Raw genomic sequence first — 93,761 nt, 5'->3', positions numbered from 1 at the left:
GCACGTGCCGGGTAGCCACGCCACACGGGGTAAGAGCTGAACGCATCTAAGCTCGAAACCCACTTGGAAAAGAGACACCGCCGAGGTCCCGCGTACAAGACGCGGTCGATAGACTTGGGGTGTGCGCGTCGAGGTAACGAGACGTTAAGCCCACGAGCACTAACAGACCAAAGCCATCATTCATACGCACTGTGACTCATTCACCGACGATTTACTCGTCGCTGAACGAGTCCAGGCGCAAACTGGATCGCACGTAATCACACGGTGGAAAAGTTGATCGAGACTGGTACTATCGCGGTTCGATTCCGTGACTCGACGTTAGGCGGCCACAGCGGTGGGGGTGCCTCCCGTACCCATCCCGAACACGGAAGATAAGCCCACCAGCGTTCCGGGGAGTACTGGAGTGCGCGAGCCTCTGGGAAACGCGGTTCGCCGCCACCATTCATACCTTTCATAGCCCACTCAGGAGAGATATCTCTCCCGAGTGGGCTTTCCGTATTTAAACAGAGCCGAACCACTCAGTAAATGACCGGTTCTCGCACTCTGTGGAATACGGCTTCAATCGGTGAGATCAGACGTGCGACTAGCGATCGTGATCGAGTCGTTGAGTCACAGCCTAGGCGTTTGCAGGCAACGGTCCGGATCTTGTTGCATGACTCGTCGAATCTCGGATCAACGAACAGGATGGCTCCCGTGTTGTCAAAATATCGAATGATAGCATCCAGAACAGTCTATCTAGTTCGATTACTGTCAGCAGCAGTTATACTAGTGGATGAGAATGTGCGAGATACACCCTGTTTCGAGTGTAAGCCAGCCGTCTGTTACGATTAATCGAGTTCTCCGTATCCGTCTCCTCTCATGAGCTCTGCAACGGCCTCTACGTTGTCGAACGCTGCAAGAAGCGCATACTCACGGGCGTCCGTCTTCGCAATGTCGTCCGTTCCGAGTTCCGAAGCAAGCTGGCTCCGAAACTCCGCTTCTCGCGAAACGACTTTATCGCGAGCGAAGAGTTCGAGACGGTTGTCTCGTTCGTCCCCGACGTTACTCCGACGGACGAAGTACGGATACTGGTGAGCACTCGTTTGGTGTGGTTCGGCATCGTTGGCCGTGGGAGTGCTCGTCGTACTCTCTTCGTTGTGACTATTGGCCCCTTTCGTTTCAGAGAAGTCCCGGCTGTCATCTACCTCCTCAGGGGTGGCTTCCTTGGGTTCCCGATCGTCCGCCTCCTCGTCTGCGATGTCATCGATTTCCTCACCGGCTTCCGCTGGCTCGTCGTCTGCTTCTTCCTGATCATCTCCGAAGCTGAGGTTACCTGATCCTGATTTGAATGAATCGCCCCCCATTAGTCAGCCACCTCCGGCTTAGCGGTGAGGTCAAACTGCATCGTCTCGGTTCCATAGTCGTCGATATCTAAGACCAGTTTGTCATCAACGTCGACATCGAACGTCTCAGTCGCAATGAACCCCGCCAGTTGCCAAAGTTTATCGAGAGTCTCGAGTTCACGGTCGGGCACTCGCCGCTCTCCCTTTTTTGAGACCATCTCCTCGTCCTCTTCGTAGGTCTTCCACCGCTCCTCTACTACTTTGAACGCGGAGCCACGGGCTTCCCACATGGCGTCCATCAAACTCTCGCGTGACCCGATCGACACTGGCGTTGCGAAGGCGTCCGTATTTTCGAACTGATCGCGATACTGCCTGTGGGCGTTTGTCTGGCCGACTCCGGATGGAACCACGCACGAAAGCCCGATTTCGATGTCCAACGCAGTCCCCATGTTCCCGACCATCTCTTCGAGACCATCAAGACTGAGACTTCCCTTTCCAGCTGGCTTGACAGGTGCCACCAATGTCCGAAGCGCGTAGATGGCATTGTAGAGCAGGTCTTCAGCGCGTGCGTTAGGGTCGATGAGGACCGCGTCGTATTCTTCGTTCAACTGCTCTTGCTCCCAGAGAAGATTGTAGAGAAGTTCAAAGCGGGGATACTCGTCTCGAGAAATTCCCTTCATGCCCGTTTCGTAGGAAATCTTCTGCTCAAGATTGGAAGTGAAATCGCCCAGCATATCGTGACTTGGAATAATATCAACACCCTCTTCAGAGGTCTCGATGAGGTTGTCGAAGTCCCCGTCTGGCATTTCAAGAATGTGCTTTACGAGATTGTCAGCTTCCGAGTCTCCACGGTTCTTACCGACGTCGAAGAGTGAGGTGAGGTTGCCCGTTTGTGGGTCCAAATCGATCACGAGGACATCAAGTCCCATCCGTTTGAACCCAACCGCGAGATTTGCTGTCATGGTCGTTTTGTATGTCCCCCCAGACTCAGCGTAGACGACGGTCGTTATCATACGCTTCCTCATTTGAACTTCTGTTAGATATATCTGTGTCAGACATTCGTGACTGCTGCCTGTACCAGTTGTCTGTATCTATTATCTGTAATTGCATCTCTACCGCAAGACAGAGATCGGATTGCGCCTGATCTGGAACGTTAATCTGTAGCAATTATCTGTAATAGATGTCCGTACTAAGCGCCTGTAACGGCTGTATGGAACAGATGTTCGGTACAGATAATCGTCTGGAGTTTCTTTAGATAGCAAGTCGCATTGATGCCAGAACAGCAATTTGTTACAGACAGCAATTACAGCTCTTTGTCTGTAATTGGTTTGGGCTAAACGTCTACACTAGTTAATGAGGGCGAGTGCCCCGCCCCACCGTGGGCGGGGGTGAAGCCCAGCAGCCACGCCGCAGCTTTTAGCAGATAATCACACAACACAACAGGTATGGAGCAGACCCTTTTCCTCACCTTCCAACTCACTGTTGAAGAGGGCGAGGAGCTGCTTGAACCCACCCTCCTCAAAGCCCGTCGCCTCCGAAACGAAATCATCTGTCTCCACTACCAAGGATAGAGTTAGGGCGAAATCAAAGACGCCGTGGTCGGGAAAGCCGGCCTCATCAACAACACCTGCCAGCAAATCATCGACAAAGCCCAACAGGAACTCACGAACTACGACGAGGGCGATGACGAGGACTGGGGCGCACCCAACCCCTACATCCACGAACCCTATCCAATGCGGATGAACCACCGCGAAGGCTACCGCATCACCGAAACCGACGATAACACGCACCGCTTCCCCATCTCAGCGAAACCATACCACCACGCCAAAGGCAAGTTGAAGGGCAGTCCTGACCACCACAATCTTCTCACGACTGCTCTCAACAACTCCGCGTGGCGTGTCGGTACCGCGGAACTCCTCCACCATCGTGGCGACTGACAGTTCCACATCACCGTCACCAACACAGACGCCAATGTCCACACACCAGCGAATCCAATACGTGGCCGGCGTGGACATCAACGAGAACCGCGTCGCACTCGCCGCGATGAACTGGGAAAGCGGCAACGTACAGGACTCGCTCGTTCTCGAATACCTGGACGTGAAGCGTCGACGGCATGAGTGCTTCACGAAGCGCAGGTGGATACAAGAGGCAGGTCAGACCGCGTTCAAGACGGTCGTGGGACAGGAGAAACGAGACTCTGTTCACGACCAGCTCCACAAGACGTCGCGTGACGTCGTTAGGTGGGTCTCGCAGTTCGAGAATCAGGCCATCGTCTTTGGAGACCCCAAAGACATGCGAGACTCGATTAACTACGGGACCCGGATGAACCGCCACCTGCACTCGGTGCCGTTCGCCAAGCTTCGAGATCTGATCACGTACAAGGTGGCTCGTGACGGTGTGCCGTCGGATGACATGGATCCGGAGTACACGAGTCAGCGGTGTCCTCGCACCGCGTGTTTATACACGGAGCGTGGGAACAGGCGGGAGAAGCGGTTCAAATGCCGAGACCGTGGGTTTCAGAACCTGATCCAGAATCCTGTCACAGATAATTACTACAGACGAGTATTACAGACAAAATTTACTTTGAAGCAGGCAAAGATAATAGTGGCCGCAGGCGGGGGGAGTGGCGTGCAACGCACCGTTTGGGGTCGTCATCTACGACGACAGGTTCTAGCCCCGGACCAATCGATGCGTTTGGGGTGGAGTAGGGAGCGATTGAGCGGGGCCAGTACCTAACTAATCAGCATCTGGTTGGTATCGAAAAGTTTTGTGACTCGGGGTTACAATCTCTCTATCTGCCATTACGTCGCATTTTCTCCGCAAGGTGTGAATGCAACCACTCTCCACTCGCCGGCAGCACTCTCAAAGACGCTCGCAACCGATGGTGTTCCGTGGTTGTCAGCGACAGGTTCGTTCTGTAGGTCGCGCTCCGACACTAAATTGATGCCACAGAACGAGCACCCGTCTGCTTCAAGTTGCTAGAGCAGGAGCTTTCGGCTCTGGTCGGTTTTGAGTTCGGCCAGCAATACATCGGCGCTACTCACACAACTTTCTGCCAGGCTGGGCTCGCTTCGAGTTCTTGAAGCGCCGAGCGGAGCTCTGACTGAATTGCCCCATAATACCGCTTTCGGCCAACTGGTGTCTGGATACGGATAATGGCGGTCTCACTTGTCACCTCAAACAGCGATAGCGACCACTGTCCAGCTTGATAGGACCATTTGCCGAGCTCCACCGTTTGCTCATCTTGAATAGAGCGTGTGCCCAATTCCCAGCTCTGCCGTGTCAAATGAGGTAAATGGAATGGAACAACATCAGGAAGCGTGGCAGCACGGCCGGTCTCACATCGATTGTTATCTACTGCCATAACACGAAATCTAGAATCGATCAGTAAAAACGTGTCTACTTCCCCGGCTGGAAGCGCCGACTGAGGTTCCCCTACGACGAGCCCTCGGAGGAAGGTATTTGTCGACGTTCAGACACGTGGGCTGAGTTTGAGGGCACGCTCGACTTTGTGGACAGACACGAACTCCGAGACGCTGGCCTAAGGGACATTCCAAAACAGGAGTACCACGCGGGACCCCTGAAAATTGCGATGGAATACCCCCGGCTTACAAAACTCGTCACGGAAGACCAGAAGTCGTGAAATAACGCGTATTGGGGCGAGTGGATCAGCCGACAGTCGCTGTTTATCGCTTCGCATTGGGATCGAGCCAGTAGTAGACCACCGTCATTGTGAGTCCGAGCATCATTGCGTCGGAGCCGAGTGGCCTCCCGATGGCTACGCCAATCCCAAACAGTATCGACGCCGTCATGGCTCCTGTGAGGAGTGCGTATTCAGCGCGCGAACGGTTGCGGAGCCACTGGTCGAGACGGTTGTAGAGGTCGTTCATTGCTCTGTTGCATCCCGCTGATAGCTGGTGAGTACTGTCGGCAACACGACGCCAAAGCCAACGAGAACGGCCCAAGATACCCACGTGGCGACACTGCCCAGTGAGACGTACCAGAGCAGCATTGCGACGACAATGAATGGGAGGGTGGTTTTCGTCTGTCTGGAGACCATGACTTAGAGTTGTTGGATAGAAAGTGTAAGTCCACCGCTCCCGCAACCAGGCTGTTACTCGACCGACTCCAACCCAGCTATTGTGCAGTGCTGTGTTGTGTCGCTGGAAACGGCGCAAAGTTGCCCATACCATCCTATAGCCGGCCGACACTGCCGGGGTTGACGGCGAGTCCGTCACCGAAGGGCTCGGCGTATTGGATACTTCTAGACGGTCCCCTTCGGGAACTGGCCGTCCCAGAACTTCTCTGTAGTAAGGGTGTTATAGAACTGTTCACACACCATCTCCAAGACTCCTGAATCACTCAGCGCAGAGCAAAATTCTATCAGTTCGTGTAACAAACATTTGCTTGAAACGCAGCTCACGGCACTAATGCTTGGATTAGAACGCGGGACAGTCAAACTCGTCCCGCATCAAGAGGAGTGGAAACACCGCTATGAAAACGAAGTTGCACACCTGAAAGTCGTTGCAGGTGAGCGACTGCTCGATTTCGAACACATCGGTAGTACCGCAATCGAAGGAGTGCCAGCGAAACCGATAATTGACATACTCGCTGTTGTCGAAGACTTGGAAGCTGTGGGAGACCTGATTCCGGCTTTTGAAGAGAACGGGTATGAATACCGAGCCGATGACGACGTACGCGGCCGGCTATTCTTCGCCAAAGGACCACGCACGAACCGGACGCACTACCTTTCACTCGCGGAACGGGATAGTGACTTTTATCACGAAAAAATCGCCTTCAGAGAGTATCTTATAGCCCATCCAGAGGTTGCCGAACAATATGCGTCGATAAAGCGGGCACTAGCGGAGAAGTACCCGGAAACGAGAGAGAAATACACTGCTGAAAAAAGTGATTTCATCCGGGACGTACTTGACCGTGCAATGAGGACGTAGCTCATATTGAGCGGGTATTTTACGTAGCTTCTGGTGGAACTGCCCCGAGAACTATGGCTCTTCGGCGAGCGGCGCAAGGTCGTCTACGACCATCCTGATGAGCGAGACCGGGACACAGAACCCGAGGACTTCGCGCCAGCATTCCTTGCGGCTGGAGACGCTCCCGTTCCGGGCCATGCACAGGGATTCGTTGCGGATACTGGTCAGCATTCTTGGAGTCTCCCATCCACTTGGACAGTAAGGCCTTCTTCACGAGCGTAGTCTGCGACGATCTTGAACGGGAGACCGAACGAATCAACGGTTGCCTCATGTGGGATTGGCCAGTCATCGCTGTAGGCGACATAGGAGTTGGTGGCAAGCCTGTACTCTCGACCGGCTTCGATAGGCTGCCCGTTGACGGCAACCCCCAGTAGCCGTCCAGCCTCGGTGTCGTACTCAACAGTCATTCCGCTGATGTCGCCGTGCCAGAGCCGTCCGTCCTCGCGGTGGGGACGGAAGGCAGCCTGCAAGAGGGTTCGTAGTTGTTCACCCGAGACATGGAGGACGTCTACCCTGCCGCCGAATGGGTTTACGCTGGCCACCTCGCCAGCGGTGACCTCGCCGGACAGGGGGCGACCCGTTCGGAGACCGCCATTGTGGACAAAGCTGACGTCGGTATCAGCCGCCCAGCGATAGGCGTCGGCCACGAGGTTGCCAACACGACTCTCGCCGCAGGTTCGCTGGTCAAGGTCCCGATGGATCGGGTCGTCGACAGTGGCAACAGTCTCCAGCAGACCAACATCGTCCAGCTGTTCGCGGGTCGTGTCAGCCAGGGACTCGTCGATAGGTCCCTCGGCTGTCGAATGACGGGTGGCAATCGGCGAGCGATTCCCGTTGAAGAGTTCGACTTCCCAGACCACCTGTCCGTTCGCTCCGGGACGGACGACCAGTGTTCCGTCGACAACCTCGTGGCGTTCCCTGTGGACGTGGCCGCCAAGGACCGCGTCAACGCCGTCAACGGCCGCAACGTCGGTCTCTAAGTCGCTCCGCAAGTGTGCGAGAACGACGAACTGGTCGACACTGTGACCGAGTTCGCTGACCGCTGTCCGCACGCTCTCGACAGGACTGGTCACGGTCAGCTCTGACGCGCCGGTGGGTGCAATTTGGGGAGTCGCAGGATCGATTACGCCGACGAATCCGACTCGCTGGTCATCTCGATGCAGGACTGTCGTTCCGTCTAACCCAGCGAAGGGAACGCCACGCCCGCCCTCCCTCTCCCCTTCAAAAACGTTCGCGACGATCCACTTCTGTGGACTCTCTGAAACCACGTCCAGAATGGGAGCAGTCCCGAAGTCGAAATCGTGGTTCCCTACCGTCCCGATGTCGGTACTCACTGCCCGGAAAAACGGTATCACTTGACGCCCTTCGCAGTAATGGGCGAGGACACCCGGTGCAGTGTTGTCGCCGGTGCCAGCGACTACTGCGTCCTCCCCGCGGATCGACTGGATGGTTCCGGCAAGCCGACCCATTCGCACAGGGTCGTCACAGGCGTTCTCAATGTCAGAGTAGTGGAGCAACCGGACCGACATCGCTCAAAGCTGATTCCAGCGGGGCATAAAAGTGTATTTCGCTTGTGATATATTAGCCCAGGGCTCCCGCTCTGGCCCCCTCTGTGAAACCGCCTCTATTGCTGGGCGAGATACGCTTTCGAAAAATAGCCTTGACTGGCGCGTCCACCACCTGTTCCGATCCGAGTTCTTTAGCTCGATTGTTCGGCCAGCGTTTTGAGTTCCACCAGCCGCGGCAGTTCCGTGACGCCGCTAACTACGACCAGAACCGACAGCGTGTTCCGGTCGGGTGTCGGCATATCGCCGCTCCGCACCTCGGGTGACTGGAGTTCCTCCGTGAGCCATCGTCGCCCGTCGGTAACAGCATCCCGAATCAACCACGCGGGCGGCCCGGCAAACACAGCCAGGGCTCTATCAGCTGAATCCAGCTCGCACTGGGCCGTCAGTTTACCACGCACCGCTCTGCGAAGTGTCGTCTCGACGGCGTTGTACGCCTCGATTTCGTCGACATCGTCTGCGTTGTCACCGAGAAAGCGGTTCTTGAGTTGGTCTATGACCGTTCCGTCACCGCTGCCAGCACCCGTTTGCAGATCCTGACTGGCGTAGCCAAGCGTTGTGAAACCCGCGTCTGAGAGGGTATTGATTATTTCGCTGGCGTCGACGACACTCTGGCCGACAGCGTCGGGTGCCGTCGCCTCACCTGCTGCGAATAGCGCCCCCAGCCGCGCCACAACGGTCTCGTTCAGCGTCTCGGAGGCCGACTCGACCGTCTGTCCACTCCCGAGCCACGCTTCGTTGTCGAACAGTATTTGCCCGTCGACGGTCGATTCCAGCGCCCGGAGTGCCTGCATCGTGTTCGCGGCTGCGTCGTCGTCCCTGCCGGCGGGTAACACCGACAGACAGTAGACTGGAATCGAGTAAACCTCTCTGAGTGCATCAGCGATGTGGGCCGTGGCGCCGCTCCCCGTCCCGCCTGCAAGCCCGGCCACGAGGACGACGGCGTCGATATCGCTTGTCACCAGTTCGTCTATCGCCCGGCGAACTTCGAGCCGTTCGTCTTCGATGGCGGCGGTGCCGCTCGTTCGGTCCCCGTTCGTTCCGGTCCCATTTGTTTCGGAGAGTCCGAAGGCATACCGCCGGTCGGCCGGGAGTGCGTCGAGTTCGTCGAGCGCTTCGGTGTCCGTGTCGACGGCACAGGCTGCGCCGAGATACGTTGTTTCGCGGCGTTCATTGTCCTGCCATAGCCGCTCAACGATCCGGCCCCCAGCACCACCGATTCCGACTGCCGCGACTCGCATACGTCGAGTTTGGTGTAGACTGACATTAATAGTCCGACTCGGCATGACGCCCCACTGGCACTTCGTGGCATGATGAATTACAGCGGAATAGCGTCTGATTTGCACTGGCGCTTCCCAAAGCTGGTGTCCGGGAAGATACTGTCGCGTGTCGGAGGAACAGAGGCCTTTCATACGGCAAGCGCTGAGAGGGGCCGTGTCTCAGGACTTCGCCAACGAACCATCTGATACCCTCTCTGTTACTATCTCCGGCGGGTCGATGGGTGGCCTGTTTACCGGCATCGCGCTCGACAGTGCAGGTCACGACGTGACTATCGCTGAGCAATCGGCCGGCGACCTCCGAAGTCGCGGCGGCGGCATCGTCGCCCAGCAGTCAATCCGCCAGTTCCTCTCGCGCCACGACATCGTCGACCCGGCGAACATAACCACCCGAGCCAGTGAGCGGCGCTTTCTGACCGCTGACGGCGATGTGCGAACGTCGACGCCGGATTCAATGGTGTTCACCTCCTGGGACGCCGTCTATCGTCAGCTGCGAGCGGCGTTCCCAGACGACCGGTACCACACCGGCCAGACTGTCACGGGTGTCAGGGCCACAGACGGCACGGTTACATTTTCCGACGGGGACCGGACCACCGCCGATCTGGTCGTCGCTGCCGACGGCGGGCAGTCTACAGCCCGTGCGCAACTGTTTCCCGACGCCGACCCGGAGTTTGCCGACTACGTCGCTTGGCGTGGTGTCGTCTCAGAGGCGGAGCTCTCGGACGCAGTCATCGACGCGTTCGACGGCCGGTTCACGTTTTATCAGGGGGAACAGATGCTCATCCTCGCGTACTTCATCCCCGGCGAAGACGGTAACACCGCCCCGGGAGACCGCCGTCTCAACTGGGTCTGGTACGACACACTCTCCGGGCGAGAGCGTGAGACCATCTTCACCGACACAACAGGCACGAGCCAGCAGTTCAGCGTGTCGCCGGGACAGCTCCGAGACCCAGTTGAAAGTCACCAGCGCGAGCGGGCCGCCGAGACACTGCCGCCCGTGTTTACCGACCTCGTTGCAACAACAGCAGCCCCCTTCGTGCAGGCAATTTACGACCTGCAAAGCCCCCAGATGACAGTCGACAGAGTCTGTCTGCTTGGAGATGCGGCGTTCGTCGCCCGTCCGCACACTGCCGCTGGCACTTCGAAGGCGGCGAGTGATGCCGTTGAACTCAAAGCCGCTCTCGACCGCCACAGTTCCCTTGGAGGCGCACTGGCGTCCTGGGATGATGCCCGAACCGACTACGGAGCGCGTCTCGTTGCCCAGGGTAAGCGAATGGGTGACGAACGGTTGTCCCTCGGGAGTTGAGGGACTACCGTTCTGTACGGGTTTTCTCGGGCAGATGCTTGGTACTGATTCTTAGACGCTGGCACTGTCTTCCCGCGTTGTAAGAATTGAGGGGGTGTTACTTGCCTGCTGCTTCGCTAGTCAGCATATGACACTCGTTGTGCCGTTCGACGGCTCCGAACTGGCCGAGGTAGCACTCGTCCGGGCGGCGGAGTTCGGCACCGTCTTCGAAGAGGATGTGCTGGCCGTCAGTGTCATCCGGAACGGGAATGTCAAATACGCACGGGAACACGACTGGATCGGGCCAAACGAAGACTTCGATCTGGAGACGGTCGTCACCTCACTGCACGAACAGGTGATGGACCTGTGTCCGAGTTCGGATTTCCGCCATACAGTCGTGGATCGATACGCGCCGGCCGGGGCTGTAGCGAAAGCCATCCGCAAGCTGGCCAAGAGAGAAGACGCCTCAATGGTATTCATCGGAAGCGAAAACGCCGGGCACCTCGTTACAAGCATCAGCAGCGTTGGCGGGTCGATTGCCTCGGACGACGCCTACGATGTCGACATCGTTCGACATCGTAACCCGTCCAAGATCGCCAAGCTCAGGAACACGTCCCCGCACAGACAACCGAAATCCGACTTCTATCTCCCGGAATAGGTAACGTCGGTTGTTCAAGCAAGCCAAGTGGTACGAACGGGCACGGCGACTTTCTGGAGCAGTGGTAGCGAGGCATCTATCTGGTCACAGCTTCGGGAAGCATCTGAACGACTTGGTGATGGGCACCCGAACCATCCGGTCACAACCGATGTGAGCGAGATGTGAATCGTCTAAAAGAGAAGCACTACCCGTGACACAGCCAGAGAGGGTGTCACTCTGGGACTGTTTCGGTGTTCCCGTAAACGAGTGGGCATAATTGCGACAGTCTCGCTGACAGTTGACCGGACAATTCGCCGCTTCTGATAGCGCGTGCGTGCTGCACAGAAATCACAGAATCGACAGACAGCAAGCAGATATCACAACCGTTTTTATTACCAACTGTATACTGGTCGGTTGGGTTCTGGTCCTCGCTCCATTTCCCCTTGAATCCAATCCAGATCATCGATTGGCCCGAGTCCAGAACCTGTCGTCGTGGATGACGACTTTGAATGGTGCGTGCATGCCACTCCCCCCGGCTGCCCACCATTTCTTTGCTGACCTGCAGTGAGGAGCTGGTGGTTCTCGTGACACTTGTGCGGCTATTCGGCTGCCGCCATGCCGTGGCTCTCCAGCAGCGAAGCGGCTACAGTGCGACTTGGGCATGACGGCGTGGCTCTGGAATGCGTGTATACATTAGAATCAATCGTATACATAGTAGTGCAAGTGCCAGGGTCGGACGGGATATTCAATTCGGGAATCTAGCCTGCTCCAGTGAATCAGGGGCACTGCCAAAATCAAAACCACCGACTTGGACCCGTACTCGTAAGTTCTGGTTTGATCACTGCATAGCCTATCTGACCATGCTTCGCCCGGAGTCAGCGTGGTCAATTTTTCGGCGGCGAAAGCAACGAGCGGACTGTAGCAGACTGCTCTGGTATTCGGGCCCAGACAACAGGTCGATGTCCTATGCATCTATCCAGAAGGACCCATCTCGCGAAACTGTCTCTGGCGAGAAGAGGTCTGTCAAAACGGAGAAGGGGAAAACCAGGTTGGCAGACACTGGCGTTGGCCCCACTGGCTATATATACTCCAAACACATAAGTCTTTTGACAATAGTTCTATAATATTATCTAAACAGATATCAGAATAATAGGCGATGCGAGCTGCGATCGCCTACATTACTTTCTTGCGCAGATAGGCCGAGATACCTTCACTGATGAGCACAAGGCCCAGAATCGAGATGAGGATCGTCAGGACTGCTTCCCAGTTGAAGTAGTTGATCTCAGTCTGCAGCGGGACGCCGATACCGCCTGCACCGACGAACCCGATGATCGTTGACGCTCTGACGTTGATGTCCCATCGAAGCGTCGCGACGCTGATGAACGCCGGCTTGATCTGTGGAACGATACTGTAGATGAGTACATCAACGGGCGATGCCCCAGCTGCAGTGACCGCCTCAACAGACCCGCGGTCGATCTCTTCGATGGCTTCCGCGATTAGCTTTGCAGTGAACCCGATAGATCTGATCGAAATCGCCAGCACGCCAGCGAGGGCCCCCGGGCCGAAGATGACCACGAAGATCAGTGCCCAGATGATGACGTTCACCGAACGGGTAAACGAGATGATGAACTTACCCAGCAGGTACGCCGGCTTGTTGGGTGTCGTGTTGCTGGCACCGAGGAACGCGACCGGAATCGCCATCACGATGGCCAGTGCCGTGCCGAGGATCGAGATATTGATCGTCTCAAGCAGCGGCCCGACAATCTTTCGCGAGTATCCGACATTGGGCGGATACATCCGACCGAAGAGGTCAGCCAGCTCACGCGGGGCAGTCACGGCGTAGCCGTAATTCACTTCCATGGCGCGCCAGGCTGCGACCAGAATGACGAGGCCAGCCAGCAGCCCGAAGAACCGGAGTAAGCGCTCACGGCGATCGAACCGACTCCAAGAGTCAGTGCTGTTTGACATTATTGGATCCGCCTCCGGGCGAGAGCGCTGACACCTTCACCGACCATGACGATCGCGACGATGACAGCGATAATCGCCATGCTGAACTGGTAATCGTACTTATCGAAGGAGTTCAGCAGCGTGATCCCGATACCACCGGCTCCGACAATTCCGACGACAGTGCTGTGACGGAGATTGATGTCGAGCCGGTAAATCGACAGCCCGACGATCCGGGGCATCACCTGCGGGAGGACGCCGTAGAGATACGTCTGGACGGGCGTCCCACCGGCGGCAGTGATTGCCTCCATCTGCCCACGGTCGATATCTTCGATCTCCTCTGCGAGGAGTTTCGCGAAGAATCCGATCGTTTTGAACGCAAGTGCAAGGACACCAGCGAGTGGACCGAACCCGACCGCTTTGACCATGATGATCGCAACAATGAGCTCGTGGAGCGAGCGCGTGACGGCAACGATGCTGCGACCGACATAGTAGACTGGCTTCGGCGAGAGGTTATTCGAAGCCATAATCGCGACCGGCACGCTGACGATGATGCCGATTGTCGTGGCGACAATCGTCATCACGATGCTCTCGACGATGCCCTGAATGAGGAGTTCCCGTTGCGACGGAGTGTATGCCGGTGGTAGCATACTCGTGATGAGTTCGACACCGGCTCCGATCCCGCGAACAAATCGGCTGGGGGAAATCCGAAGGTTCCAGAAGCTATACGCGAAGAACAACAAGATAAGCCCGTAGATGAGATACTTGACTTTCTTGTTGTAGAAGACTGTGGGCCGCTCCCAAGATCCTTCAACGGTCGATCCAGATTCAGCAGCCATATTGATTAGTCACCTCGTTCGGCAATGACGTCATCAGCGTCAGTGCTGTTACCAGCACTCGGCTCTTCACGGTCCGCAATTGATTCACCGCCGCGATAGATCTCGTCTCTGGCTGCCTGATCTAGGTCGTCAGGTGGGCCGTTAAAGACGATTTCACCGTCACTGAGGCCGATTATCCGGTCCGCGTAGTCGACCGCTAGATCGACTTCGTGGATGTTGATGATGATCGGGATATCGTCTTCGTGGGCGATGTCCGTCAAGAGGCTCATGACCTCTCGGGAGGTGTCAGGGTCCAGCGCGCTCGTCGGCTCGTCAGCGAGCAGGATTTTCGGCCGCTGAATGACGGCACGGGCGATACCAACGCGCTGTCGCTGGCCGCCGGAAAGTTCATCTGCACGGTTGTTCTCGACACCCTCCAGATTCACCCGGCTGAGAATCTCGCGTGCGCGCCTGATGTCCTCCGGAGGGAAGTTCCGCCGGAACGCGTTCCACGTACTGAGATAGCCCAGGCGACCGGAGAGGATGTTCTCCATGACCGTCAGGCGCTCTACGAGATTGAACTCCTGGAAGATCATGCCCATATCGCGACGGACATCGCGAAGGGCTGATTTCTCCAGCCCGGTCACCTCTGTATCGTCAAGCGAGATGCGCCCGCCAGTTGGCTCGGTCAGCCTGTTGATGCTACGAACGAGCGTGCTTTTTCCGGCCCCGCTTGGCCCGATAATCGCAACGATCTCGTTACCACTGACTTCGAATGAGACACCTTTGAGTGCTCGATCACCGGAGTCGTACGTTTTTTCCAAATTATCTACAGTGAGCATTATTTGGGTCTCTTCTTAGCCTTCGATGTTGTCGATCTGGTACGTGATATCGTTGTTCTCCTGAATCTGGAGGATGATATCGTAGGTCGTAGCGTAATCAATCTCCGTCCACGTTCCGCGACCACCGAACACCTCCGCGATTTTGGTGTCCGAGTAGTCGTAGTCGATGAACGCCGCCCTGATACCCTCCTGAAGTTCCGGCTTCAGGTTGTAGCGGTAACAGAAACTCGTCGTGGGGAACGGATTGCTGGCCCACACGACTTTGAGGTTCGTCGGGTCGATGTTGTCTGCTTCTGCAACGCGCGTGACACAGGTGCTACAAACGGGGGCAGCGTCGTAGTCGTCGTTTGCAACGCCCAGAATGCTCTGTTCGTGGCCGCCGGAATAACTCACCTCGTAGTCTTCGCCCGGAGTGACGCCCTGGTTCGAGAACAGCGCACGCGGGGCGAGGTTCCCGGAGTTGGACGAGGGCTCGGCATGTGCGACGCGCTTGCCTTCGAGGTCCGCCAGTGAGGAGATATCGTCGTTATCTGCCTGCGTAGCCAGCCACAGCCGATAGCCGAAGTCACCTGCCTTCGAAATCTGGAGCGAGAACGGGACAGCACCGGCCAGGTTCACAGCAAAGGGCGTCGGCCCAGTAGAGAACCCGGCGACGTGGAGGCGTTCGGACCGCATCGCCTCGACCTGGGACGCGTACGAGTTGAGGGGGAAGTATTTGACGGACTTCCCGGTCTCTTCAGCGATGTTGTCCATCAGCGGCTGCATCGTATCTCGATAGACCGCTGGGTCTTCCGTCGGCGTCATCGCAAACGCAATACGGTCCGGGTCAATGAGATCGTCTTCATTATCGGGAGTACTCTGAACGGGGTCACCGTAGCGAGGCTTCTCGCGTTCCTCCATGTTCTTCAGGTCCTGTAGAGACCCTGTCTCGAACCCGGCCTCGATGAGCGTCTGCATCAACTGCGGGAACTCCGGATTCGACGGATCGAACTCGGGGTAATCGTTACTCTGTCCGGACCCACCGTCACCGCTACTGGACCCGTCACTACCGTCTCCGCCGGATGTTTCGGTGCTCTGACTGCTCTCCTGAGAACAGCCTGCAACGCCTGCTGCGAGCGCAGTAGCGCCGATTTTTAACACAGATCGTCGGTCAACTGGGTTCTGTTTCATTGTCGACGCAGACATATGCGAAATCTGGGTTAAAAAGTATTTATGTTTAAATCTGACAAAACTATAATTACCTCGTATCGGGTTTTAGGCTCTCTTCATATAGAATTTAGAATAAGCATCAGAATTCAATATATGACAGGCTCTATATACTAGCCGGTAATCGAGGGGGATTTTCCGGTCTCCGCAGGGGCCATGGCGATATTCAAGCTAGCCTCAAGGCCAACACCTATTACCCATCAGTATATTTGTCTCCATATAGAACATAGTAGTATATAGACTATATAAAAATGACGGAACCACCGTTTGTAAGATAAGATGACTGTAATGAGTGCAATCGCGAATACGGCTGTTTTCGGAGGTATAGAGGGGATAACTGTCGATACTGAGATACTACACCTTTTTATTGCAGGTGCACTGGGTATGCTGCTTGGGCTTGAACGAGAGTGGGCAAACAAGTCAGCAGGAATCCGCACGTTTACGCTGACCAGTCTGGTCGGCGCTGCCGCAATGTCTCTCAACGAGACGATACTACTTGCTTCGGGAGGGGCACTGGTACTCGTACAGGGCGGATTACTCGGAATCCGGGGCATAGTCGCACAGTGGACCGGCGACGATGGTGAGCTAGATTCTGGCCTGTCCCTGACAACATCGACTTCACTCCTTGTCGCGTACGCGGTCGGGATTCTGGTTGGAGCCAACCACGTCCTTATCGGCGTCATTATTGGCATCACGTCGTCATTCCTGCTCGTCCTTCGAAGGGAGTTACACGAGTTTGCGAACCAGCTATCGCGAGAGGAAGTACGCAGCGCCGGTGAGTTTGCGATTATTTCGTTTGTCGTGTATCCGCTCTTGCCCGGCGGAACGTACGGGCCATGGGATGCGATTGATCCGAAACTGGTCTGGATGCTCGTGATCGCAGTCAGCGGGATCGGGTTTGTGAACTATATCGTGATGCAGCGATACGGCAGTAAAGGGATCGCTGTCACCGGCTTCTTCGGCGGCTTGGTGAACTCAACTGCAGTGATCGGCGAAATCGCGGGCCGGGCAAAGAACAACACTGGGATCACAGAGCTCGCGGTGGGAACGATACTGATCGCTGATGCGGCGATGGCGGTCCGTAATTTAGCGATCATCGTTGCGTTCGTCCCCGAGTCGGCAGTCAGTGTTGGACTACCACTCGGCCTGATCGCTATCAGTGGCGTCGGACTCGCATATTACGATAGCGACTGGGAGGGTGATCTGGAACTGGATTTTGACTCGCCGTTTAGCAGCGCGAACGCGCTAAAATTCGGCGTGCTCTTCCTTGCCGTCTTGATTCTCACTGCTGGCGCACAGCGCATATTCGGAACAGCCGGATTCCTGATTACGAGCTTCCTCAGTGGCATCGTCTCGAGCGGCACGACGACAACGACTGCAGTGACGCTGACGTCGACAGGACAGATATCGCCGACAGTCGCGGCACAGGGTGTGCTGGCCGGGACGCTCTCCAGTATCCTCGTGAAAATCGGGTTTGCAACGAGTATCAACCGTTCACTGCTGTCACCGGTCGTACGAAAATCGCTCTACTTGTCCCTCATCGGGATCGGTGGCGTGGTCATCAGCGTCCAATTAGTATGAACGGGCAAAGCTATCGGCGTGTTTCGAGGGTTGTCGCGGTCCCTACAGCCAAGAAAGCGCCTGTGATCTCGGCAGCAGCGGCTGCTACGGAAGCGTCACGGTTTGAGACGGAGGATTCTAGATGACATACACAAGTGCAATTATCGACCTCGACGGTACGGTATATCGTGGTGATTCGTTAGTTGAAAACGCCGCCGAAGGCGTACAGACGGTGCGTGAAGCGGGGCTTTCGACGCTATTTGTTACTAACAAGCCGATTGACCGGCGAGAGAAGTATTGTGAGAAGCTGAACGCGCTGGGCATTGATTGCAGCAGTGATGACATAATCACGTCTGCCACTGCAGCAGCGGATTATCTATCCGCGCAGTATCCGGAGCGCAAAATCTATGTTATCGGCGAGGACGCCTTGGTTGCGGAATTGCGCGCCGCTGGGTTGGACACGACAACCGACCCAGAGCGAGCAGGCACCGTGATCGCGTCACTTGATTTCGGTTTTGATTACCAGACGCTACAGGATGCGCTAATTGCACTCACTGAGAACAACGCGGTTTTCGTTGCCACCAATCCGGACCGGACGTGTCCTGTAGAGGGGGGTGAGATACCCGATGCGGCAGGGATGATCGGAGCGATAGAGGGAGTGACTGGGCAGGAATTGGACCAGTTGATCGGTAAACCGTCCAACGTAATCCTGCAGATGGCTCTGGAACGGGTCGGTGGAGAGCCGGACCGCTGTCTTATGATCGGTGACCGGCTTGGGACAGACATCAGGATGGGAAACCAAGCTGGAATGGAGACGGTACTGCCACTAACTGGCGTTACGAGTCCGGCGGACTTAGCGGAAAGTGACGTGATTGCTGACCACGTTGTGACCGACCTGTCAGAGCTGGCAGCGATCGTAGAAAACGGATAATAGGGCCGGGCGGGAACGAGGGGCGGTAACCCGTTCCCACTGCGCCGCTGCATCAAATATCAGTCGAGCACGCCGGGGTAGTCAGCGATGATGCCGTCAACACCGGCCTCGACCAGTTTCTCCGCCTGATGCCATGTCGTTATCGTGTACGGGATTACTTTCCGACCTTCCTCGTGAGCGGTCTCGACCAGATCGATCTCAGCGAAACCTGGGTCTTCGAGGTAATAATCCTCGTTGAAGAAGGGGGTGTTCATAATCATGTTGTACGGCGGCTGGATGTACTCTGCGTCCAGGTCACGGACAACAGCAAGGCCCTCTTCGATTGAATCCCAGAGCAAGTACGCTATCGGAATATCGGGGTCTGAGTTTTGGACAGACTGCAGCGCAGCCTTTTGGAACGACTGGACAATAAAGTCGTTCTCGTGAGTGGAGAGGACATCAAGTGCCTGTTCGGTAAACGGGTCCCAGGTCTCGACAGCGGATGCTGACGCGTCATCATCGGGCGAGACACCTGCAGCTTTCCACTCAATGTTGAGCGGGATGCTATCCGGAGTGGCTTCGACGAACTCGTCTAATCGGGGTATCGTCTGACCGCTGTCACGGATTTCGGCGTTCAGCACAGTCTCTACATCGTTCTCCCAGACGTATCCGGATTCATCTGTCAGGTTATCCAGCTTATCGTCGTGGAAAACGACGATTTCGAAGTCTTCGCCCTTCCAGGGCTTACCGCCCGCAGGAACGAGGTCACACTCCATCATATCGGTGTCGTACCCCTGACTGCGACGCCCACCGTACGCTGCCTGTTGGACGGCAGCAATGGTGTTTTGAGGATACAGACCGCGGTAGCCGCGGTGTGCAGCCAGAATCGGTGTGGTAGCGATAGGCGGCTCGGTACTGTCGTGGTCGTTTTCCCTGGCAGCCCCAGTTCCAACGATGGACCCCAGAGCGGCGGCAGACGTACTCTTCAGCACAGTTCGACGGCATATGTCTGGTATTCGAACCATTTCGTGGGCCATTACCTACACAATCTATATATAACTATTGATTGGTAATATTGGTATATACCGTTTTGTTTACCTGAGTTTATTTACGCTGTAGAGAGCCAGCAATGGCTGCAGAACGGGAGTATATATTGGTATATAGTATAAATATTAGTAGAAGGGGTGCTGTAGTTATGTTGAAACGACAGGTAGCGCCCGAAATAGCCGGAAGTGTCGGTGTTTGGCTTTCTCGCCAGCAACGACTCTGCGATAGGGCTCCCCTGTTATCAGGTGAGCCGAGTGTCTGGCTCGGGTTTACAGCCGTGAATTCAGATGGTGCTATCGATAGCGACGGCCTGTTCGGACGGTTGTGCCGCCGCTGCGTGATAGATGGCGTTGCCCGTCTGTGGATCGAACAGGTGGAGTCGCTCAGCATCAAGCGTCAACGCGACTTGGTCTCCCGGCTCGACGGCGGTTCGAGGCTCTGCGTGCAGCTTGAACGCCTGATCGCCAGTCCGACACTCCAGCAAGAGGCTATCACCGAGCGGTTCGGTAACCGTTATCTCAGCGGTAAACGAACTTCGGTCGGCCGAATCAGCTAACGACAGGCTCTCGGGCCGAATGCCCAGCAGTGCCTGTCCTCCGGCTGCTGTTTCCAGTCCGTCACCCTCGGGTAGCGGTACGCGAAACGTCGGACCGACGGCCTCGTATTCGCTTCCGTCATGGATGATATCCACAGAGAGCATATTCATCGCGGGGTCGCCGATGAACTCCGCGACAAACCGGGTCTCTGGATAGTCATACAGCCGCTGTGGACTGTCGACCTGCTGGATGCGGCCGTCGTTCATCACGACCACCCGATCACCAAGCGTCATCGCCTCCGTCTGGTCGTGAGTAACGTAGATAGTGGTGGTGCCAAATTCGCTGTGGAGTTTCGCCAGCTCAGCCCGCATTTTGATGCGGAGTTTGGCATCAAGGTTCGACAGCGGCTCGTCCATGAGGAACACCTCTGGGTCCCGGACCAGTGCCCGACCGAGTGCGACTCGCTGTCGTTCGCCGCCGGATAACTCACCGGGCGTCCGGTCGAGGAGGTCCTCGATGTCAAGCACCGCTGCGGCTTCCGCCACTTGGCGGTCGATTTCCTCGTCACTGAAGTCGCCGGCGGACTTCATCCCGAACGTGATGTTCCGGCGCGCGGTCATGTGAGGGTACAGCGCGTAGTTCTGGAACACCATCGCAACGTCCCGGTCTTTTGGTTCAACCCCGGTGACGTCCTGATTGCCCATCTGAATCGTGCCGTCAGTGGCCTGCTCTAGCCCGGCGATCAGCCGGAGCGTGGTGCTTTTGCCACAGCCACTCGGCCCGACCACGGTCACGAACGCTCCGTCCGGGATCTGGAGGTCGATATTTTTCACAGCGACGACACCATCGAATTCCTTTCGTACGTCCTGTAAGGTTACGTCAGTCATAATTTTCTCTCATTTTTGTTGAATCGTGAACGTCTCCAGCAGCTGTCGTCGGAACAGCACTAGCAGCGCCAGCGGTGGCAACAGGGTCAGCATCGACCCGGTCATCACCATGGACCAGGCCACTTCACCGGTGCTGGCCTGACCGCGAAGCAGACTCAGCCCGACCTGTGCGACCTGCAGGCTTTCAGCGTTGATGATCACCAGCGGCCAGAGGTACTGGTTCCACGTGTAGACGAACATGATCACCGACACGCCCACGAGAACGGCGCGGGACATCGGAACCAGTACCGACCACAGAAACCGCAGCGGCCCGACACCGTCGACCTTTGCCGTCTCAACGAGCGAGGCTGGAATCGACAAGAAGTGCTGGCGCAGGATGAACACGGTCGTCGCGCTGGCCAGATACGGGACCGTGATCGCGAAGAAGGTGTTACTCATGCCGAGCTCTGTCGTCAGGCGATACAGCGGCACAAACCTGACCGGGACCGGGAGCAAGAGAGTAAAGAGGATAAACAGGAACACGGCGTTCTTGTACGGGAACCTGTAGTAGACGATCACCAGCGCGGCCAGCAGCGACACGACCAGTTTCCCGACGACGACGGCAACAGACATCAGGAACGAATTGAGCATAAATCGCCAGAATTCGAGGCCAATGAGCGCACGCCGGTAGTTCGACAGCGCGTGGCCGCCGGGAGCCAGATCGCCGATAGACGTAACGATACCCGCCCGCTTCGTGGAGACGAGTGCCGCGATCAACACTGGCAGTATGATCAGGAACACGATTGTCGCTGCAAGCACGTGCAGCGTGAGCTGCTCCGTCTCGAATCGCCGAATGCGTTCACTGGTAGTTCGTCCCGCAGACCGGGAGCGCTCAGCAGCGGCGGTCAACGCAGTAAGGAGTGAGCCGAGCATTTTATCCTCCGTAGTAGGCATATCTGTCGCTCAGCCGGAACTGACCGTACATCAACAGCCCGACGGCGACGAACAGCACAACGGACTTCGCCGAGGCGAAGCCGAACTCGTAGAACTGGAAGGCGGTCCGGTAAAGGTCATAGATGAGGATGTTCGTCGCACCGGCGGGCCCACCCTTGGTCATGAGGTCGACCATCGCGAACGTCCCGAAAAAGCCGTAGATCGTGTTCATGGTGACCAGAAACACGAGCGTCGGCGAGATGATCGGGACGTACACGCGGAGCAGTCGCCGCGTTCGGGAAACGCCATCGAGTTCGGCGGTCTCAGTCAGCGACTCGGGAACGTTGCCGAGTGCGGCTGTCATGAAGATAACGTTGTACCCGACCTGCTTCCACACCGCAGCGATCAGCACGACGACGAACGCCTGCGGACCATTGCTGAACCAGTTGACATCGACGCCAAAGGCCTCGATGTAGCTCGTGAAGATGCCGATGTTCGGGTGTGCAATGAACAGGAACACAAGCCCGGCGACGGCCGGCGGCAGTGCGTACGGCCAGATAACCGCCACCAGATACAGTCCTTTTCCGACATCAATCTCGTGGATAAGGAAGGAGACGCACAGGGCAACGGCCATCACGCCGACGACGACACACGCAGCGAACAGTACCGATATCAGGACGCTCCGGAGATACTCCGAGGAGCTGGCTAACCGTCTGTAGTTCTCTAGCCCGACGAACACGTCACCTCGGGCAAGCGAGGCCCGGTACAAACTGAGTCCAACTGCACGGACCGTCGGGTAGTAGAGGAACACCAGCGATACGACCATCGTCGGTAACAGCAACACGCCGGCCTGCAGGCGGTCTGTGAAGACTTCGCGCGTGGACATTAGCTGTAGTATCGGTCCAGTTCGTCCTCGACAGCCGACTTCAGCTCGGAGAGCCCCTCGTCGACGCTGACATCGCCACTGAACAGCTCGACTGACATATCTTGAATTGTTGTCTGGACCTGTCGAGCTGGGCCGATGAGCATCCGCTTCGTCGCCGGCGTGCTCTCGGCCTGTGTCAACTGGTCGAATGCGGTTCGGTACATTGGGTTCTCCGCAAACCAGCCGTCGTTTTCGAGCTGTTCGACAGCGCTCTGTCGGATCGGGTAGTAGCCGGTCCCCTTGTGCCAGGTGATCTGTGACTCCGGTCGTCCCATGAATTCGAGGAAGCTGCCGATGTCGTCCTGGCGCTCCTGTGGCAGTCCGGAGGGAACGAACCACGAAGCACCACCGATAACCGGCCCGGTTCGGTCACCGTCAATTGTTGGGTAGAAGGCGTTGTCCACCTCGAATCCGTTCTCCTCCGCGCCGGAGCGGATACCAGTGACCGATGCTGTCGAGGTCATCAACATAGCGGCTTTCCCGGTAAGGAATGTGGACGTTGCTTCCCCCCAGGCCTCGATCCCGGGGTTGCTGAACAGACCGTTGTCAGCCATTTCGTGCCACCACTCGTACAGCGACCGGGCCGTACTGTTGTCCGTCTGCATCGTCGTCGGTTGGCCGGCATGGCCGTTCTCGGCGTCAAGTAGCGTCTGTCCGTCGACGGAGTAGAAGTGCTCGACGAACCAGACGTGGTTCGGCCAGGTGAGCCCGGCTTCGGTGACTCCTTCGTCGACGAGCGTCTGTGAGTAGCTACGCACTTCCTCCAGCGTGGTCGGTGGGCTGTCCGGGTCAAGCCCGGCTTCCTTGAACGCCGACCGGTTGTAATAGAGAATAGCGTTTGAGTTGTTGAACGGCATCGATGTGAGCGTATCATCGATGGTGAAAAACGAGGTCACGTTCGACAGAAAGTCATCGACCGGGTAGTCGTCGGAGAGCAAGTTCTCGACGGGCTCGACTGCGTCCGTATCGAGGACTTGCTGGGCGAACAGACTGTCGATCTGGAAGACATCAGGGACCTCGCCGGAGTCGAGTGCGCTCAGTGTGTTCGTCAGCACTCCCTCGTAGGAGTCCTGAAACACGAGGTTGGCGTTGATGTCTGTCTCGGACTGGAACTGGTCGACCAGCCCCTGCAGCGTCTCACCGTTGGTCCCGCCCATGGCATGCCAGATAGTGAGACTGTCTTCATTGACCGGTCGGACGCTGGCACCGCTGCTACTGCTACACCCCGCTAAGCCCACGGTCCCGACCGTGAGCGCAGTCCCTGAGGCTTTCAACACCGACCGCCGCGATACACCGTCGTACCCGCCACCACTTTGCACCATATTCTGTGCGACCAAGGCATGAAGAATGAATGATTATAATTGATCTCTATACTGTCCAATATGTATATAAAGGTATTATGATAGGACAGTAGGCGCTGTCCGTTGCGATGGCGGCTACTGCGTGTCTGTCGGTCCGGAAACACGCTACCGAAGTTCCGGTCCAGTCACGTCATATCAGAAACGCATGAATCGTACCCACACCGTTAGTGTGTGCCTTTTGACAATTATAGGCACTGATTCGGCGTATGCTGAACCAGCCGTTAATTACGTTATCCGCTTACCGGGCGGTGTGACACTGTTCGACTCGACGACACTCAACGAGCTGCCATTAGATAACCGAGTTGGCCTTGCTCCGATGACACGGGTGAGCGCCACTGACGACGGCCGTGCGACGGCGGAGATGGCCCAGTACTATCAGCGGTTCGCTGACGGTGGGTTCTCGTTTCTCATTACAGAGGGGACGTATCCCGACGAAGCACATAGCCAGGGGTATCTGAACCAGCCCGGACTGGCGACCGACACGCAGGCAGCGTCTTGGCAACAGGTTACGGAGACAGTCCACGAGGCTGGTGTCCCGATTTTCGCACAATTGATGCATGCCGGTGCACAGAGTCAGGGGAATCCGCATGTTGCGGGGGAACAGACGATCGCCCCCTCAGCGGTACAACCGGACGGGCAAAAGGCCGAAGCCTACGGCGGAAGCGGAGACTTCCCGACGCCCAAAGCAGCCACAGTCGATGAGCTTGCCGACATCCGTGATTCATTCGTCACCTCGGCGCAGAACGCCATCGACGCGGGGTTCGACGGTGTCGAGATCCACGGTGCGAACGGGTATCTCCTTCACGAATTCCTCTCGGCTGACTTCAACCAGCGTGACGACGAGTACGGCGGTGAACCCGCAAATCGGGTACGCTATCCGCGCGAGGTTGTCGCTGCGGTCGACGAGGCTACACCTGCCGATTTCGTTGTCGGTATCCGAGTCTCACAGTCGACGGCCCTTGATGAAGACCACCGGTGGCCCGAAGGCGAGGACGCCGCCGCGGTGTTCTTCGACGAACTGTCGGCGGCTGGGGCCGACTACATCCACGTTACTGAACCCGATGCGACCACGCCAGCGTTTGGCGACGATGGACCAACCCTGGCCGAGGCCGCGGCCGAATACGCCGCGGATGAGACGGTCATCATCGACAACGGCGGGCTTGGGACGCCTGACGCGGCCCGCGAGAAGGTCGATGCCGGTGCCGACCTCGTAACACTGGCGACGAGTGCACTCGCCAATCCGGACTGGCCTGACAAAGTCACAGCGGGCGAGGAACTGACTGCGTTCGACCCTGCTAAATTCCTCGCGCCGTCCGCTGCACTCTCCGAGCATGAAGTGCAGACAGGCGGTGCCTCAGCCGACGACTGAGAGTGATTGCTGTGAGACAGTCTCCGCTCGCTCTCAGAGAGTCAAACTGTTCGACACAGCGGCCATAGCTGTCAGGGCCACGTGTCTGAAAGCCGTGCCATCAGGAAAACAGCCGTTCCAAGAGACCTCTTCTCTGCGGGCCGATAGAAAACGATGTGTGTAGTTTGCCAGCCGAATACATCAAAAATATAGAAAATGAGAACGACTAACTAGGTCTGTTGAGACGTGAGTGGTACAGATGCCAGAGCCAGTCATCGCATCGGTCGGTGCCTCACCGCTCGGCCGCACAGACCTCCCGGGCCGCGACCTGTTCTCAGTGGCCCTTGCAGAGGCGTTCGACGAACTGCCCGACCCTGCCGAGATCGTCGAGGCGGTGTACGTCGGGAACCAGTCGGAGAGCTACGAACACCAGATCATGCACGGGACGCTACTGGCCGAATGGGCCGGCCTCCGTCACGTCCCCGCTGAGCGGGTCGAGGGGTGTGCCGCCGCGGGCGCGCTCGCGCTACGCCATGCGGTCAAGGACGTTCGCAACGGCGAACACGAGGCGGTGCTTGCCTGCGGCGTCGAAAAAATGACGTCTGCGGGCACCAGCGGCGCGACAGATGCGCTCTCGGCGGCATTCGACCGCGCCATCGAGCAACGCTCCGGCATCACCGCACCCAGCCAGTACGCACTGCTCGGCCAGCGCTACCTCCATGAGACCGACGCCACGGAGCGAGACCTTGCCGAGATCGCAGTGAAGAACCACGCCAACGCCGCTCGCAACCCCCGGGCACAGTTCCCGAAAGAGATCGACGTGGCGACCGTGCTGGAATCGGACCCCGTCGCCCCGCCGCTGAAGCTCTACGACTGTGCGCCGGTCGGAGACGGTGCCGCCGCCGTCCTCGTGACGACCGCCGAACTGGCGGCCGAGCTTGACCAACCACAGGTGCGCGTCGCTGGCAGTGGGGCTTCTGCGAACAACATCGCGGTCGCTGAGCGAGATATGACCGATATCGCGGGCGCTCGCGTTGCCACCGAGACGGCCTACGAGGAAGCAGGCATCGACGCCACGGCCGTCGACATCGCGGAGGTTCACGACGCTTTCACCGTCTGCGAGGCGCTGCTCGCGGAGGCCGCCGGCTTCGCTCCCGCAGGAACGGGCTATCAGAGCTACCTGCCACCAGCGGAGCGGGCTGACGGCTGGACGGATGTGCAGTTGAGCCCGAGTGGGGGACTGAAGGCCCGCGGTCACCCTATCGGTGCCACCGGGCTCTTGCAGGCGCTCGAAGCCTACGAACAGCTCACGGGCGGTGCGGGCGACCGGGCAGTCGAGGGTGCCGAGACAGCTCTGTTGCTCAACGAAGGAGGCGTCGGGGATGCCGTCACCGTCAGCCACGTGCTCACGACGGCGGAGGCACCATGACGGGCAGCGACCTCGATGCGACCGACCCGCGGACGCTACCGGGCTTCTTCGACGCCCTCGCAGACGGCGAACTTCTGGGCGGAGTCTGTGCGGACTGTGGACAGGTCCTGTTGCCGCCGCGACCGGCCTGCTACGCCTGTGGCAGTCGCGCTGTCGACGTCGAATCGCAGTCCCGCGAGGGCCAGATATTCTCGTACACAGCGGTCCACACGCCGCCGCCGGCCTTCGAAGCGGACGCGCCCTACACGGTCGCCGTCGTGGAACTCGCGGACGGTGGCCGCCTGCTTGGGCGCGTCACCGCCGACTACGCCGATGTCACCATCGGGGACCCGGTCGAACTCACGGTGCGTGAGCCGACGGCCACAGAGCAGGAAATCGCGCTTGACTACGAGACCGACTGGCCGGTTCACGTCTTTGAGCCGCGATGATAGACAGGCGACGGTGAGACAGTGTCAGCCACCGTAACCCGTCGACGCTGCTGATGGGGTGTACGGTTATCGTCGGCAGAGTAGGTTATCGTCGGCAGATTCGGAGCGGTCGGTCAACCAATGTTTCCGTCGTCGATCTGAGACCAGGTATCCAGACCGACGCGGAGAGCGGCTTTGAGCGCCCCGAGGACGACGGGACCGAAGAGCAGTCCCATAACCCTGAATGCGTATGCCCCGCCGAGGATACCGAGGAGGATGACGGCCGGATTGAGCTTCGCGTACCTATCGACGGCGAACGGCCGGAGATAGTCGTCGGTGAGTCCAACAATGATGACACTGTAAAGGAATAACCCGACAGCAAGCGGTGGCTCGTTCGTGACATACAGGTACACTACTGCCCCACCCCAGACAGGGATTGTCCCGATGAGTGGGACCATCGCGAGCACGACCATGATAGCCGTCCAGAACAGCGCATTGGGAACGCCAGTGGCGGCGAGTCCGACGCCGGCGACAATTCCCTGAACGATGGCAACGAAGACGTGGCCGAAGAGGACGCCTAGCATCACGTCGTCGATTTCGTCGTAAAAATCACGCTGGACGTCCACCGGAAGGGGCACTGTTTGTTGGAGCCAGTCGACCAGGTCATCGCCGTCTTTGAGAAGGTAGTAGATCAGAAAAAGTGCTAACGCAATCCCGATGAGATGGAAGGTGACCGTACTGAACGCCTGGGTCGACCGTTCGAATATGATCGTTCCGATGTCCCGCCCGGAACTGACGAGTTCACCGGCGATATCGACCTCGCGGCCAGTAAGTTCCTTGATTCGGGATTCGACTACGTCAAGCTGCACCGGCTCGGTGCCCAGCTCTCGGAGTATCCGGTCAGCACTATCGGCCACCGACGCGAGGACAACTACGACCGGGGCGACGAATCCAGCGACTGCCAGCGTCACGAGCGAGAGTGCAGCGACCATCGGTGAGACATACGTTTCGAGGCGGACCTGTAGCGGATAGAGAACGTAGGCGAGGAGGACAGCACCGAGAATGTACTGGAGAAACGGCCGTATCAGCATGCCAGCTAGCACAAGGAGGGTGACGATGAGGGTGAGGACAAACCCCTTGCTGAGGTTCACGACTGCGAGTTTAACGACCGATGACAAAAAGATTCGATATCTTCACAGTGGCCTGTGTCGTCTCCGGTGTGCCAGAGCAGCCGTTAGCAAGCGATCGGTGGGTGGTCCAAACAGGATAGCGTCAGTCAGAAATGACAGACAACGCCCCAGCGTGTGCGGAGTACTTACTCTATTTCTAGCTGCCCACTTCCGCCGCCGTCCTCGCCATCAGTCTCGTCCCATTCGAGTTCGAACTCGACACTCAGTTCAGTCATGTTTCCTGCTGGACCTTCACGTTCAGCTTTGACTTCAAAGGTTGGTCGGGCAGGGGGAGCCAGCGTTACAGTCTCAGAGCCTGCTTTCAGGGTAATATCGTTTCCGCTGTCGAGATTGTCCGCGACTTTCCGGAGGTACGATGCAATCGCTTCTCGACTCTGGTTACTTTCTGACTTGAACAGAACTTCTTCGGGCATACGGGAGATGGTACACAGCCTGTCACAATAAACCCGCCCGCCGTACGACTAAACCACGATCAAATTTCGGTCTCTCGTCTCGGACGTTGGTATGCTCGGTGGAACACATCTCGACAAAATCTCGCCTACTCCCACCGCTGTGCAATCGTCTTCGCGTTGAACTATCCCGTTTCCGACATCCAAATGCTGACAGAACTCACGTTTCACGGTCTTAATATCGCCCGAGTCGAACCAGACGGCGATCTCATCGACTTCGTCGCAGACGAACTCCCCGCCGGGCAGCATTGCTGTTTGGACAGGCAGACCAACAGATACCCATCACGGCCGTCACGGCCGTCCGGGGACTGGAGTATCAAGATGGGGAGGGCGAGCCGAATTCAGGCGGTGTCGTCCGCGCGGACTTCTCAAGAGCATCCAGTTAACGGCTCGCCTGAAGGCCGGTGAATGGGTCTGACAACAGCGCTGTGCTGATGCGTTCTGTGCCGATAGTCACTCGGCCGCGCGATCCATCGGGTCTTCGAGTTCACCGGTGATCGCCTCGAACGCGTCTGTCGCGGTGAGAAGACCAACGACATCGTCATCTGCGACCACGAGGGCGAGTTCCTGATTTTCGGCCTGACATCGGTCGATGAAGTCACTGATAGTTGTTTCAGCAGCGACAGTCAGCGGCGAGGTTACCAGGTCTTCGAGCGTTGTCGCCCCCGAATCCAGCATTTCGTAGTTGTGCAACACTGTCGGGGCGTAGACGACACCGATGAACGAGTCCACTGAGTCTTTGATCAACGGAAAGCGGACGTATGGCATCCCGTCGATCCGGTCCATGTTCGTCTCGAAGTCGTCAGTCGTCGAGAGCGCGACGATGTCACTGCGATCAACCATGATCTCACTGACTGGCGTTGCGCCGATATCGAGGGCATTGATAACTTCACTTCGTCGCTCTTTGGAGATATCGAGTCGGCTGAGTGACTCACCCATCTCGCTGCGCAGTTCGGCGCGAGTGGTTGCGGGAGCGCTTTCGGCTTCTGATTCAGTCCACGAACGGGAGATTTTGACGCCGAAGAGGCCCAGCAGGGCCTTGGCCACCCAGTCCGCTGCGATGATTACCGGATACATGAGTTTTGTCCAGACGTACAGCGGGCCCGAGCCGTATCCGGCGACGAGCTTGGCACGCTCGATTCCCAGATACGTCGGTGCCTGCTCGCCGATGATAACGTGCATGAGATTGACCACTACCAGCGCGAGGAGCACGGACAGCGTCGTGTGTCCGCCGCCGGTGACGCCAACCGCGCCCAGCAGGGGCTCCAGCACTGCTGTGATAGCCGGCTCAGCGACAACTCCCAGCCCGACACTACAGATGGTGATTCCGACCTGACAGCCTGTGAGGAATATCTCCAGCCGCTTGGTCATGTTCCAGGCGCGTTCAAGTCCACGTCCGTTGCCGAGAAACGCGTCCTCCTCAAATTGCCTGACGCGGGTCATCGCGAACTCGGTCGTGACAAAGAAGCTGTTTCCCAGAAGTAAGGCGACACCACCGAACAGACGGAGCCACGTTACCAGCGAGATAGGCATCAAACGCTGGTTTCTCTGGCCGTTATCTAAATCTACTGCTGCTACGCCGTGGTCGGACGCCCTATCTCGGTTTCCACCTCCAGCAGTCGATACTGAATGCATAGCGCCAGACTCAGTCAGCTGTTGAGTCGGAACTCGGTGAAATAGTACAGAAGGCTGACCTTCGGGAAGCCGCGGTCATTATCGGTTTAGCGCAGGTTGTTGACCTCGCCGACATTCTCGAAGAGTGGGGATACGGACAGTAGAGCAGTCTTGCGATGCTGAAAAAGTGTGCCCCGAAAACGGCTGTCTAGTGGCTCACGCGAAAATCTCGGCGCGTCGTGAAATTGGGGTAGAGAGCACTTCCCAGCAGTCCGTTCTCCGATGTACGTGTCTGAAACGGAGAGCATCGCTGAGTGGTGAGGCTGCCGACGCCGACCAGCAACCGCTTAATACAGCCTGGCCGATTGTGATGGCGTCCCCTCGCACTGCAGTCGGTCTGCCGCAGTCTCGGAGAAATTACTCTTCACGTCGCTGTGAATCGTGTTTACTGTCGTGGGAGGCGACAGCGAAGTGAGACTGCATCTCGCTCGAGTCAATGCCATCGACATCCAGCGGGAGCCATTGCACTTACCCAGAAGTTAGTTACTAGCTTAGCCTTTGGTTAGCGCACGCTCTTTACACGCTACAGCAACAGTTTGGCATGCACTGTTGGAGACAAGAGAGGAGCATATACCGAGGCACGGAGTGATGCAGGGCAACACAGATTCCGGGGACAACCATGCGAGTGTCCTGCTCGTCGGTGCAACCCCAATGGATGCCAGAGTGATCTCTTGTGGGCTCAAGCGCGAAGACATCTCAATGGACATTGCAGCAGATGTCCGCACAGTAATCGACCGCCTGACGACAATGTGTGAGGACGAGACCACTGTGGCGTCCCCCTGTCTCGTCGCTATCGACTTCACGACGGCCCCGGCCGACGGGCTAACCGTGCTCAACGCGATACGGGCGAGCCCCCGACTGCAGACGCTTCCAGCTATTGCGCTTGTCAATCACACAGTGGCCCCAGACGAGGCGAAAGAGCGCATACAGAGTGCGTACGAGCACGGCGTGAACGGACATATCTCGGGTGCCAGCGACATTGAGACCTACGCCGATGCCATTCAGGAGTTCGCCGCATTCTGGTTCAGCCAGGTGTCGCTACCGCCACAGTCGTTATATTCCGACAGCGCAACAATATCGTATGACTGATGTCTTTTCGGACGCTGAAAGGCCGTTCTTACCCGAATCTCTCCAGCAGAGCGTGTCTCTCGTCTCAAAGAAGTGGCATCCGGCCATCATCCGCTGTCTGGCGACGAGCGATGGGCTGGGCTACAGCGACCTCGAGGACCGACTGGACGGTGTCTCCGCGAAGGTCCTAACCGACGCGTTATCTGAGCTTCAGGAACACGATATCATCGACCGGACCGAGGTCAGCCAGCAACCCCTCCGCGTTGAGTATACGCTAACCGAACGTGGGGGTGAATTGGAGGGAGTCATTCAGTCGCTCGCGGACTGGGGCGAGACACATCTTGACAGTAACGATGAAGAACGCGTTGTCTTGATAGCTGACGACGATACGCGTGTCATCACCATGCATGAGACGTGGCTGGAAGACGAGTACACTGTCCGGACAGCACGAGATGGAAAGGAAACGCTAGACCAACTCGACACGGACGTGGATGTCGTCGTCCTTGACCGACGGATGCCGGGACTGACGGGTGATGAAGTGCTCGACTGGATCCGCTCGCAGCGCTACGACACTCGCGTGGTTATGGCCACTGCCGAAGACCCAGAAGTCGAAATCCTCGAGATGGGGTTCGACGAGTATCTCACCAAGCCGGTGCTGAAAGATGAGTTACAGTCGGCCGTCGCGACCCTTATCGAGCGAGCCGAGTACGACGAGCAAGTCAGGGAGTTGCTGGCACTCCGGTCGAAGCTAGCGCTGTTGGAGGCGGAAGTGCCGGGTGACGAGCTGGCAGCCGACGACGCGTACACCCGCTACCAGAAGCGCCTCGAGACGCTCGAACACGATATCGAGAACCCCTCAAAAGCCGCTGAAACAGCACTCGAACAGCTACGGGCAAACAACACACAATGAGCACTGACAATATCGCGCAAGAAACAACACCTGAGACTGTCTTCGGCCGCATCGACGAGGCGGTTTTTGCGCTCGATATTGACTGGCGGTTCACTTACATCAATCAGCAGACGGCCGCGCTTGTCGACCGCGACCCGGCGACACTTCTCGGGGAGTCGCTCTGGGAGGTGTTTCCGGACAGTGCCGACTCGGCCGCGTTTGACGCGTGTCACAACGCGGTCGAGACACAGGAGCCCTGTCACTTCGAGATGGTGTTTGGCCCCCGTGACACCCGATTCGTAGTGCATGCATACCCGTCGAATGATGGGCTGACCGTGTGCCTCCGCGAACTGACAGCGGAACGCGAGCGAAAACTCGAACTCCAGCGCAGTCAACAGCTGTTCGAGTCCGTGTTCCACGAGACGGAGGACGCTATCATCGTTGCCGACACCGACCGCCGAATCACTGATTTCAATCCCGCGGCGGAGCGGCTATTCGGGTACGACGCGTCCGAGGTCCTCGGCGAGAAGTCACAGTTGTTGTACGCTGATCCCGAGACGTTCGAGCGCCAGGGTGACAAACGGTTCAACGAGCAAGCCCCGCAGCGCCGCGACCGATACGTCGTCGAATACGAGCGGGCGGACGGGACAACGTTCGAAGGAGAAACAGTCGGAACGCCGCTCAAAAGAGAGGCGGGTGGGACGTTCGCGTTCTTCGCGACGGTCCGGGACGTGACGAGCCAACTCAACTACAAGCGCAGCATCGAGCAGCGCAATCGCGCGCTCAAGCAGTTTCACGATATAACGACTGACGAGAAGAAACCGTTCGCGACGCAGGCGGCGGCAGTGCTCAAGCTTGCGGTCGACTATCTCGATGTTGAAACTGGTGTGATAGCTGAGATAGACGGGCAGGCGCGGATTCCCCGTCACGTATTCACCGCTGGGGAAACAGCAACAGCCACTGAGCGACGCCCCCTCGACACGACGTTCGATGAGCGCGTCGCGACGACCGGCAAACCGTTTGGGTTCCACGACGTGAAGGAGGCAGAGTTCACAGAGCACCGTGCCGCCGAATCGGGGGAGATAGCGGCGTATCTCGGCGTCTCAGTCACCGTCGACGACAAGCAGTACGGAGTCCTCAGCTTCTCGGACCGGGACAGCCGGGCGTCGGCGTTCTCAGAGAGTGAGGAAACGTTCGTCCGCACCGTTGCACAGTGGGCGGGCAAAGAGATCAGCAGACGGCGAAATCAGAAGCGAGCGAACGCCGAACGCGAACGGTTGCGGCAGATAATCGATATGCTCCCACAGCTGGTGTTCGCAAAGGATGAATCGGGAACGTTCCTGCTGGCAAACGAAGCCGTCGCCGACGCGTACGGGACCACGGTCGACGAACTGGAGGGGGCAACCGACGCCGAGTTCGCCGACAGCGAGGCGGCGGCCGAACAGTTTCGGGCTGACGATCGAGCCGTCATCGACTCCGGGGAGCCAAAGCACATCTCCGAAGAGTCGCTGACGACCACTGATGGAATAGAGCGGATTTTATCGACGAGGAAAATCCCCTACGACCCGGTCGACACACCCGGCGACGCCGTGCTGGGCGTCTCAACGGACATCACGGAACTCAAACAGCGCGAGGCCGAGCTGGAGATGCAATCGGCCGCGATGGAGGCATCGATGGACGGCATCTCCGTCCTCGACGACGACCGTGAGTACATCTACATGAACGAGGCGCACGCGGCGGTGTTCGGATATGACCCTGACGACCTCATCGGGAGTTCGTGGCGACGGTTGTACAGCGACGAGGAAGTCGAGCGAATCAGACAGGAGGTGTTTCCGGAACTGGAAGAGCACGGTCAGTGGCGCGGCGAGACGGTCGGACGGCAACGCGATGGATCGCCGGTCACCCAGGAACTAGCGCTCTCGCTGCTCGACGATGGCAAACTCATCTGTACGAACCGTGACATCACGGAGCAGAAAGCCAGAGAGAACGTACTCGAACAGTACGAGGCGCTCATCGAAAACATGAACGAGGCAGCGTTCATCGTTGATGATGAGTGGCGACTCGCCTACGCAAACGAAAGAACGCTCTCGTTGGGAGATGTCGAGCCACGTTCGGTTCTCGGACAGGATATAATGGAACTGTTCGACGGCTTGGTTACCGACAAGGCTGATTACAAAACGTTCAACGACACATTAGAGCGAACGCTCGATGGGGAACAGGTCAATGAGCGGTGTGAAGTACCGCTGCAACTACCGACCGGGGAGTACATTCTGGAGTGTCTGTTCTCACCGTTCACCTCCGCCGGCGAACAACGGGCAGCAGTCGTTGCCCGTGATGTCACGGCACGGAAAGCACGCGAACAGGAACTAGAGCGCAAGCGGGCACGGCTCCGGGCGCTGTTCGACGAGTCGCCCGATGGCATTATTGTCCACGACGAGAACGGCGAGATTATCGACACGAACACCACTCAGATCGACCAGCTCGGCTACGAAGAGTTGTGCGGGGTGAATGTCGCCGAGTTCGAGGTCGGACATAGCCGGACGGAACTTCGTGCACTGTGGAGCGACATGGCACTTGGCGAAACACGCCGGGTTGAGGGGAATCACCGTCGTAAGAACGGGAGTATCTTCCCAGTTGAGGTCTGGATATCGAAAACAGAGGTCCACGGGGAGATACGGTTTATCGCCATCTCTCGTGATATCAGCGATAGAAAAGCCCGCGAGCGGGAGATGGTCCGTAACCGCGAGTTCCTCGAGAAAACACAGAATATCGCGTCCGTCGGCGGCTGGGAAATCGACCTCCAGACAGATGAGCTGCGGTGGACGGACGAGGTGTATCGCATTCATGACTTGCCGCTCGATGCCGACGTTACTGTCGAGGACGGCATCGACTACTACCATCCAGAGGAGAGGCCGACACTCAATGCGGTGTTCGATCGGCTGGTCGAAGAAGGCGAACCGTACGACGAGGAACTGCGCATCGTCACTGCGGCTGATGCGGTCAAGTGGGTACGGACTGTCGGCGACCCCGAGTTCGACGACGGCGAAGTCGTCGGGGCCCGTGGTATCTTTCAGGATATCACCGATCGAAAGGAGCGAGAGCAGGACGTGCAGGAGCTGACAGAGCGACTTGACCTCGCCGTCGAAGGCGCGAATCTCGGTGTCTGGGACTGGGACATGACCACGGATGCCGTGACGTTCAACGAGCAGTGGGCGTCGATGCTCGGCCTCTCGTTGGATGAGATTGCCCACACGCTGGAAACGTGGGAAGAACGCGTCCATCCAGCGGATATGGACCGTGTCGAGGACGCGCTGGAGGCACATCTCGCTGGGGAGGCAGAACTGTACGACTGTGACCATCGGATGCGGACAGCGAGTGGTGAGTGGAAGTGGATTCGGGACGTCGGCGAAGTCGTTGAACGTGATTCTGACGGCCAGCCGACCCGTGCTGTCGGTATCCACCTGGATATCACTGACCAGAAGCAGTCCGAGAACGCTCTCGAAGAAGAGCGTGATATGTTCGCACAGGGTCCCGCGGTCGTATTCAAGTGGCAAAACGAACCCGACTGGCCTGTGGAATACGTCTCGGAGAACGTCACCGAGACGTTTGGCTTCACGCCGGAAGAGCTGGAGTCGGGTGACATCCCGTACAAGACGCTGATTCACGACGAGGACATGGATACGGTCACCGCGGAGGTGCAAGCAAACACCGACACCGAGACCGAACGGTTCAGTCACGACCCATACCGGATGGTCACGGCCGACGGCGAGGTGAAGTGGGTCACGGACAACACGAAGATCATCCGTAACGACGGCGAGATAACGCACTATCTGGGCTACCTTATCGATATCACTGACCGAAAGCGACTCGAACAGTCTCTTCGGCAGAGTGAGCAGTCACTGCGCGAAATGACCGAAGTCGCATCCGATACAGACCGTGGGTTCGAAGGCAAATTGGCCGCGATACTCGAACTGGGCTGTGAGCGACTCAACCTGCCGTATGGCTTTTTGACCCGTATCGACGATGGGACACAGCATATTGTTGAGGCGTCGGGTTCCCATTCAGAGCTACAGGCCGGGGCGTCCGCACCGATGTCGAAGGCGTACTGCCGGCGGACTATCGAGCAGGACGAACCGCTCACCATCCAGAACGCGGTCGAAGAGGACTGGCCGGACGACGTCGCGTATGAAATGTTTGGACTGGGCTGCTATGTCGGCGGGAAAGTGACCGTCAACGGCGAACTCTATGGGACACTCTGCTTTGCTGACCGCGACAACCGAGACCACCAGTTCGATGAAAGCGAGCGCGCGTTCGTCGAACTCCTTGTCCAGTGGGTACGGTATGAACTCGCCGGTGAGGCCGTCGAGACGAAGCTCCGCGAACTCAACGAGACCGCGCAGCGACTCCTGTCGGCCAGCGACGCGTCGGAAGTCGCGTCTACCGCTACCGAGAGTGCAAAGCGGGTACTCGGCCTGCCGATGACGGGAATCTGGTGGTACGATGAGGGGAAGGACGCACTCGTTCCGGCGGGACTAACAGATGAAGCGGGGGCGCTACTGGGCACGCAGCCGACGTTCGATGGAGAGGGATCGCTCGCCTGGGAGACCTTCGAGAGCGGCGAGGTGCGGGTCTACGACGACCTACAGGAAGTGGAGGCACGGTTCAACGACGACACACCGATACGCTCCGAGACCCTCGTGCCGCTGGGCGATAAGGGGATTTTGATAAGTGGGTCCACCGAACAGCGGGCATTTTCCGAGACCGACCGCGGGCTGTTCGAAATCCTCGCTGCGACCGTCGAAACGGCACTCAGTCGGGCCGAGCGCGAGCAGGTGTTGCGAGACACTCGCGAACGGCTGGAGCAGTCCAACGAAGAACTCGAACAGTTCGCGTACGCGGCCTCCCACGACCTGCAGGAACCGCTTCGGACCGTTTCGAGCTACCTCACGCTCCTCGAACGACGCAATGAGGAGGTGCTGGACGACGACGCGCTGGAGTTCATCGACTTCGCCGTTGACGGAGCCGAGCGGATGCGGGAGATGATACAGGCACTGCTGGCCTACTCGCGTGTCGATACTCGCGGGCAGGCGTTCGAATCAACCGATATGGATGCAGTGTTTGACACAGTCGCTCGAAACCTTGAGGTGAACATCGAAGAGTCCGGCGCGGTCGTGAACGTCCCCGATGCAGGCGGCCACGTCGTCGGCGACACGAACCAGCTCGTTCAGTTGTTCCAGAACCTCGTCGAGAACGGGATCAAGTACAGCGAAGAAACGCCACACGTGAATATTTCTGTCGTCCGGTCCGGCGACGATACCGTCGAGTACGCGGTGTCCGACGACGGAATCGGAATGGAACCGAGCCAACTGGACGATATCTTCGAAGTGTTCCAGCGACTCCACACGCACGAAGAAATCAGCGGGACTGGTATTGGGCTCTCGATGTGCCGGAAGATCGTTGACCGACATTCCGGCCAGATACGGGTCAAATCGGCACCAGACGAGGGCTCGACGTTCTTCGTGACACTTCCCGCCGCAGGTGAGGAACATGAGTGAGCCGACGCCGCTTGTCGTCTCGGTTGAGGACAACCCGGCCGACGTACGACTCATCGAAGAGGGTGTCGCTGCCGTCGACCGGGATATCGACTTCCGCGTATACAACAACGGCCGAAATGCCATCGAACAGTTGACCGGCGATGGTGGCGTCCCCGCAGAGTCGGTACAATTAGTATTGCTTGATCTCAATATACCAGGCAAGTCAGGGCTTGAAATCCTCCGATATCTCCGCAAAGATTCGGAATTAGACGCTGTGCCTATCCTCACTGTGTCGAGTTCGGAGAACCCGGACGACATCCGCCGTGTGTATGAGTCGTCCGCGAACGCGTACTTGACGAAGCCGACCGACCGACCCCGACGAATTTATCCAGATGATCACCGCCGCAGTGCGGTTCTGGATGCCACCAATCAGTAGCTCAACTACCAATGACTGACACACAGCAATACAATATCCTGCTCGTGGAGGACAATCCCAGCGACGTGCGGCTCATCAAAGAGTATCTCAAAGAGCCGGGCTGGTCGGGGCAGCAAACAGTGCCGACCATCCAGCACTTCGACCGGTTGTCTGCGGCGGTCGATGCCCGGGACGAATCGATTGATATTATCTTGCTGGACCTTGGGCTGCCGGACAGCAACGGGTTCGAGACGCTCGAAACGATGCTCGAAGCAGCCGGGGACGAACCTGTTGTCGTCCTCACTGGACTCGACGACGACAGCGTCGGGATTGAGGCCGTCGAACGCGGCGCACAAGACTTTCTCGTCAAGGGCGACATCAACCCGAAACTCCTCCAGCGGACACTAAGCTACGCTGTCGAACGTGAACGCCAGCAACAGGTGCTTGAACGACGTAACAAGGAACTCGCTCTACTCAATCAGGTCATCCGCCACGATATCAAAAACGACCTGACAGTCATTCTCGGCTGGGGTGATGCGCTCCGTGAACACGTCGAACCAGCCGGACAGGACCATCTTGAGCGGATTATGAACGCAAGCGAGCACATTGCCGGCATCGCTGAAACCGCCGGTGACTTCATGGAGATACTCGAAGGGAACAGGGAACCAGAACTCCATCCCGTTGCGCTCAAACCCGTTCTGCAGAGCGAAATCGAGAAGTCACAGTCCGCACACTCGGCGGCAACCATCACAGTCAATGGCGAACTATCCGAGACGCTCCAGGTTTCGGCAACCAATCTGCTCTCGTCCGTGTTCCGGAATTTACTGAACAACGCTGTCACACACAACAACAAGGCAAGCCCTGAAATCACAGCCGAAGTGGACGTCTGCCCGGACACGGTTGAGGTCTCCGTCGCTGACAACGGCCCGGGTGTGCCCGATAGCCAGAAGACAGAGATATTTGGTCGTGGGGAGATGGGGGCAAAGAGTCAGGGGTCAGGAATCGGCCTCTATCTCGTGGATACGCTGGTAGAGATGTACGACGGGACGGTCACGATTGCAGACCGCGACGAATGGGTCAGTGAGCCGGACGTGGACGGCAGCGTCTTCACAGTAACCCTCAATCGGGCCTGATAGCCGGAGACAGTTGCTCTGGCTAGCCCGCGTTCTGTTGGCCGGCGTTTGTGACCACAGGTGTCCAGTGCGTTTGTCTGCCTGTTTCCGTCATATGGAGATAAAAAGGACATACAGGTAGCAACTTACCCTCTTTTTCGCAGACTCTCGCTCGCCGGCACGTGCAGTGTCACTTCGGTCCCGCCCTGAGTCACATCAACGGAGACATCGCCGCCCACCTGCTTGACGATCATCCGCACCATACAGAGGCCGATCCCCTGTCCGTGGTTTAGTGGCGTCTCTTCGCCCGTCCTGAGTACGCTTGCTTCCGCATCCGGCAGTCCAAAGCCGTTGTCTGCAACGGTAATACCGACCCAGTCGTCAGCGGTTTGCGAGAGCGTTACTGTAATCTGTCCATTCGAGTCGGGAGTAGCATCGGCGGCGTTTCCGAGTAATTCACTGACCGCTTCGCGCATGACAGTCGGGAGGTGTGGTGTCACACCATCTGGCAGGTCGTTCCTGATTCTTGTCTCGGCGACGAACTCGTCAGCTCTGGCGGTCGCGCGGGCAACGAGTTCGTCTACCGCCGTGGTGGCTTGCGAGTGTCGTTGTTCTTCAAGCACCTGTCCAATCTGCCGTGTCTTTTCGGTCATGTCGGTCCACTTATCCAGAATCGCTTCAATGCGCTCGAAGTATCTCGACTGCGCTTCCGAATCAGGCAGGGTGTACAGCGCTCCAGTGAACCCCCGGAGCTTCGTCAGGTCGTTGCGCATATGATGTCGCATCACACGCTGCATGACCTGTAGATGATCTCGATGTCGGCTCTGTTTTGTGATGTCCCGCCCCTCGACCACCAACATATTTACACACCCGTCTTCGTTGGTCACGGGCTTGACGGTGAAGTCGATAGTCCCGACTTCCTGACGGTCCCGAACTTCTGTCTCGTAGCGGGCAGACTCACCGTCGGCCGCGCGCTTGAGAGCGTCCCAGACACGGTCACGGACGGTTTCAGAGTGACTCCACCATGGCGCTTCAGCGAAGGGTTTCCCAACCATATCTGCACGGTTGAAGCCACCGAATTCGAGGGTCGCATCGTTGGTCTCGATGACCGTTCCATCGGGTTCGAGCAGTGCAGTGAACTGATAGGTCTGGTTGAACACACTGTCAAAAAGTCGGGCTCGTTGTTTGCTGGCAGTCGTGCCGCGGGTATGAAATAACAGGTCATCAACTGCGTCGGTTTCAAGTGTGTGGGCCGGCTCATCAACAGTTTCCAGTGCCATTTCACACCGTTCTAACCGTTTGCTCTGTCTCTCCTGCTCGATTTTACTCCCGAGCCACTGTGCAGTGAAGTCGACAAACTCCCGTTCGGACTGCCCAAACGCACCTTCGCGTGTCGCCAGACCAGTGAATTCAATGACACCGTAGGTATCTTCACCGACTGCCACGGGTGCGCCGGCGTACGCTCCGTGCGTGTCTAGAGAGCTGTGCTGGCCTTCGCCCACGACAAACGTGGCAGGATCCGTTACGGCACCAGTGACTACTTCACTGGCGATAGTCTCACCGAGGGGCATTGACTGCCCCGGTTCGTACACGGTGGATTCACTGCTGGTATACTCAACCGTGTACGTGGCATCGTCGATGCGTGCAAGCGCGCCGGCGTCAGCTCCAAGGTAGTCACATCCCAGCGTCAGCAATCGCTGTGCGGTGTCTGCAACGCTCTCGCTCTCCATCGCAGCTTTATGCAGTCGTCGGAACGCATCCTTTCCCGGCAGCGTCAACGACCCAGGTTCTGCCGCTGGCAGCCGAAGCGTCGTGCAGACGTATGTTTGCGGCCCGATACGAACCGTGTAGCTATGCTGTTCGACGGTTGTCCGCGTCCCGTCGGCACATTCAACAACTACATAAGATCGTCCGTCCGTCTCGGATAACGCCGTCCCAACTTGCTTGTCGGAATCATCCGTACCTGCGGCACAGAACAGGGCAGATAGTGGCATCGCAAGCAACTCTGCTTTTGAGTAGCCGGTCACCCGTGAGACCAGCCCAGTTGTCTCAACGATTTCCCCGTCAGAAGCACTCACAACCAACCCTTCATTAGTGCCAATGTCTGGACGTGGACTCCCGCACTCGTTGTTACTCATGTGAAAAACTTCCCCTGAGTTCAGTCACGTTTAGGCGGGCCATTGGGGAAAGAACGCAATGTTTCCACTTAACGAGTTGCGAACTGTGCAGTGAGGCAGGGACATACTCGGAAGTAAGTACCGGCTCAATTGAGGGTGCGTGTCAGACTGTGACAAAAAAGATGGTCCGACGCACCCTCACGCAGGCGATGACGACTGACGCTCTTCCCGGAGCGCAGTGATGCTGCTGTAGACGACAGCACCACTGACCAGCAACGCGGAGCCGAGGATGAGCACCAGACTGACCGTGTTCAGGGCGTCGATACCGTAGACGTTGCCGATTTCACGGACCGCGACAGCGAGGGCGCCGCCGAGCAGCATTAGCCCGAAGTACACCTTGATTTCGTCTTCGTCGACGATGCTCGTCGCAGCGGAACCCACACGGGCCCCGAAGGCGCTCCCTGCCAGCAGCGGGAGCACAATGGAGAGGTCGACACCACCGTCCAGCGCGTACAGGAAGCTCCCGAGCCCGCCCGAGAAGACGATCTCGAAGAGGTCGGTCCCGACAGCGATGGGGACGGGAACTCCGATGAGATAGAACAGCGCGGGCATACGGATGAATCCGCCGCCGACACCGAGGAAGCCCGAAAGCAGGCCGGTGACGAACGCGACGCCAAGTATCATCCAGAGGGAGACGCTGACGCCGCCACGAAGCGATATCATCGGCGGGATGCGGTACGATTGAATCTTCTTTGCGATGTCCGGGATGTCGTCGGCGTCGACGTCGCCCTCCGCGGCATCGTGGTTGATCCCCTCGCCGCCATCGCCACCTCGAAGTGCCTCGTAGGTGACGAACGCGCCGATACCGCCCAGAAGGACGACGTACGTGACGCTGATGATACTGCCAGCCAGCCCGAGCGTTTCCAGATGGAGGACTATCTCTTTCCCGGCTTCGATGCCGGCGGTTGTTCCGGCGATCATCAGCACCCCCAGTTTGTAGTCGACCTGCCCCATATCTCGGTGCTTCAGTGTAGCGATAACCGATGTGCCAAACACGAATGCGAGCCCGCTCCCGACGGCAACCCGGGTGGGATACCCCATCACCAGCAGTGCCGGGGTGACCAGGAACGACCCACCCATCCCGAAGAAGCCAAACAGGACGCCGATGAGCAGGCCGAACCCGACAAACAACACCACCATCGCCAGGCTGAGTCCCAGTATCTCCATTCGTCACTCCCCTCGTAACCGCTCGACGACACGCTGTCCGAATGCCTCTTCTACTGCCCCGTACCCGACGTAGAGGATGGCCGCCTCCAGCAGCACCGCGCCGATGAGCATTGCCGCGTCGATGCCGTCTGCGCCCATCGATGTGAAGGCCGCGAGGTCTACCATGGGGATTCCCCTCTGATATTGTGCTGTCGTGAACGTATCATACTTTTCTACTCAATCACCCCTAATCGGAGGGTACTGATAACAGTTTTGGGACTGTCGAACAATATTATCGACGGGTATCACACCGCTATCCCACGGAGATATCTGCATACGTTATACAAATATCGGCCACATATGGTCACTGTTCAAACCCCTGCTTCTTGCCCGTAATAATGTTGCGCGCGCTGTTCTGTCGCGTTTATGTAATCGGCTCTCAGTACGGCGTGGCTACCTAGATTGACCTACCGTCAGGTGAGACAGCAGCTCTACAGAGCAATCCAAATCTGACTGTCTTGTACAAACAAAACAATATTAACAGTTGGCTGCGTACTGTCGAGTATGAGAGCCATCTATGCGACAGACCTCTCGGCGGCGAGTGAAGCGGCGATACAGAACGAGACGTGTCTCGAGTGCCTCGGACGCATCGGTGTCGATACGGTCCACCTCGTCACCGTCATCCCATCGAACGTCCACGCAGGGATGCCGGGAATGAACTTCAGCAAGCGGCGCAAACAGGGACTTACGCGGTACCAGAATGTGATGGAGGACGCCGGGTTCGACACTGAGACCCACGTCGTGCGTGGGACTCCCCACCGCCGCATCAACGGTATCGCGGAGGCAGAGAAAGCCGACGTGACAATAATCGGGTCCCGGGGGCAGAGTCCACTCAATAACCGCGTCATTGGTTCCACTGCTCGGAACCTCGCGCGAACCACGGTGGTGCCGTTGCTGGTCAACCGCATCGAACGCAGTACAGACGAACCGGACGTGCTCAGGGAGCACCTGTTCCAGCGGGTGCTCTACGCGACTGACTTCTCTGAGAACGCAACGCGTGCCTTCGACGCGTTTCAGTATCTCCGCCACGCGACCCAGGAAGCGACGCTCGTCCACGTGGAATCACCGAAAGATGCGACGAGCGAGGCGGACCCAGCTGAACAGCTTGCGCCGCTCGCCGACACACTGTCACAGTGGGACATCGAAACGAACGTCGAGGTCCGCCGTGGCGACCCCGCTGAGGAGATTCTCGATGTCGAAGCGGCCGTGACGCCAACGACAACGCTCGTCGGCTCTCGTGGCCAGAGCCGGATGCGCCGGCTGTTGCTCGGCAGCGTCTCCGAGGATATCGTCGCGCAGGCGACCGGGAACGTCTACCTCGTCCCGCCGCCACGAACCGCCTGAAACGGGGGGTCAGAGCGCGCCCATCGCGGTCATTGACCCGAAGCCAACGGCCAGCGCAAGCGTGAACGACCCGGCCCACGCGCCAACCGTGACCACAATCTTCTGTGGGTCGACTGCCTCGCTGCCGCCGACTGCGGCACCGCTCCCGATGATAGCGCTGACAATAATCTCGTTGAACGACACCGGCACACCGAGAAAGACGGCGAGTTGCGCGATGAGAAACGAGGGGACGAGCGCGGCGATAGAGCGCCGCGGGCCCAGCGAAGAATAGTCCTGTGCGAGCGATTTTATCATCCGTGGCGCGCCGGTCCACGACCCGACCAGAATTCCGAGGCCACCCCCCAGCAGGACGACCGTTGGCGAGAGCGCCCCAACCTCGTCCAGCAATGGGAGCAACGGACCGACCGCCAGCCCGACCTGACTCCCACCGGCTGAAAAGGCGACCAGAGAACCGAGCGCTAGCAGGACGTGTCTGAGTCCGCCCGCCTCGTCGTGGCGGATGTCTCGGTACACCGTGGCCCACACCACGGCGGCGACAGTGCCGGAGAGAACGACTGTCGCCACGACGCCGTCGATGCCGAGCAGTCGCTGGCCGAGGCTCGTCAGCGAACCGGGGCCGCCGCCGGACCCGAGAAACGCGAACTCGACGTTGGCCAGCACGACGCCGACCAGCGCCGCGAGCGTCGGAATGGTGGCCTTTTCGGGGGCATCAGACCGCGGCAGCACGCTCGCGATGGCGTAGGCGAAACCGCCGCCGACGACCGGTGTCAGGACCCAGACGGCACCGATTTGCTGGTACTTCCCCCAGACGGGGGTGCCACCGAGGGCCAGCCCGACACCGATGATTGCGCCGGTCACAGTAAACGCCGTCGCGATGGGGTAACCGGTGTAGATACCGACGGCCATGAGCCCAGCGCCGGCCAGCAGCGCGACGATGACTCCAGTGGCGGGAAGGGTGACGCCGCCGATGAGGCCGCGGCCGACCGCTTCAGAGACGTTCGCCCCCTGTGTCACCGCGCCCGCGAGCCCGAAGATGCCGACGATGAACGCCGCCCGCATCGTCGAGATGGCGTTGGCACCGACAGCGGGCGCGAACGGCGTCGCGCCGCTAGAGCCAGCACCGATAACCCACGACATGAACAGGCTCGCGAGACCGGCGGTCAAGAAGAGCGCGAGAAGCTTGAGTTCCATTGTGAAAATCGGGGTACGTTCAGTCCGCTCCCGTGGGGGACGGGTCGACGCCGTCGGTTGCGCGGCTTCGCCACCACCCTTGTAGGTACGCACCGAGGAACATCCCCGCGAGCGCCCACAGAATAGTCACGTTTCCGATGCCGAGGCTGGCGTAGGCGGCACCCGGACAGATCCCGGAGAGCCCCCAGCCGACGCCGAATATCGCGCCGCCGATCAGCACGTTCCGGTCGAAGGACTTCAGCCGACGTTCGAATGGGTCGCCGGTCAGCGGTGCCCGGTCCAGCACGCGCGGCATGACAAAGAACACGATCCCTGTCACGGCCGCGCCGCCGAACATCACGAACAGCAGGCCGAAGTCCTCGAACTGGAGGAAGTTCAGCACCACCTCGGGACGGGCCATGTGGCTGTAGCCGAGGCCGAAGCCGAAGATGAGCCCGCCGACCAGCACGAGCGGGATGAACAGCGGGTGCCGGTCCGTCGACGTCGCCATTACGGCGTCACCCCCAGTGCGGCGACGACCTGTGCAGTCAGTATCGCGACCAGCAGGAAGGCGAGGACGCCCGCCAGTGACGTTTTCGAGGCCGATCCCACGCCACAGACGCCGTGGCCCGAGGTACAGCCCTTCCCGACGCGGGTTCCGATACCGACGAAGATGCCACCAAGCAACAGCCGCCACCAGGAGACATCCGTTGTCCACGCGCCGCCCTGATAGACGACCGCGTACACGGCCGCGCCGAGGATGATGCCGAGCGTGAACACGAGCCGCCAGTCACGAGAGGCGACGTACTGCTGGAACCGCGACTGGCCGGAGACGTACGACAGCGTCGATTCGAGGAACGTGCTCGCGCCGGCGCTAATGCCGGTGCCCACGTAGATTACCGCCGCGCCGAGACCGACGAAGAGGCCGCCGATGGCGTACCGGCTGATACCGTTGGGGAACAGCTCGGCGGCCAGTTGCAGTGGGACAGGGTCAGCTACCATCGACGGTTAGTCACCCGCGAGCGATTCCTGGCTCGCCGCGCAGTTGTTCGGTCCGAGTTCCAGCGTGAACGCCTCCTCGTCGTCGACGGTGTTCTGGCCGAGGTTCGTCGCGATGATGTCCTCGTAGTTCGCCGGTCGCGGTGGCATATCGGCCAGAATCGTCTCGACGAAGTCGTCCTCGTCCATAGTGAGAGCGTCCATCTCCTCGACAAGCTGGCCGATCGGTGCGGTGTAGGTGCCGTCGTTCGCCGGTTCGGCCGCGTCGCTGAAGTGCGCGCCACCGATGAGCGTATCATCGGGCAGTGTCAGCACGCGCTCCTGCAATGACTCATAGAGCATCCGAGCTGCGTCGGGTGCGCCCTCGTCGCCCTCTTCGAGGTCCGGTCGGGCGACACTCTCGATGAAAAGCCCGTCACCGGTGGCGAGCAGGCTGTCGTCGACGAGATACGAGGTCATCCCGGTCGTGTGGCCGGGTGTCGCGACGGTCTCGATGGTGACGTCGCCAACCTCGAAGGTGTCGCCGTCCTCGGCAGTCGTCAGGTCGTCGGCATAGGTGACCCCGCGGTCCACGGCGGCTGCGGGGATGACGCCCTCGACGCCCGCCGCATCGAGGCCGCGGACCCCCGAAATGTGGTCCGCGTGGATGTGCGTGTCAAGCGCGTATTTCAGGTCGACGCCCAGCTCGTCAGCATCGTCGAAGTATCGGTCGGCAAAGGCGCGCAACGGGTCGATGATAGCGGCTTCGCCGTCGTCGTAGACCAGATAGCCGAGACAGCCGGAGGACGGCCGCTGGTACTGTAGGAGTGTGCCGGCTCCGTCGTAGTCAGTGACTTCGACGGTCTCGTAGATGCGCGCCCACCCGTTCATGCCGTCTTCGAGGTGGTGAACGTCGTAGCCGCGGTCTGCGAGTGTGCCCGCGACATACTCGCTGGCCCCACCTTTCGCACAGAGAACCGTGACTTCGCGGTCGTCCGGCACGTCCGCGATGATGTCTGCATCTAGCTCGTCTTCCAGAAAGTGGAAGTACGGGACGTTGATGGATTCGACGTTTTCCCCGTCGATGTGCCATTCCTCGTAGTCCCCGGACATACGCGCGTCGAGGATCGTGACCGACTCTCCGTCGTCGATACGCGATTTCAGCGTTTCGGGCGTGACCGATTCGACGTCTGCGTCCGGCGTCGGGAAGTCTTCAGCGTTCATGTAGTACACTCATTGCTACAGGGTTGAGGCATAAAAGAGTTTGTATAGAAATTCCCAATCTACACAATATCATTTCGTTAGAGAACACCGATAAAGTACAGTTATGGTATAAGAAACTCTCTGAAAGCTATTTGAGGGCATATTGTCCAAGGATAGTGTTGCTAGAATAGCACAATAATCGATATTCTTTTAACCATCCACCCGATATTGTGTAGTAGCTCCAATACAGTAGCTGGAGTCTTTCCAACAATGAGTGAAGCATTCGACATCGCAGAGACGCTCGACGTGAAAGGTGCATCGTGCCCAATGCCGGTCGTCAAGACGAAACAGGCGATAGACGACCTCGCCGAGGGGTCAGTACTGGAGGTCATCGCGACCGACAGCGGCAGTATGAGTGACATCGAGGGCTGGGCCGAGGGAACGAACGGCGTGGCACTACTCGAACAGGTCGACGAAGGCGACGTGTACAAACACTACGTCGAGAAGACGGACTAAAATGAGCACGGACACACCATCGGCGGGCGACGGCGATTCGATGACCGAGGCGGAGCTGCAGGCTCGGATCGAAGAGCTCGAAGAGACCGTCGCTGACTTGGAAGCCGACGACGAGCAAAAGAAGATGACTATCGTCGCGACCCAAGGGTCGTTTGACATGGCATATCCGCCGCTCATTCTCGCCAGCACCGCGGCCGCGTTCGGCTGGGACGTGGTCGTGTTCCACACGTTCTGGGGTCTGGATATCCTCCACGAGGAGAAGTCCGAGAACCTCCAGTTGTCGGCCGTCGGCAACCCGAACATGCCGATGCCGAACGCGCTCGCGGCGCTGCCTGGCATGGACCGCATGGCGACGCGGATGATGGAAAAGCGTATCGACGACAACGGGACGGCGACGATCGACGAACTCATCGAGTTGTCGCTGGACCAGGGCGTCGAACTGCAGGCCTGTCAGATGACCATCGAACTGATGGACTACGACGAGGACGACTTCTACGACGACGTTACTGTCGGCGTCGGGGCGGCCACTGCGCTCCAGCATATGGCCGAGTCCGACATCCAACTGCTCGTCTGAGCGACGAGAGCCACTGAGCGGCTTTTCCCGGCCCCCCAAACATGAACCAGACAATCGCAATCGTCGATGCATCAGTCGGTGAGACACCCGCAGAACGAAATCTGACCCGGTCGCTTGACGCCGAGACGACGGTGTACAAAGTCAGCGATGGTCATCTCCCACCGGTGCCCGCGGGCGGCGACTGGCGGTACGACGGCGTGGTTATCAGTGGGTCACAGACATCGGTGTACGACGACCACGGCTGGATTCACGACCTCACGTCGTGGGTCCGGGACGTCCACCGGGCGGACGTACCAACCCTGGGGATTTGCTGGGGCCACCAGTTCCTTGCGCAGTCTCTCGGTGGGCGCGTGGTCGACATGGGCGAACACGAACTCGGATACCGAACAGTTCACCGGCGAGGCGAGGACCCGCTGTTTGCCGATATGTCGCCGTCGTTCACCGCGTTCCAGACACACTCTGACCGCGTCGCCGAACTGCCTGCGGGTGCGGTAGAACTGGCGCGAAACCAGTACAGTATACAGGCGTTTCGGCTCGGCACACGCTACGGCGTGCAGTTCCACCCCGAGTACGACCGCGAGACAGCCGAGTGGGTCATCGGCAACAAGGACCTCACTGACGACCGGCGGGAGGCAGTAACGGCAACGATCACTGATGAGTCGGTCGCAGCCGCCCGGGAGGCGACGACGGTGTTCGAGAACTTCCTCGGACTGGTCGCCACCCATCAGCGGCGACCGGGTCGGCTCGACTGACTCGGTACGTCAGAATTCCGCCGTCAGTGCCGTCGCAAGCCGGTCGACTTCTGACTCAGTATTGACCGCGTGTATCGACGCCCGCACCGCCGATGGCTCGGGTAGCGAACGGACGACGATGCCTTCATCGGCCAGCCGTTCGTCGGCCCCACCGGATTCTTGCCATCCTCCCCGCTCTGAAGGGCGGCACGTTCGCCCCGAACTTTACTTAAACTGGTGTGTGGTCACTGAGGGTGTTTGCGTATAGATAAACTGCTTTCTCACAGTCTTGGAACAACCATACATTATTAAATTCATAGCTTGCCTATGTACGGATGAGAAAGCATGACCACCAATCAAAGTCACACTGAGGCTGACACGACTGTCGACGCTCGGGGCGCGACCTGTCCGGGTCCGCTGATGGACCTCATCTCGGAGGTTCGGGCCGTCGATACCGGCTCCGTTATCGCCCTGTTGAGCGACGCCGAGAAGTCGTCGTCGGAGGTCCAGGAGTGGGCCGACGAGTCCGGCAACGAAGTCCTTGATATCGCCGATGAAGGCGACCACTACAGGATTCACGTGAAGAAACTATGACCGAACATATCGCAATCGTCGGTGGCGGCACCGGTGGTACCGTACTGGCGAACACCCTCGCGGAGAAACTCGATGCGGAGCTAGCCGCCGGCGAGGTCGAGATCACGCTATTCAACGACAGCGGGGACCACGTCTACAAGCCGGTCTGGCTCTACGTCGCTTTCGGACAGCGCGAACCTGCGGACGGCCGCCGACCCCTTCGAGAGGTCGTCGATAACCGCGTCACCATCCGGCAGGACTACGTCGTTGATGTTGACCACGAGCGCAAGGAACTCGAACTTGTCGACGCTATCGACCCTGCGCCGTACGACAAACTTGTCGTCGCGACAGGGGCACAGCTCGAACCAGAGCGGGTTCCGGGCCTCGCCGAGGGCGGGCATCACTTCTACGGCGAAGACGGTTCCCAAGCTCTCCGTGACGAACTCTTGGAAATGAACGGCGGCCATATCGTCCTGAGCGTTGTCGGGACGCCACATATGTGTCCGGCCGCGCCGCTTGAGTTCACGTTCATGGTCGACGACTGGCTCCGAGAACGCGGCCGTCGGGACGCGTTCGACATCACCTACACCTACCCCATCATGCGGGTCCACGGAAACGAACACATCGCGGAGTGGGCCGACCCGCGACTCCGGGAGCGCGATATCGCCATTGAGACGATGTTCAACGCCGAGGCTGTCGACCCCGATGCGGAGACGATTACGTCGATGGAAGGGACGGAGCTGGACTACGACCTCCTCGTCGCCATCCCGCCACACACCGGCAGCGACTTCGTCGAGTCGGCCGGCCTCGGCGATGGAGGGTGGGTAGATGTCGACAAGCACACACTCGAAGCGACCGGCTTCGACGACGTGTACGCCATCGGCGATGCCGCCCAGACCGGGGTCCCAAAGGCCGGGAGCGCGGCGCACTATCAGGCCCACGTCGTCGCTCAGCGACTCGCGAGTGAGGTCCGCGGCCAGCCAGCGACAGCTGTCTACGGCGGCAAGACCGTCTGCTTCATCGAGACTGGGATGGATGACGCCACGTTCGTCGAGTTCGACTACGAACGCCCGCCTGAGCCGAGTGAACCGAGTCGGGCCATGCACTGGTCGAAGCTTGCGTACAACGAATCCTACTGGCTCACAGCGCGGGGGCTACTCTGAGGTGACAAACAATGAGTGAACAACAATCATCGGCTGACGATCTGAGCGAGGAACTGACCACCGTCATCGAGGAGAACCCCGAGGCCTTCGCCACGTTCGTCCGCAATCTCGATACGGTCAACGAACTGGTCGAAGTAGCCGAACTCGGGACCGCTGCGATGGACGACGAGATGGTCACCTCCCTCGCCGGGACTGGCGCCTCGCTCGGCGAACTCGCCGAGACAGCCGCCAGTGATGACACACGAGGCGCGCTACAGACTGTCCTCGGCGCACTCGGCGACGCGAACTCCAGCGGGCCAGTCGATCTGCACGATGTCTGGGATGGGATTCGAAGCGGCGAGTTTCTTACCGGCATCCGATACGTGCTCGCCATCGTCCGGTCGCTCGGTCGTGCGGTCCAGAACCAGTGAAATCGTATTTTTCGTCATTGCCAGATGCCTGGCCACCTGTCTGAGAATAGGCTGACCGGGAACCTCGATTCGAAGAATCAGTCGCTGCTCGGCGTAAGCCGATCAGGCACCGCCCCGATTGTTCACCGGGTGTCGACAGAGCAGGTGTCGACACCCAGGAGTCCGTACAGCCCGCAGAATCCGGTGAAGCCAGTGACGAGCAACAGCACCGCGGCGAGCCCGAGCACAGGTGCAAGTATTGCTGGCAGCGGAACAGTGCTGGCGAGGATACCGAGCGATACCAGCCCCGCGATGGCACCGATGAGGATTCTGGCAGTCTTGTCTGTCGAACCGACGTTACGCTCCATACAACACACTTAGTCCTCCAAGAACAATAACTCTTTGATTGTACAATATAAACAATAGTAACTCTGTTGAAACACTGGGTCGCTACCAGCGCTCAGAAGCCATACTGGCTAAAGTCCAAGCCGGTTAGCGATCTTCCGCTGGCGATTGAGACGTGAATCCACCAATACACCAGATGTGACTCCAGTGCAGTAGCAAACTGGGATGACACAGCCGAGAGAATCAGGTGTAGCTCTCGATGAGCGACCGGAGCTGCGGTTCCTGTTGCATCCCCACTAAGCGCTCGACCGGCTCCCCATCAGCGAACAGCAACAGCGTCGGTACGCTACGGACGCCGTATTTGGCTGCCAACTGCTGGTTTGCGTCGATGTCGACTTTCGCTACGGTCGCGGCGGTGCCAGCGGCGATGCGCTCGACGACGGGTTCGAGTTGCTTGCACGGGCCACACCAGTCGGCGTAGAAGTCCACGAGGACGACCCCATGATCAACGGTGTCCTGTAGGCCGCCTGCGCCGTGGACGTGGACTGGTTCGGCTGCCGACTCGCTGTTCTCGTTCTCAGCAGCGATCCCTCGCTCTCCATTTCGGAGCTCTTCGAGCTTCTTCTGTCGGATCTCTGCTAGCTCGTCGGTCATCACCGTTTAGTATGCGCTCGTGGCGTTTATTTGTTTTGTAGCTACCGCACAATACCGTGCTCTGGAACGGGGGCCCTGAGTTCGTTGCGACACACTCGCGAGTCATCTCGCCGACACCTGTGTTCGCCAGGTAGTTCGGACACGCACAGACTAACTTCCGATTATGACTGTTCATCTGTCCACCACTCCACATTTCCTGTGAAATCTAGTCGCTATCTGGTGGTATTTTACTGGAAACAGTGGTGTGTCCAGAACCGTGGCAGTAGCGTGATAGCGCTCGCCATCGATGACACTGGTTTCATGTCTGGCCGTCACCGCAGTCAGTCAGGTAGAGCCGGTGATGATATCTGCCACCCGCTGCCGGTCGAACACTGTCTCCTCGGAAAACTCGTCGGAGTAGATCCGCTGGGCCGCGGCTTCGGTCTGGAAGAGGTTGATGATCGGCCCCTGATCAAGATATCCACCACGGTAGACTGCGTCGTTCTGGACAGCGGTCAGTTCGCTGGCGACAGGGTTGTTCCGCAGCGAGTCGACGATGGTCTCCTCGAAGGTTGCCTGATCCTTTTCAACCTGTCCACGGACCAGCAGAACATCCGGATCAATATCCAGCAGCGTCTCGAAATCCACCTTGAGACTCGTGTTGCCCGAATAGTGTCCTACGTCGGTCCCCTCGAAAGCGTCCCGGAGCCGCAGATCACGCCAGTGTTTCTTTCCGACACCACCGTCATAGAGCTGGTAGGGGTAGAACGTCTCCGGTGTCTTGTCTGCGGGGTAGAGCAGTGCCGCCTCTGGAGTCGTTTCGGGCAGTCGCTCCTGGAGGTTGGTCAGGAACTCCTCGTGGAACGACGCGAACTGCTGGTAGCGCTGCTCGCGGTCGAAGACCTGTGCAATCTTCTCGAAGGCCCCGTACAGCGAGTAGTACGGGTAGTCGTGCCAGTCGTCGCTACGCCGCCGGATGAAGTTCCCGAAGAAGGGACCGATGTTCTCTTTGACTTCCCGAATGTCTCGGTCGTCCCAGTCGTACCAGTTGCGTAGCTGGTTTGGTTCCATGAAGTGGACGTCGGCATCTATCTCGTAGAACAACTCTTTATCGACGCCATCCTGATAGAGGGTCGTCACCGCATCGGGGTCGTACTCGACACCGGGGAGTTCTTCGTAAAACTCGGTGGCATACCGGTATGGCAACTGTATTCCGAGCGTCTGGCCTGCGTCGAGGGCCATCCCCATGTCGGCGTAGCTCGGGAGCAGTGCCACCCAGTCTTCCGGAGGCCCGTCAAAGGTCACGGGCCCCATCGGTTCCATCGAGACAGTGTAAGAGTCGGCCGATTCGGGCGTTGACTCACTCTCACTGCTCCCACTACTACAGCCCGCCAGCAGGCCGCTTGCCATTACTGTTCCACTTGCGATATAGGTTCGTCGTCGCATATTTTTAGGCTAGCCTAAAAACATAAAGTCCTATTGGAATGTCTCTCTGGCTGAAATCAGTCTGCGCTGCTGTGCAGCATCACAGCATTCTCCGCCGGTTGCCGTGACTCCGACGTGCCCGAAGCACAACGCTTATTGTATTTAGGCCAGCCTAAAATTCTATGGATGACAGCGAGGCGACATCAGTGACGAGGCGTCGCATCCTGCGAACGAGCGTCGGTACTGTTGGGACGCTGGGGGTAGCTGGTTGCCAGTCCGGGGCCGAAGAGGCGGCGTCCGCGACTGGAGACACGCCAGCAGAGAACGAGGACACGGCGACACTCACCGATGAGCAGCGGACTACGGCCGAGGACGCGGCGACCGCGAGCAGTTCTTACTCAGTGTCGATGGAACCGGTCGGGGAGGTCACCTTCGAGTCCGTCCCCGACCGCTGGATGACCTACTACAGCACGTACGGGGATATGGGGATTGCCCTCGGCCACCTCGACGGCCTCGCCGGGCTGTTCTACGTCGGTGACTGGCCAACCGACTTCTACGACCGGCTCCCTGGTGTCGACGTCTCCCTCGAGGACGTCCAGAAAATCAGTGCGAGCGATGGTATCGACCGCGAGGTGTTCTACGAGATGGATTGCGATGTCCACCTGATGGATCCAAACATGCTGACCTGGATCGACGACAACTGGAGCGAATCCGATGTCGAGGACGTCCGCACCGAGGTCGGCCCCTTCGTGGGCAACCACATCCGTCGTCGCGGGTATGAGTGGCACAATTACCGGCCGTACTCGTTGTACGAGGCCTTCGAGACCGTGGCCGAGGTGTTTCAGGAACACGATCGATACGAGGTCCTGCGCGAGGTCCACGATGGGCTGCTCGCCGACCTGCAGGCGGGCCTCCCACCGGAGGACGACCGCCCCTCGGTCGGCTTCCTTTCGGTCAACTCCGATTTCGAGTCCGGGACGTTCTACGCCTATCCGCTCGGAGCGGGCAACGGCAAGAAACAGTACCGTGACGTTCGTATCGACGACGCCTTCGCGGACGACATCGACGGCGCGTTCGCCGAGTGGGACTACGAACAGTTGCTGTCGGCTGACCCGGACGCACTCGTATTCCTCTATGGCTTCTCACACACGAGCGCCGAAGACTTCGAGTCCGGAGTTGAGCAGATGCGTGACGACCCGGTTGGGAGCCAACTGACCGCCGTCGACGAGGGCCGACTCTACCGCGGTGGCACCGAGTACCAGGGCCCGATCATCAATCTCTTCCAGACCGAAGCCGCCGCAAAGCAACTGTACCCCGACCAGTTCGGCGCGTGGAACGGGCTCGAAGATCCCATACCCGAAGCGGAGCGCCTGTTCGACTATCACCGCGTTGCGGACGTCATCAACGGTCTGGTCTGAGGCGAAGCGACTGACGCTGTGTCAGAGCCTGCGCCTCTTCCCGGGATAGCGATGTTTGGAGCAGTTCTCTGTGTGCTTATGTCCGACGTACTGCCACTATTCGTGGTTCATCCGGGCTTCTACGCTGGCTACCATATGACACTTCGTCTGTTCGAACCCGAGCTTCTCGTAGAAGGCGTTGGCTCGGTCGTTGTCGACATGCGGATCGAGACTGAACTCCTCACACCCGGCGTCGTGTGCCCAGTGTCTGAGACGGTCAAACAGGTCCTCTGCCAATCCCGTTCCACGATACGGTTCGTCAACGTAGATGTCACAGATGAACAGTCGGTCGGGGCGGTCAAAGACACGCGGCGCTTCGTCGATTTCGGCCGCGATATACCCGGCAAACTCACCGTCGATATCGGCGAGCGGGGTCCCATCGGTGAATCCATCGACGGCGATCCATGTTCGATAGTCCGGCGAATCGAGGCGGTCGACGCGGAATGGGAGTTCCGCCGCGACGAGGTCGATGTCGTCGGCGAGTGAGAACGCATCAACGGTCGATTCGAGTTCGCGGTAGTACGGGAGCCAGAGCTCCTCGATAAAGCGACGGACAGCAGCTTCCTCTGCGGGGAGTTCCACAATCTCCATACCTGTCTGGACCAGTCTTTGGCACTTATGACTGTCACCCTCAGAGCGATTGCGGACCACGGACGCCATCCCAAGTTAGAACCGATCTGTGGATTGGGATAGACTCACAACTTCGTTGATTGCCCTGCGGCACCCAGTGTGTTGTTGAACCACCCTCCGTAGTGGATCTCCACGCACGGTCAAGCCCTCTCAGGGCGCTGATGTTCTGTATAAATAGATGGTACAGAGGGCGAGGATAGCCTCAGATACCTTCGAGACGACGGCCAGCGGGTTCAGGTTCCTCTGCATATAGAACGCGTCAAGGCTGAAACCCTGAAACGCAAACAGTGCGAGAATGGTGACAATGGCGTATCCCGCATCGACAAGAAATAGTTCGGGTCGCCAGTATCGGCTGCTGTACAGGAAGATACCGCCTAGAAATCCAAGCCCATTCAGAATGAACAGTGTCCCTAATGTCTGACTGAATCCCATGACACGCGGACCAAGTAATAGGTGGGTACCAGCAGTGGTAAGGGTGGCTACGATTGCGAGGGACCCCACTGGATGCGATGGGAGCGTAAAAAACGAGTCTTGCTGGTGTGTTGACTGAGCAACCATATTGTGAAATTGTCAGCTAAATATATTAACTTCATGTGGGTTTTCCAATATTACGGAATCAGGCAGAACGAATATAATTGGTTATGTTATACGTTCAATACTGGGAGCGGGAAGGGATCAATCCAAGCATTCACTGAGCAACTATGTAGCTGGGAATCTCCTTCAGGAAGTCGCAACGTCTACAAAACAGCGGATACCACAATATATCCTATAAGATGAGATCACAGATATTCCGTGCGTTCTTTCGGTTTCCTTGACCGCTTCTATCGATAGTATTCGATATGTGAGACTGATTCCGTCGAGTTCGTTATCTGCTCGTTCGGCTGTTTCATCAAGTTTGAAGATATTCTAGCAAATCAGCACTTAATGCAATCCTAAGAGACTAGATATCCGAGGGGATCCAGTTTTCCTCCATTTATATATGCCACTTGATCGAAACCAGTGTATGTACTGTCAATTGACGCTCCTCGACCGCTATTCACTCCGATAGAATGAGCGGGTTGTTTCGCCGGTACTTGGTCGTTCTCGTCCGGTTTTTCCCATTCGCGCTGGCATTTCTCCGCGATCGGCGGCGGTTCATCCTGTTTGGCTCACGAAGGCAGGTCCCGGACGAGGCCCATCGACAGCGAGCCGAGCAGATCCGGGATACGATGCTCGAACTCGGACCGGCGTTCATCAAAGTCGGGCAGGTACTCTCGACACGCCCCGATATCGTCCCGCCAGTCTATGCCGACGTATTCGGAACCCTCCAAGACGAGGTCCCCGAGGGCGCGGGGGGAGATCCAAAGCACGTCATTGCACAAGAGCTTGGCGACGAACTCGATCAGTCGACACTCGAACCGGTCGCCGGCGGGTCGCTCGCGTATGTCTATACGGCGACCTACCGAGGTGAGCGAATCGCACTGAAGGTGCGACGTCCTGAACTGAAGCCCATGATTACGCGTGACCTTCGGGTCGTCCGGGGACTGGTTCCGTTGATTCGCCCCTTCGCTACCGAGCGTCAGCAGTATTCGATCGAAAATGCGGCTGACGATTTTGAGGACATAATTCTGGACGAACTGGACTTCGACCGCGAAGCGACGGTCATGGCTGACATCAGGGAGAATTTCGACGGCGATGAGCGAGTCGTGATCCCTGCCGTCTATGAAGACCTGTGCTCGGAACGAGTGCTAGCGATGGAGTATCTGACCGGGCAGAAAGTAACCGACGGCAACGCCTTCGACGGTATCGATATGACGCCACACGAGATGGCGACACGGATCATCAATGTGTATCTGGAGATGGGACTCGTCGACGGCGTGTTCCACGCTGATCCCCATCCGGGTAACCTCGCCGTCACAGACGACGGCCGTCTGTTGCTCTTCGATTTCGGCATGAACGAACGCCTTCCACCCACGGTTCAGGAGGACATTGTCGCGCTCTATCGGGCACTCGTCCGTCGTGACGTGGATGATCTGGTAGATGCGCTTGTCGCGCTCGATGTCCTTGAGCCACACGTCAACCGTGCTGAGGTCGGCCGGGTGCTTGCGCTCGTCATCGAGAACCTCGAAGGCCGCTCGGAAGTCACTTGGCGGATGATAATTACGGAATTGACGACAAATCTCCGTGCGTTCCCGTTCCGGATTCCGCCGGACGTAATGTTACTCATCCGGGTCGGGACCGTTGGTGAGGGTGTCTGTCGGCAGCTCGATCCGGAGTTTGACTTTCTCGCCGCTGTGCGCTCATTCCTCGTCGAACAGGGGCTCATCGAGAACGAACTCAATGCACTCATCGAGGAAACGCGGGCAGATATTCGCCGGTCGCTTCCTGCACTGGCACGGGTCCCCTCTCGGGTCGATAGAACGTTGTCCCGGCTTGAGCGGGGCGAACTGGTCGTCCGTACAGACCCGGTTGAGGGACGCGGAACGGGTGCACAGAAGCTCGGTTACGCGGTGGTCGCCGGCGCGCTCATCGTGGCCGCAGCAATTCTGACGTTCCACGAGCGCCCGTACGAAATCCCCGTGGGTGCCGCCGCAGCCGGCTTTCTGCTGTTCTATCTTGTCGACATCGGGTCATAATTTTCAGATTCACCGGGTCCCAGAAGAACAGACGGCAATTCGCTCAAGGAACAGGACAGAGAGTGACAGCACGGGGAGACGGTCATCTGAAATGGCTCGTCCAGTTTTCTGCTCTCCAAATAACTTGAACCGAGCATGGCCCCATAGCACCCACAGTAGACAATTGATTCCGGGCCTCACACCCGAAGTTTGACAACTTGGAGGACTGAACTCTAGGGAATGGTCGAGATCATCGACTCGCTTCTCCTTCGTCTCCTCGTTGCATTCGGTATTGGCGCTCTCATCGGACTGGAACGGGAACAGGCGGAATCTGGGGGAATGTTCGCCGGCAGCCGGACGTTTCCGCTGTTTGCCCTCGCCGGCGCAACCGTTCAGGCGTTCTTTCCTGCCCTCTTCCCTGTCACAGTCCTCGCTATTGCAATCCTCCTGACCGTCGCGTATGCCGGGAAAGTTCTGACTGAAGGAGATATCGGACTCACGACGGTGACTGCTGCATTGCTCACTGTCCTTCTGGGTGCGTTAGCAGTGTCCTCCGAACACGGGACGGTCTTCGCGATCATTCTCGGCGGGCTTGTCACTATCCTCCTGTCTGCGAAGCCGACGATCCACAGGTTCGTCGACAAAATTGACGAACGTGAACGCCGTGCGTCCCTCAAATTCATCCTTGTCGTGTTGGTCGTGCTGCCAATTCTGCCTGATCGTGAACTCGATGTGCTGTATGGTCTCAATCCACGGTTTATCTGGGTGATGGTCGGCTTTGTCACCGGGCTGAGCTTCGTTGCCTACATCTTGAGTCGGGCTGTCGGAGCCAAGCGAGGAATTGCCCTCACGGGAATCCTTGGCGGATTCGTCTCTTCAACCGCGACGACGGTCTCGGTGGCTGAGCGAATCAGTGAAACTCCCGACCTCTACAGGATCGGCTCGTTTTCGGTTGTTGTCGCATCGATTGTCATGTTTCCGCGCGCACTCCTCGAGGTCGCTGTCGTGAACCGGGCACTCCTCCCTCAAGTCGCTGTGCCGCTCGGAGTGATGACTGGTGTTGGCGTGTGTATCGCCGGCATCGTCTACTGGCAATCGACCACAGAGTCGGCGGTCGAGACCGATCTCACGAACCCGTTTCGTCTCCGACCGGCACTGTTTTTCGGCGCTGTCTTCGCAATCGTGCTCCTGGTGTCCCAGTCCGCAAATACCTGGTTCGGCGATTCGGGTATCTACGTGACTGCGTTTCTTTCGGGGCTTGCTGACGTCGATGCGATCACGCTTACGCTGAGCGCACTCGAAGCGGACGGTGAGATCTCTGCCAGAGTCGCAACTACCGGTATCGTCATCGGTGCTATTGCGAATACGCTCACAAAGGCCGGCCTCGCGTGGCTACTGGGGACGGTCGAACTGGGCCGGCAGGTGACGGTCGCTCTTGGGGTCGTCGCCGCCGCTGGCATCGTTGTCGTCGTCCTGTGATTCGCTACGCTAGCGGAGCTACGTCGCCCTCAAGAGAGCGCGTCTAAAAGCCTGTACCGACTGCGGTCACACAACTCTGGTGTCGCGACGGTCTCAGAATAGCTATGGACGTGAGTGGTGAGGTGGCGAAACGTCAGGCGTCGAAAAACCGGTCAGGCTTGATTCGCGATAGCCGCATCGCGTTTCCGGTGACGCCGAGGCTCATCCCCATGTCGCCGACCACGACCGCGAGCGCGACGCTTACCAGTCCCAGTGGGACGCCCAGTGCGAGCAGGAGCTTCACGCCGAGGCTCACCCAGATATTCTGCCGGATCACGTCGGTGGCGGTGTGTGACAGCTCGTACAGGTAAGGGAGCTTCCCGATGTCATCGCCCATCAGTGCGATATCCGCAGTTTCCAGCGCGGTGTCGGTGCCGGCAGCACCCATTGCAATGCCGACCTCTGCGGTGGCGAGTGCTGGTGCGTCGTTGATCCCGTCGCCGACCATCGCCACCGTACCGTACTCCGCCTGCAACTCCTCGACCGCATCGACCTTCTCATCTGGCAGGAGTTCGGCGCGATACTCGTCGACACCGACCGTGTCGGCGATGGCGCGGGCGGTGCCTTCGTTGTCGCCAGTCAGCATCACGACACGCTCGATACCGAGCGCCTGTAAGCGCTCAACAGCCTGTTTTGAGGCGGGGCGTACCTCGTCGGCGATAGCGATGGCACCCAGCAGTTCCGAGTCCGTTCCGACGATAATGACTGTCTTGCCCTCCCGCTCCAGTGCGGCGAGTGTATTCCCGGCGAATGCCCCGCCACCGGACACAGGTGTCTCTTCCGACACGACGCCACCGTCAGACCGATGATCTGAGGAGTCCCCGGTCGCTCCGCTCCTGAGGACACCGTCTGCCTCGCGGCGAGTACGTGAGAGGTCGAAGCCCACCTCCTCGAAGAGCGCAGGCTTGCCCGCGTAATATATCTCGCCGTCAATCTCTCCGCGGATACCCTTTCCGGTGAGAGTCTCGAAGCCAGTCACTGCAGGCAGGTCCTCTACACCGTCCTCGGTGGCACGGGTGAGAATCGCCGTGGCGATCGGATGCTCGCTGCGACGTTCCAGTCCGGCGGCGTGACTGAGGAGCGTCGCCGCGTCGGTGTCGCCAGCAGGGACAACATCGGTGACAGCGAGTTCGCCTTTCGTGAGCGTCCCCGTCTTGTCGACGGCGACAGCGTCGACCTCGCCCATCGCCTCGAGATAGTTGCCGCCTTTGATGAGAACGCCGTTCTTTGCGGCGCTGGTGATGCCCGAGACCACCGAGACGGGCGTCGAAATAACGAACGCACAGGGGCAGGCAATCACCAGCAGCGTGAGCCCACGGATGAACCACGTCTGCCAGTCGCCGACGAACGTGACTCCATACCCCGCTACAGCCACTGACACTGGGTCGGTGATGACCAGTGGCGGGATGGCGGCGGTCAGAATCGCCAGCACAACGACGGCTGGCGTGTAGTAGCCCGAGAACCGGTCGACAAACTGCTCAGTGTCGGTCTTTTTCGCCTGTGCGCCCTGCACCATCTCGATAATGCGCGAGAGCGTCGAGTCGCCCGCCGTCGACGTGACCGTCACTTCGAGGTATCCCTCTTCGTTGATTGCGCCGGCGTAGACATCGTCACCGGCGACCTTGTCGACGGGGACACTTTCGCCGGTGATCGGTGACTGGTCGACCGCGCTCTCGCCCTCGACGACCGTGCCGTCAAGCGGGATCTTGTCACCGGGGCGGACGGCCACAGTCTCACCCACCTCTACCTCGTCGGCGGGCACCGTCACTTCCTCGCCATCGCGCACAACGGTGGCCTCGTCAGGTGACAGTTCCATCAGTTCACGCAGAGAGTCTCGTGCCCTGTCCATCGCGTAGTCCTCGAGCAGTTCTGCAATGCTGAACAGGACGGCCAGCGTCGCAGCCTCAACGAAATAACCGATGCCGGTCGCGGCGATGATAGCCGTGCCCATCAGCAGGTCGATATCGAGACTTAGATTCTTCGCAGAGTAGTAGCCACTGCGGACGACGGGGACACCGCTGACGGCGACGGCTCCCAGAAACAGGGCGTCGGCAACGGACAGCGGATACCCGAGAGCGCTTGCTACCGCGACGTTCTGTGCCGTCAGGAGAAATTTGAACAGGAGACCGAACGTGACCAGCGCTGCGCCGAGCCACGTCTTCTTCGCGCGGGGACTCGTCCAGACCTCCGACGGCGGCGCGATATCGGCACCGCCACCCGTCTCCGCTTGCTCATCGGCGTCGGAGTCCGGGCCGCCGCTGACCTCGTAGCCAGCAGCCTCAATCGCCTTGACCACGTCTGTCCCGCTGGTGCGCTCAGGGTCGTACGTGACAGCGGCCGTTCCCGTGGTCGGCTGGAGGGTGGCGTCGACAACGCCCTCAACGCGCTGGAGGCTCTTATCTACCTTCTGGGCGCAGGAGGGACAATCCATCTCGGGGACTGTGAGGCGGACAGTCCGCTCCTTTCGCTGACCGTCGCCACCCGCCCCTCCGCCGCATCCGGATTCTCTGTCATTACTTCATGATTGGTGCGTGAGTTCGATAAGGCTTTATTGGAATATTCCAAACCGAGCGTCAGCGTGATACCGGCGGCTCTTCGGTCAGTCGCCTGCCTGCGACGTACTGTTTTGCCAACTGTTCCTCGGCCCGACGCAGTCGGTAGGTCAGCGTCGACCGCGGGACATCGAGGTGCTCGGCTAACTCGCTGCCGTCAACTTCCCGGGGTGACTCGTAGTAGCCGTGCTCAACGGCGGCCTGGAGTGCGGCCTCTTGTTCCGGCGATAGAGCGCTCTGTGTCCCGTTGGCTTCTCGCATCGACGCCGTCGTGTCTGCAGTGCGGAGTATCTCCATCTGAGCACGTTCCCCGACGGCCGCCGCGAGCTCGTCGAAGAACGCGGCCACGTCACCGTCGCCGGAGTGAATGAGCCGCCACGTGTAGTGACGCCCCTCGTGGCGCGTCTCGAACAGCACCCCGTCGCCCAGGTGGTCCTGAGCGATGTGGGGAACCGAGGCACAGGCAGGGGTGCGCTCCCAGTCAGAGTAGAGGACGAGCGTGTCATCGGCTCGGTCAAGGACGCGAGTGGTCTGTGTGGCACCGCAGTCCTCGGTGGCAAGACAGTCAGCGTAGTAGTCGCTGGTGAGGAAGGCGTCCTCGATGGCGGTGAGTGCGGCTGGCGTTCCAGTTGCGTGGTCAACCCGCCAGAGACGGTCAGCAGTGGCGTGCAGCGACAGCGAGCGGACGCGGGCATCGGGATGCTCGGCGAGGGCGTCTGCAACCCTGTTACAGCCCGGTTCGTAGTCAAGGGCGAAGACGAGTTCGCGCATACGCATCATACAGCGCGGTTCGATAAAACACGTCGGCACGGTACTGGCCAGCGCCAGTGAAAGTCAGAGCACGCCATCGGTATCGGGTAAGTCCTGTATTCGTTGGCTTTCAGTAGGCTGGTACCCGTCCAGAGTTACGTCACTGTGGGTAGTATAGTTCTGCTCTCTGTCTAACAGCGGAACCGGTGGGGTGGCTAACAGCGGAAGCAGTGGGGTCACGGGCTTTTTTTCAGGAGTTCTGAGAGGCCCGTTTTGATTGAACTGATGGATTGCTCTAACTCGAACTTCTTGTACTTGCCGCCGCCTTTCCCCCGGTTATACTCCGTCGAGGACACAATTCCGAGTTGTGTGAGTTCACCGAGATAGTCACGGACCGACCGCTCTGAAACCGGGTCCAGACCCTCCTCACGTGCTAACTCCTGATATGCACCCATGATATCCCGTGTCCGTGCCGGGGTGTCATCTTCTTCGGCGAGCCCAGTGAGTGCATAGAGAACGAGTTGCCCGTGGTCAGAGTAGTTGCGGATCCCTTCGACGACTTGGTCAGTTTGAAGCCGTTGCCGGGCTTCACGTACGCGGTGTTCAGTTACGAGCTCGTCGTCATACTCTCGAGCAAGGTCGCCGGCCTCAAGGAGGAGATCCAGAGCCTGACGGGCGTCTCCGGAGTCTTTCGCACCGTACGCAGCACACATTTCTATAACGCCGTCGTCAAGGACATCATCCTGAAACGCGACGGCCTCGCGCTGTTTCAGAACTAGCTGTAGCTCATTGGCATTGTATGCCGAGAACGACACTTCCTTTTCACAGAGACTCGACCGGACTTTTGAGGACAACTGGTTGCGGAAGTCGAGGTCATTTGAGATACCGATGACACCCAATTTCGCTTCGGAGATGTCACCGTTCGATCTGGCGCGGGGGAGTTTGTACAGCAGCGAATCGTCCTCAATGTGATCGACTTCGTCGAGAATGATAAGCACCGTTCCGCCCAGATCGTCGAGTGCATCGAAGAGGAATTGATACACTGAAGCCTGTGGATACCCGGTGTTTGAGATTTGATTCGCTGGATCACGAAGCGTGTTGACGATTGCGACCGCGGCCTGATAGCTCGAATTGAGTCCATCGCAGTTGACTTCGACCGTACTGAGGTCTAGTCCGTCGACATCTGCTGCATCACGTTCCAGAGCGGAGAGAAGGTATCGAGTGGCAGCGGTCTTCCCAACTCCGCTTTTTCCGTACAGAAAGATGTTTGACGGGGTTTCGTTGTTGATGACTGGCTGGAGCGCAGCGTGATACTTCTGGAGCTCCTCGTCACGTCCGACAAGCTCCTCAGGTGTCCACTCTTCAAGCAGTGCCTCGCGTTGTTCAAATATTGTGGATGTCGGCGAGAACGTAATGTCGCTCATTTGTCTATAATTGTAACATGAAATGACTTAACCTTTGGTTCCGCTGCTTCCGCTGTTCGGTTGGCTATATAAGTGGACGACCCCACTGCTTCCGCTGTTAGATGAGAAATGGGCAGCTGCCCCACTACACCCCCACCCCACCGCTTCCGCTGTTAGGAGGGTGGCCAGGTGGTGCGTTTTTTGAGGAACGGGACCGGATAATTACGAGTAGGTAGACAGCGGGGTTGCAGTAACGGAGCGACACACCCACCCCACCACTTCCGCTGTTAGCTCGACAAAACGGGAGTGGGCTGACACAGCCCACTGCGTCTCCAGTCTGTACGGACCGAGCAACGCTGGTTTTTCCAGTCTATACAGGGCGAGTGTCGCGGTTTTAAACTCTCAGAGGATACACCACCCCCGCTCGAGGGATTTTTTGAGATGAGGGAGTCGGTATCCCAGAACCTCCCTCACGAATTATCAGTGCAGAGTCTGCTGTATAAGATACTGCTGTACGAGACGGAGTACACAGGGACTCCCACTCCACTGCTTCCGCTGTTAGACCTGACAGCCTGCGGTGGCCCATTCGAACTACAACCTCAAAATTTCTAGTGGTAATAAATAACTTCAAGTATATCGCCAAAAAACAATAACATTACTACATTACCACAAAATAGCAAATCACCTCCTCCCACGGGGGTGGTGCCGTCTATTTATTTCCTAACAGCGGAAGCAGTGGGGTGGGTGTGTGGAGCATCTCCAACTACAGATGCCGGGATCACAATCTACCGTTGCCACTTCGATCAGATTGTGACGGTGACGTACGAACCGGTGCGATAGTGACGCGACGACGGTACATATATGCCATTGGAACAAGAGGTTGCTAAGAACATCAGCAGACCAACTGAGGGCAGGTAATGTCGAGCCACTACATCACGTCAACAGACCATCTCCCTGAGGAAGCACAGGCAGAAACCACACTACAGATCACGGACGCGCAGACGAAACGCATCTTCGAGGCACGCGTCCGGATTGCCAAGGACCCTGCTGAACTCACTGACCCGGAACCGCTTACAATCGTTGCCGGGCCACACGAGAGCGTCAGCGAGACCAGATACGTCGAACTACTCGATGAGACCGATGCGACCGGTATCGATCACGAGCTCGTAGCCCATCTGGCAGCCGAACAGGAGACGGCGTCGAATATCCTCAACACCCGGTCCGACGATCTGAAGGTACTCTTGCAGTATCTCGTCGAAACTGGCGAGTACGAATCAACGGCCGATGCGCTTCGTGAGGTCGCGTTCGACCACCTCGCCACAGAGCGACCGGCCCTGCTGGACGCCTACGCGGAGGTCCGCCGCGAACCCGATGACGACCCACTCAGGCGCGTGCTCGGAAAACAGGAGTGACAGATGGCAGTCAATTCGCTCCGCGAGTACCTCGATTTGCTCGACACGACCGGCTGGCTTCGGTCCTTCGACCAACCGGTGTCGTGGGACCTCGAAGCAAGTGCAGCGACGATGCTTGCCAACATCCGTGACGGACCGGTCCCGGTGTTCGAGTCCATCGCAGGGATAGAAACGGAGTCGAAACTGGTTGGCGACCCGTACCGCGGCCCTCAGACACGCCCCTGGGATCACTTCGCTCAAGCGCTGGGCTTCCCAAGTGGCCTTTCAGGCTGTACGTACTACGACCGAGTGATTGCCCGCCTCAACAGGACGAAAGCGCCTCGAACCGTTGCGAGTCACAGGGCCCCCTGTAAGGAAACAGTGCGGACGGGAACCGAGGTCGACCTCCTGTCGTTCCCGTGGCCATATATCCACGAGGGCGACGGGGGGCGGTATTCTAACCACCACACCATCGTCGCACCGGACCCCGACACAGAGTGGGGGACCTGGTCGAGCCATCGAATGATGATCCACGACAGCTCCCAGGCCAGTCTGCTGTTACTGGCCGGTGAGCAGGTTCCCAACCGCTACTACTACGACTACGAACCGCGGGGCGAACCGATGCCAGTCGCGGTCGTTATCGGTGCAGAACCCACTGTCGAGAGTACTGCAGATATGTGGATCCCGACAGGGCGGAGCGAAGCGGCCTTCGCGGGCGGCCTGAAAAATGCGCCTGTAGACCTCGTCCAGTGCGAAACCAATGACCTGTACGTTCCGGCGACGGCCGAGCTAGTTCTCGAAGGGCACGTTCGACCCGACGACCGGCTTGATGAGGGACCGTTCGGAGACTACTTCGGCTACATGAACGGCCCGCGACGCTCCATGCCGGTGTTCGAGGTCGATGCGATCACCCACCGCCACGAACCGCGGCTACCGTTTTGCGTCGAGGGGAGCGGTGTCGGATACGGACAGAACTCGACGAGTACGCTCCGACTCGTCGCAGCCGGCCCCGACGCGACCGTTGGACTCCGAGCCGCCGGATTTGACGTTGCGATGGCGGTCCCGTGGCGCTTTACCTCCCGCACCGTCTGGGTCATCGCGACCGACCGACCGTATCCGGGGTATCTCCACGAACTGGCGAACTTTATCTTCACGACGTGGGGGATGCTCCACATCGACTTCTTCGTATTTGTCGACGCTGCTGTCGACCCGCTTGACCCGCGGGCAGTGTTGACGGCCATCGCACTTGAGGCTGATCCGGACGCCGACTTCCACCAGTTCGGCGTCGAGCGGATGCCGAAAGTCCCGCTCAACATCTACCAGACGCCCGACGAGAAGGGCAGTGCGGATGTGGGGACTTCGAAGGCGAAGACGGCTAAAGCCTACATCGACGCAACGACTGACGATGCCGCGACGGACACGACGGCATCCACAGAAACACGGAAGCGAGCCCAAGAGCGGCTGGTCGAAGCGGGACTAGACGCTGCGCGGTTCGACCGGCTCGACGAGCGGGAGGGCAAATCACAGTGATACCGTTCACGCAGTACGTCCGTGGACTGGCCGGCGACGACGACCTCGTCCGACTCGACGGCCCATTCGAGGTCCCGGTTGACGTGCTTGCGGCGGAGGCGCTCCGTGCAAGTGGGCCGGCGCTTCGGTTCCAGCGACCCACAGGCATAGATCTAGTTAGCGGTGTGTTCAGCGGTCCGGACCAGACACAGCACCGCGAGGCCCGGCCGTGGTCGCGACTGGCGCTCGGCCTTGGACTTGAGCCGGACGCCACGCTTGTTGATCTGCTGGAGACAATCAGCACTCTCGGCCCAACCGGCGGGAATCCGGAGCCGACATATGCGGGGCAGGCAGCCTCGGGGACAGATATCGACGTACAGGACCTGCAGCTCCCGCAGGGCGAAACCGATATGTGGCCCGCAGTGACGCTTGGTGTCGCATCGGTCTCGACCGCTGACGGCACACACTGGGCACCGGTTCACGGCTCGGTTGTGGGCGGCGACACGCTCAGAGTGCGCGTCCCGGACGCGCTGTCGTCGCTTGTTGCTGACGGGACCACGATGACGATAGCGCTTGGCGTGCCGCCGGCGGCGATTACGACGGCATACCTGCTCGCTGTCACCGAGCAAACGACCACGCCAATCCAGTCCTGTGGGGTAACTGGCACCGTTCCGCTCGTCCCGACCAACGGCGGACTCGTCCCGAGTGCGACGGAGGTTGTTATCGAGACGACAGTTGTGGACCGTCAACCTGACTTCCGCTCCGACCGTCGAGAAGGCTGGGAGTACGTCGTTGTGAGCGGGCCGCTCTCACTGTCGGTCGAGAGCGTCCGCGCTACTGACACCCCAGTCATCCCCATCTCCCCGGTCGGCCGCCCACTCGCGGATGATATCCAGCTTACGGGGCTTGCGACCGCCGCAACGCTCTATCACCGGGTCAACAACTACTGGGGTATCTCACCAGTCGAATGGGTCATGTTACCAGCAGAGGCCGAGCTTGGTACCTGTTTCGTGGCCAGTGACGTGTTGTATGGCGGCTTCGAGTGGCAACTCGCGAATATCCTCTTTTCCTTCTCGTCGCTTTTTGACACGGTGGTTATCGTCGACGAAGACGTGCCGCCACAGGATTTCGGCCGCGTTCTGGCTGACGTCTGGCTGAAATCCCACCCTGCTCGCGACTGGACGTTCAGCGAACCGGACGCACCGGCGGCGACACGGCCGCACTACCGAACGGACAATGAAACCGGTTCGCGTCTGTACGTGAATGCGGCATGGGACCCGCGCTGGAAGGAAACGTACATCGCGCCACGGGTCACGTTCCAGAACTCCTTCCCGGGCAACGTCCGCGACGTGGCGCGTGCTCTGTGGGACGAATCCGACACCGGTCCCGAAGACACGACTGAAAGCGGCGCGTCTCGCTGAATATGTCTCCCGAGTGTGTATATATTCAAGGATGTCGTAAACGCATCTGTTTACGCTATACGTAGTACAAATACTACCTACGAAGGAAGCCAAATAGTAATTGGTACAATATATTTTGCGTGGAAAGTAATCGGTACAGTTATACCGGAAACCGGTATTCCGAGCGGTGTATGGTGACCAGCCACAACCTCCCGGACTACGACACAGCACGGCAAGAATTCTCCTGGGACGATATTTACGCGGACGCGGACTGGGATGCACCGAACGACCTGAACATCGGGCACGAAGTTGCCGACCGACACGCGACCGACCGGGGACAGGTCGCACTCTATCAGGTCGGGACCGACGGAGAGCTGTCGAAAATGACGTTCTGGGAGCTTGCTGACCGCTCAAGCCAGTTTGCCAACGTCCTTGACGACCTCGGGGTTGCGCAGGGCGACCGGGTTTTCTCGTATATGCCTCGAATCCCCGAGCACTATGTGGCGCTGGTCGGAACGCTCAAACACGGTGCGGTCTGGGGAAGCGTCAACGAGCGGTTCGGGCCCGATGGCATCTCGTACCGTCTGGACGACTGCGACGCGAAGGTCGTCGTCACCACGACTGACAATCGAGACACGGTCGAAGACGCACTGGACGAGGCCCCGTCGGTCGAACACGTACTCACCGTTGACCGCGGGGGCGGCGCACCCGCTGGTGACGTGGTCTTCAATACTGCGCTCGACGGCGCGAGCACAGCCTACGAGGTTGCTGAGACCAGCGGGGAAGACGACGCACTGCTGTACTACACCTCAGGAACCACTGGGCTGGCCAAAGGCGTCCTCCACAAGCAGCGCTGGATCGCCGGTGTCGCGGCAACACAAAAATACGCCGTGGATCTTCAGGATGGCGACCTGTACTGGTCGACTGGCGACCTCGGCTGGCTGACGGGTGCAATTAACACACTCGGTGCCTGGTTCTGGGGTGCGTCGCTGTTCACGTACGAGGGCGAGTTCGACACCGACGAGTGGGCCGCCCTGCTGGATGAATACCCGATCAGCGTCCTGTTCTCGGTCCCGACGGCCTACCGGATGCTCCGGGAAAACGAAGACGTGCTTGCCGATGTCGACCTTGATTTACGGCATGCGCTCTCTATCGGCGAACCACTCAGCGCCGGGGTCGTCGAGTGGGGAGAGGACGAACTCGGTGTCACGATTCTCGATACGTACGGGCAGACCGAGACCGGGAACATGATTATCAACAACTATCCGACGATGGAACTCCGGCCCGGGTCGATGGGGAAACCACTCCCCGGAATCGAGGCCGACATCGTCGACCCACAGAGCGGTGAAGTTCTGGAACCCGGCGAAACGGGCGAGATCGCGCAACGAGGGGACTATCCGTGTTTCTTCGCCGAGTTCTGGAACAAGCCCAAGAAAACCCAGCGGGCGTTCATCGACGGTCCCGACGGGAAATGGTATCTCTCGGGCGATCTGGCACACAAGGACGAGGACGGGTATTTCTGGTTCGAAGGGCGGGCAGACGACGTGATCCTCTCTTCGGGCTACCGCATCGGGCCGTTCGAGGTCGAGAGTTCGCTGGGCGAACACGAAGCGGTCGCTGAGGCGGCCGTCGTTCCCAAACCTCACGAAGCGCGGGGCAACATCGTCAAGGCCTATGTTGTGCCAAGCGAGGATGCGGAGCCGTCTGACCCACTCAAAGAAGACATCCAGAGCTACGTGAAAGACGAGCTCTCCGCACACGAGTACCCGCGCGAAATCGAGTTCCGCGAGGAACTGCCCAAGACCGTGACTGGAAAGATCCGCCGAACCGAGCTCCACGACGACGCCGAAGCAGAAGCTGAAGTCGAATCCTGACACAGGGTATCAAGCAGTACGAGTGCCAACGCAGACACAACCACAATGAATTTCGAAGCTACAGAGGAACGCTCGATGATTCGGTCGACCGCAGCGGACGTGGCGGCCGAGTACGGACCGGAGTACTGGCGCGAAAAAGAAGAAGCAGGCGAGTTCGGAGAGGCATTCTGGGACGAACTGGCTGCAGCCGGCTTCCACGGCCTGCTGGTCCCGCCGGAGTACGAAGGGGCCGGGATGGGCATCCAGGAGATGGGGCTGGTCATGGAGACGCTCTGTGCCGAAGGCTGTGGCATGGCGGGCACGTGGTATCTGGTGCTCACCGCCGGCATGGCTGCTGTCGGTATCAGCGAGAACGGGACAGAAGCGCAGAAACAGACCTATCTGCCGGACATCGCTAACGGCAAGCGAAACTTCTCTATCGGTATCACAGAGCCCGAAGCCGGGACAAACACGCTGAACGTCGCGACCCGTGCCGAGAAAGACGGCGACGAGTACGTGCTGAACGGGAACAAGGCCTGGATTACCTTCGCTGACCGGGCTGACAACATGATTCTCGTCACGCGCACGACCCCACGTGACGAGGTCGAGCGCGGGACTGACGGCATAAGCCTGTTCATCGTCGATATGGACGACCCCAACATCGACGTGTCTCCGATTCCCAAACACGGTATCAACTATTCGAAGTCCTGTGAAGTCTTTATCGAGGACGTTCGGGTCCCCGAGGAGAACCTGCTGGGCGAGGAAGACGACGGCTGGTGGACCTTGGTCGATATGCTGAACCCGGAACGTATTGGCTTTGCCGCCGCCGGGACCGGTATCGGCAAACTAGCCGCAGACACTGCTATCGAGTACGCCAGCGACCGGGAGGTGTTCGATGCGCCTATCGGGAGCCATCAGGCGGTCTCGTTCCCGATCACCAAGGCGTACGCCCGTATGGAAACGGCGGCACTCATGCGTGAGAAGGCGTCATGGCTCTACGACCAGGGCGAAGAGTGTGGATACGAGACAAACGTCGCGAAGGCGACGGCCGTCAGTGCTGGTATCGAAGCGGTCAAACAGTCGATGCAGGCGTTTGGTGGCTGGGGCTACGCGAAGGAGTATGACGTCGAGCGCTGGTGGCGTGAAATCAACCTGACACGGTTGGCCCCAGTTTCCCAGCAGATGGCGTACAACCATATCGGCCAGCACCTCGGCTTCCCCAGATCCTACTAATGTTCGAGAAAGTCCTTGTCGCAAACCGCGGCGAAATCGCGGTTCGTGTGATGGCTGCGTGTGAAGAGCTGGGTATCGAGACGGTCGCCGTCTACAGCGACGCCGACCGCAACGCCGGCCACGTTGAGTACGCCGACGACGCATACAACGTCGGCCCGGCACCTGCAAGCGAGTCGTACCTCGACCAGACCGCTATCCTTGATGTCGCTGAGCGGGCCGGGGCCGACGCAATCCACCCCGGGTACGGCTTCCTCGCCGAAAACGCCGAGTTCGCTAGCCGCGTCGAAGCTACCAACGGCATCACGTGGGTCGGTCCGCCAAGCGACGCGATGGAGACGCTGGGCGAAAAGACGAAAGCCCGGACAGTGATGCAGGACGCCGGTGTCCCAGTCGTCCCCGGCACAACGGATCTGGTCGACGAGCCAGCGGAAGTGCGGGAACTGGGTGCAGAGTACGGCTACCCCATCGCAATCAAGGCTGAAGGCGGCGGTGGCGGTCGTGGCATGAAGATAGTTCGGAGCGAGGCCGAAGTTGCGGAGGCGCTCAAAAGCGCAAAACGCGAGGGGGAAGCGTATTTCGGCAATGACTCGGTGTACGTCGAAAAGTATCTCGAAGCCCCAAAGCACGTCGAAGTGCAGGTGCTTGCGGACGAACACGGCAATGTCCGCCACCTCGGCGAGCGCGATTGCTCGCTGCAACGTCGCCACCAGAAAGTCATCGAGGAAGCCCCGAGTCCAGCGCTTGACGCCGAACTGCGTACGGAGATCGGGGCGGCCGCCAGACGCGGTGTCAGTGAAGCCGGGTACACGAACGCCGGGACCGTGGAGTTCCTCGTCGAAGACGGGGAATTCTATTTCATGGAGGTGAACACCCGAATTCAGGTCGAACACACCGTCACTGAAGCAGTGACCGGGATTGATATCGTTCGCTGGCAGCTCCGGGTCGCTGCAGGCGAGCGACTGGACTTTACACAGGACGACGTGTCGATAGACGGGCACGCCGTCGAGTACCGGATCAACGCGGAGAACCCGGCGGAAGACTTCGCGCCGACGCCAGGGCCGCTAACGACGTACGCGCCGCCAAGCAGTATCGGTGTCCGGCTCGACCACGCGGTCTCCCAGGGCGACGATATCGGGGGCGACTACGACTCGATGATCGCGAAGCTCATCGTCGCTGGCGAGGACCGGGAGCACTGTCTGGACCGGTCAAAGCGTGCTCTCGACCATTTCACTGTCGAGGGGGTCCATACCACTATCCCGTTCCATCGGTTGATGCTGGATGACGACACCTTCCGCGCCGGGACGCATACAACAAAATACCTCGACCAGGAACTCGCCGACGATGCCCTCGACGCGGCTGTTGCACGATGGGGGACTGACGAGGTCGGTGGCGACGCCTCGGCGGCGTCGACGGATCAAATCGCTGTCGAAGTCGATGGGAAGCGCTTCGATGTCGTCGTTACGGACGGACTGCCCCGCATCTCCCGTGATGGCAACGCCAGTGGCGGCTCCGGCAGTGGCACTTCGGGCGGCAACTCATCCGGTGGCGGCACGGTGGACGCGACCACGTCGGGTGCGATTACGGCCGAGATGCAGGGCACTATTCTTTCGACTAAAGTTGCACCCGGTGACGATATTGCTGCGGGCGATGTCGTCTGCGTGCTGGAGGCGATGAAAATGGAAAACGACGTGGTGGCATCTGCGGGCGGCACTGTCGCATCTGTCCCGGTCGCAGAGGGCGATTCCGTAGACATGGGTGACACCCTGGTTGTACTGGAGGAATAAGTATGCAAGTCAAAATTTCAGACGACGCGACCGAATCGGAAGCACAGGCCATTGCCGAGGCGCTGGCGACACACTTCGAGGACGACATTACCCTCGTTGTCGACGGCGGCGAAACGGTCAGCAGTGCCACGTACGACGGCACTCGGCAGGATGAATCCACGGACCCAGTTGAGGACGACCTCGGCCCGACCGAACGCGAGGAGGCCCTGCGCGAGGAGATTGAAGAGATCCTTGAAGGCGGGCCGGAAAAGTACAAAGAGCAGTTGCCTGAGGAGGGCAAGCTGTTCGTCCGGGACCGTATCGACCTGTGGTTCGGTGACGATTTCCTGTTCGAAGACGGGAAATTTGCGGAGTTCGACGCCGACGACCAGCTCCCGGCCGACGGGCTCATCACGGGGGCCGCGGAGTTCGAGGGCCGTGACCTGCATTTCATGGCCAACGACTACACGGTCAAACGCGGCAGCATGGCCGCAAAGGGTGTCGAGAAGTTCCTCCGGATGCAACAGCGGGCGCTGAAAACCGGGCGACCGGTGCTGTATCTGATGGACTCCTCGGGGGGTCGTATCGACCAGCAGACGGGCTTTTTCGCCAACCGCGAAGGTATCGGAAAGTTCTACTACAATCACTCGATGCTCTCTGGGCGGGTCCCGCAGATCTGTGTGCTGTACGGTCCCTGTATCGCCGGCGCGGCCTACACGCCCGTCTTCGCGGATTTCACCGTTATGGTCCGGGATATGAGCGCAATGGCGATCGCCAGCCCCCGGATGGTCGAAATGGTCACCGGCGAAGAGATCAGTCTCGAAGAACTCGGTGGCCCTGACATCCACGCACAGCACTCCGGGAGTGCGGACCTCATCGCCGACGACGAGGAACACGCCCGCGAACTCGTTGCGCAACTCATCAGCTATCTGCCCGACAACGCCGACGAAGACCCACCACAGACCAGCGGGACGGCCCCGAAGCGCTCGCCGGAGGGTATCGATGCTGTCGTGCCAGAAAAGCCCAACAAGGGCTATGATATGTTCGACGTGATCGAGCGAGTCGTCGATGCTGGGTCGACACTCGAACTCCGGCCCGAGTACGGCAAGGAAATAATCACGTCGTTTGCCCGGATAGACGGCCGGCCAATCGGCGTCATCGCCAATCAGCCAGCCCAGCGTGCGGGAGCCATCTTCCCGGACGCAGCGGAGAAAGCCGCCCAGTTCATCTGGACCTGTGACGCCTACAACATCCCGCTGTTGTATCTCTGTGACACGCCGGGGTTCATGGCCGGGTCAGGCGTCGAGAAGGAAGGTATCCTCGAACAGGGCAAGAAGATGATCTACGCCACGTCTTCGGCGACAGTGCCCAAGCAGTCCGTTGTGGTCAGGAAGGCCTACGGTGCGGGCATTTACGCCATGTCCGGTCCCGCCTACGACCCCGAGTCGACGATCGGGCTTCCGAGCGGGGAAATCGCCATAATGGGGCCCGAGGCGGCTATCAACGCCGTCTACGCACGGAAGCTCTCCGAGATCGATGACGAGGACGAACGACAGCAAAAGGAGCAAGAACTCCGCGAAGCCTATCGCGAGGATATCGACATTCATCGAATGGCCAGCGAAGTTGTCGTCGACGACATCGTTCCGCCCAGCGACCTCAGAACGGAACTGACGAACCGGTTTGCGTTCTACGAGACCGTCGAGAAAGACCTGCCAGACAAGAAACACGGAACCATCCTCTGAGCTATGACAGGACTTTATTACGAAGAGTTCGAGGTCGGCGAGACCATCGAACACGAGAAGCGCCGCACGATCAGCGAGCGCGACAACCAACAGTTCTGTGATATGACGATGAACCAGCAGCCGTTGCACTTAGACGCCGAGTTCGCGGCCGAGACGGAGTTCGGCGAGCGACTGGTCAACGGGCTCTACACCATGAGTTTAGCTGTCGGACTGACCATCCCGGAGACGACCGATGGCACTATTGTCGCGAACCTGTCCTACGACAGCGTCGAGCATCCGAACCCGGTATTTCACGGCGACACCATCCGCGTGCAGTCGACCGTGACCGACAAACGCGAGACTAGCGACGGTGACCGCGGCATCGTCACGATGCACGTCGAGGTGTTCAAACTCACAGATTCGGACGATGTCCTCGTCTGTGAGTTCGACCGGACCGTGCTGTCACTGCGACGCGATACCGCCGAGTGACGCCGGGACCGGTTGACGGACGAAGCCCGGGTCCCAGTCGCCTACTCTGGGACACCGATGACCCACCGCCATCGTTGCTCGAACGTCCCATTGAGAGCGCTGAGGAGTTCACGGGCTCGCAGAACCCGTTCTTCGATGTCGAACTTTGGATAGAGCCGTGCGGCCATCGCGGGAATCGCGTGGAACAGCCGGATGTTTTCGGCAGTCGTCGAAAACCGCCACGTTCCTGTCGTCGTTGAGAACTCACCCGCGAGGGCGTCTTGGAGAGCCGATGTGTCAGTCGGGGAGCGTGACTCGCGCTCAAACTGTTCGAACACGTCCGTGCCGTCAGGACGGAACCAGCCAAGCGGCGCGACGGCCCCGACCACCCCACCAGACCGGAGCACTCTGGCGCCCTCCCGCACTGCGGTCGCTGGCTCGGGGACCAAAAAGAGCGAAGCGGTAAACGCCACCCCGTCGACTGACTGGTCACAGAGCGGCAGGTGGTCGAAATCAGCTTGCAGTCGGGCAGTGGACTCGATTTCGCTCAGCATCTCGCGGCTGATGTCGAGCGCAACAGTCTCCGCTGCTGTCTCGGTGAATACGCGTGTGCTCACACCTGTGCCTGCGCCCGCATCGAGCACTGTCCCAAGCCCGTCGTCAGCATGAGTGCTCATCTCGACGGCGAGCAGGCGTGCGAGCGACGTGAAGCGATTGGTCCGCCGCTCGTAGGCCGTGTAGGCGTCGACGCTGGCATCGAAGTTCTGCCGGACGACGGCTTTCATACACGACAGCACAGTCAGGTCCCGGATAGGTGTTGTCGTTGGCTACCGCTGCCCGGCCTCGCGAGCGCGTTCGAGGACACGCTCTGCCTGTGCGATAAGCGGTGCGTCGATCATCTCCCCGTCGACTTCGAACACCCCAGCATCTGTTTCTTCGTCGGCCGCGATGATGCGTTCGGCCCATGCTATCTCCTCGTCACCTGGGGTAAACGCGTCGTTGATGACCGCGACCTGATCTGGGTGGATTGCCATCTTCCCGTCGTACCCGAGTTGGGCAGCGAACTCAGTTGCGTCACGGAGACCATCCAGATCGCCGTATTCCGGGTAGATCGTATCGATTGCATCGATTCCTGCGGCGCTGGCCGCAACGACGACTCGCTGGCGTGCATAGAGCACCTCCCGTCCATCGCTGGTGCGACTCGCACCGAGGTCGGCTGCAAGGTCCTCGGCCCCAAAGAGGAGAGCATCGGTCGGGTCGGCGGCTGCAATCTCCGCCGCGTTGAGGACGCCAGCGGCCGATTCCACTAGCCCAAGCACCGGGAGATCCGCATTGTACTCCCCGAGGAGCCGTTCCAGTGCCGAGATGTCCTCGGCCGAACTAGCTTTCGGGAGCATCACACTGTCGGGACTGGTGTCCGACAGTATCCCCCCGAGGTCGGCTGTGGCGCTAACTCCCACGGGATTGATACGAACGCAGATGTGGCTGTTCGAGTTGACAGCCGAGAGTACCGACTGAACCGATTCACGTGCCTGTTCTTTATCAGCCGGTGCAACCGCATCCTCGAGGTCGAAGACGACGACATCAGCGTCGCCACCGGCCGCTTTCCGCATTAACTCCGCATTGTCTCCCGGCGCAAACAGAACACTGCGACGAACCATAGCTGTGCGTTCACCCCCCAGCAGTAAGATGGTAGGGGATAGACGCCCGGCCATGCACAGGATGACCGTGGGTCTGGCGACTCATTCCCTGTCGCAGTCAGTACGCCGCTTCGTGAATCAGCTATCGGTATCACAACTATCCGTCTACTTCGGTGGGTCTGCTGCACGGCACAAACAGCATGGATTTTTATGACACTGGGTAAAATCTCTCTCTGTGACAACTGACCTCCCGGGTGTCGCCGACAGACAACTGTTCGACACGCACGCGCACCAACCGACCAGTGAGTTCCTCCACGACGCCGGCGGCGAAATGATGCAAGACGCCGCCGACCGGTTCGGCACTGATCTGGAGACGTGGGACTACGACGAAATGCTCGCGGAGTACCACGAGGCGGGCGTCAGTGGTGCTGTCCTGCTTGGCTGGGACGCGGAGACGAACACCGGGAACCCACCCGTCCCGAACGACTACGTCGCCGAGGTCCAGGACGAGTATCCCGACTTCTTCGTCGGGTTCGGGAGTGTTGACCCACTGAAAGACGACTGCGTGCAGGAGGCGATCCGGTGCGTTGAGGATCTGGACCTTTCGGGGTTCAAATTCCAGCAGATCGCACAGGGCTTTGACCCCTCAGATGAACGCCACGACCATCTGTGGAGTACCATCGAAGACCTCGGCGTCCCCGTTGTCTTCCACGGCGGGAACTCGACACTGGGAGCCTGTAGCGCCGGCGGTCGCGGCCTGAAAATCAAGTACGGCAACCCGATGCTTATCGACGACGTGGCTGCTGCACATCCGGACCTCGATATCCTCATCGCCCATCCCGCCTTCCCGTGGGAGAAAGAGCAGCTGGCCATCTGCCAGCAGAAGGGCAACGTGTACATGGACCTCTCCGGCTGGGTGCCGAAGTATATCGACGATCAGGTACTCCATTACGCCGGCACGGTCCTCAAAGACAAGGTGATGTTCGGCACCGATTATCCGATGATCGACCCAGAAACGTGGCTCGAATCGTTCGCTCGCGACACTGACTTTGATACGGATGTCCAGCGGAAGATTCTGTTCGAGAACGCACAGGAGTTTTTCGACCGCTAGTCGAAATCCGGGGTTCGCCCGTCCAGAAACGCCTCGACACCACGTGCATGTGCCGGCGTATCGTACGCCAGTGATTGGATGCGTGCTTCTCGACGCAGCCCGGTTTCCAGGGGCTGGCCGATGTTGTCGTGGATCGCTTCCTTCGCCAGCCCGAGGTTCTCCGTTGGCTGTGCCCGAAGCGTTTCGAGCAGGTCAGCTGTCCGCGCATCAAGCTCGGCCGGGTCGATAGCCTCGTTGACCAGATCCATTTCGGCGGCGCTCTCGGCGTCGATCAGCTTCCCGGTGAACGCGAGCTCTTTGGTTTTCCTGAGACCGATCAGCCGGGGAAGTATGGCGGTTGCGCCCATGTCCGGCACGAGGCCGACGCTGATGAACGATGCACCGAACCGCGCGGAACTGGCGGCGTACGCGAAATCAGCGACAGCCACAAGCGACAGCCCGGCACCGACTGCGTCGCCGTTGACCTTCGCGACGACAGGCACGGGTGCCGAGAGGATATTGCTGGCGACCCGGCCCAGTGTTGTCCGGACTCGCTCGTAGGCTTCCGTTGTCGATTCTTCCCGCTCGCTCATCGCCTCGATATCCCCGCCAGCGCTGAACGAATCACCGTCGCCAGTGAGGAGGACGGCGTCGTGCGTCGCCGGGTCGAGATCCTCGAGCGCATCGGCTAATTCAGTAGCGACCGCTGCCGTCATCGCGTTTTTTACCTCAGGACGGTCGAATACGATTCGTCGAACAGCGCCGTCTTCAACGCGCATGGTCGTACTCACACGCCCGGGTATTTAACTCCGAACCCGTCTTTCTCTGTCGTCGCCTGGTCGGCCGTCGTCGTTACTCTCCACCGTCTCCCGGATGGCCGTCACCGACGCCGCCGAACAGCTGTGTGAACAACGAGTGCTGTGCGCGATGAAGTCGTTCGAGGAATGCAGACTTACTGATCCCGAGCTCGCCAGCGACTTCGCTCGCAGTCGTCTGTCGTGGGACGACAAAGTAGCCCATCTCGACTGCGTATCGGAGACTCTCCTCCTGTGCCGGGGTCAGGTCCCATTGCTGTGCGATAGACGCGTCTTCTGTTGCACGCAGTGCGTACACCCGCTGTAGTTTCACGCCGACAGTTTCACCGGCCGTCTCCATGACTGTCTGGAGAATCTCGTGCCCAACCACAGCACCAGCTAAAACCGCGTTCCCGTCCCGATACGTCAGCGATTCTACCATGAACCCCGCGCTAATGAGTTTATGCACAACACACTGCTGGAGTGACAGGCATCGATAGTTATACCGCCCCTCGGTAACTGACTGGTAGAGATAGCGGATCCGGTCGTCTCCGTCGAGGTAGTCTTTGAGGTCGTCGCTCGCCTGTGCGCTGAACCGCAGCAAGACGTTACCGTCCTCCCGGAGGAGCGGCGGGGCCGCCTCGATGGGTGTCCCCGTGACACTGCTCGCATCTGCCAGTGGGCAGTCGTCACCCTCGATGCGAAACTCGACCATCAGGCACTCCTCTATCATTGCCTCGCACATGTGCGGATGTACTTATAAAACCCGCCTATATGGGGGCAAATTAGTAAGAACATTCCTCACGATTTATAGAATAGATATGAACGTCGACGAAGTCAAAGACCGCGCCGGACCCCGGGAGTTCAGCCCGAAAGACGACCTTCCCGAAGAGTATCGGAAGGCAGCCACGCGGATGCTTGAGTTCCACGCCAACAGCGAGATTATGGGCGCGTTCCTTGAACGGCCCTTCATCAGAAAAGCACCGAGTATCGAGCGAAAGATGGCCTTCAGCGCGAAGGTTCAGGATGAGATCGGCCACGGCCAGATGCTCTACCGAGCGGCGGAATCGCTCGGTATCAAAACCCGTGAAGAGATGCTCGACGATCTGGCGAACGGAGACGGAAAGTTCCTGAACTGCTTCCACTACCCAATGGAGAGCTACGTCGAGACGCCGATGATCGCGTTCTTTGTCGACGGGGCTGCGATGCGTCGTCAGGCGACCCTGAAAAAGTCCAGCTGGGAGCCATACGCCCACGCGATGGACAAGATCTGCTTCGAAGAGGGGATGCACGTCAAACACGGTGAGTCGATCCTCCGCGAACTGATGAACGGCTCCCGGAGGGAACAGCGCATGACTCAGGAGGCTTTCGAAGAGTGGTGGCCGCGAATCCTGCAGTTCTTCGGCCCGACCGACGACCAGAGCACCCACCACGACTTCGCCGCGGAAGTCGGGCTGAAGACGTGTACGAACGACGAGCTTCGGAACGCGTTCCTCAACACCTACATCCCGAAGGCGAAAAAATACGGGCTGGAGATGCCCGACGAGCCACGCATTCGGGACAACGGTGACGGGACCTACGAGGTCGTCGAGGACGACCTCGACTGGGACGAGTTCTTCACGGTCTCACAGAACGAATACGAGGGCAGTATCGAGCAGATCACCGGTCGCCGGCAGGCTCAGGAAGCGGTACAGTGGGTCCGTGACATGATGGACGACCAGACGACCACGAACAGCGGCCCGCAGTCACAGGCGGCGGACTGAGAACAATGATCTGGGAAGTATTCCGACAACAGAGTCCGGACGCGGATTTCGTTCACTGCCGGGATGTCCACGCACCCGACCGAGAGATGGCAAAGCAGTTCTCGGTCATTCAGCACGGACGGCGGAAGCCAACCCACGCACTCTGGGTTGCCCCGCAGGAGAAAATCACGCAGGTCGACCCCGATGCAGAGAGCCGCGACGAGACTGGGGACGGTGCCGAGAAACCGTGGGCCGTCTTTCGGCAGGACAAGCCCGGTGGGTATCATACGCACTGCGGTGATGTCGACGCTGCCAGCGCCGCCGACGCAGAACAGGCGGCGATCGCGGCGTTCACTGACGACGACCCGAACAGTCTCTGGGTCGTCCAGCACCAGTACATTGGTGAAGTCACAGCGGATGACGTAACGTTTGGCGGGACGACCAACAAGTCCTACCGGTTTGCACAGACGTACAACGTCAACCCGGCTGCTGAGGAGGTCGAAGCCTCCGAGTCTGAGCAGATAGAAGCGGAGAAACAACGAGGTGAAATCTAATGGCAACAACAGAATCCGACCTCGGCGGTCCAACCGACCTTTCGGAGGAAGAACAGCGCGCAGTCGAGGCACAGCTGCTCCGGCTTGCTGACGACGAGTTGATTCAGGCCGAACGCTACACGTTCTGGCAGGTGCGTGCGCCGACACTGGAATCGGACCTCTCGATCTCGAACAACGCACAGGACGAGCTGGGCCACGCACGGCTGTGGTACGATGCAGTGCAGCAACTGGGCTATTCCGAGGAATCGCTCATTTACGAGAGCGACCCCAGCGACTTCCAGCACAGTACGTTCGTCGAGCTGCCGTTTGCGGAAGGTGACTGGGCCGACGCCATCGTCAGAGCGTACCTCTACGACGTTGCTGAAGACATCCGCCTCTCCGCGCTTGAGAACTCGTCATACGAGACAATCCGGAACAGAACGAGCCGCATCCAGGGCGAGGAAGGCTATCATCTCGAACACGCCGAAAGCTGGCTGGACCGGATGGCACTGGACGAGGAAGCCAGCGAACGCGTGCAGGCGGCTATCGATGACCTCTATCCGTACGCCCTCACGCTGTTCGAACCAGTCGGGGACGTGGAGGCCGACATCGAACGGCTGGGCATCCGGACGATGACTCTCGATGAGATGCGCAGCGAATGGGAGACTCGCGTCGAGTCGTTCCTGACCGAACTGGGATTCGACGTGCCGACCGACGTTGCCCCCGCAACGCCGACGGGCCGGGACAACGAACACACTGACCACTGGCACGACCTTCACGAACAAATGACTTCGAGCTACCGGAATCTGGGACGTGACAAAGCGACGCTGATAATGGCGGACGACGATGAGTAGCGACTACGACCGGCCACGCGCAGACGCTGATGCCACCGCGTGTTCGTACACTGACTACGAGACCAAAGACCACGCGGCGGACGACGTGCCAGCCACGGGCGAAGACGCCGACGGCATCGAACGTGACGTGTGGGCGGCCCTGTATCAGGTCGAGGACCCGGAGATGCCGGTCAGCATCGTCGATCTGGGCCTCATATACGGGCTCGACGTGTCCGACGGCGAAGCCACGGTTGATATGACGCTCACCTACAGCGGCTGTCCGGCACGCGAAATCATCCTCGATGAAGTCGAAGAAGCCGCCGAGAGTGTCGACGGAATCGAGACTGCATCGGTCCGGCTGGTCTGGTCCCCGGACTGGTCCATTGATCTGGTCACCGAACAGGGCAAGGAAGCGTTGCGTGACTTCGGGATGAGCTTTGACGGATGAGCGAGCCGGACCCCAGCGTTACGACCAGCGGCGAACAGACAGGCGCGGAGTGCCCGTACTGTGGCTCGACCGACACCGAACGGAAACACCCACGAGGACCGTCACGGTGTCAGTCGATTCATTACTGTAACGAGTGCCTGCAGCAGTTCAAGAAGTTCGAGTAAGCAGTTATTACTCGCTAGTTCTGGCGTCGCAATTTTATATCGTGAATCAGGGCAATGGTGCCATTGATTGCACTGACTGGCGGTGTGATGCCGACTCGTCGAAGAGAGCTTCAGCCGAGGTTGATGTGGACGTTTTTCACCTCGGTGTAGCTCTCGATAGCCTGTTCGCCCTGTGCGCGACCGTGACCGCTCTGTTTCGTGCCGCCAAAGGGGGTCTGTGGCCACGTGTTGGGCGTCTCGTTGACCATCACCATCCCGTAGTCCAGTCTGTCTGTGACGGTGTGAGCGCGAGTCAGGTCGTTCGTCCAGACACAGGCAGTGAGGCCGAACGGCGAGTCGTTCGCGACCGCAGTGGCCTCTTCCTCGTCGCTAACTTCGATTGCGGTGAGCACAGGGCCGAAGATCTCTTCCTGGGCAATCGTCATCTCGTTGTCCACGTCAGCAAAGACGGTCGGCTCGACGAAGTGGCCGGTTTCTTTGTCCGCAGGAACGCCACCGCCGGCCGCGACAGTCGCCCCCTCTTCCTTGCCGGTCTCGATATAATCGAGAATCTCCTGTTGCTGGCCCGCGCTGACGACTGGTCCCATCTGGCCATCGTCGTCGATACCGCCGCCGAGTGGGATGTTTTCAGCGATTTCGGCCATCCGGGAGACCATCTCCTCGTAGACGTCCTCGTGGACGACAATGCGCGAGTTCGCCCAGCACATCTGCCCGGCGTTCATGAAGATCCCGTACTGGATGCCGCGGGCGGCGGCATCGAGGTCAGCGTCGGGGAACACGACTGCCGGCCCTTTGCCGCCGAGTTCGAGCGTTACGTCAGCGACTGCATCGGCAGCAGTGCGCTGGACTGTCTTTCCGACACCGGTACTCCCGGTGAAGGTGACGTGATCGACGCCCTCGTGTCCGGTGAGTGCGTCACCGGCCTCGGACCCCTTCCCGGGAACGACGTTGACGACGCCGTCCGGAAGGCCCGCTTCCTCCGCGGCTTTCGCGTAGTACAGCGCCGATAGCGGCGTCATAGCGGACGGTTTGAGGATAACGCTGTTTCCTGTCGCCAGCGCCGGTGCTAGGCCGCGGCCGGCGAGCTGGAAGGGATAGTTCCACGGCGCGATGTGTGCGGTCACACCGACTGGCTCACGAGTGGTGTAGTTGAGCCGGCCATTTTCGACAGGAATCTCGTCACCGCGGACCTTGTCCGTCCAGCCGGCATAATGGCGGAACGTATCGATGACCATGTCGATTTCCAGCCCAGCCTCGAACGGCGTTTTCCCGTTGTCGTGGGATTCAACCATGGACAGTTCGTCTTTCATCGCCTCTATGGCGTCGGCCATCGCATGGAGTTTCGCCCGGCGCGTTCCGGGGTCCATCGTCGCCCACTCGGAACCCTCTGCGACGGCCGCCTGTGCCGCTTCTACTGCAGCATCGATGTCGGACGCCTCGGCCTTCTGTACTGACGCGTAGGTCCGTTCAGTTGCCGGGTCCTCCGTCTCAATGCTGTCGCCGTTGGTCGCTTCTCGCCATTCTCCGCCGATATACAGGTCTGTCGGGCCGGTGTACTCCATTGCAGTAACAGAGGGAGTGCGCGGCGTCTTAGTTGTTATTATTGATTATTAATGTCTGGGCGACAAGAGCGCTAGCTCTGAGCTTCAAGCCGCAAAATTGCGGTACTACGCCCTATCGATGCATCGCCTTCGGCCGCGGCAGTAGACTCACTCGCGTTTCTTGATCAGGAACTTCATATCGCCCTCGAAGACGACGGTCCCGTCCTGGTTTTCCATTTCAGTGTCGAGGACGACCAGCCCGGCGTCGTCGCGTCCGACTTCTTTGGTGTTGTCAACGATAATCTCCAGCTGGAGTGTATCGCCGATGTGGACCGGGTTTGGGAGGTCCATGTAGTTCATCCCGAGGAACGCGAATGCGGTCCGCTCGACGATCCCGGTCCGGTAGACGAAGCCGGTCGCCTGCACGAACGTCATTGGACCGTGAGCGATCCGCTCACCGAACTCCTGTTCTTCCGCGTATTCCTTGTTCGTATGCAGCTCTGTCCAGTCTCCAGACAGGGCGGAGTGCATGACGAAATCGGACTCGGTAACGGTCCGGCCGACACTGATAAACTCCTGTCCTTCTTCGAAGTCCTCGAAGTGGTGTGGCTCGTAGCTGTATGCCATATTTTTTCATCTAATAGCAGCCATTTATATTTTTACGCTCCGCTGACAGCAGCAGTGACCGGTATATATTTATTATTAGTGATGGAACCACGACCCGTATGTCCGGTGTCGCCGACGAAGTCAGAGAGCGTATCGAATCGGATGCGTACTGCGAAACCCTTGGTATCGATGTCGTCGAACTTGATTCGGGGTACGCCCAGACTGAACTGACGATTACCGAGGACCTGCTGAACTTTCATGGGACACCGCATGGCGGAGCGATCTACTCACTTGCAGATGCGGCGTTCGCCGCGGCGTCGAACTCTCATGGCGAGGCAGCGGTCGCACTGGAGACGAACATCTCGTATTTAGACGCCGTCGACACCGGTGAGACGCTGTCTGCGATCGCTAAAGAAACACATCTCGCAGGCAGCACCGCAGAGTACGAGGTAACGGTGACTGCACAGGATGGCGAGCGCATCGCGACGTTTCGTGGACGAGTCTACCGGCCCTGACAGTCAGTCACGGTGGTCGTAGACGCGTTTTACCTTGCCGACCTGCGTTCGTTCGATACTGCCGGGCGCAACGAGTTCGAGTTCGTCCGGGGTGAACGCGAGTACGTTTTCTAGCCGCTCGATGATTTCGCCTTCCAGCGCTTTGTCGCCCGGCCCTTGCTCTGCAGTTCGTTCGATGGTGAGTTCCAGGATGTCGAGGTTGTCCTCTTTGTAGAGGTCGATCCGGTAATGCGGAGCAACGCCGTCGATATCCAATACAGCGTGTTCGATTTCGCTGGGATAGAGATTCACGCCCCGAACGATGAGGAGGTCGTCGGTCCGGCCGGTGACGTTGTCCATCCGTACCATCGTCCGTCCGCACGCACACTCGTCGTAGTTCAGTGTCGTGAGGTCGCCAGTTCGGTACCGGAAGACCGGCAACGCTTCCTTAGTGAGTGTTGTCAGAACGAGTTCACCTTCTTCGCCTTCCTCGACCGGTTCTTTCGTGTGTGGGTCGATGACTTCCGGGTAGAAGTGGTCCTCCCAGATGTGGAGTCCATCCTTCGCTTCGTGGCATTCACACGAGACCCCAGGACCGATGATCTCCGAGAGTCCGTAAATATCGATGCCATCAACGCCCAGTCGCTCTTCGATTTCCTCCCGCATCGGGTCGGTACACGGCTCAGCGCCGAAGATTATCGTCGAGATCGGCAGATCTCTGGGGTCGTGGCCCATCTCTTCGGCCGTTTCGGCGAGGTAGAGTGCATACGATGGGGTGCATGTGAACACATCGCTTTCTAGGTCGGTCATCAACTCGACCTGTCGCTGTGTCTGGCCGCTTCCAATAGGAACAACTGAGGCCCCCAACTCCTCAGTTCCGTAGTGGATACCAAGTCCGCCAGTGAACAACCCGTACCCGTAGGCGTTCTGGACGGTATCGCCCGCTTCAGTGCCGCTCGCAGCCAGCGAACGCGCGACAACTTCACTCCAGGTGTCGAGGTCGTCATCCGTGTACGAGACGATTTTCGGCTTCCCGGTCGTCCCGGACGACGCGTGGATGCGGGCGACCTCCTCGTCGTCTACGGCGAAGAGTCCATCTGGGTACTCGTCGCGGAAATCCTCTTTCGTCGTCATCGGCAGTTTCGTGATGTCGTCGATACTCTGGATGTCTTCGGGCGAGACACCTGCTGCATCGAGTTTCTCCCGGTAAAACGGGACGTTCTCGTGGGCGTGTGTGACAATTCTTTGCAATCGGTCAGATTGCAACGCACGCAGCTCTGTCCGGTCAGACGCCTCCAGTGGCTTGTACACCATCTTCAATGATAGAGTTGAATGTTAATGATAAAATGGTTTGGGATTGGTCACTGCACCGCCAGTTGCGTGCTTGGTATAGGGCTGTCAGCAAACGATGCAAAGCTATTTTTCAGTACCCTCAGAGTTCCATGTATGCGGGATGCGTATCTCATCGGCGCAGGGCAAACGCCGTTTGGCTCGATGCCCGAAGAGAGCTACAGATCACTGTTCGACCACGCAGTCAGCGAAGCCATCGACAGTGTCGACCACGGTATCGACACGGATGCAATAGACGAAGCGGTCGTCGGCTCACTCGGCGTGGGCGGTCGACAACTCGGTCTCTCTGGCCCGGCAGCAACCGAACACGCTGGGCTGCACGGCGTCCCCAGCGTGCGCGTTGAAAACGCCTGTGCCGCGTCGGGCTACGCCGTCCGGCAGGCAGTACAGGCGGTGAAAAGCGGGATGGCCGACGTGGCGCTGGCGGGTGGCGTCGAAGTCATGACAGACATGAGCAGCGATGTGACGAAGTACTGGCTCGGCGTCTCCGGCGAAACAGAGTGGGAACGGCTGACCGGGACGACGTTCTCCGGCGTCTACGCACAGATGGCAAGCGCGTATCTGCGGGAGTACGAGGCCAGCGAGGACCACCTCTCGATGGTGGCGGTGAAAAACCATCGGAACGGCGCGAAGAACCCGAAGGCGCATCTGGGCTTCGAATGCTCCCTCGAAGACGCTGTCGACGCCCCGGTTGTCGCAGACCCCTTGAACCTCTATCACTGCTGTCCGACCTCTGACGGCGCAGCGGTCGCGCTCATCGCGAGTGAGGACGTCGTCGAGCAATACACTGACCACCCGGTCCGAGTCGCCGGAGTCGGCGCAGCCAGCGACCGGGTCGGCCTCTTCCAGCGCGACAGCTACACTGCGATTTCTGCCTCAGAAGCGGCTGCAGACACGGCCTATGGCCGTGCCGGGATTGGCCCTGACGACCTCGACTTCGCCGAGGTCCACGACTGCTTCACCATCGCCGAACTGCTTGCATACGAGGACCTCGGGTTCTGTGACCGCGGCGAGGCACCACAGTTGCTTGAAGCGGGAACGACCGAATCTGACGGAGCAATGCCGGTCAATCTCTCCGGCGGGCTGAAATCAAAGGGTCACCCTATCGGCGCAACCGGTGCCGGACAGCTTGTCGAGGCGTTCAAACAACTCACCGGCAGCGCTGCGGACCGGCAGCTAGCGGCCCCGAAGTACGGGCTGACTCACAATGTGGGTGGGAGCGGCGGCAGCGCAGTTGTCCACATCCTCGAACGGGAGGCCGCACGATGACTGCCGCAGGGCTTGCGGCCATCGGTGCGTACGCACCTCGCCTGCGGATCGACGCTGAAGAGTTCGAAGCCGCCTGGGGTCGGTTCGATGCGGCGGGGGTTGATGAGAAGGCGGTCCCCGATGCCGACGAAGACGCAGTCACGATGGGTGTCGAAGCGGCCCGCCGTGCGCTCACTGCGGCTGACGCGTCCGGCGCGGCCGTTGCGCATCTGGCCTTTGCGACGACGACACCGCCGATGGCCGAAGAGGACCTTGCAGCGAGACTCTGCAGTATTCTCAACGTCCCCGACGATGCAAAGACGCAGACGATGACCGGCTCCACGCACGCCGGTGCGCAAGCACTGGACGCAACCATGGACGGCGGGCCGTTCGGGGAGGACATCGGCCTCGTCATCATCAGTGACTGTCCGCGGGGCGACCCTGACAGCGAGGTCGAGCACGCCGCCGGTGCTGGGAGCGTCGCGCTCGTTGTCGACGATGACGGTCCCGGAACCGTCATTGAGCGGGCGTCACACACGGAGGCCTACCCCGGAACGCGTTTCAGAACGGGCGGGGACGACCGGACGACCGGTCTGGGCGTGACGCAGTACGACCGCGAGGCGTTCACGACCACACTCGGCAGTGCGGCGGACAGACTGGACGTGCCGATGGAGACAGTCGATGCAGCAGCGGTCCAGTCTCCGGACGGAAAGCTCCCGTATCGGGCAACAGGTGCGCTCGGGGTTGACGCAGCGACTATCGCCGCCGCTGACATAGTTAGTTCGCTCGGGGACACCGGCGCAGCAAGCGCATTTCTCGGGGCGGCGACAGCGTTTGCGGATGGCGCTGAACGTGTGTTGATTGCTGCGTACGGAAGCGGCGCGAGTGCGACGCTGTTCGTCGCCACTGGTTCCGTTCCGGTCAATGCTGCGCTGGACGGTGCCGCCTACCTGTCGTATGCCGAGTACCTCAGGCGGCGTGGCGAGATTACGCGCGACGAACCCGAAGGTGGCGGAGCGTACGTCAGTGTCCCGTCCTGGCAGCGGACGATTCCGCAACGCCACCGGCTTGTCGCCGGTCGGTGTTCCGCGTGTGAGGCGTTGAACTTCCCGCCGACCGGGGCCTGTACGGACTGTCACGAGCGCACCAGCGATTTCGAGGCTGTCGAACTGCCCGGGACAGGGACAGTCGATGCAGTAACGACTATCCAACAGGGCGGTGCGCCACCGGAGTTCGTCGCCCAGCAGTCGAAAAGCGGCCAGTTCGATAGTGCTATCATCGCGCTCGATAGTCAATCAGGCGAGCAGACCGTGAGCGTCCCTGCACAGGTGCTTCAGGCGACGGACGAAGTCACGATAGGCACACCTGTCGTGCTGACGACGCGACGCATCTACACGCAGGAGGGGGTCATCAGATACGGCTTCAAAGCACAGGTCGCCAGCCAGCGCCGGTAGCCGGCACTAGCAGGGATTCTCGAACACAACCGCGACACCCTGACCGAAACCGACACACATCGTCGCCAGTCCGTGGGTCGCGTCCTGCCGTTGCATCTCGTGTAACAATGTCGTCGTGATTCGTGCCCCCGAACAGCCAAGCGGATGGCCTAACGCGATAGCCCCACCGTTGACGTTGAGCCGCTTGCCCGGAATCTCCAGTTCGCGCTTACAGTGGAGACTCTGCGCGGCAAAGGCCTCGTTGAGTTCCACGAGGTCAATATCGTCGATTGTCAGGCCAGTGTCGTCCAGTGCGGCACGCGTCGCCGGAATCGGTCCCCGTCCCATTACCAGCGGATCGACACCGGCGACGGCCCGCGTCTCGATCCGGCCGAGGACATCGAGACCGTGCTGGTCTGCGTACGCCGCTGAGGTGACAAGCATCCCAGCAGCCCCGTCGGTCAGCGGTGACGCGTTCCCCGGCGTGACTGTCGCCGCCTCGTCGTCACGAAACACCGTTGGGAGTTCGCTCAACTGTTCGACTGACGTGTCTGCCCGTGGTGTTTTGTCGGTCTCTATCGCTGCCTCGTCGGTGTGGACTGGCACGGTCTCTGCATCGAACCGACCGCTTTCCATGGCAGCGACCGCCCGCTCGTGTGAACGCAACGCGAACTTGTCCTGGGCTTTTCGGCTGATATCGTGGGTCCGTGCGATGGTTTCGGCCGTCTGTCCCATCGGGAGCCTGTCGGGGTCGTACCGCTGTTCGATAGCGGGATGCAGCCAGTCGGAGAAAGGGACGGTGCTCATGTGCTCGACACCGGCCACCGGATACACCGCCCCGTCGCCCGCCTCGATGGCGCGAGCGGCGTCGACAAGCGTCGTCAGCGAAGAGCCACACAGGCGGGTCGTTGTCGCCCCGGGCACTGTCTCGGGAAACCCGCCGGCGAGTATCGACTGCCGGGCGAGGTTTCGGCCCTGCTCGCCCTCTTGGTTTGCACACCCGAGCCGGAAGTCATCCCACTCGACGGCCGGGACACCGGTCCGGTCAACAAGTGCGGCAAGCACAGTGGTGACGAGGTCTTCGGGGTGTGTCCCAGCCAATGCGCCATCCTTCGGTACCTGTGGCGTCCGTACGGCGTCGACAACAACGGCTTGCGAGTCGGAAGCAGTCATCCTCACCGACTCCTATCGTGGCCGCCGTATTAAATGCAGGTCACACCGGGGGTGAGACGCAAGCAACGTTTTTATCCTTTGCTACTGTGCTGAGAAATGATGCACGTAGCTATCCTAGGCGCCGGTACCATGGGCCACGGTATCGCTCAAGTATCTGCAATGGCCGGTCACGATGTCTCTCTCCGTGATATCGATGCGGATATCGTCGATGACGGCCTGGCCGCCATCGAGTCAAATCTCCAAGAGGGTATTGCCCGGGAGAAAGTAACCGAATCTACGGCCGAGGCAACGGTAGACCGCCTCAAAGGGACGACCTCGCTAGAAGAGGCCGTGACTGGGGCAGACCTCGTCGTGGAAGCAGTCCCCGAAGAGATGGCGATCAAACACGAGACGCTCACTGCGGTCGAATCCCACGTCGACTCGGCAACGCTAATCGCTTCAAACACCTCTTCGCTGTCACTGACTGAGATCGCGAGCGTTCTCGACTATCCCGAGCGAGCTATTGGCCTTCACTTTTTCAATCCGGTGCACATTATGGCACTCGTCGAGATTGTCGTCGCGGAACAGACGAGTGCCGAAACGATTGCGCGTGCCCGGGAGTTCGTGAACGGGATTGACAAGACACCGGTGAAGGTGGCCGATGCACCGGGTTTTGCCTCCTCCCGCCTTGGCGTCTCGCTGGGAGTCGAAGCGATGCGGATGGTGCAGGAAGGCGTTGCAACACCGCAGGACATCGACACCGCGATGGAACTCGGCTACAATCACCCGATGGGACCTATCGAACTCGGCGACGTCGTCGGTCTTGATGTCCGACTCGACATCCTCGAATACCTGCGTGACGAACTCGGTGAACGGTTCCGTCCGCCACAGATCCTGAAACGGAAGGTCCGTGCGGGCAAACTCGGCAAGAAATCCGGCGAGGGGTTCTACGTCTGGGAGGACGGTGACATCGTTGGCACCAGCGGCGAGTGGGGGGACGCATGACGGACCTCGCTGACATTGCGGCAGACTGTGAAACGGTCTCGGTGCGCGTCGGGGACCGCGTGGAGAACGTCGCTACCGTCGAATTACACCGCCCGGAGGCTCGAAACGCGCTCAACACCCAGTTGCGGTCGGAGTTCAAGCAGGTCTTCGACGCAATCCCGGACAGCGACGTTCGTGCTGTCGTGTTGACTGGCGCGGCAGACACCGGCGCATTCGTTGCGGGTGCGGACGTAACGGAACTCCGCGAGCGGGATATGTTAGAGCAACGGGAGGCGAGCAAGCGACCTCGCGTCTACGAGTACGTCGACGACTGCCCGATGCCGGTCATCGCCCGTATCAACGGGCACGCCCTCGGCGGCGGCTGTGAGCTGATTCAGGCGGCTGATATCCGGATCGCGCATACGGATGCGAAATTCGGGCAGCCGGAAATCAACCTCGGCATCATGCCTGGTGGTGGCGGCACACAGCGACTGCCGCGCCTGGTCGGCGAGGGCCACGCAATGCGGCTTATCCTCACTGGTGAACTTATCGACGCGTCGGAGGCTGCCGATATCGGCCTCGTCGACGAAGTTCACGATGACGACTCCTTCGATGAGCGTGTCTACGACATCGCGTCGTCGATTGCAGAAAAAAGCCCTGCGGCGCTCGAATTAGCGAAGAAAGCCGTTCGTGCCAGTTCCCGAATGGACCTCGAAGCCGGCATTGAGTACGAAGCCGAACTGTTCGCCCAACTGTTCGCAACCGGTGACAAGGACGAAGGTATCGACGCGTTCCTCGAAGACAGAGATCCAGAGTGGGCCAGCGAGTGAGTGCATCTCGTCCCCAAAACGGGGTCCATCGTTCGACCGCAGCCACACGCAGCGAAGTACAACTCGAAAACTGCTCGCTGCCCCGCTGGAACTACGCTGGTAGCCTCAAGGATGGGCCATGTTTATCCCGATCTCGTTGACAACGCCCAGTAGCAGCGTCGGCAGTTCGTCCCGAAGAATGGGGCCTTCAAGCCGGCTTGCTGGGCCAGAGACACTAATCGCCCCGATGGCGATGTCGTTCTCGTCCGTGATCGGGGCCCCGACCGCGTGCAGTCCCTCCACCGACTCCTGAAAGTTGAACGCGTATCCGCGGTCACGGATGGCCTCGATTTCCTCCCAGAGTTCGTCCCGGTCGGTGATCGTCTGTGGCGTCCGGCCAGGCAAGCCATGCCTGTCGATGGTCTTCGTGATCTGGTTGTCTGGAAGGTGTGCCAGTATGGCCTTCCCCGCGGCGTGCTGGTGGAGATAGTTCCGATGGCCAACCCGGGCGTACGTCTGCACCGAGTGTTTTCCCTGAGCGCCGTAGATGTGGACGCTCCGGCCGTGTTCTTCAACGGCACACCAGATTTTTTCCTCGGTCTCTTCCGCGAGTTCGTCGACTCTTGGTTTCGCCTCGTCGTAGAGCCGGTATTTGTTCCGTGCCACTTCGCCGTAGTCCAGAAGGCGGATC

At 59.2% G+C, this 93,761-nt stretch carries 88 protein-coding genes, 2 rRNA genes and 3 pseudogenes (1 of these 93 only partly in view); 48 read left to right on the top strand and 45 right to left on the bottom strand.

Features of this window, described 5'->3' with window-relative positions:
* Positions 1 to 183 (top strand): 23S ribosomal RNA (locus G9C82_RS20660); the annotation flags it as partial.
* Positions 184 to 318: 135 nt separating this feature from the next.
* Positions 319 to 441, top strand: a 5S ribosomal RNA gene (gene rrf / locus G9C82_RS19490).
* A gap of 386 nt (positions 442 to 827) precedes the next feature.
* On the opposite strand, the gene G9C82_RS19485 is transcribed toward rrf, so the two are convergent.
* Both G9C82_RS19485 and G9C82_RS19480 read right to left on the bottom strand, forming a co-directional pair.
* Entirely contained in the window at positions 828 to 1,343 is a 516-nt protein-coding gene (locus G9C82_RS19485) for a hypothetical protein (protein WP_127015085.1), read from the bottom strand.
* Positions 1,343 to 2,335, bottom strand: a complete 993-nt coding sequence (locus G9C82_RS19480) for a ParA family protein (RefSeq protein WP_127015084.1) — start codon at positions 2,333 to 2,335, stop codon at positions 1,343 to 1,345. The genes G9C82_RS19485 and G9C82_RS19480 overlap by 1 nt, the downstream gene beginning before the upstream one ends.
* A 432-nt stretch (positions 2,336 to 2,767) precedes the next feature.
* Here G9C82_RS19480 and G9C82_RS20975 point away from each other — a divergent pair, with 432 nt between their 5' ends.
* From G9C82_RS20975 to G9C82_RS19470, 3 genes are read left to right on the top strand one after another with little or no spacing between them, the layout of a single operon-like run.
* Positions 2,768 to 2,893: a hypothetical protein gene (locus G9C82_RS20975; protein ID WP_011224872.1), complete on the top strand. Its 126-nt coding sequence runs from the start codon at positions 2,768 to 2,770 to the stop codon at positions 2,891 to 2,893.
* Between the two features lie 24 nt (positions 2,894 to 2,917).
* Positions 2,918 to 3,259 (top strand): hypothetical protein, encoded by a 342-nt coding sequence (locus tag G9C82_RS19475; RefSeq protein WP_049944533.1) that lies wholly within the window; start codon positions 2,918 to 2,920, stop codon positions 3,257 to 3,259.
* A gap of 34 nt (positions 3,260 to 3,293) precedes the next feature.
* Positions 3,294 to 4,058, top strand: a complete 765-nt coding sequence (locus G9C82_RS19470) for an IS200/IS605 family accessory protein TnpB-related protein (protein ID WP_127015083.1) — start codon at positions 3,294 to 3,296, stop codon at positions 4,056 to 4,058.
* 304 nt (positions 4,059 to 4,362) lie between these two features.
* On the opposite strand, the gene G9C82_RS19465 is transcribed toward G9C82_RS19470, so the two are convergent.
* The 3 genes from G9C82_RS19465 to G9C82_RS19455 form a co-directional block, all read right to left on the bottom strand.
* Positions 4,363 to 4,686 (bottom strand): hypothetical protein, encoded by a 324-nt coding sequence (locus G9C82_RS19465; RefSeq protein WP_011224875.1) that lies wholly within the window; start codon positions 4,684 to 4,686, stop codon positions 4,363 to 4,365.
* 322 nt (positions 4,687 to 5,008) lie between these two features.
* The gene (locus G9C82_RS19460) at positions 5,009 to 5,212 is read right to left on the bottom strand and encodes a hypothetical protein (RefSeq protein WP_004966658.1); all 204 of its coding nucleotides are present in this window, start codon (positions 5,210 to 5,212) and stop codon (positions 5,009 to 5,011) included.
* Positions 5,209 to 5,382 carry a hypothetical protein gene (locus G9C82_RS19455; protein ID WP_011224876.1) on the bottom strand — a complete coding sequence of 58 codons (174 nt, stop codon included), beginning with the start codon at positions 5,380 to 5,382 and terminating at the stop codon, positions 5,209 to 5,211. The genes G9C82_RS19460 and G9C82_RS19455 overlap by 4 nt, the downstream gene beginning before the upstream one ends.
* Positions 5,383 to 5,752: 370 nt before the next feature.
* On the opposite strand from G9C82_RS19455, the gene G9C82_RS19450 reads away from it, so the two are divergent.
* Complete coding sequence (locus tag G9C82_RS19450; protein ID WP_127015082.1) at positions 5,753 to 6,274, top strand: GrpB family protein; 522 nt, start codon at positions 5,753 to 5,755, stop codon at positions 6,272 to 6,274.
* Between the two features lie 51 nt (positions 6,275 to 6,325).
* Here the strand turns inward: G9C82_RS19450 and G9C82_RS19445 are convergent, their stop codons facing one another.
* The 3 genes from G9C82_RS19445 to G9C82_RS19435 form a co-directional block, all read right to left on the bottom strand.
* Positions 6,326 to 6,484 (bottom strand): hypothetical protein, encoded by a 159-nt coding sequence (locus G9C82_RS19445; RefSeq protein ID WP_164734796.1) that lies wholly within the window; start codon positions 6,482 to 6,484, stop codon positions 6,326 to 6,328.
* A complete protein-coding gene (locus G9C82_RS19440; protein WP_127015081.1) occupies positions 6,478 to 7,842 on the bottom strand; it encodes a bifunctional UDP-sugar hydrolase/5'-nucleotidase in 1,365 nt (454 codons plus the stop codon). The genes G9C82_RS19445 and G9C82_RS19440 overlap by 7 nt, the downstream gene beginning before the upstream one ends.
* A gap of 170 nt (positions 7,843 to 8,012) precedes the next feature.
* Positions 8,013 to 9,119 (bottom strand): tubulin/FtsZ family protein, encoded by a 1,107-nt coding sequence (locus tag G9C82_RS19435; protein ID WP_127015080.1) that lies wholly within the window; start codon positions 9,117 to 9,119, stop codon positions 8,013 to 8,015.
* A 193-nt stretch (positions 9,120 to 9,312) separates the two neighbouring features.
* On the opposite strand from G9C82_RS19435, the gene G9C82_RS19430 reads away from it, so the two are divergent.
* Both G9C82_RS19430 and G9C82_RS19425 read left to right on the top strand, forming a co-directional pair.
* Positions 9,313 to 10,461, top strand: coding sequence for an FAD binding domain-containing protein (locus G9C82_RS19430; RefSeq protein WP_127015079.1), 1,149 nt, complete (start codon positions 9,313 to 9,315; stop codon positions 10,459 to 10,461).
* A 127-nt stretch (positions 10,462 to 10,588) separates the two neighbouring features.
* Positions 10,589 to 11,098, top strand: a complete 510-nt coding sequence (locus tag G9C82_RS19425) for a universal stress protein (protein ID WP_127015078.1) — start codon at positions 10,589 to 10,591, stop codon at positions 11,096 to 11,098.
* Between the two features lie 1,152 nt (positions 11,099 to 12,250).
* Here the strand turns inward: G9C82_RS19425 and phnE (G9C82_RS19420) are convergent.
* The 4 genes from phnE (G9C82_RS19420) to phnD are packed head-to-tail and all read right to left on the bottom strand — an operon-like array spanning position 12,251 to position 15,866.
* Positions 12,251 to 13,045: a phosphonate ABC transporter, permease protein PhnE gene (gene phnE, locus G9C82_RS19420; RefSeq protein ID WP_004966651.1), complete on the bottom strand. Its 795-nt coding sequence runs from the start codon at positions 13,043 to 13,045 to the stop codon at positions 12,251 to 12,253.
* Positions 13,045 to 13,860, bottom strand: a complete 816-nt coding sequence (gene phnE, locus G9C82_RS19415; RefSeq protein ID WP_004966650.1) for a phosphonate ABC transporter, permease protein PhnE — start codon at positions 13,858 to 13,860, stop codon at positions 13,045 to 13,047. The genes phnE (G9C82_RS19420) and phnE (G9C82_RS19415) overlap by 1 nt, the downstream gene beginning before the upstream one ends.
* Positions 13,861 to 13,865: 5 nt before the next feature.
* Entirely contained in the window at positions 13,866 to 14,681 is an 816-nt protein-coding gene (gene phnC / locus G9C82_RS19410) for a phosphonate ABC transporter ATP-binding protein (protein ID WP_004966649.1), read from the bottom strand.
* Positions 14,682 to 14,696: 15 nt separating this feature from the next.
* Positions 14,697 to 15,866, bottom strand: a complete 1,170-nt coding sequence (gene phnD / locus G9C82_RS19405) for a phosphate/phosphite/phosphonate ABC transporter substrate-binding protein (RefSeq protein ID WP_004966648.1) — start codon at positions 15,864 to 15,866, stop codon at positions 14,697 to 14,699.
* A 300-nt stretch (positions 15,867 to 16,166) separates the two neighbouring features.
* On the opposite strand from phnD, the gene G9C82_RS19400 reads away from it, so the two are divergent.
* Together G9C82_RS19400 and G9C82_RS19395 are read left to right on the top strand one after the other, a co-directional pair.
* Positions 16,167 to 17,468, top strand: coding sequence for a DUF4010 domain-containing protein (locus tag G9C82_RS19400; RefSeq protein WP_011224882.1), 1,302 nt, complete (start codon positions 16,167 to 16,169; stop codon positions 17,466 to 17,468).
* Between the two features lie 121 nt (positions 17,469 to 17,589).
* A complete protein-coding gene (locus tag G9C82_RS19395; protein ID WP_007187973.1) occupies positions 17,590 to 18,378 on the top strand; it encodes an HAD-IIA family hydrolase in 789 nt (262 codons plus the stop codon).
* A 59-nt stretch (positions 18,379 to 18,437) separates the two neighbouring features.
* Here the strand turns inward: G9C82_RS19395 and G9C82_RS19390 are convergent, their stop codons facing one another.
* From G9C82_RS19390 to G9C82_RS19370, 5 genes are all read right to left on the bottom strand, one after another.
* Positions 18,438 to 19,382, bottom strand: a complete 945-nt coding sequence (locus tag G9C82_RS19390) for a glycerophosphodiester phosphodiesterase (protein WP_240149986.1) — start codon at positions 19,380 to 19,382, stop codon at positions 18,438 to 18,440.
* 305 nt (positions 19,383 to 19,687) lie between these two features.
* Positions 19,688 to 20,827 (bottom strand): ABC transporter ATP-binding protein, encoded by a 1,140-nt coding sequence (locus G9C82_RS19385; RefSeq protein WP_127015077.1) that lies wholly within the window; start codon positions 20,825 to 20,827, stop codon positions 19,688 to 19,690.
* A gap of 9 nt (positions 20,828 to 20,836) precedes the next feature.
* A complete protein-coding gene (locus G9C82_RS19380) occupies positions 20,837 to 21,739 on the bottom strand; it encodes a carbohydrate ABC transporter permease (protein ID WP_004966643.1) in 903 nt (300 codons plus the stop codon).
* 1 nt (position 21,740) lies between these two features.
* The gene (locus G9C82_RS19375) at positions 21,741 to 22,625 is read right to left on the bottom strand and encodes a carbohydrate ABC transporter permease (RefSeq protein WP_127015076.1); all 885 of its coding nucleotides are present in this window, start codon (positions 22,623 to 22,625) and stop codon (positions 21,741 to 21,743) included.
* Positions 22,625 to 23,821 carry an ABC transporter substrate-binding protein gene (locus G9C82_RS19370; RefSeq protein WP_127015090.1) on the bottom strand — a complete coding sequence of 399 codons (1,197 nt, stop codon included), beginning with the start codon at positions 23,819 to 23,821 and terminating at the stop codon, positions 22,625 to 22,627. Before G9C82_RS19370 ends, G9C82_RS19375 begins: the two co-directional genes overlap by 1 nt.
* A 454-nt stretch (positions 23,822 to 24,275) precedes the next feature.
* Here G9C82_RS19370 and G9C82_RS19365 point away from each other — a divergent pair, with 454 nt between their 5' ends.
* The 3 genes from G9C82_RS19365 to G9C82_RS19355 all read left to right on the top strand — a co-directional run bounded on the left by G9C82_RS19365 (position 24,276) and on the right by G9C82_RS19355 (position 27,230).
* Entirely contained in the window at positions 24,276 to 25,394 is a 1,119-nt protein-coding gene (locus G9C82_RS19365; protein ID WP_127015075.1) for an NADH:flavin oxidoreductase, read from the top strand.
* 238 nt (positions 25,395 to 25,632) lie between these two features.
* On the top strand, positions 25,633 to 26,802 hold the full coding sequence (locus G9C82_RS19360) for a beta-ketoacyl synthase N-terminal-like domain-containing protein (RefSeq protein ID WP_004966639.1): 1,170 nt from the start codon (positions 25,633 to 25,635) through the stop codon (positions 26,800 to 26,802).
* Positions 26,799 to 27,230: a Zn-ribbon domain-containing OB-fold protein gene (locus G9C82_RS19355; RefSeq protein WP_004966638.1), complete on the top strand. Its 432-nt coding sequence runs from the start codon at positions 26,799 to 26,801 to the stop codon at positions 27,228 to 27,230. Before G9C82_RS19360 ends, G9C82_RS19355 begins: the two co-directional genes overlap by 4 nt.
* A 113-nt stretch (positions 27,231 to 27,343) precedes the next feature.
* Here the strand turns inward: G9C82_RS19355 and G9C82_RS19350 are convergent, their stop codons facing one another.
* The 3 genes from G9C82_RS19350 to G9C82_RS19340 form a co-directional block, all read right to left on the bottom strand.
* Positions 27,344 to 28,360 carry an AI-2E family transporter gene (locus G9C82_RS19350; protein ID WP_127015074.1) on the bottom strand — a complete coding sequence of 339 codons (1,017 nt, stop codon included), beginning with the start codon at positions 28,358 to 28,360 and terminating at the stop codon, positions 27,344 to 27,346.
* Between the two features lie 164 nt (positions 28,361 to 28,524).
* Positions 28,525 to 28,812, bottom strand: coding sequence for an amphi-Trp domain-containing protein (locus tag G9C82_RS19345; protein WP_004966636.1), 288 nt, complete (start codon positions 28,810 to 28,812; stop codon positions 28,525 to 28,527).
* 489 nt (positions 28,813 to 29,301) lie between these two features.
* Positions 29,302 to 30,381 (bottom strand): CNNM domain-containing protein, encoded by a 1,080-nt coding sequence (locus G9C82_RS19340; protein ID WP_007188609.1) that lies wholly within the window; start codon positions 30,379 to 30,381, stop codon positions 29,302 to 29,304.
* Between the two features lie 729 nt (positions 30,382 to 31,110).
* Between G9C82_RS19340 and G9C82_RS19335 the strand changes: the two genes are divergently transcribed.
* The 5 genes from G9C82_RS19335 to G9C82_RS19315 are packed head-to-tail and all read left to right on the top strand — an operon-like array spanning position 31,111 to position 39,561.
* Positions 31,111 to 31,611: a response regulator gene (locus tag G9C82_RS19335; protein ID WP_127015073.1), complete on the top strand. Its 501-nt coding sequence runs from the start codon at positions 31,111 to 31,113 to the stop codon at positions 31,609 to 31,611.
* A complete protein-coding gene (locus G9C82_RS19330; RefSeq protein ID WP_127015072.1) occupies positions 31,604 to 32,500 on the top strand; it encodes a winged helix-turn-helix transcriptional regulator in 897 nt (298 codons plus the stop codon). The genes G9C82_RS19335 and G9C82_RS19330 overlap by 8 nt, the downstream gene beginning before the upstream one ends.
* Entirely contained in the window at positions 32,497 to 38,034 is a 5,538-nt protein-coding gene (locus G9C82_RS19325; protein WP_127015071.1) for a PAS domain S-box protein, read from the top strand. Before G9C82_RS19330 ends, G9C82_RS19325 begins: the two co-directional genes overlap by 4 nt.
* Positions 38,027 to 38,449 (top strand): response regulator, encoded by a 423-nt coding sequence (locus G9C82_RS19320; protein ID WP_241244154.1) that lies wholly within the window; start codon positions 38,027 to 38,029, stop codon positions 38,447 to 38,449. Before G9C82_RS19325 ends, G9C82_RS19320 begins: the two co-directional genes overlap by 8 nt.
* 11 nt (positions 38,450 to 38,460) lie before the next feature.
* On the top strand, positions 38,461 to 39,561 hold the full coding sequence (locus G9C82_RS19315; protein ID WP_127015070.1) for a hybrid sensor histidine kinase/response regulator: 1,101 nt from the start codon (positions 38,461 to 38,463) through the stop codon (positions 39,559 to 39,561).
* Between the two features lie 125 nt (positions 39,562 to 39,686).
* On the opposite strand, the gene G9C82_RS19310 is transcribed toward G9C82_RS19315, so the two are convergent.
* The 3 genes from G9C82_RS19310 to G9C82_RS19300 all read right to left on the bottom strand — a co-directional run bounded on the left by G9C82_RS19310 (position 39,687) and on the right by G9C82_RS19300 (position 43,049).
* Positions 39,687 to 41,618 carry an ATP-binding protein gene (locus G9C82_RS19310; RefSeq protein WP_347237910.1) on the bottom strand — a complete coding sequence of 644 codons (1,932 nt, stop codon included), beginning with the start codon at positions 41,616 to 41,618 and terminating at the stop codon, positions 39,687 to 39,689.
* 237 nt (positions 41,619 to 41,855) lie between these two features.
* Positions 41,856 to 42,884 carry a sulfite exporter TauE/SafE family protein gene (locus G9C82_RS19305; RefSeq protein ID WP_007188607.1) on the bottom strand — a complete coding sequence of 343 codons (1,029 nt, stop codon included), beginning with the start codon at positions 42,882 to 42,884 and terminating at the stop codon, positions 41,856 to 41,858.
* Positions 42,885 to 42,887: 3 nt separating this feature from the next.
* Complete coding sequence (locus G9C82_RS19300; RefSeq protein ID WP_004966626.1) at positions 42,888 to 43,049, bottom strand: hypothetical protein; 162 nt, start codon at positions 43,047 to 43,049, stop codon at positions 42,888 to 42,890.
* Positions 43,050 to 43,427: 378 nt separating this feature from the next.
* Between G9C82_RS19300 and G9C82_RS19295 the strand changes: the two genes are divergently transcribed.
* A complete protein-coding gene (locus G9C82_RS19295) occupies positions 43,428 to 44,267 on the top strand; it encodes a universal stress protein (protein ID WP_127015068.1) in 840 nt (279 codons plus the stop codon).
* 9 nt (positions 44,268 to 44,276) lie between these two features.
* Here the strand turns inward: G9C82_RS19295 and G9C82_RS19290 are convergent, their stop codons facing one another.
* From G9C82_RS19290 to G9C82_RS19275, 4 genes are read right to left on the bottom strand one after another with little or no spacing between them, the layout of a single operon-like run.
* A complete protein-coding gene (locus G9C82_RS19290) occupies positions 44,277 to 45,458 on the bottom strand; it encodes an inorganic phosphate transporter (protein WP_127015067.1) in 1,182 nt (393 codons plus the stop codon).
* A 19-nt stretch (positions 45,459 to 45,477) separates the two neighbouring features.
* A complete protein-coding gene (locus G9C82_RS19285) occupies positions 45,478 to 45,948 on the bottom strand; it encodes a YeeE/YedE family protein (protein WP_004966623.1) in 471 nt (156 codons plus the stop codon).
* Positions 45,948 to 46,439, bottom strand: coding sequence for a YeeE/YedE family protein (locus G9C82_RS19280; protein ID WP_004966622.1), 492 nt, complete (start codon positions 46,437 to 46,439; stop codon positions 45,948 to 45,950). The genes G9C82_RS19285 and G9C82_RS19280 overlap by 1 nt, the downstream gene beginning before the upstream one ends.
* A gap of 6 nt (positions 46,440 to 46,445) precedes the next feature.
* On the bottom strand, positions 46,446 to 47,639 hold the full coding sequence (locus G9C82_RS19275; protein ID WP_127015066.1) for an MBL fold metallo-hydrolase: 1,194 nt from the start codon (positions 47,637 to 47,639) through the stop codon (positions 46,446 to 46,448).
* Positions 47,640 to 47,888: 249 nt separating this feature from the next.
* On the opposite strand from G9C82_RS19275, the gene G9C82_RS19270 reads away from it, so the two are divergent.
* The 3 genes from G9C82_RS19270 to G9C82_RS19260 are packed head-to-tail and all read left to right on the top strand — an operon-like array spanning position 47,889 to position 49,460.
* The gene (locus tag G9C82_RS19270; RefSeq protein WP_004966620.1) at positions 47,889 to 48,134 is read left to right on the top strand and encodes a sulfurtransferase TusA family protein; all 246 of its coding nucleotides are present in this window, start codon (positions 47,889 to 47,891) and stop codon (positions 48,132 to 48,134) included.
* 1 nt (position 48,135) lies between these two features.
* Positions 48,136 to 48,708 carry a DsrE/DsrF/DrsH-like family protein gene (locus tag G9C82_RS19265; protein ID WP_004966619.1) on the top strand — a complete coding sequence of 191 codons (573 nt, stop codon included), beginning with the start codon at positions 48,136 to 48,138 and terminating at the stop codon, positions 48,706 to 48,708.
* Positions 48,709 to 48,749: 41 nt separating this feature from the next.
* Complete coding sequence (locus G9C82_RS19260; RefSeq protein ID WP_127015065.1) at positions 48,750 to 49,460, top strand: type 1 glutamine amidotransferase; 711 nt, start codon at positions 48,750 to 48,752, stop codon at positions 49,458 to 49,460.
* Positions 49,461 to 49,469: 9 nt separating this feature from the next.
* On the opposite strand, the pseudogene G9C82_RS20790 reads toward G9C82_RS19260, so the two are convergent.
* Positions 49,470 to 49,601 (bottom strand): annotated as a pseudogene (locus G9C82_RS20790) (aminotransferase class V-fold PLP-dependent enzyme); the annotation flags it as partial.
* Positions 49,602 to 49,784: 183 nt separating this feature from the next.
* On the opposite strand from G9C82_RS20790, the gene G9C82_RS19255 reads away from it, so the two are divergent.
* From G9C82_RS19255 to G9C82_RS19245, 3 genes are read left to right on the top strand one after another with little or no spacing between them, the layout of a single operon-like run.
* The gene (locus G9C82_RS19255; protein ID WP_004966617.1) at positions 49,785 to 50,033 is read left to right on the top strand and encodes a sulfurtransferase TusA family protein; all 249 of its coding nucleotides are present in this window, start codon (positions 49,785 to 49,787) and stop codon (positions 50,031 to 50,033) included.
* Positions 50,030 to 51,175: an NAD(P)/FAD-dependent oxidoreductase gene (locus G9C82_RS19250; protein WP_007188602.1), complete on the top strand. Its 1,146-nt coding sequence runs from the start codon at positions 50,030 to 50,032 to the stop codon at positions 51,173 to 51,175. Before G9C82_RS19255 ends, G9C82_RS19250 begins: the two co-directional genes overlap by 4 nt.
* 11 nt (positions 51,176 to 51,186) lie before the next feature.
* Positions 51,187 to 51,585, top strand: a complete 399-nt coding sequence (locus tag G9C82_RS19245) for a hypothetical protein (protein ID WP_127015064.1) — start codon at positions 51,187 to 51,189, stop codon at positions 51,583 to 51,585.
* A gap of 122 nt (positions 51,586 to 51,707) precedes the next feature.
* Here the strand turns inward: G9C82_RS19245 and G9C82_RS19240 are convergent, their stop codons facing one another.
* The 3 genes from G9C82_RS19240 to G9C82_RS19230 form a co-directional block, all read right to left on the bottom strand.
* Entirely contained in the window at positions 51,708 to 51,932 is a 225-nt protein-coding gene (locus G9C82_RS19240; RefSeq protein WP_004966614.1) for a DUF2892 domain-containing protein, read from the bottom strand.
* A 220-nt stretch (positions 51,933 to 52,152) separates the two neighbouring features.
* Positions 52,153 to 52,563 (bottom strand): thioredoxin, encoded by a 411-nt coding sequence (gene trxA / locus G9C82_RS19235; protein ID WP_127015063.1) that lies wholly within the window; start codon positions 52,561 to 52,563, stop codon positions 52,153 to 52,155.
* Between the two features lie 324 nt (positions 52,564 to 52,887).
* Positions 52,888 to 53,952 carry an ABC transporter substrate-binding protein gene (locus G9C82_RS19230; RefSeq protein WP_127015089.1) on the bottom strand — a complete coding sequence of 355 codons (1,065 nt, stop codon included), beginning with the start codon at positions 53,950 to 53,952 and terminating at the stop codon, positions 52,888 to 52,890.
* A gap of 197 nt (positions 53,953 to 54,149) precedes the next feature.
* Between G9C82_RS19230 and G9C82_RS19225 the strand changes: the two genes are divergently transcribed.
* Complete coding sequence (locus G9C82_RS19225) at positions 54,150 to 55,385, top strand: ABC transporter substrate-binding protein (protein ID WP_127015062.1); 1,236 nt, start codon at positions 54,150 to 54,152, stop codon at positions 55,383 to 55,385.
* 96 nt (positions 55,386 to 55,481) lie between these two features.
* On the opposite strand, the gene G9C82_RS19220 is transcribed toward G9C82_RS19225, so the two are convergent.
* Positions 55,482 to 56,015 (bottom strand): N-acetyltransferase, encoded by a 534-nt coding sequence (locus tag G9C82_RS19220; protein ID WP_127015061.1) that lies wholly within the window; start codon positions 56,013 to 56,015, stop codon positions 55,482 to 55,484.
* 189 nt (positions 56,016 to 56,204) lie between these two features.
* Positions 56,205 to 56,612 carry a hypothetical protein gene (locus G9C82_RS19215; RefSeq protein ID WP_127015060.1) on the bottom strand — a complete coding sequence of 136 codons (408 nt, stop codon included), beginning with the start codon at positions 56,610 to 56,612 and terminating at the stop codon, positions 56,205 to 56,207.
* A 491-nt stretch (positions 56,613 to 57,103) separates the two neighbouring features.
* Between G9C82_RS19215 and G9C82_RS19210 the strand changes: the two genes are divergently transcribed.
* Together G9C82_RS19210 and G9C82_RS19205 are read left to right on the top strand one after the other, a co-directional pair.
* Positions 57,104 to 58,669 carry an AarF/ABC1/UbiB kinase family protein gene (locus tag G9C82_RS19210; protein ID WP_127015059.1) on the top strand — a complete coding sequence of 522 codons (1,566 nt, stop codon included), beginning with the start codon at positions 57,104 to 57,106 and terminating at the stop codon, positions 58,667 to 58,669.
* 219 nt (positions 58,670 to 58,888) lie between these two features.
* Positions 58,889 to 60,127 carry an MgtC/SapB family protein gene (locus tag G9C82_RS19205; RefSeq protein WP_127015058.1) on the top strand — a complete coding sequence of 413 codons (1,239 nt, stop codon included), beginning with the start codon at positions 58,889 to 58,891 and terminating at the stop codon, positions 60,125 to 60,127.
* 133 nt (positions 60,128 to 60,260) lie between these two features.
* Here the strand turns inward: G9C82_RS19205 and G9C82_RS19200 are convergent, their stop codons facing one another.
* From G9C82_RS19200 to G9C82_RS19190, 3 genes are all read right to left on the bottom strand, one after another.
* Positions 60,261 to 62,597: a cation-translocating P-type ATPase gene (locus G9C82_RS19200; RefSeq protein WP_127015057.1), complete on the bottom strand. Its 2,337-nt coding sequence runs from the start codon at positions 62,595 to 62,597 to the stop codon at positions 60,261 to 60,263.
* Positions 62,598 to 62,739: 142 nt separating this feature from the next.
* The gene (locus G9C82_RS19195; RefSeq protein ID WP_127015056.1) at positions 62,740 to 63,489 is read right to left on the bottom strand and encodes a helix-turn-helix domain-containing protein; all 750 of its coding nucleotides are present in this window, start codon (positions 63,487 to 63,489) and stop codon (positions 62,740 to 62,742) included.
* 215 nt (positions 63,490 to 63,704) lie between these two features.
* Positions 63,705 to 64,892, bottom strand: a complete 1,188-nt coding sequence (locus G9C82_RS19190; protein ID WP_127015055.1) for an orc1/cdc6 family replication initiation protein — start codon at positions 64,890 to 64,892, stop codon at positions 63,705 to 63,707.
* A gap of 896 nt (positions 64,893 to 65,788) precedes the next feature.
* Between G9C82_RS19190 and G9C82_RS19185 the strand changes: the two genes are divergently transcribed.
* The 8 genes from G9C82_RS19185 to G9C82_RS19150 all read left to right on the top strand — a co-directional run bounded on the left by G9C82_RS19185 (position 65,789) and on the right by G9C82_RS19150 (position 76,230).
* Positions 65,789 to 66,283, top strand: coding sequence for a hypothetical protein (locus G9C82_RS19185; RefSeq protein ID WP_004966609.1), 495 nt, complete (start codon positions 65,789 to 65,791; stop codon positions 66,281 to 66,283).
* Between the two features lie 3 nt (positions 66,284 to 66,286).
* Positions 66,287 to 67,792 carry a UbiD family decarboxylase gene (locus G9C82_RS19180; protein ID WP_127015054.1) on the top strand — a complete coding sequence of 502 codons (1,506 nt, stop codon included), beginning with the start codon at positions 66,287 to 66,289 and terminating at the stop codon, positions 67,790 to 67,792.
* Complete coding sequence (locus G9C82_RS19175; RefSeq protein WP_127015053.1) at positions 67,789 to 69,192, top strand: UbiD family decarboxylase domain-containing protein; 1,404 nt, start codon at positions 67,789 to 67,791, stop codon at positions 69,190 to 69,192. Before G9C82_RS19180 ends, G9C82_RS19175 begins: the two co-directional genes overlap by 4 nt.
* A 170-nt stretch (positions 69,193 to 69,362) precedes the next feature.
* Positions 69,363 to 71,045 (top strand): acyl-CoA synthetase, encoded by a 1,683-nt coding sequence (locus tag G9C82_RS19170; protein ID WP_127015052.1) that lies wholly within the window; start codon positions 69,363 to 69,365, stop codon positions 71,043 to 71,045.
* Between the two features lie 45 nt (positions 71,046 to 71,090).
* A complete protein-coding gene (locus tag G9C82_RS19165; protein WP_127015051.1) occupies positions 71,091 to 72,257 on the top strand; it encodes an acyl-CoA dehydrogenase family protein in 1,167 nt (388 codons plus the stop codon).
* Positions 72,257 to 74,041, top strand: coding sequence for an acetyl-CoA carboxylase biotin carboxylase subunit (locus G9C82_RS19160; protein ID WP_127015050.1), 1,785 nt, complete (start codon positions 72,257 to 72,259; stop codon positions 74,039 to 74,041). The genes G9C82_RS19165 and G9C82_RS19160 overlap by 1 nt, the downstream gene beginning before the upstream one ends.
* Positions 74,042 to 74,043: 2 nt before the next feature.
* Positions 74,044 to 75,762 carry an acyl-CoA carboxylase subunit beta gene (locus G9C82_RS19155; RefSeq protein ID WP_127015049.1) on the top strand — a complete coding sequence of 573 codons (1,719 nt, stop codon included), beginning with the start codon at positions 74,044 to 74,046 and terminating at the stop codon, positions 75,760 to 75,762.
* A 3-nt stretch (positions 75,763 to 75,765) separates the two neighbouring features.
* Complete coding sequence (locus G9C82_RS19150; protein WP_004966601.1) at positions 75,766 to 76,230, top strand: MaoC family dehydratase; 465 nt, start codon at positions 75,766 to 75,768, stop codon at positions 76,228 to 76,230.
* A 41-nt stretch (positions 76,231 to 76,271) separates the two neighbouring features.
* Here the strand turns inward: G9C82_RS19150 and G9C82_RS19145 are convergent, their stop codons facing one another.
* Entirely contained in the window at positions 76,272 to 76,994 is a 723-nt protein-coding gene (locus G9C82_RS19145) for a class I SAM-dependent methyltransferase (protein ID WP_127015048.1), read from the bottom strand.
* Positions 76,995 to 77,036: 42 nt separating this feature from the next.
* Positions 77,037 to 77,870 carry a CoA ester lyase gene (locus tag G9C82_RS19140; RefSeq protein WP_127015047.1) on the bottom strand — a complete coding sequence of 278 codons (834 nt, stop codon included), beginning with the start codon at positions 77,868 to 77,870 and terminating at the stop codon, positions 77,037 to 77,039.
* Between the two features lie 214 nt (positions 77,871 to 78,084).
* Here G9C82_RS19140 and G9C82_RS19135 point away from each other — a divergent pair, with 214 nt between their 5' ends.
* Entirely contained in the window at positions 78,085 to 78,960 is an 876-nt protein-coding gene (locus tag G9C82_RS19135; protein ID WP_127015046.1) for an amidohydrolase family protein, read from the top strand.
* Here G9C82_RS19135 and G9C82_RS19130 read toward each other — a convergent pair.
* Positions 78,957 to 79,718 (bottom strand): enoyl-CoA hydratase/isomerase family protein, encoded by a 762-nt coding sequence (locus G9C82_RS19130; RefSeq protein WP_127015045.1) that lies wholly within the window; start codon positions 79,716 to 79,718, stop codon positions 78,957 to 78,959. The two genes, G9C82_RS19135 and G9C82_RS19130, sit on opposite strands and share 4 nt — an antisense overlap.
* 73 nt (positions 79,719 to 79,791) lie before the next feature.
* A complete protein-coding gene (locus G9C82_RS19125) occupies positions 79,792 to 80,448 on the bottom strand; it encodes a helix-turn-helix domain-containing protein (RefSeq protein ID WP_127015088.1) in 657 nt (218 codons plus the stop codon).
* A 106-nt stretch (positions 80,449 to 80,554) separates the two neighbouring features.
* Here G9C82_RS19125 and paaA point away from each other — a divergent pair, with 106 nt between their 5' ends.
* The 6 genes and pseudogenes from paaA to paaE all read left to right on the top strand — a co-directional run bounded on the left by paaA (position 80,555) and on the right by paaE (position 83,453).
* Positions 80,555 to 81,496 carry a 1,2-phenylacetyl-CoA epoxidase subunit PaaA gene (gene paaA, locus G9C82_RS19120; protein ID WP_127015044.1) on the top strand — a complete coding sequence of 314 codons (942 nt, stop codon included), beginning with the start codon at positions 80,555 to 80,557 and terminating at the stop codon, positions 81,494 to 81,496.
* A 5-nt stretch (positions 81,497 to 81,501) separates the two neighbouring features.
* Positions 81,502 to 81,675 (top strand): annotated as a pseudogene (locus G9C82_RS21120) (PacF protein); the annotation flags it as partial.
* Positions 81,676 to 81,729: 54 nt separating this feature from the next.
* Positions 81,730 to 82,029 (top strand): annotated as a pseudogene (locus tag G9C82_RS21115) (PacF protein); the annotation flags it as partial.
* Entirely contained in the window at positions 82,029 to 82,862 is an 834-nt protein-coding gene (gene paaC / locus G9C82_RS19110) for a 1,2-phenylacetyl-CoA epoxidase subunit PaaC (RefSeq protein WP_127015043.1), read from the top strand. The pseudogene G9C82_RS21115 and the gene paaC, both read left to right, overlap by 1 nt.
* The gene (gene paaD / locus G9C82_RS19105; protein WP_004966591.1) at positions 82,855 to 83,289 is read left to right on the top strand and encodes a 1,2-phenylacetyl-CoA epoxidase subunit PaaD; all 435 of its coding nucleotides are present in this window, start codon (positions 82,855 to 82,857) and stop codon (positions 83,287 to 83,289) included. The genes paaC and paaD overlap by 8 nt, the downstream gene beginning before the upstream one ends.
* The gene (gene paaE / locus G9C82_RS19100; protein ID WP_004594293.1) at positions 83,286 to 83,453 is read left to right on the top strand and encodes a 1,2-phenylacetyl-CoA epoxidase subunit PaaE; all 168 of its coding nucleotides are present in this window, start codon (positions 83,286 to 83,288) and stop codon (positions 83,451 to 83,453) included. The genes paaD and paaE overlap by 4 nt, the downstream gene beginning before the upstream one ends.
* A gap of 110 nt (positions 83,454 to 83,563) precedes the next feature.
* On the opposite strand, the gene G9C82_RS19095 is transcribed toward paaE, so the two are convergent.
* Entirely contained in the window at positions 83,564 to 85,015 is a 1,452-nt protein-coding gene (locus G9C82_RS19095; RefSeq protein WP_007188582.1) for an aldehyde dehydrogenase, read from the bottom strand.
* Positions 85,016 to 85,162: 147 nt separating this feature from the next.
* On the bottom strand, positions 85,163 to 85,621 hold the full coding sequence (locus G9C82_RS19090; protein WP_127015042.1) for a MaoC/PaaZ C-terminal domain-containing protein: 459 nt from the start codon (positions 85,619 to 85,621) through the stop codon (positions 85,163 to 85,165).
* Between the two features lie 98 nt (positions 85,622 to 85,719).
* Between G9C82_RS19090 and paaI the strand changes: the two genes are divergently transcribed.
* Complete coding sequence (gene paaI / locus G9C82_RS19085) at positions 85,720 to 86,115, top strand: hydroxyphenylacetyl-CoA thioesterase PaaI (RefSeq protein ID WP_127015041.1); 396 nt, start codon at positions 85,720 to 85,722, stop codon at positions 86,113 to 86,115.
* A gap of 3 nt (positions 86,116 to 86,118) precedes the next feature.
* Here the strand turns inward: paaI and paaK are convergent, their stop codons facing one another.
* Positions 86,119 to 87,408, bottom strand: a complete 1,290-nt coding sequence (gene paaK / locus G9C82_RS19080) for a phenylacetate--CoA ligase PaaK (protein ID WP_127015040.1) — start codon at positions 87,406 to 87,408, stop codon at positions 86,119 to 86,121.
* A gap of 132 nt (positions 87,409 to 87,540) precedes the next feature.
* On the opposite strand from paaK, the gene G9C82_RS19075 reads away from it, so the two are divergent.
* A complete protein-coding gene (locus G9C82_RS19075; protein WP_127015039.1) occupies positions 87,541 to 88,713 on the top strand; it encodes a thiolase domain-containing protein in 1,173 nt (390 codons plus the stop codon).
* A complete protein-coding gene (locus G9C82_RS19070; protein WP_127015038.1) occupies positions 88,710 to 90,146 on the top strand; it encodes a zinc ribbon domain-containing protein in 1,437 nt (478 codons plus the stop codon). The genes G9C82_RS19075 and G9C82_RS19070 overlap by 4 nt, the downstream gene beginning before the upstream one ends.
* A gap of 6 nt (positions 90,147 to 90,152) precedes the next feature.
* Here the strand turns inward: G9C82_RS19070 and G9C82_RS19065 are convergent, their stop codons facing one another.
* Positions 90,153 to 91,298, bottom strand: coding sequence for a thiolase family protein (locus G9C82_RS19065; RefSeq protein WP_127015037.1), 1,146 nt, complete (start codon positions 91,296 to 91,298; stop codon positions 90,153 to 90,155).
* 99 nt (positions 91,299 to 91,397) lie between these two features.
* Between G9C82_RS19065 and G9C82_RS19060 the strand changes: the two genes are divergently transcribed.
* Positions 91,398 to 92,282, top strand: coding sequence for a 3-hydroxyacyl-CoA dehydrogenase family protein (locus tag G9C82_RS19060; RefSeq protein ID WP_127015036.1), 885 nt, complete (start codon positions 91,398 to 91,400; stop codon positions 92,280 to 92,282).
* Entirely contained in the window at positions 92,279 to 93,091 is an 813-nt protein-coding gene (locus G9C82_RS19055) for an enoyl-CoA hydratase/isomerase family protein (protein ID WP_127015035.1), read from the top strand. The genes G9C82_RS19060 and G9C82_RS19055 overlap by 4 nt, the downstream gene beginning before the upstream one ends.
* Positions 93,092 to 93,196: 105 nt before the next feature.
* Here G9C82_RS19055 and G9C82_RS19050 read toward each other — a convergent pair whose 3' ends face one another.
* Positions 93,197 to 93,761, bottom strand: the 3' portion of a protein-coding gene (locus tag G9C82_RS19050; protein ID WP_127015034.1) for an IclR family transcriptional regulator. The gene runs 206 nt beyond the window's last position; the window shows 565 of its 771 coding nt (coding positions 207–771); the start codon falls outside the window, past its right edge; it ends in the stop codon at positions 93,197 to 93,199.

Origin of the sequence: Haloarcula sp. R1-2, assembly GCF_011627385.1 — an archaeon.
In the GTDB taxonomy this organism is placed as follows: Archaea; Halobacteriota; Halobacteria; order Halobacteriales; family Haloarculaceae; genus Haloarcula; species Haloarcula marismortui.
Note: the sequence above shows the minus strand (reverse complement) of the source record. Positions and strands in the feature narration are given on the sequence as shown.

Bases quoted from the DNA above. Each gene is read 5' to 3' on its own strand.
- G9C82_RS19485 (WP_127015085.1), bottom strand. From the start codon at position 1,343: ATGGGGGGCGATTCATTCAAATCAGGATCAGGTAACCTCAGCTTCGGA.
- G9C82_RS19480 (WP_127015084.1), bottom strand. From the start codon at position 2,335: ATGATAACGACCGTCGTCTACGCTGAGTCTGGGGGGACATACAAAACG.
- G9C82_RS20975 (WP_011224872.1), top strand. From the start codon at position 2,768: ATGGAGCAGACCCTTTTCCTCACCTTCCAACTCACTGTTGAAGAGGGC.
- G9C82_RS19470 (WP_127015083.1), top strand. From the start codon at position 3,294: ATGTCCACACACCAGCGAATCCAATACGTGGCCGGCGTGGACATCAAC.
- G9C82_RS19465 (WP_011224875.1), bottom strand. From the start codon at position 4,686: ATGGCAGTAGATAACAATCGATGTGAGACCGGCCGTGCTGCCACGCTT.
- G9C82_RS19460 (WP_004966658.1), bottom strand. From the start codon at position 5,212: ATGAACGACCTCTACAACCGTCTCGACCAGTGGCTCCGCAACCGTTCG.
- G9C82_RS19455 (WP_011224876.1), bottom strand. From the start codon at position 5,382: ATGGTCTCCAGACAGACGAAAACCACCCTCCCATTCATTGTCGTCGCA.
- G9C82_RS19450 (WP_127015082.1), top strand. From the start codon at position 5,753: ATGCTTGGATTAGAACGCGGGACAGTCAAACTCGTCCCGCATCAAGAG.
- G9C82_RS19445 (WP_164734796.1), bottom strand. From the start codon at position 6,484: ATGCTGACCAGTATCCGCAACGAATCCCTGTGCATGGCCCGGAACGGG.
- G9C82_RS19440 (WP_127015081.1), bottom strand. From the start codon at position 7,842: ATGTCGGTCCGGTTGCTCCACTACTCTGACATTGAGAACGCCTGTGAC.
- G9C82_RS19435 (WP_127015080.1), bottom strand. From the start codon at position 9,119: ATGCGAGTCGCGGCAGTCGGAATCGGTGGTGCTGGGGGCCGGATCGTT.
- G9C82_RS19425 (WP_127015078.1), top strand. From the start codon at position 10,589: ATGACACTCGTTGTGCCGTTCGACGGCTCCGAACTGGCCGAGGTAGCA.
- phnE (WP_004966651.1), bottom strand. From the start codon at position 13,045: ATGTCAAACAGCACTGACTCTTGGAGTCGGTTCGATCGCCGTGAGCGC.
- phnE (WP_004966650.1), bottom strand. From the start codon at position 13,860: ATGGCTGCTGAATCTGGATCGACCGTTGAAGGATCTTGGGAGCGGCCC.
- phnC (WP_004966649.1), bottom strand. From the start codon at position 14,681: ATGCTCACTGTAGATAATTTGGAAAAAACGTACGACTCCGGTGATCGA.
- phnD (WP_004966648.1), bottom strand. From the start codon at position 15,866: ATGTCTGCGTCGACAATGAAACAGAACCCAGTTGACCGACGATCTGTG.
- G9C82_RS19400 (WP_011224882.1), top strand. From the start codon at position 16,167: ATGACTGTAATGAGTGCAATCGCGAATACGGCTGTTTTCGGAGGTATA.
- G9C82_RS19395 (WP_007187973.1), top strand. From the start codon at position 17,590: ATGACATACACAAGTGCAATTATCGACCTCGACGGTACGGTATATCGT.
- G9C82_RS19390 (WP_240149986.1), bottom strand. From the start codon at position 19,382: ATGGTTCGAATACCAGACATATGCCGTCGAACTGTGCTGAAGAGTACG.
- G9C82_RS19385 (WP_127015077.1), bottom strand. From the start codon at position 20,827: ATGACTGACGTAACCTTACAGGACGTACGAAAGGAATTCGATGGTGTC.
- G9C82_RS19380 (WP_004966643.1), bottom strand. From the start codon at position 21,739: ATGCTCGGCTCACTCCTTACTGCGTTGACCGCCGCTGCTGAGCGCTCC.
- G9C82_RS19375 (WP_127015076.1), bottom strand. From the start codon at position 22,625: ATGTCCACGCGCGAAGTCTTCACAGACCGCCTGCAGGCCGGCGTGTTG.
- G9C82_RS19370 (WP_127015090.1), bottom strand. From the start codon at position 23,821: ATGGGCGGGACCAACGGTGAGACGCTGCAGGGGCTGGTCGACCAGTTC.
- G9C82_RS19360 (WP_004966639.1), top strand. From the start codon at position 25,633: ATGCCAGAGCCAGTCATCGCATCGGTCGGTGCCTCACCGCTCGGCCGC.
- G9C82_RS19355 (WP_004966638.1), top strand. From the start codon at position 26,799: ATGACGGGCAGCGACCTCGATGCGACCGACCCGCGGACGCTACCGGGC.
- G9C82_RS19345 (WP_004966636.1), bottom strand. From the start codon at position 28,812: ATGCCCGAAGAAGTTCTGTTCAAGTCAGAAAGTAACCAGAGTCGAGAA.
- G9C82_RS19340 (WP_007188609.1), bottom strand. From the start codon at position 30,381: ATGCCTATCTCGCTGGTAACGTGGCTCCGTCTGTTCGGTGGTGTCGCC.
- G9C82_RS19335 (WP_127015073.1), top strand. From the start codon at position 31,111: ATGCAGGGCAACACAGATTCCGGGGACAACCATGCGAGTGTCCTGCTC.
- G9C82_RS19330 (WP_127015072.1), top strand. From the start codon at position 31,604: ATGACTGATGTCTTTTCGGACGCTGAAAGGCCGTTCTTACCCGAATCT.
- G9C82_RS19325 (WP_127015071.1), top strand. From the start codon at position 32,497: ATGAGCACTGACAATATCGCGCAAGAAACAACACCTGAGACTGTCTTC.
- G9C82_RS19320 (WP_241244154.1), top strand. From the start codon at position 38,027: ATGAGTGAGCCGACGCCGCTTGTCGTCTCGGTTGAGGACAACCCGGCC.
- G9C82_RS19315 (WP_127015070.1), top strand. From the start codon at position 38,461: ATGACTGACACACAGCAATACAATATCCTGCTCGTGGAGGACAATCCC.
- G9C82_RS19305 (WP_007188607.1), bottom strand. From the start codon at position 42,884: ATGGAGATACTGGGACTCAGCCTGGCGATGGTGGTGTTGTTTGTCGGG.
- G9C82_RS19300 (WP_004966626.1), bottom strand. From the start codon at position 43,049: ATGGTAGACCTCGCGGCCTTCACATCGATGGGCGCAGACGGCATCGAC.
- G9C82_RS19295 (WP_127015068.1), top strand. From the start codon at position 43,428: ATGAGAGCCATCTATGCGACAGACCTCTCGGCGGCGAGTGAAGCGGCG.
- G9C82_RS19290 (WP_127015067.1), bottom strand. From the start codon at position 45,458: ATGGAACTCAAGCTTCTCGCGCTCTTCTTGACCGCCGGTCTCGCGAGC.
- G9C82_RS19285 (WP_004966623.1), bottom strand. From the start codon at position 45,948: ATGGCGACGTCGACGGACCGGCACCCGCTGTTCATCCCGCTCGTGCTG.
- G9C82_RS19280 (WP_004966622.1), bottom strand. From the start codon at position 46,439: ATGGTAGCTGACCCTGTCCCACTGCAACTGGCCGCCGAGCTGTTCCCC.
- G9C82_RS19275 (WP_127015066.1), bottom strand. From the start codon at position 47,639: ATGAACGCTGAAGACTTCCCGACGCCGGACGCAGACGTCGAATCGGTC.
- G9C82_RS19270 (WP_004966620.1), top strand. From the start codon at position 47,889: ATGAGTGAAGCATTCGACATCGCAGAGACGCTCGACGTGAAAGGTGCA.
- G9C82_RS19265 (WP_004966619.1), top strand. From the start codon at position 48,136: ATGAGCACGGACACACCATCGGCGGGCGACGGCGATTCGATGACCGAG.
- G9C82_RS19260 (WP_127015065.1), top strand. From the start codon at position 48,750: ATGAACCAGACAATCGCAATCGTCGATGCATCAGTCGGTGAGACACCC.
- G9C82_RS19255 (WP_004966617.1), top strand. From the start codon at position 49,785: ATGACCACCAATCAAAGTCACACTGAGGCTGACACGACTGTCGACGCT.
- G9C82_RS19250 (WP_007188602.1), top strand. From the start codon at position 50,030: ATGACCGAACATATCGCAATCGTCGGTGGCGGCACCGGTGGTACCGTA.
- G9C82_RS19245 (WP_127015064.1), top strand. From the start codon at position 51,187: ATGAGTGAACAACAATCATCGGCTGACGATCTGAGCGAGGAACTGACC.
- G9C82_RS19240 (WP_004966614.1), bottom strand. From the start codon at position 51,932: ATGGAGCGTAACGTCGGTTCGACAGACAAGACTGCCAGAATCCTCATC.
- trxA (WP_127015063.1), bottom strand. From the start codon at position 52,563: ATGACCGACGAGCTAGCAGAGATCCGACAGAAGAAGCTCGAAGAGCTC.
- G9C82_RS19230 (WP_127015089.1), bottom strand. From the start codon at position 53,952: ATGGCAAGCGGCCTGCTGGCGGGCTGTAGTAGTGGGAGCAGTGAGAGT.
- G9C82_RS19225 (WP_127015062.1), top strand. From the start codon at position 54,150: ATGGATGACAGCGAGGCGACATCAGTGACGAGGCGTCGCATCCTGCGA.
- G9C82_RS19220 (WP_127015061.1), bottom strand. From the start codon at position 56,015: ATGGAGATTGTGGAACTCCCCGCAGAGGAAGCTGCTGTCCGTCGCTTT.
- G9C82_RS19215 (WP_127015060.1), bottom strand. From the start codon at position 56,612: ATGGTTGCTCAGTCAACACACCAGCAAGACTCGTTTTTTACGCTCCCA.
- G9C82_RS19210 (WP_127015059.1), top strand. From the start codon at position 57,104: ATGAGCGGGTTGTTTCGCCGGTACTTGGTCGTTCTCGTCCGGTTTTTC.
- G9C82_RS19205 (WP_127015058.1), top strand. From the start codon at position 58,889: ATGGTCGAGATCATCGACTCGCTTCTCCTTCGTCTCCTCGTTGCATTC.
- G9C82_RS19200 (WP_127015057.1), bottom strand. From the start codon at position 62,597: ATGGATTGTCCCTCCTGCGCCCAGAAGGTAGATAAGAGCCTCCAGCGC.
- G9C82_RS19195 (WP_127015056.1), bottom strand. From the start codon at position 63,489: ATGCGCGAACTCGTCTTCGCCCTTGACTACGAACCGGGCTGTAACAGG.
- G9C82_RS19190 (WP_127015055.1), bottom strand. From the start codon at position 64,892: ATGAGCGACATTACGTTCTCGCCGACATCCACAATATTTGAACAACGC.
- G9C82_RS19185 (WP_004966609.1), top strand. From the start codon at position 65,789: ATGTCGAGCCACTACATCACGTCAACAGACCATCTCCCTGAGGAAGCA.
- G9C82_RS19180 (WP_127015054.1), top strand. From the start codon at position 66,287: ATGGCAGTCAATTCGCTCCGCGAGTACCTCGATTTGCTCGACACGACC.
- G9C82_RS19170 (WP_127015052.1), top strand. From the start codon at position 69,363: ATGGTGACCAGCCACAACCTCCCGGACTACGACACAGCACGGCAAGAA.
- G9C82_RS19165 (WP_127015051.1), top strand. From the start codon at position 71,091: ATGAATTTCGAAGCTACAGAGGAACGCTCGATGATTCGGTCGACCGCA.
- G9C82_RS19160 (WP_127015050.1), top strand. From the start codon at position 72,257: ATGTTCGAGAAAGTCCTTGTCGCAAACCGCGGCGAAATCGCGGTTCGT.
- G9C82_RS19155 (WP_127015049.1), top strand. From the start codon at position 74,044: ATGCAAGTCAAAATTTCAGACGACGCGACCGAATCGGAAGCACAGGCC.
- G9C82_RS19150 (WP_004966601.1), top strand. From the start codon at position 75,766: ATGACAGGACTTTATTACGAAGAGTTCGAGGTCGGCGAGACCATCGAA.
- G9C82_RS19145 (WP_127015048.1), bottom strand. From the start codon at position 76,994: ATGAAAGCCGTCGTCCGGCAGAACTTCGATGCCAGCGTCGACGCCTAC.
- G9C82_RS19140 (WP_127015047.1), bottom strand. From the start codon at position 77,870: ATGGTTCGTCGCAGTGTTCTGTTTGCGCCGGGAGACAATGCGGAGTTA.
- G9C82_RS19130 (WP_127015045.1), bottom strand. From the start codon at position 79,718: ATGCGCGTTGAAGACGGCGCTGTTCGACGAATCGTATTCGACCGTCCT.
- G9C82_RS19125 (WP_127015088.1), bottom strand. From the start codon at position 80,448: ATGGTCGAGTTTCGCATCGAGGGTGACGACTGCCCACTGGCAGATGCG.
- paaA (WP_127015044.1), top strand. From the start codon at position 80,555: ATGAACGTCGACGAAGTCAAAGACCGCGCCGGACCCCGGGAGTTCAGC.
- paaC (WP_127015043.1), top strand. From the start codon at position 82,029: ATGGCAACAACAGAATCCGACCTCGGCGGTCCAACCGACCTTTCGGAG.
- paaD (WP_004966591.1), top strand. From the start codon at position 82,855: ATGAGTAGCGACTACGACCGGCCACGCGCAGACGCTGATGCCACCGCG.
- paaE (WP_004594293.1), top strand. From the start codon at position 83,286: ATGAGCGAGCCGGACCCCAGCGTTACGACCAGCGGCGAACAGACAGGC.
- G9C82_RS19095 (WP_007188582.1), bottom strand. From the start codon at position 85,015: ATGGAGTACACCGGCCCGACAGACCTGTATATCGGCGGAGAATGGCGA.
- G9C82_RS19090 (WP_127015042.1), bottom strand. From the start codon at position 85,621: ATGGCATACAGCTACGAGCCACACCACTTCGAGGACTTCGAAGAAGGA.
- paaI (WP_127015041.1), top strand. From the start codon at position 85,720: ATGTCCGGTGTCGCCGACGAAGTCAGAGAGCGTATCGAATCGGATGCG.
- paaK (WP_127015040.1), bottom strand. From the start codon at position 87,408: ATGGTGTACAAGCCACTGGAGGCGTCTGACCGGACAGAGCTGCGTGCG.
- G9C82_RS19075 (WP_127015039.1), top strand. From the start codon at position 87,541: ATGCGGGATGCGTATCTCATCGGCGCAGGGCAAACGCCGTTTGGCTCG.
- G9C82_RS19070 (WP_127015038.1), top strand. From the start codon at position 88,710: ATGACTGCCGCAGGGCTTGCGGCCATCGGTGCGTACGCACCTCGCCTG.
- G9C82_RS19065 (WP_127015037.1), bottom strand. From the start codon at position 91,298: ATGACTGCTTCCGACTCGCAAGCCGTTGTTGTCGACGCCGTACGGACG.
- G9C82_RS19060 (WP_127015036.1), top strand. From the start codon at position 91,398: ATGCACGTAGCTATCCTAGGCGCCGGTACCATGGGCCACGGTATCGCT.
- G9C82_RS19055 (WP_127015035.1), top strand. From the start codon at position 92,279: ATGACGGACCTCGCTGACATTGCGGCAGACTGTGAAACGGTCTCGGTG.